Origin of the sequence: Acinetobacter sp. NyZ410, from assembly GCF_022828975.1 — a bacterium.
GTDB classification, from domain to species: domain Bacteria; phylum Pseudomonadota; class Gammaproteobacteria; order Pseudomonadales; family Moraxellaceae; genus Acinetobacter; species Acinetobacter guillouiae.
The window spans coordinates 2,652,890-2,768,232 of sequence record NZ_CP094620.1 but is presented as its reverse complement, the minus strand read 5'-3'; the positions used below and the strand labels follow the sequence as shown (position 1 = coordinate 2,768,232).

At 37.3% G+C, this 115,343-nt stretch carries 101 protein-coding genes, 1 other RNA gene and 1 riboswitch (2 of these 103 running past the window's edge); of the genes, 57 read left to right on the top strand and 45 right to left on the bottom strand.

Features of this window, described 5'->3' with window-relative positions; genetic code table 11:
* The 7 genes in view from ispC to lpxA are tightly spaced (at most 43 nt apart) and all read left to right on the top strand, a layout consistent with a single transcriptional unit that may run on beyond the window.
* Window positions 1–84, top strand: the 3' portion of a protein-coding gene (gene ispC, locus MTO68_RS13050; protein WP_034613919.1) for a 1-deoxy-D-xylulose-5-phosphate reductoisomerase. The gene continues 1,113 nt to the left of window position 1, outside the view; 84 of the gene's 1,197 nt are visible here — the last part of the coding sequence; the start codon falls outside the window, past its left edge; it ends in the stop codon at window positions 82–84.
* A gap of 2 nt (window positions 85–86) precedes the next feature.
* Window positions 87–1,442: an RIP metalloprotease RseP gene (gene rseP, locus MTO68_RS13045; protein WP_004822139.1), complete on the top strand. Its 1,356-nt coding sequence runs from the start codon at window positions 87–89 to the stop codon at window positions 1,440–1,442.
* 36 nt (window positions 1,443–1,478) lie between these two features.
* On the top strand, window positions 1,479–4,052 hold the full coding sequence (gene bamA, locus MTO68_RS13040; protein ID WP_004822136.1) for an outer membrane protein assembly factor BamA: 2,574 nt from the start codon (window positions 1,479–1,481) through the stop codon (window positions 4,050–4,052).
* A 43-nt stretch (window positions 4,053–4,095) separates the two neighbouring features.
* Complete coding sequence (locus MTO68_RS13035) at window positions 4,096–4,581, top strand: OmpH family outer membrane protein (protein WP_004822135.1); 486 nt, start codon at window positions 4,096–4,098, stop codon at window positions 4,579–4,581.
* A 3-nt stretch (window positions 4,582–4,584) separates the two neighbouring features.
* A complete protein-coding gene (gene lpxD / locus MTO68_RS13030; protein ID WP_004822133.1) occupies window positions 4,585–5,655 on the top strand; it encodes a UDP-3-O-(3-hydroxymyristoyl)glucosamine N-acyltransferase in 1,071 nt (356 codons plus the stop codon).
* Between the two features lie 2 nt (window positions 5,656–5,657).
* Window positions 5,658–6,143, top strand: coding sequence for a 3-hydroxyacyl-ACP dehydratase FabZ (gene fabZ, locus MTO68_RS13025; protein ID WP_004719745.1), 486 nt, complete (start codon window positions 5,658–5,660; stop codon window positions 6,141–6,143).
* Complete coding sequence (lpxA, locus tag MTO68_RS13020) at window positions 6,140–6,928, top strand: acyl-ACP--UDP-N-acetylglucosamine O-acyltransferase (protein ID WP_004822130.1); 789 nt, start codon at window positions 6,140–6,142, stop codon at window positions 6,926–6,928. The genes fabZ and lpxA overlap by 4 nt, the downstream gene beginning before the upstream one ends.
* A 70-nt stretch (window positions 6,929–6,998) precedes the next feature.
* On the opposite strand, the gene MTO68_RS13015 is transcribed toward lpxA, so the two are convergent.
* On the bottom strand, window positions 6,999–7,856 hold the full coding sequence (locus MTO68_RS13015; protein ID WP_244015978.1) for a YbgF trimerization domain-containing protein: 858 nt from the start codon (window positions 7,854–7,856) through the stop codon (window positions 6,999–7,001).
* Window positions 7,857–8,237: 381 nt separating this feature from the next.
* Here MTO68_RS13015 and ffs point away from each other — a divergent pair.
* Window positions 8,238–8,334: signal recognition particle sRNA small type (ffs, locus tag MTO68_RS13010), an RNA gene on the top strand.
* A 386-nt stretch (window positions 8,335–8,720) separates the two neighbouring features.
* Here the strand turns inward: ffs and MTO68_RS13005 are convergent.
* The 6 genes from MTO68_RS13005 to MTO68_RS12980 all read right to left on the bottom strand — a co-directional run bounded on the left by MTO68_RS13005 (window position 8,721) and on the right by MTO68_RS12980 (window position 14,324).
* The gene (locus tag MTO68_RS13005) at window positions 8,721–9,347 is read right to left on the bottom strand and encodes a regulatory protein RecX (RefSeq protein WP_244012805.1); all 627 of its coding nucleotides are present in this window, start codon (window positions 9,345–9,347) and stop codon (window positions 8,721–8,723) included.
* 202 nt (window positions 9,348–9,549) lie between these two features.
* Window positions 9,550–10,980, bottom strand: a complete 1,431-nt coding sequence (locus MTO68_RS13000) for a class I adenylate-forming enzyme family protein (RefSeq protein ID WP_244012803.1) — start codon at window positions 10,978–10,980, stop codon at window positions 9,550–9,552.
* 1 nt (window position 10,981) lies between these two features.
* Complete coding sequence (locus MTO68_RS12995; RefSeq protein ID WP_244012801.1) at window positions 10,982–11,830, bottom strand: SDR family NAD(P)-dependent oxidoreductase; 849 nt, start codon at window positions 11,828–11,830, stop codon at window positions 10,982–10,984.
* A gap of 147 nt (window positions 11,831–11,977) precedes the next feature.
* Window positions 11,978–13,021 (bottom strand): recombinase RecA, encoded by a 1,044-nt coding sequence (gene recA / locus MTO68_RS12990; RefSeq protein ID WP_004719755.1) that lies wholly within the window; start codon window positions 13,019–13,021, stop codon window positions 11,978–11,980.
* A gap of 159 nt (window positions 13,022–13,180) precedes the next feature.
* Window positions 13,181–13,621, bottom strand: a complete 441-nt coding sequence (locus MTO68_RS12985) for a S4 domain-containing protein (protein WP_004719756.1) — start codon at window positions 13,619–13,621, stop codon at window positions 13,181–13,183.
* Window positions 13,605–14,324, bottom strand: coding sequence for an HAD-IA family hydrolase (locus tag MTO68_RS12980; protein ID WP_244012799.1), 720 nt, complete (start codon window positions 14,322–14,324; stop codon window positions 13,605–13,607). Before MTO68_RS12980 ends, MTO68_RS12985 begins: the two co-directional genes overlap by 17 nt.
* Window positions 14,325–14,558: 234 nt before the next feature.
* On the opposite strand from MTO68_RS12980, the gene MTO68_RS12975 reads away from it, so the two are divergent.
* The 4 genes from MTO68_RS12975 to MTO68_RS12960 all read left to right on the top strand — a co-directional run bounded on the left by MTO68_RS12975 (window position 14,559) and on the right by MTO68_RS12960 (window position 20,350).
* Window positions 14,559–14,771: a hypothetical protein gene (locus MTO68_RS12975; protein WP_004821998.1), complete on the top strand. Its 213-nt coding sequence runs from the start codon at window positions 14,559–14,561 to the stop codon at window positions 14,769–14,771.
* Between the two features lie 304 nt (window positions 14,772–15,075).
* On the top strand, window positions 15,076–15,927 hold the full coding sequence (locus tag MTO68_RS12970; protein ID WP_004719760.1) for a 3'(2'),5'-bisphosphate nucleotidase CysQ: 852 nt from the start codon (window positions 15,076–15,078) through the stop codon (window positions 15,925–15,927).
* 419 nt (window positions 15,928–16,346) lie between these two features.
* The gene (locus MTO68_RS12965) at window positions 16,347–17,075 is read left to right on the top strand and encodes a phosphoglycerate mutase family protein (protein WP_151802373.1); all 729 of its coding nucleotides are present in this window, start codon (window positions 16,347–16,349) and stop codon (window positions 17,073–17,075) included.
* A 353-nt stretch (window positions 17,076–17,428) separates the two neighbouring features.
* Window positions 17,429–20,350: a M66 family metalloprotease gene (locus MTO68_RS12960; protein ID WP_244012797.1), complete on the top strand. Its 2,922-nt coding sequence runs from the start codon at window positions 17,429–17,431 to the stop codon at window positions 20,348–20,350.
* Between the two features lie 130 nt (window positions 20,351–20,480).
* On the opposite strand, the gene MTO68_RS12955 is transcribed toward MTO68_RS12960, so the two are convergent.
* From MTO68_RS12955 to MTO68_RS12940, 4 genes are all read right to left on the bottom strand, one after another.
* Entirely contained in the window at window positions 20,481–21,005 is a 525-nt protein-coding gene (locus MTO68_RS12955; RefSeq protein WP_034615591.1) for a protein tyrosine phosphatase family protein, read from the bottom strand.
* Window positions 21,006–21,079: 74 nt separating this feature from the next.
* Window positions 21,080–22,171, bottom strand: coding sequence for a 3-deoxy-7-phosphoheptulonate synthase (locus tag MTO68_RS12950; RefSeq protein ID WP_004719768.1), 1,092 nt, complete (start codon window positions 22,169–22,171; stop codon window positions 21,080–21,082).
* Between the two features lie 143 nt (window positions 22,172–22,314).
* Window positions 22,315–23,193, bottom strand: a complete 879-nt coding sequence (locus MTO68_RS12945; protein ID WP_034615589.1) for a sulfite exporter TauE/SafE family protein — start codon at window positions 23,191–23,193, stop codon at window positions 22,315–22,317.
* A gap of 355 nt (window positions 23,194–23,548) precedes the next feature.
* Window positions 23,549–24,445, bottom strand: coding sequence for a DUF4198 domain-containing protein (locus MTO68_RS12940; protein ID WP_244012795.1), 897 nt, complete (start codon window positions 24,443–24,445; stop codon window positions 23,549–23,551).
* A gap of 101 nt (window positions 24,446–24,546) precedes the next feature.
* On the opposite strand from MTO68_RS12940, the gene MTO68_RS12935 reads away from it, so the two are divergent.
* Genes MTO68_RS12935 through MTO68_RS12925 form a run of 3 tightly spaced genes read left to right on the top strand, consistent with a single transcriptional unit; the run spans window position 24,547 to window position 28,257 of the window.
* Window positions 24,547–26,103, top strand: coding sequence for a DUF2271 domain-containing protein (locus MTO68_RS12935; RefSeq protein ID WP_244012794.1), 1,557 nt, complete (start codon window positions 24,547–24,549; stop codon window positions 26,101–26,103).
* A gap of 60 nt (window positions 26,104–26,163) precedes the next feature.
* Window positions 26,164–26,754, top strand: coding sequence for a PepSY-associated TM helix domain-containing protein (locus MTO68_RS12930; protein WP_244012792.1), 591 nt, complete (start codon window positions 26,164–26,166; stop codon window positions 26,752–26,754).
* Between the two features lie 12 nt (window positions 26,755–26,766).
* A complete protein-coding gene (locus MTO68_RS12925; protein ID WP_244012790.1) occupies window positions 26,767–28,257 on the top strand; it encodes a flavodoxin domain-containing protein in 1,491 nt (496 codons plus the stop codon).
* Between the two features lie 206 nt (window positions 28,258–28,463).
* Here the strand turns inward: MTO68_RS12925 and MTO68_RS12920 are convergent, their stop codons facing one another.
* Both MTO68_RS12920 and MTO68_RS12915 read right to left on the bottom strand, forming a co-directional pair.
* On the bottom strand, window positions 28,464–29,954 hold the full coding sequence (locus MTO68_RS12920) for an amidase family protein (RefSeq protein WP_151802378.1): 1,491 nt from the start codon (window positions 29,952–29,954) through the stop codon (window positions 28,464–28,466).
* Between the two features lie 22 nt (window positions 29,955–29,976).
* A complete protein-coding gene (locus MTO68_RS12915) occupies window positions 29,977–31,452 on the bottom strand; it encodes a GGDEF domain-containing protein (RefSeq protein ID WP_244012788.1) in 1,476 nt (491 codons plus the stop codon).
* A 253-nt stretch (window positions 31,453–31,705) separates the two neighbouring features.
* On the opposite strand from MTO68_RS12915, the gene MTO68_RS12910 reads away from it, so the two are divergent.
* Entirely contained in the window at window positions 31,706–32,194 is a 489-nt protein-coding gene (locus MTO68_RS12910; RefSeq protein ID WP_244012786.1) for a hypothetical protein, read from the top strand.
* Between the two features lie 115 nt (window positions 32,195–32,309).
* Here the strand turns inward: MTO68_RS12910 and accC are convergent, their stop codons facing one another.
* The 4 genes from accC to MTO68_RS12890 form a co-directional block, all read right to left on the bottom strand.
* Window positions 32,310–33,674, bottom strand: coding sequence for an acetyl-CoA carboxylase biotin carboxylase subunit (accC, locus tag MTO68_RS12905; RefSeq protein ID WP_004719789.1), 1,365 nt, complete (start codon window positions 33,672–33,674; stop codon window positions 32,310–32,312).
* 16 nt (window positions 33,675–33,690) lie between these two features.
* Entirely contained in the window at window positions 33,691–34,110 is a 420-nt protein-coding gene (locus tag MTO68_RS12900) for a biotin/lipoyl-containing protein (RefSeq protein WP_004719790.1), read from the bottom strand.
* A gap of 17 nt (window positions 34,111–34,127) precedes the next feature.
* Window positions 34,128–34,583: a type II 3-dehydroquinate dehydratase gene (gene aroQ, locus MTO68_RS12895; protein ID WP_004719793.1), complete on the bottom strand. Its 456-nt coding sequence runs from the start codon at window positions 34,581–34,583 to the stop codon at window positions 34,128–34,130.
* A gap of 236 nt (window positions 34,584–34,819) precedes the next feature.
* Entirely contained in the window at window positions 34,820–36,136 is a 1,317-nt protein-coding gene (locus MTO68_RS12890; protein WP_244012784.1) for a Y-family DNA polymerase, read from the bottom strand.
* 351 nt (window positions 36,137–36,487) lie between these two features.
* Here MTO68_RS12890 and MTO68_RS12885 point away from each other — a divergent pair, with 351 nt between their 5' ends.
* A complete protein-coding gene (locus MTO68_RS12885; RefSeq protein ID WP_244012782.1) occupies window positions 36,488–36,706 on the top strand; it encodes a hypothetical protein in 219 nt (72 codons plus the stop codon).
* 132 nt (window positions 36,707–36,838) lie between these two features.
* Here MTO68_RS12885 and MTO68_RS12880 read toward each other — a convergent pair whose 3' ends face one another.
* On the bottom strand, window positions 36,839–38,041 hold the full coding sequence (locus MTO68_RS12880) for a crosslink repair DNA glycosylase YcaQ family protein (RefSeq protein ID WP_244012780.1): 1,203 nt from the start codon (window positions 38,039–38,041) through the stop codon (window positions 36,839–36,841).
* A 107-nt stretch (window positions 38,042–38,148) separates the two neighbouring features.
* A complete protein-coding gene (gene umuD / locus MTO68_RS12875) occupies window positions 38,149–38,688 on the bottom strand; it encodes a translesion error-prone DNA polymerase V autoproteolytic subunit (RefSeq protein ID WP_151802384.1) in 540 nt (179 codons plus the stop codon).
* A 137-nt stretch (window positions 38,689–38,825) separates the two neighbouring features.
* Here umuD and MTO68_RS12870 point away from each other — a divergent pair, with 137 nt between their 5' ends.
* The 3 genes from MTO68_RS12870 to hpaR all read left to right on the top strand — a co-directional run bounded on the left by MTO68_RS12870 (window position 38,826) and on the right by hpaR (window position 40,687).
* Window positions 38,826–39,164 (top strand): hypothetical protein, encoded by a 339-nt coding sequence (locus tag MTO68_RS12870; protein ID WP_151957464.1) that lies wholly within the window; start codon window positions 38,826–38,828, stop codon window positions 39,162–39,164.
* Window positions 39,165–39,234: 70 nt separating this feature from the next.
* Window positions 39,235–39,564 (top strand): hypothetical protein, encoded by a 330-nt coding sequence (locus tag MTO68_RS12865; protein ID WP_244012778.1) that lies wholly within the window; start codon window positions 39,235–39,237, stop codon window positions 39,562–39,564.
* Window positions 39,565–40,255: 691 nt separating this feature from the next.
* Window positions 40,256–40,687: a homoprotocatechuate degradation operon regulator HpaR gene (gene hpaR, locus MTO68_RS12860; protein ID WP_004821962.1), complete on the top strand. Its 432-nt coding sequence runs from the start codon at window positions 40,256–40,258 to the stop codon at window positions 40,685–40,687.
* A 139-nt stretch (window positions 40,688–40,826) separates the two neighbouring features.
* On the opposite strand, the gene dsbG is transcribed toward hpaR, so the two are convergent.
* From dsbG to MTO68_RS12835, 5 genes are all read right to left on the bottom strand, one after another.
* Entirely contained in the window at window positions 40,827–41,576 is a 750-nt protein-coding gene (gene dsbG / locus MTO68_RS12855; protein ID WP_244012777.1) for a thiol:disulfide interchange protein DsbG, read from the bottom strand.
* Between the two features lie 57 nt (window positions 41,577–41,633).
* Entirely contained in the window at window positions 41,634–42,464 is an 831-nt protein-coding gene (locus MTO68_RS12850; RefSeq protein WP_244012775.1) for a TlpA disulfide reductase family protein, read from the bottom strand.
* Window positions 42,465–42,475: 11 nt separating this feature from the next.
* Window positions 42,476–44,506, bottom strand: coding sequence for a protein-disulfide reductase DsbD (dsbD, locus tag MTO68_RS12845; RefSeq protein ID WP_244012773.1), 2,031 nt, complete (start codon window positions 44,504–44,506; stop codon window positions 42,476–42,478).
* 68 nt (window positions 44,507–44,574) lie between these two features.
* On the bottom strand, window positions 44,575–45,030 hold the full coding sequence (locus tag MTO68_RS12840; protein WP_244012771.1) for a hypothetical protein: 456 nt from the start codon (window positions 45,028–45,030) through the stop codon (window positions 44,575–44,577).
* Window positions 45,031–45,057: 27 nt separating this feature from the next.
* Entirely contained in the window at window positions 45,058–45,300 is a 243-nt protein-coding gene (locus tag MTO68_RS12835; protein WP_227548069.1) for a hypothetical protein, read from the bottom strand.
* 205 nt (window positions 45,301–45,505) lie between these two features.
* Here MTO68_RS12835 and pepN point away from each other — a divergent pair, with 205 nt between their 5' ends.
* Window positions 45,506–48,115, top strand: a complete 2,610-nt coding sequence (gene pepN / locus MTO68_RS12830; RefSeq protein ID WP_244012770.1) for an aminopeptidase N — start codon at window positions 45,506–45,508, stop codon at window positions 48,113–48,115.
* A gap of 115 nt (window positions 48,116–48,230) precedes the next feature.
* Here the strand turns inward: pepN and xseB are convergent, their stop codons facing one another.
* Window positions 48,231–48,425, bottom strand: a complete 195-nt coding sequence (gene xseB / locus MTO68_RS12825; RefSeq protein ID WP_034615548.1) for an exodeoxyribonuclease VII small subunit — start codon at window positions 48,423–48,425, stop codon at window positions 48,231–48,233.
* Window positions 48,418–49,680 carry an exodeoxyribonuclease VII large subunit gene (gene xseA, locus MTO68_RS12820; RefSeq protein WP_244012768.1) on the bottom strand — a complete coding sequence of 421 codons (1,263 nt, stop codon included), beginning with the start codon at window positions 49,678–49,680 and terminating at the stop codon, window positions 48,418–48,420. The genes xseB and xseA overlap by 8 nt, the downstream gene beginning before the upstream one ends.
* A 558-nt stretch (window positions 49,681–50,238) precedes the next feature.
* Between xseA and MTO68_RS12815 the strand changes: the two genes are divergently transcribed.
* A complete protein-coding gene (locus tag MTO68_RS12815) occupies window positions 50,239–50,577 on the top strand; it encodes a hypothetical protein (protein ID WP_244012766.1) in 339 nt (112 codons plus the stop codon).
* A 93-nt stretch (window positions 50,578–50,670) separates the two neighbouring features.
* Here MTO68_RS12815 and MTO68_RS12810 read toward each other — a convergent pair whose 3' ends face one another.
* Window positions 50,671–51,135, bottom strand: a complete 465-nt coding sequence (locus MTO68_RS12810) for a DoxX family protein (protein ID WP_035371175.1) — start codon at window positions 51,133–51,135, stop codon at window positions 50,671–50,673.
* Between the two features lie 210 nt (window positions 51,136–51,345).
* Between MTO68_RS12810 and MTO68_RS23120 the strand changes: the two genes are divergently transcribed.
* The 4 genes from MTO68_RS23120 (at window position 51,346) to MTO68_RS12795 (ending at window position 54,437) form a co-directional block, all read left to right on the top strand.
* Window positions 51,346–51,471: a hypothetical protein gene (locus MTO68_RS23120; protein ID WP_270387609.1), complete on the top strand. Its 126-nt coding sequence runs from the start codon at window positions 51,346–51,348 to the stop codon at window positions 51,469–51,471.
* Between the two features lie 187 nt (window positions 51,472–51,658).
* Window positions 51,659–51,979: a hypothetical protein gene (locus MTO68_RS12805; RefSeq protein ID WP_244012765.1), complete on the top strand. Its 321-nt coding sequence runs from the start codon at window positions 51,659–51,661 to the stop codon at window positions 51,977–51,979.
* 435 nt (window positions 51,980–52,414) lie between these two features.
* On the top strand, window positions 52,415–52,795 hold the full coding sequence (locus MTO68_RS12800; RefSeq protein ID WP_244012763.1) for an MliC family protein: 381 nt from the start codon (window positions 52,415–52,417) through the stop codon (window positions 52,793–52,795).
* Window positions 52,796–53,210: 415 nt separating this feature from the next.
* Window positions 53,211–54,437: an acetamidase/formamidase family protein gene (locus MTO68_RS12795; RefSeq protein ID WP_209826047.1), complete on the top strand. Its 1,227-nt coding sequence runs from the start codon at window positions 53,211–53,213 to the stop codon at window positions 54,435–54,437.
* Window positions 54,438–54,978: 541 nt separating this feature from the next.
* On the opposite strand, the gene MTO68_RS12790 is transcribed toward MTO68_RS12795, so the two are convergent.
* Window positions 54,979–55,260, bottom strand: coding sequence for a hypothetical protein (locus MTO68_RS12790; protein WP_004821930.1), 282 nt, complete (start codon window positions 55,258–55,260; stop codon window positions 54,979–54,981).
* 339 nt (window positions 55,261–55,599) lie between these two features.
* On the opposite strand from MTO68_RS12790, the gene MTO68_RS12785 reads away from it, so the two are divergent.
* The 5 genes from MTO68_RS12785 (at window position 55,600) to MTO68_RS12765 (ending at window position 59,084) form a co-directional block, all read left to right on the top strand.
* A complete protein-coding gene (locus MTO68_RS12785; protein WP_004821927.1) occupies window positions 55,600–55,815 on the top strand; it encodes a hypothetical protein in 216 nt (71 codons plus the stop codon).
* A gap of 132 nt (window positions 55,816–55,947) precedes the next feature.
* A complete protein-coding gene (locus tag MTO68_RS12780; RefSeq protein WP_244012761.1) occupies window positions 55,948–56,943 on the top strand; it encodes an alpha/beta hydrolase in 996 nt (331 codons plus the stop codon).
* A gap of 77 nt (window positions 56,944–57,020) precedes the next feature.
* Window positions 57,021–57,245: a hypothetical protein gene (locus MTO68_RS12775; protein ID WP_244012759.1), complete on the top strand. Its 225-nt coding sequence runs from the start codon at window positions 57,021–57,023 to the stop codon at window positions 57,243–57,245.
* Between the two features lie 898 nt (window positions 57,246–58,143).
* On the top strand, window positions 58,144–58,488 hold the full coding sequence (locus MTO68_RS12770) for an SMR family transporter (protein WP_004821920.1): 345 nt from the start codon (window positions 58,144–58,146) through the stop codon (window positions 58,486–58,488).
* Window positions 58,489–58,517: 29 nt separating this feature from the next.
* Entirely contained in the window at window positions 58,518–59,084 is a 567-nt protein-coding gene (locus tag MTO68_RS12765) for a TetR/AcrR family transcriptional regulator (RefSeq protein WP_244012757.1), read from the top strand.
* Window positions 59,085–59,225: 141 nt separating this feature from the next.
* Here MTO68_RS12765 and putA read toward each other — a convergent pair whose 3' ends face one another.
* Complete coding sequence (gene putA / locus MTO68_RS12760) at window positions 59,226–62,981, bottom strand: trifunctional transcriptional regulator/proline dehydrogenase/L-glutamate gamma-semialdehyde dehydrogenase (protein WP_244012755.1); 3,756 nt, start codon at window positions 62,979–62,981, stop codon at window positions 59,226–59,228.
* A 120-nt stretch (window positions 62,982–63,101) separates the two neighbouring features.
* Between putA and MTO68_RS12755 the strand changes: the two genes are divergently transcribed.
* Window positions 63,102–63,599, top strand: coding sequence for an Lrp/AsnC ligand binding domain-containing protein (locus MTO68_RS12755; RefSeq protein ID WP_004821915.1), 498 nt, complete (start codon window positions 63,102–63,104; stop codon window positions 63,597–63,599).
* Window positions 63,600–63,650: 51 nt separating this feature from the next.
* Here the strand turns inward: MTO68_RS12755 and putP are convergent, their stop codons facing one another.
* On the bottom strand, window positions 63,651–65,156 hold the full coding sequence (gene putP / locus MTO68_RS12750) for a sodium/proline symporter PutP (RefSeq protein ID WP_004719871.1): 1,506 nt from the start codon (window positions 65,154–65,156) through the stop codon (window positions 63,651–63,653).
* Between the two features lie 374 nt (window positions 65,157–65,530).
* Here putP and aspA point away from each other — a divergent pair, with 374 nt between their 5' ends.
* Both aspA and MTO68_RS12740 read left to right on the top strand, forming a co-directional pair.
* Entirely contained in the window at window positions 65,531–66,982 is a 1,452-nt protein-coding gene (gene aspA, locus MTO68_RS12745; protein WP_056511598.1) for an aspartate ammonia-lyase, read from the top strand.
* Window positions 66,983–67,125: 143 nt separating this feature from the next.
* The gene (locus MTO68_RS12740; RefSeq protein ID WP_004719875.1) at window positions 67,126–68,127 is read left to right on the top strand and encodes a DUF4349 domain-containing protein; all 1,002 of its coding nucleotides are present in this window, start codon (window positions 67,126–67,128) and stop codon (window positions 68,125–68,127) included.
* Window positions 68,128–68,181: 54 nt separating this feature from the next.
* On the opposite strand, the gene MTO68_RS12735 is transcribed toward MTO68_RS12740, so the two are convergent.
* Entirely contained in the window at window positions 68,182–68,883 is a 702-nt protein-coding gene (locus tag MTO68_RS12735; protein WP_244012753.1) for a Sir2 family NAD-dependent protein deacetylase, read from the bottom strand.
* Between the two features lie 171 nt (window positions 68,884–69,054).
* On the opposite strand from MTO68_RS12735, the gene MTO68_RS12730 reads away from it, so the two are divergent.
* Window positions 69,055–70,950, top strand: a complete 1,896-nt coding sequence (locus MTO68_RS12730) for a cytoplasmic protein (protein WP_244012751.1) — start codon at window positions 69,055–69,057, stop codon at window positions 70,948–70,950.
* On the top strand, window positions 70,947–72,977 hold the full coding sequence (locus tag MTO68_RS12725) for a DUF4034 domain-containing protein (protein WP_244012749.1): 2,031 nt from the start codon (window positions 70,947–70,949) through the stop codon (window positions 72,975–72,977). The genes MTO68_RS12730 and MTO68_RS12725 overlap by 4 nt, the downstream gene beginning before the upstream one ends.
* A 138-nt stretch (window positions 72,978–73,115) precedes the next feature.
* Here MTO68_RS12725 and MTO68_RS12720 read toward each other — a convergent pair whose 3' ends face one another.
* Together MTO68_RS12720 and MTO68_RS12715 are read right to left on the bottom strand one after the other, a co-directional pair.
* The gene (locus MTO68_RS12720) at window positions 73,116–73,451 is read right to left on the bottom strand and encodes a hypothetical protein (RefSeq protein ID WP_151957638.1); all 336 of its coding nucleotides are present in this window, start codon (window positions 73,449–73,451) and stop codon (window positions 73,116–73,118) included.
* Between the two features lie 109 nt (window positions 73,452–73,560).
* Window positions 73,561–74,859, bottom strand: coding sequence for an MFS transporter (locus MTO68_RS12715; RefSeq protein WP_004821900.1), 1,299 nt, complete (start codon window positions 74,857–74,859; stop codon window positions 73,561–73,563).
* A gap of 609 nt (window positions 74,860–75,468) precedes the next feature.
* On the opposite strand from MTO68_RS12715, the gene MTO68_RS12710 reads away from it, so the two are divergent.
* The 4 genes from MTO68_RS12710 (at window position 75,469) to MTO68_RS12695 (ending at window position 82,687) form a co-directional block, all read left to right on the top strand.
* On the top strand, window positions 75,469–78,546 hold the full coding sequence (locus tag MTO68_RS12710) for a type VI secretion system Vgr family protein (protein ID WP_244012747.1): 3,078 nt from the start codon (window positions 75,469–75,471) through the stop codon (window positions 78,544–78,546).
* Complete coding sequence (locus MTO68_RS12705) at window positions 78,543–80,075, top strand: hypothetical protein (protein ID WP_244012745.1); 1,533 nt, start codon at window positions 78,543–78,545, stop codon at window positions 80,073–80,075. Before MTO68_RS12710 ends, MTO68_RS12705 begins: the two co-directional genes overlap by 4 nt.
* A 4-nt stretch (window positions 80,076–80,079) precedes the next feature.
* Window positions 80,080–81,147 (top strand): PoNe immunity protein domain-containing protein, encoded by a 1,068-nt coding sequence (locus MTO68_RS12700; protein ID WP_244012743.1) that lies wholly within the window; start codon window positions 80,080–80,082, stop codon window positions 81,145–81,147.
* 175 nt (window positions 81,148–81,322) lie between these two features.
* A complete protein-coding gene (locus tag MTO68_RS12695) occupies window positions 81,323–82,687 on the top strand; it encodes a hypothetical protein (protein ID WP_244012741.1) in 1,365 nt (454 codons plus the stop codon).
* A 136-nt stretch (window positions 82,688–82,823) separates the two neighbouring features.
* Here the strand turns inward: MTO68_RS12695 and benE are convergent, their stop codons facing one another.
* The 6 genes from benE to catA form a co-directional block, all read right to left on the bottom strand.
* On the bottom strand, window positions 82,824–84,050 hold the full coding sequence (benE, locus tag MTO68_RS12690) for a benzoate/H(+) symporter BenE (protein ID WP_244012739.1): 1,227 nt from the start codon (window positions 84,048–84,050) through the stop codon (window positions 82,824–82,826).
* A gap of 60 nt (window positions 84,051–84,110) precedes the next feature.
* Complete coding sequence (gene benD, locus MTO68_RS12685; protein ID WP_244012738.1) at window positions 84,111–84,896, bottom strand: benzoate diol dehydrogenase BenD; 786 nt, start codon at window positions 84,894–84,896, stop codon at window positions 84,111–84,113.
* Between the two features lie 27 nt (window positions 84,897–84,923).
* Window positions 84,924–85,940 (bottom strand): benzoate 1,2-dioxygenase electron transfer component BenC, encoded by a 1,017-nt coding sequence (gene benC / locus MTO68_RS12680; protein WP_151803075.1) that lies wholly within the window; start codon window positions 85,938–85,940, stop codon window positions 84,924–84,926.
* Between the two features lie 109 nt (window positions 85,941–86,049).
* Window positions 86,050–86,559, bottom strand: coding sequence for a benzoate 1,2-dioxygenase small subunit (benB, locus tag MTO68_RS12675; RefSeq protein ID WP_004821879.1), 510 nt, complete (start codon window positions 86,557–86,559; stop codon window positions 86,050–86,052).
* On the bottom strand, window positions 86,556–87,956 hold the full coding sequence (gene benA, locus MTO68_RS12670) for a benzoate 1,2-dioxygenase large subunit (protein WP_004719896.1): 1,401 nt from the start codon (window positions 87,954–87,956) through the stop codon (window positions 86,556–86,558). Before benA ends, benB begins: the two co-directional genes overlap by 4 nt.
* An 82-nt stretch (window positions 87,957–88,038) precedes the next feature.
* Window positions 88,039–88,959, bottom strand: a complete 921-nt coding sequence (gene catA / locus MTO68_RS12665) for a catechol 1,2-dioxygenase (RefSeq protein ID WP_244012736.1) — start codon at window positions 88,957–88,959, stop codon at window positions 88,039–88,041.
* Window positions 88,960–89,241: 282 nt separating this feature from the next.
* Between catA and MTO68_RS12660 the strand changes: the two genes are divergently transcribed.
* The 3 genes from MTO68_RS12660 to MTO68_RS12650 all read left to right on the top strand — a co-directional run bounded on the left by MTO68_RS12660 (window position 89,242) and on the right by MTO68_RS12650 (window position 93,379).
* The gene (locus tag MTO68_RS12660; protein ID WP_004821871.1) at window positions 89,242–90,168 is read left to right on the top strand and encodes a LysR family transcriptional regulator; all 927 of its coding nucleotides are present in this window, start codon (window positions 89,242–89,244) and stop codon (window positions 90,166–90,168) included.
* A 460-nt stretch (window positions 90,169–90,628) separates the two neighbouring features.
* Entirely contained in the window at window positions 90,629–92,002 is a 1,374-nt protein-coding gene (locus MTO68_RS12655; protein ID WP_244012734.1) for an MFS transporter, read from the top strand.
* 111 nt (window positions 92,003–92,113) lie between these two features.
* Complete coding sequence (locus MTO68_RS12650; protein ID WP_244012732.1) at window positions 92,114–93,379, top strand: DcaP family trimeric outer membrane transporter; 1,266 nt, start codon at window positions 92,114–92,116, stop codon at window positions 93,377–93,379.
* A gap of 458 nt (window positions 93,380–93,837) precedes the next feature.
* Here the strand turns inward: MTO68_RS12650 and MTO68_RS12645 are convergent, their stop codons facing one another.
* On the bottom strand, window positions 93,838–94,749 hold the full coding sequence (locus MTO68_RS12645) for an alpha/beta hydrolase (RefSeq protein WP_244012731.1): 912 nt from the start codon (window positions 94,747–94,749) through the stop codon (window positions 93,838–93,840).
* A gap of 8 nt (window positions 94,750–94,757) precedes the next feature.
* Window positions 94,758–95,309 carry a PadR family transcriptional regulator gene (locus MTO68_RS12640; RefSeq protein WP_004719902.1) on the bottom strand — a complete coding sequence of 184 codons (552 nt, stop codon included), beginning with the start codon at window positions 95,307–95,309 and terminating at the stop codon, window positions 94,758–94,760.
* Window positions 95,310–95,477: 168 nt separating this feature from the next.
* Here MTO68_RS12640 and MTO68_RS12635 point away from each other — a divergent pair, with 168 nt between their 5' ends.
* The 3 genes from MTO68_RS12635 (at window position 95,478) to MTO68_RS12625 (ending at window position 99,225) form a co-directional block, all read left to right on the top strand.
* Window positions 95,478–97,502 carry an NADPH-dependent 2,4-dienoyl-CoA reductase gene (locus MTO68_RS12635; protein WP_244012730.1) on the top strand — a complete coding sequence of 675 codons (2,025 nt, stop codon included), beginning with the start codon at window positions 95,478–95,480 and terminating at the stop codon, window positions 97,500–97,502.
* Window positions 97,503–97,641: 139 nt separating this feature from the next.
* Window positions 97,642–98,052 carry a nuclear transport factor 2 family protein gene (locus MTO68_RS12630; RefSeq protein WP_004821860.1) on the top strand — a complete coding sequence of 137 codons (411 nt, stop codon included), beginning with the start codon at window positions 97,642–97,644 and terminating at the stop codon, window positions 98,050–98,052.
* A 90-nt stretch (window positions 98,053–98,142) separates the two neighbouring features.
* A complete protein-coding gene (locus MTO68_RS12625) occupies window positions 98,143–99,225 on the top strand; it encodes an alpha/beta fold hydrolase (protein ID WP_244012728.1) in 1,083 nt (360 codons plus the stop codon).
* A gap of 289 nt (window positions 99,226–99,514) precedes the next feature.
* Here MTO68_RS12625 and MTO68_RS12620 read toward each other — a convergent pair whose 3' ends face one another.
* Entirely contained in the window at window positions 99,515–100,390 is an 876-nt protein-coding gene (locus MTO68_RS12620) for a LysR substrate-binding domain-containing protein (RefSeq protein ID WP_244012726.1), read from the bottom strand.
* 145 nt (window positions 100,391–100,535) lie between these two features.
* Here MTO68_RS12620 and MTO68_RS12615 point away from each other — a divergent pair, with 145 nt between their 5' ends.
* Entirely contained in the window at window positions 100,536–101,954 is a 1,419-nt protein-coding gene (locus MTO68_RS12615) for an aspartate ammonia-lyase (protein WP_244012725.1), read from the top strand.
* Window positions 101,955–102,098: 144 nt separating this feature from the next.
* On the opposite strand, the gene MTO68_RS12610 is transcribed toward MTO68_RS12615, so the two are convergent.
* Window positions 102,099–102,563, bottom strand: a complete 465-nt coding sequence (locus MTO68_RS12610; RefSeq protein ID WP_244012723.1) for an internalin — start codon at window positions 102,561–102,563, stop codon at window positions 102,099–102,101.
* 229 nt (window positions 102,564–102,792) lie between these two features.
* Here MTO68_RS12610 and MTO68_RS12605 point away from each other — a divergent pair, with 229 nt between their 5' ends.
* The 10 genes from MTO68_RS12605 (at window position 102,793) to MTO68_RS12560 (ending at window position 114,344) form a co-directional block, all read left to right on the top strand.
* The gene (locus tag MTO68_RS12605) at window positions 102,793–104,433 is read left to right on the top strand and encodes a CTP synthase (protein WP_004719920.1); all 1,641 of its coding nucleotides are present in this window, start codon (window positions 102,793–102,795) and stop codon (window positions 104,431–104,433) included.
* Between the two features lie 30 nt (window positions 104,434–104,463).
* Entirely contained in the window at window positions 104,464–105,321 is an 858-nt protein-coding gene (kdsA, locus tag MTO68_RS12600; protein WP_004719923.1) for a 3-deoxy-8-phosphooctulonate synthase, read from the top strand.
* A gap of 45 nt (window positions 105,322–105,366) precedes the next feature.
* A complete protein-coding gene (gene eno / locus MTO68_RS12595) occupies window positions 105,367–106,656 on the top strand; it encodes a phosphopyruvate hydratase (protein ID WP_004719930.1) in 1,290 nt (429 codons plus the stop codon).
* Between the two features lie 404 nt (window positions 106,657–107,060).
* Window positions 107,061–107,447, top strand: a complete 387-nt coding sequence (gene ftsB, locus MTO68_RS12590; RefSeq protein WP_244012721.1) for a cell division protein FtsB — start codon at window positions 107,061–107,063, stop codon at window positions 107,445–107,447.
* Complete coding sequence (gene ispD, locus MTO68_RS12585; protein WP_004821849.1) at window positions 107,410–108,129, top strand: 2-C-methyl-D-erythritol 4-phosphate cytidylyltransferase; 720 nt, start codon at window positions 107,410–107,412, stop codon at window positions 108,127–108,129. Before ftsB ends, ispD begins: the two co-directional genes overlap by 38 nt.
* Window positions 108,130–108,228: 99 nt before the next feature.
* The gene (rodA, locus tag MTO68_RS12580; RefSeq protein WP_004719936.1) at window positions 108,229–109,365 is read left to right on the top strand and encodes a rod shape-determining protein RodA; all 1,137 of its coding nucleotides are present in this window, start codon (window positions 108,229–108,231) and stop codon (window positions 109,363–109,365) included.
* Between the two features lie 543 nt (window positions 109,366–109,908).
* Window positions 109,909–111,177: a D-amino acid dehydrogenase gene (locus MTO68_RS12575; protein ID WP_004719943.1), complete on the top strand. Its 1,269-nt coding sequence runs from the start codon at window positions 109,909–109,911 to the stop codon at window positions 111,175–111,177.
* Window positions 111,178–111,195: 18 nt separating this feature from the next.
* Window positions 111,196–111,855: an Imm19 family immunity protein gene (locus MTO68_RS12570; protein ID WP_244012719.1), complete on the top strand. Its 660-nt coding sequence runs from the start codon at window positions 111,196–111,198 to the stop codon at window positions 111,853–111,855.
* Window positions 111,856–112,147: 292 nt separating this feature from the next.
* Window positions 112,148–112,236, top strand: a riboswitch (glycine riboswitch).
* Window positions 112,237–112,409: 173 nt separating this feature from the next.
* Window positions 112,410–113,654, top strand: a complete 1,245-nt coding sequence (locus MTO68_RS12565; RefSeq protein ID WP_244012717.1) for a D-amino acid dehydrogenase — start codon at window positions 112,410–112,412, stop codon at window positions 113,652–113,654.
* Window positions 113,655–113,735: 81 nt separating this feature from the next.
* Window positions 113,736–114,344 (top strand): DUF4303 domain-containing protein, encoded by a 609-nt coding sequence (locus tag MTO68_RS12560; protein WP_244012715.1) that lies wholly within the window; start codon window positions 113,736–113,738, stop codon window positions 114,342–114,344.
* A gap of 80 nt (window positions 114,345–114,424) precedes the next feature.
* On the opposite strand, the gene nfsB is transcribed toward MTO68_RS12560, so the two are convergent.
* Window positions 114,425–115,078, bottom strand: a complete 654-nt coding sequence (gene nfsB / locus MTO68_RS12555) for an oxygen-insensitive NAD(P)H nitroreductase (RefSeq protein WP_244012713.1) — start codon at window positions 115,076–115,078, stop codon at window positions 114,425–114,427.
* A 98-nt stretch (window positions 115,079–115,176) separates the two neighbouring features.
* Window positions 115,177–115,343: the 3' end of a UDP-2,3-diacylglucosamine diphosphatase gene (locus MTO68_RS12550; RefSeq protein WP_004821836.1), read on the bottom strand. 580 nt of this gene lie beyond the right edge of the window; only the last 167 of its 747 coding nucleotides appear in the window; its start codon lies beyond the right edge, outside the window — the gene reads right to left on this strand; the stop codon is at window positions 115,177–115,179.

Below are 115,343 nucleotides of genomic sequence, written 5' to 3'. Positions count from 1 at the left end.
GCAGATTCGATTGACACGATTTTGCAGACAGATCAACTTGCGCGCCAAGTTGCTTCACAACGCATTACACAATTGGGAAGCTGATCATGAGTGTTCTATTTATCATTGTTGCTGCCATATTCCTACTTGGTCCGCTGATTGCGATTCATGAATTTGGGCATTATTGGGTTGCACGTAAACTCGGTGTAAAAGTACTGGTTTATTCGATTGGTTTTGGTCCAACTTTGTTGAAGTGGACATCGAAAAAATCAGGCATCCAATATCAACTTTCTGCATTACCACTGGGTGGTTATGTCAAAATGTTGGATGAGCGTGAGGGGAATGTTAGTGCGGAAGATTTGCCGTTAGCATTTAACCGTCAGCCACCATGGAAGCGTATTGCGATTGTTGCTGCTGGTCCATTGATCAATTTGATTTTTGCAATCGTCCTATTTTGGATTCTATTTCTACCTGCACAAGAGCAATTAAATACTCGTGTTGGTGCAATTCTACCCAATACACCTGCTGCAACAGCTCAAATGCAGATTGGCGATAAAATTGTTGCTGTAGATGGAACAGATGTTAGCACTTGGGAAAAACTCAACTATGCCATCGTTGATCGTGTTGGTGAAACAGGTCATATCGATGTTCAGGTTGAGCGTAATGGTCAGCCGCAGAGTTTTGCTTTACCAATCAAGAATTTCTTAAAAGACCAAAGTCAGTCACCATTTGATGTACTAGGTTTTACCCCATATCGTCCACAGATTCCTGCAACTGTTTATAAGTTAAGTAGTGATGGCGCTGCGATTCGTCAAGGGATGAAAGAAGGTGACCAAATCATTTCAATCAATCAGGTGAAAATGAAAGATTGGTTTGATGTGGTAGATGTGGTACAAAAATCACCTGAAAAGTTACTTAAAGTTGATGTGTTGCGCCAAGGGCAAATTGTACATTTACAAGTAATGCCACAAGGTAAACGCGATAATATGGGAAATGTAACAGGTATGTTGGGTGTGCAAGCACAGACTGATAAACTGACAATTCCTACTGAATATAAACAAACAATTCAATATAATCCTGCTGAAGCTTTTGTTGTTGCTATTGAAAAGACCGGGCAACTTTCAGCAATGATTTTGAATTCGATGGTGAAGATGGTACGTGGTTTAATTGGCTTAGATAATTTATCAGGTCCAATTACCATTGCAAAAGTCGCCGGTCAAAGTGCTGAAATGGGGTGGCAAACATTCATTTCATTTATGGCTTTGATGAGTGTGAGTTTGGGGATTTTAAATTTATTGCCTATCCCGATGTTAGATGGCGGTCATTTGGTTTATTACATTGTTGAAGCAATTCGTGGTAAGCCTGTTTCTGAACAAATACAATTGGTTGGGTTAAAAATTGGTATGGTACTGCTTGGTAGCATGATGCTTCTTGCAATATTTAATGATTTTATGCGTTTATAACGCAATTGTGGATTAACTTACTGGAAAATAATAGGCATGCAGCACTCACATTTATTTATGCCATTAGCGCTCGTTAGTGCGATGGCAGCTGTACAGCAAGTACAAGCGGCAGATGAGTTCATTGCACGTGATATCCGTGTGGATGGCTTGGTTCGTTTAACGCAACAAAATGTTCTTGCACTTTTACCAATAAATAGTGGTGACCGTGTCAATGATCCTGCAATTGCGGATTCAATTCGTGCTTTGTACGCTTCAAATCTTTTTGATGATATCCAAGCATCTAACCAAGACGGTGTCTTGGTGTTTAAAGTGATTGAACGTCCAGTAATTTCAAAAATTAATTTCAAAGGCAATAAACTAATTCCGAAAGAAGCTTTGACGGATGGTTTAAAGAAAATGGGCTTGGCCGAAGGCGAAGTGCTTAAAAAATCTGCCTTACAAACCTTAGAAACTGAGTTAGAGCAACAATATGCTCAACAAGGTCGTTATGATGCAGATATTAAAGTTGAACAAGTTGCTCAACCTAATAACCGCGTTGAATTGAATATCAATTTTAATGAAGGTAAGCCTGCAAAAGTCTTTGATATCAATATTATTGGTAATACCGTATTTAAAGAAGACGACATTAAACAGGCGTTTGCGGTAAAAGAGAGTGGCTGGTTATCGGTTATTTCTCGAAATGACCGTTATGCACGTGAAAAAATGTCTGCAAGTCTAGAGTCGTTGCGTGCGCTATATCTCAATAAAGGTTATATCAATTTTGATATTAACAGTTCAAATTTAAATCTTAGTGAAGATAAAAAACATATCTTTATTGAAGTTTCAGTGAATGAAGGCGAGCAATTTAAATTTGGCGAAACTAAATTTTTAGGTGATGCACTTTATAAAACTGAAGATTTAAAAGCGCTACAAATCTATAAAGATGGCACAACGTATTCTCAAGAAAAAGTCAATGCTGTAAAGCAGTTACTACTTCGTAAATATGGTAATGCGGGTTACTACTATGCAGAAGTAAATGTCGTCCCTGAAATCAATAATGAAACTCATATTGTTGACTTAAATTACTATATTAATCCTGGTCAACAAGTGACCGTGCGTCGTATTAACTTTACCGGTAATACCAAAACTGCGGATGAAGTATTACGTCGTGAAATGCGTCAAATGGAAGGTGCTTTAGCAAGTAACGAAAAAATCGACTTGTCTAAAGTTCGTTTAGAACGTACTGGTTTCTTTAGTAAAGTTGATGTTAAACCTGTTCGTGTACCGAACTTACCAGATCAAATGGACTTGAATATTGATGTTGAAGAACAACATTCTGGTACCAGTACATTGGCTGTAGGTTACTCTCAGAATGGTGGTATCACATTCCAAGCAGGTTTAAGCCAAACCAACTTTATGGGTACCGGTAATCGTGTTTCTATCGATTTATCTCGTTCAGAAACCCAAGATTATTATAACTTAAGCGTGACTGACCCATACTTTACCATTGATGGTGTAAGTCGTGGTTATAACATGTACTACCGTAAAACTAAGTTAAATAGTGATTATAACGTTAACAACTATGTGACGGACAGTATCGGTGGTGGTGTTACATTTGGTTATCCAATCGATGAAAACCAAAATATTAGTGCAGGTCTAAACATTGACCAAACCAAAGTTACTACTGGTGCTTATGTTTCAACCTATGTACGTGATTATTTGTTAGCACATGGTGGTAAGCAAACCGAGACAAGCACTTATTGTGCAGGCTCATATAAGTCACAAAAAGATATTGATCTTGGACAAGGGAAGGAACCACCAAATCCACTGCCTGAAGGCTATGATGTAGCAACGAACTGTGTTGATGATAAATTTAATGCAATGACCTTAGATGAGTATGGAAGTGCCTTTGAAGGTAAGTTCTTAACGTATAATTTAAATTTGGGTTGGTCATATAATACATTGAACCGTCCAATTTTCCCTACTAACGGTACCTCACATCGTGTCAATGCTGAAATTGCATTGCCAGGTAGTGATGTTGAATATCAAAAAGTAACTTATGATGCACAGACTTATTTCCCATTAGGCCGTGATTTCGTATTACGTGGCTATGGTAAGTTAGGTTATGGTAATGATTTACCATTCTATAAAAACTTCTATGCGGGTGGTTTTGGTTCAGTCCGTGGTTATGACAACAGTACATTGGGTCCAAAATACCCTGGTGTGACCTATAACGAAAGAAAAACCAAAGACTATGACCCTGAAGAAGTTGGTGGTAATGCTTTAGTACAATTCGGTACAGAATTGGCTTTACCTGTTCCATTTAAGGGTGATTGGGCGCGTCAGATCCGTCCGGTGATCTTTGCTGAGGGCGCACAAGTCTTTGATACAGACTGTAGCACAGCGACTGGTGATCTTTATCTAGATGGTTCAAAAACACCAATTAATGCAAAACAGTACTGTAAAGACAATAATGATTTTGACTTTGGTAACATGCGTTATAGTGTTGGTGTAGGCTTTACTTGGATTACCATGATTGGCCCACTTTCGTTGAGCTATGCATTCCCATTGAATGACAAACCGGGCGATGAAACTAAAAATATTCAATTCGAGATTGGTCGTACTTTCTAAGTACGATCTTTTTACGAGATTTAACTTAATATAAGGAACAATGATGAAAACAATGAAAATGGCCATTATGGGCTTAGGCTTGGGTTTTGCTGGATTGGTTCAAGCGGCAGGTTTTGGTGTAGTTGATCTAGAAAAAGTTGTAGAAAGTAGCACCTACTTAAAGCAACAGAATGCAAGTTTAGAACAATCGGTTAAACCGCAAACCACTAAGCTTGAACAAATCACCAAAGATATTGAAGCGTTGAAACAAAAAGCACAGGCCCAAGGTGCAAATGTTCAGCAAATTAATGCGCAATACCAAGCAAAAGTGAATGAATTCCAAACGATTCAGCAAGGTGTTCAGGCGAAAGTACAGAGCACAATTCAAAACACCAATGCAACTTTTGAGGCTCGTGTAAAGCAAGCTGCTGAACAATTGCGCCAAGAAGCTGGATTAGACTTTGTTTTGAATAAAAATTCAGCACTTGCTTATGACGCAAAGAGTGATTTAACTGCTAAAATAATCCAAAAGGTTAATGCAATTAAATAATCAATGAAATCAAATCGTTTTCATCTCGATGAATTAGCTCAGCTTGTACAAGGTGAGCTAATTGGTCAAGCCAATTTTGTTTTAGATGGGCTTGCAAGTTTAGAACACGCGCAATCCAATCATATTTCTTTTGTAAATAACGACAAATATTTGAATGAAGCTCAAAATTCTAAAGCTGGCGCTTTGATCGTCACGGCGGAGTTAAAAGAACAGCTTACAAATTGCCAGAATTTTATTGTTGTTGCCAATCCCTATCTCGCTTTTGCGATTTTAACCCATCAATTTGAAGTTAAAGTAACTAAACGGGGTATCGAAAGTACCGCGCAAATCTCTCCTTCAGCAATTATTGCAGATGATGCTTATATTGGTCATTATGTTGTGATTGGTGATGATTGTGTGGTGGGTGCAAATACAGTTATCCAATCGCACAGCAAAATTGATGATGGTGTTGAAATTGGCAAAGACGGTTTTGTCGATTCTCATGTGACTATTACAGGCCAAACAAAAATTGCAGATCGTGTTCGGATTCATTCCAATACTGCAATTGGTGGAGAGGGCTTCGGTTTTGCACCTTATCAAGGAAAGTGGAATCGTATTGCTCAATTGGGTTCTGTACGTATCGGAAATGATGTACGTATAGGTTCAAATTGTAGTATTGATCGTGGTGCTTTGGACGATACAATCATTCATGACGGTGTCATTATTGATAACCTTGTGCAAATCGCCCATAACGTGCAAATTGGCGAGAATACTGCCATTGCAGCCAAGTGTGGTATCGCGGGTAGTACGATTATTGGCAAAAACTGTGTTCTTGCAGGTGCTGTTGGCATCGTAGGGCATATAAAAATCACAGATAATGTCACAATTACTGGAATGTCAATAGTCACAAAAAGTATTTCTGAAGCAGGTTCTTATTCTTCAGGTACTGGACAGTTTGAAACAAATCATTGGAAAAGAACGGTTGTGCGCTTAAGACAATTAGCAGATGTGCCATTGACCAAACTGGTGAAACAAATAGATCATATGCAGGCTCAAATTGAGTCCATTGAATCAACTTTAAAGTCGCGTAAATAATTATGACTGAGTCTAAATCTCTACCTTTTACGGTTCCTGAATTACCAATGCAAACCCAAACGATTCGCGAGTATTTGCCACATCGTTATCCATTTTTGCTTGTCGATCGTGTAACTGAAGTTACAGAGAATGGGATTGTAGGATACAAAAACGTTTCAATTAATGAAGAATTTATGCAGGGTCATTTCCCTGGCTATCCAATTATGCCGGGTGTTTTGATCGTTGAGGCGATGGCACAAGTTTCTGGTGTGCTTGGTTTTATCATGAATAATGAAAAGCCAAGACCAGGTTCTTTGTTCTTATTCGCTGGTGCTGAAAAAATACGATTTAAAAAACAAGTCGTACCAGGTGACCAACTCGTGCTAAAATCTGAATTACTCATGCAAAAACGTGGCATTTACAAGTATTTATGTACTGCCAGTGTTGACGGCGTGGTAGCAGCAACCGCTGAAATTATCATTTCTCATCAGAAATTAGAGCAGGCATGAGCAGTAACGACTTAATCCACCCAACCGCTATTATTGACTCTTCTGCAGTGATAGCACCAGATGTCCAAATAGGGCCATATTGTATTATTGGTCCACAAGTGACGATTGGTGCTGGTACCAAACTTCACTCACATGTTGTGATTGGAGGCTATACACGTATTGGTGAAAATAACGATATTTTCCAATTCGCAAGTGTAGGTGAAATTTGTCAAGATTTAAAATACCAAGGTGAAGAAACTTGGTTAGAAATTGGCGACAACAACAAAATCCGTGAACATTGCAGCTTACACCGTGGCACTGTTCAAGATCGAGGCCTAACCAAAATAGGAAGCAATAACCTATTGATGGTGAATACGCATATTGCACATGATTGTTTGATTGGAAATAACAATATTTTTGCAAATAATGTCGGCATCGCTGGCCATGTCCACATTGGCGATTTCGTCATTGTGGGCGGGAACTCAGGTATCCATCAATTCTGTAAGATTGATTCTTATAGTATGATTGGTGGTGCATCACTGATTCTTAAAGATGTTCCTGCTTATGTCATGGTCTCAGGCAACCCTGCGCATGCCTATGGTATGAACGTTGAAGGGATGCGTCGTAAAGGTTGGTCTAAGAATGTGATTCAAGGCTTAAGAGAGTCGTTTAAATTGATCTATAAAGAGAATTTAACCACTGAACAAGCCATTGAAAAAATTCGTCAAGAGATCCTTCCAGAAGTTGAAGAAGTCCAGTTATTGATTGATTCAGTATTAGAATCTAAGCGCGGTATCGTGCGTTAATTGTTAAAAATATCAATAAAAAATGCCTCTATTGAGGCATTTTTTTTGGTCTAAATTGTGAATAAGCGGATTACCCTTTTTTGAAAAAACCTGCTTCTTCTGATTTAGGGTAGGTGCTTAACAGTTTGCTTTTATAGACATTTGCAGTTTGTGTATTCTTGTTAACATCTTTGGCAATACTATAAAGTTGGTATAAAGCACGCGGTGCTTTAGACGAGTTTGGAAATTTAGCTACCACGATTTCATAGTTTTTCTTGGCTTCATTATAGTTTGGTGGATCAATTGCCAATTGAAACTCAGCTAACCAAAAATAAGCATTTCCAGTATAAATACTGTTTGGGTAGTTTTTAATAAAGTTTTGCATAGGAGCGATGGCTTGTTTTGCACCGCCTTTTTTATAGGCATCTAAAGCAATCGTATAAGCTGCTTTTTCCAGTGCAACAGGATCACTGGTATTGTTGCTACTGTTGGCCGATGTTGCTGGATTTTGAGCCGTTGTTGGTGCCGAGCTATTCGTTGTAGCTTTGCTTGCTGTGGCTGTTTGATCTGTTGCGGTTGAACTATCGACAGGTGCATTTTCAGTAGGTGCTTGTTCTGGTTGATTGCTTTCAGGTTCAAGTTTCTGATTGAGCAATTCAAGACGCTGATCTAAATCGGTATAGCGGTTGGTGAGTTCTTTGTTTAGTTGATCAATGGCATGATCTTGTTCTTCAATCTTGCCACGTAATTCACGAATTTGATTTTCTAATTGTTGATTCTTTTGTATTAAATCCCAATTCATATTTCCAGCAATAGGTGCTGCTGAATTCGCTACATCATTTCGAGATGATGCAGTATCACTTAATCCACGAGATTCTATAGGGATTGCATATAAAGATGCTGAACTGAGTAAAGCAATAGAAAACAGGGCATGCTTTTTTAGCATAATTTAAAATCCATCAAAGTCAAAATTTTTCAAATAGACTGATATGGGCTATTTGAAAATCAATAATTGTTATCATTAAAAACGGCTAGGGGCGGAATTGCAAGATGCTTTTACAATCTTCAGCTAATTCTAATGCAATATGAAGCTTTTTTTGTATTTTAACACCTGCAATCTATGAAGTAGCGCTGAGATAAAATTCAGTAGAATATTGACTGATGCTTGATAATTTTAATGGGCTATTGAAAAGAAAAGTTAGAATTACTGTTAAAAATTAACCATATTGATGATGAAATAAGCAAACGAATGAATAACTTGAGAAAATCACAATGTTTGGCTTGAAAGAAAATAAAAAATCTCTATACTCTGTTCTTGCAATGGTAGCCCTGCTGGTGGTTTCGCAATTGTACTCTGAAAACCCCGCCAGGACCGGAAGGTAGCAACGGTATCAGAAATACGATGTGCCGAGATTTTGCTAGTAGGGCTGCCACCAGATTTTTAAATCTACCAATAATAATAACTCAAGATATCCATTCGATTTATATCCTACATTTTAAAACCATCTCTGTTATTTAATTCCTGAAAATTTTATATTTTCAATCTTTAGACCATCTGATTTAATTCAATTATCATTTTTTAGTCGTGACTAAAGATCTATCACTCTTATTGAGCTTTAATATTGAAAATACGCGTATAGTTTTATGGATGAATGAAATGATAGCTTGTACAGTGCTAAAAGATATTGGATCTGCTTAGAATTTATAAGAAATCAAAAGTGAGAAGGGAATTCTATCAATAGATTTTCAGCCTAAGATTCTCAACCTACCGTTTAATGAAAAGTTGATCTTGAATTGTATCGACTGACCATCATCAATCATCATTTGGTTTTTTTGAAATTGCTTTCATAATCGCATCCATTTCAAAACCACGATATTGTAAAAAGCGAATTTGTTTGGCTTTAATTTTTGGATCTTTGCTGACCTCTGTACCATATTTTTTAACTTTCAATTGGTAGGCTTGTTCATACCAATCAATTTCTGCAATATCCTCTTGTACTAAGGCTCTATCCAGTTGTTTGGCGCGTAAAGCCAGTTTGATTCGATTCGGGCCTTTACCTCTACGGACTTGGCTACGCACAGTCATTTCTGCCACACGTTGGTCACTTTGGTAGTTATTCGCTGACAACTCATCAACTAAAGTTAAAACCTCCTCTCGGCTCTGCGTATAGGTCATCAGCTTTTCAATTAGATCAGCTTTGGAATATTCTTTTCGAGTCAACACCGCAAAAGCATAAGAACGCAAACGTGTACCGGTTAAGCCCTGTGGTTTGGGTGCAAGATCCTGTTCCGCATTAAAGGCGTGCTCATCATTTGCAATGCCAGATTCAGGTTCTGCAGGTTGAGATGTAGAATGCTGATATTCTGTTGTTTCCTGTTCACCAAATTGCTGTTTGAGTTTTTGGTAATCTAACAATTTGGGAAATTTTGCTTGGCTCATAACTATTGATAACAATCTATTTATTTCAGAGATAAATACTAGTTTAGCTTTAATTCATTTTTTTAACAGTGCAAATGCTATACGGATGAATTTTCATCCGCCTAAATAGTAAAGAATCTAAACCAGTATAAGAGGGGGAGATAAACAGATATCAGGGTTTAGATTTTTATTTAAAGCGCTTCATGTCGAAGCTTAATAACGCCTAAACTGGCTTACCGATACTATCCGTTTCTATTTGATCAATGATTCGAATTGATTTAGGACGAAGATAGCGAGGAGTTTGGCCGCTAATCCATAATTGTAATTCTTCAATATTGAGTATCTGGTTGAGAATAATGTCTACTGCCAAGCATTGTCCAAGATCAGCATCATCTATAGCATAAGCGTGTGCAAATTTGATTGCGCTATGGGTATATAAAATATTTTCCAAATCAATCGGGTAAACATTTACACCACCGCAAATTAACATATCATCAGAGCGACCTTTTAAATAATAATAACCTTTAGCATCTTGTACGGCTAAATCACCGCACTGTAGCCATTGATTCGGTGTAATTGACCAAGCACATTTGCTCCATAAGATACCGATATTGCCATTTTCTAAAGGCTGACCTGTAGAATCGGCAATTTTAATTTGTACACCTTGAATAGCTTTTCCTATACTTTCAGGATTTCGTTTTAAATCAGCTGTTGTTGCCAAGAGGTTAATTCCACTTTCAGAGCTGCCATAGAGATTGAACAGTTGTATCTGAGGATAGTGCCGTAGGGCATGTTTGACTAAATTCGCACTTAAAGGCGCGCTACCTGTAATGATGTATTGCACTGAGCTCAGAGGAGCGTTCAGTTCAATTAAACGGTATAAAATAGTGGGCACTAAGTTTAAACAATCAATTTGATGGTGTTTAATCAGATGCTTGGCAGATTGTGGATCAAAACGTTTTTGCAAAATCACAGTTTTATGAAAGCTCAGCGCCATCAAACTCGCAGTTAAACCTGCCGCATGGCACAATGGTGTCATCACAAAAATTTGCTTAATTTTAAAAAATTTTAGTTTTCTGAGCATGAGGTCTAACAAAGGTAAACTTTGTAGTGGTTTAGATTGCCTTGTCGCAACTTTAGGAATTCCTGTTGAACCAGAAGAACAGACACTTATTTTATTAAAATAAGTCGGTTTTATACGAAATTTCTGCTGGGTACTTGGTGCAGGAATAAGCGTAAAATTTTGGATATTGAGTGGAGTAAATACATCTAAACTGCCAATAAGATGCAGTTGTCCCTGCTCAATTAAAGCTTGAAGTTTATGCTGTACGAGGCTGGGGTTAACGATAATGATATCTTTACCTAAACGGCTCAGTGCAAACAAGGCCGCCAAGCTATCTAGGTCTTGTTGCATCATTAAACCAATCTGTTGCGGAAGTTGCTTTGGATTATGGGAGTTTTGCCATTCACAAATAAGTTGATCAGTTCTGCATTTTAATTCTAAAAAGTTAATTTGATGATCATCAATAATAAATGCTGTTTTATTTTTTTGAATACGCGTCTGTGCATCTAAAATACTATATAAATGAATACCATGTTGAGTAGTGCTATAGCATAAACTTATGCACCATCTTAACCAAAAGATCCATTTCATCTTATAACTTTCGCTTGAGTAAATGTTTATAGAAATAATAAATCGGTGTGATCAACAATATTGAACCAATCTGTGCAATTCCTAGCCACCATGGTTGCCATTGTCGTTTACGATAAATTAGGCACGCAAGAATCGCTTGAGCAGCGTCTTTTGCTTGCATCGCTGGCATTTGTTGATATTGCTTGGTGGGTAAAATCATTCGTGTACGGACTAAGGGCAAGTAGACTAAGCCTGCGTGTACTTCATGAATCGCCAATTCTGGTTGAATGGCAAGAATCCACTGTTGCATTGCGGTTTTCGAAGCTTGATAGGTTGACCAAAATGGCGGGGCAAACAGTTTGGTATTGATGGTTGAAACCACAATAATTTGTCCTTGCTTGTGTTTTAAATCACCTAACAATAAACGGGTAAGTTGAGCAGGGTTGATATAGTTAATCGCAATGGTTCGATCGATATCCTGTGGGCGATCCAAGCTATCCCAAACAGAGCGCTGAATTGATTTTCCTGCATTATGGATCAATACATCAATCTGAATATTACGTGCTGTTAGGCTTTGAAAAATATGTTCTGCGGCATCTGATTGATATAAATCTGCACAGATGATTTCAATATGGCATGAATAAGATTCTAATTCACTTTTGAGTTGTACAAGTTTATCTGTACTGCGTGCAATCAGCACAAGCGAGCATTGTGTATTGGATAACAGCCTTGCACATGCTTCACCAATCCCAAAACTTGCCCCTGTAATTAAAATGGTTTTATTTTGAAAGTGTTGTTTGAGTTTATTTTTTTGAATTCGTGGAGCTCGAAAAAATAAAAATTCAGTGATTGTTCTGATTTTTTTATACATAATAATGAAAGAATCTGATTCATAACGGCTTTAGCTTAGTTATAACTGAAATTTATATTAAATCAAAACGACTGTTGTTTAATTTGGTTTTAAGCATAAAAAAGCACCTCGAAAGGTGCTTGATATACTTAAAAATAAAGTTTGAATTTAAACATCTAAAAAGTCAGGCTCTTCTTCTTTCTCTTCTGCTGGTGCGGCATTGGCAGTAGTCAAAAGCTTTTCACGAATCATACGATCAAGTTCTTGAGCCAATTGAGGGTTTTCCTCTAAATGTCGAATGACATTGTTTTTACCTTGACCGATTTTGTCGCCTTGATATGAGTACCAAGCACCTGCTTTTTGTACAAGTTCTTGTCCAACTGCAAGATCAACCAATTCACCTAAGTGATTTACACCTTTGCCATACATAATTTGGAAAAGTGCTTCACGGAAAGGAGGCGCCATTTTGTTTTTTACAACTTTGACTTTGGTTTCAGAACCTACAATTTCATCGCCTTCTTTAACTTGTCCAATACGACGGATATCTAAACGTACAGAAGCATAGAACTTCAATGCGTTACCACCAGTTGTGGTTTCAGGGCTACCAAACATCACCCCAATTTTCATACGAATCTGGTTAATGAAGATAACCATGCAGTTTGAACGCTTGGCATTACCTGTGATTTTACGTAAAGCTTGGCTCATCAAACGTGCTTGTAAACCCATGTGAGAGTCACCCATTTCGCCTTCAATTTCGGCTTTAGGGGTTAACGCTGCTACAGAATCGACAACGATCATATCGACTGCACCTGAACGAACCAACATATCTGCGATTTCAAGTGCTTGCTCACCATTATCTGGCTGTGAAACTAAAAGGTTGTCTATATCTACCCCAAGTTTACGTGCATATTGTGGATCTAAAGCATGTTCCGCATCTATAAAGGCACATGTTCCACCTGCTTTTTGGCATTGCGCAATGGCTTGTAGCGTCATTGTCGTTTTACCAGAAGATTCAGGACCGTAAATTTCAACGATACGACCTTTTGGTAAGCCCCCAATACCCAATGCAATATCAAGTGTTAAAGAGCCTGTAGAGACTGCTTCAACCGCTTGAACAGTGTTATCACCTAAGCGCATCACTGTGTTTTTACCAAATTGCTTCTCAATTTGGCTCAGTGCCGCATTCAGTGCCTTGCTTTTGTTATCATCCATCTCGTAAACCTCAAACGATGTAATATCACTAATATCTTAAGTGGATGTCATTAAATTTGATCTTTCGTCCACGGCAGTAATAGTGACAGAAAATAAAAAATGGTTCTATATTAAAAAACATTAGTACGACATAAGATGTCGTACCCAACCTAAACGAATTCAGTCATCATCATAGGACCAAGATTGGTCAAATTGTTGATCATTTTCTTGTTTAAATTTGCTAATTTGTCGTCGATCTTTTTTACTTGGTCGATGATCAGGGCGCGCTAGATTATGCAATTTTCTTTGGGATGAAATCAACTCTCTACGTGCCACACTCACCTCAGTTTCTTCATAAAGTTGTTGGGCAATCGGTGCGCCGCCACGAACAACGGAGAGTGCTTTAATCACTACCGTTTTACGATCAAAACCTTGTTGTATGGTGAGCTCCATTCCAACGCGAATCTCTTTTGAGACTTTAACACGTTCATTATTATGATGAACTTTACCACCCTCGATTGCATCTTTGGCAATAGAGCGTGTTTTAAAAAAACGTGCAGCCCAAAGCCATTTGTCTACACGCATTGTTTCAAGTTGTTGTTTCTCAGGCTGTTTTGACATCGACATCCTTATGTTCTAAATCTGTTGACTGTAAGTTTGCTAACGCTAAGTTTTTCAGTAAAGGTAAAAGCTCAGTTAAATGATTAATTGCAGGGTATTGCAATTCTAAGTGATGACGCGCAGCACGACCACTGGAAGGTTGGGTAATCGTAATTAAGTGCGCTATACCAAACTTTTCAGCACCTTTTAATACTGGGATAGTGTCATCCACGAAACATGCATTTTGTGGATCAAATGGATGCTTTTGCTGCAGGATTTGCCAAAACTCAATAAACTCTTTGGAATAGCCAATTTCTTCACTACTGATCATTACTTCAAAATAAGGGCTGAGATCAACATTTTCAAGTTTAAGTTTTAAGCCAGCACAATCTGCATTGGTCAGTAACCAACAACGATAACCTTGTGCTTTTAATTGTTTTAATAATTCAAAACAGCCCATTCTTGGGGTGATTTTATCTTTAAAATCATATTGTAACTGTAGGACATCAACCCCAACTTTTTCAGACCAGTATTTTGAAGAATACCAGCAGAGGGTATGATTATGTTGTTGATAAAATGCATTTAGAATGTTTTGACTGTGCTCTAAACTACATTGATGGGTTTCTGCATGCCGTTCAGGGAGTTTTGTGTTCCAGATCAGATCATCAAAAGCTAAATCAAGGAGTGTACCGTCCATGTCAAAAAAGATGATCGGTTTTTGCATTCAAGGAACTCCAAAGTTTTTTAAAGTTTAACAAAGACTCTATGAACGTGTAAATTTTAATAAGATAAATGTGAGATGATGAGCAGGAAAACTCACCATTTGCGGATTTCTTTTACTTATCACTAATCGCTTAGCTATGCTCTCAAAATTTGATCCAACTACATATATTACAATTTAAAGCGCTAGATCTAAATGCTATAACACTTAGATCCAAACGATATAAATGAGACTTAAATGAACGTATTAGATACGATAAATTCTGAATTACATCAAGCAGCGATGCTATTAGATAATATTTCAGGAAAAATCCAAGAAGCACCAGAATTGGAAAATAGGGAAAATATTTTGCTTATCGGTAAAGCGCTCAGTCATATTTTTGAACTGCAAAAAAATATATATGAACATAGACCCGATTTAAAAAATATTCATGAACAAAACAACGATTAAAATTCAAAGCATCTGAAGTTTGAATTTTAAAGTTGTGAGGAATTATATAAATACAATTAATGAAAACAATATGTTATTGGTTAATTCATCCATATTAAAATGGATTTCATTGGATAAAATTTTAAATAGGTTGAATAGACTTGGACTAATCTAAATCAAATGAAAATTTAGAAGTCTATATAGTGTTCAAAAAGCATATCTAATCTCAGGATATTTATTAATTAAAAGCTATTGTTTTCATGCACTCAACATAAAAAAATGGTAGGCTTGTGGACAAAAATCAGACATCCTACAGGTCGGATCAATGTTTATTACCACTCAAGCACCACAAGATGAACAAATTTTAAAATTAGTTCCAGTTTTGGCATCTGCAAGTCAAATCTTGCTCGAGGAATACCAAAATTATTGTGCTGGGAATGCGTTTAATATTGATAAAAAGGATGATCAGTCACCTGTTACTCAAGCTGACCTAAAAGTGAATGCTTATTTAATTGAACAATTGGCGAAAATCACTCCTGAAATTCCAGTGCTATCAGAAGAGAGCGATTATTCTCAACGACATACATGGAATATCTGCTGGATGTTGGATCCTTTGGATGGAACCAAAGAATTTATTCATGAACGTGATGAATTTACGATTAATTTAAGTCTAATTCACAACCACCAAACCATATTTTCAATCATTGCTGTACCGACAGAGCAAGTGATGTATTTAGGATATTTAACAGAATTGCCTTATAAATATTGCTTTATTCATCGTACTTGGGAACGTTATTGTAAGTTTAAAGCTGTAGAGGAAGATGCAATTCAAATTGGACTAAGCCATAGCAGTAAAAATCCAAAGTATCAGCAATATATTGATTATATTGAACAAGAATCGCCTGTCATTAGACGCGAGGCGGGCAGTGCCTATAAGTTTTGTATGATGCTTGAAGGCGAAATTGATATTTATCCAAGATTTCATCCAACCTCTGAGTGGGATACCAGTGCAGGACAAGGATTATTGGAAAGTATTGGTGGCGGATTACTGAGTTTAGCTGCGGTTCCTTTTACCTATAATCAACGTGATACCGTGTTAAATGATGGTTTTATCGCATTTCGGAATGTCGAAAATAAAGAAATTGCTTTAGAAGCATTAAGCAATGTGAGCTTTTAATCTGATATACATATGCATTTTATAGATAATTTAACACTTTGATATTGGGTCTGTTGACAATTCGTCTATGTTTGCGACTACGTGTGTTTTTTAGGCGATACTAGGAACGAAATACGAAATTTAGTCATTCTAAATAAGTAGTTCGTAACGACGTAGCGGCAAAAAACACGCTAGTCCCCCGCTGCGCCTTGCGCTGCAAACAAAGCAGTGCTTTGTTCTTGCTCAGGGTTGTGGCTAAAATTATCTCAGCCTTTGTTATGAAACTCGAAAATAGTCTCGCTATTCTCCTCGTTTCCTGCCTTGCCTGCTCAATTTTAACCTACAACGCAAGCCATTTATGAAATGTTAACAGACCCTAGATTGAGCGCTTGGCTGCATATGTTATAGTAAGCGTGTATAAAAATGAGTTTTAAGTTGATATGGCCTTAGATTTATTGCCGAACAGTATGCTAAAAGCAATAGATTTATTGCCCGATGCGAAAACACCTGTAACTTTATTCACGCGTCATTCAATTCGTGAGGTTGTGAATGGGCAGGGGCTGGCAGGTTATGATCTGCAATTAACTTCCCAAGGTCGTGATCTAGCGCAAGCTTGGGGCTGTTATTTGATTGAAAATACGGATCGTGTGATTCAACACTGTATTTCAAGCCCCATTCAGCGTTGTGTTGATACCGCGGCTTTGATGATTCAAGGCGCTGACGGAATTTCTCCTTATCCGAATACCCATCATATCGAAATTGTAGAAAAGGGCTTATTGGTTGAGCCGGGAAGCTTTGTGCTGGATATTAAACAGGCCGCTCCCTATTTTAGAGCACAAGGTGCTTTAGGTTTTATCAACAGTTTTGTAAATAATGCCTTACCTGGTATGAAGCATCCGATTACGGGTGTGGTGGATGTGCTTGAATTAATCTATGAAACACATCCTACGCTAAACAACGGTATTAGTTTGGCTGTGAGCCACGATACGATTCTTGCTGCAATTATTGCGGTGATTTCAAAACGTACCTATATCAGTCAAAGTGATTGGCCTGAGATGATGGAAGGTCTATTTGTTTGGTTTGAAGGCGAGCGTTTTGCAGATAGTCATTTAAAATGGATTTGGCGAGGTGAACGTGGTGAATTGTCGATACGTGAGTTTCAGCAATAATTGGATCAAATACAAGAAGAAGATTAAATAGCAGTGTATTCCTTACACAATGGGCGGCATCCTTGTCGCCACACAATAGCAATAACATGTAAAAAGAAAAGTCTTAAGTTAGTAATGCTATTGCTAACACTATGTTGTAAGCAGACTTGGTGTGGTTAAATAACAACCTAAAACTCAATAAATCCATAAAATTAAAATTTAGGGCAATACGCCATTTTTATATTTTTTAAATAAAAATCACATGATTATAAACAATGTGATATATTTAAATGGTTGAAATATATAATTATTTTAATTTAATCTCAGAAACTAGGGATAGAGATAAGTCGTTATAAATATGGGGAAGATATGTGATGCAATTACGGTTTAAATATTTAACAATTTGTACGCTTTCAGCAATGCTTATCGCATGTGGAGGCGGTAGTGATAGCCATTCTACAAATGATCAGCCATCGAATATACCGCAAAACCCTGGCGATGGTACAAATGAGTTACCTGGAGATGGTACACCAGAAACTCCAGACAACGGTTCAGGGGGGGCAAATGGTGGTACGACTTTGCCTCCAGAGAATGGTTCGGGCGGTTCAAATGGCGGTACGACTCAGCCTCCAGAGAGTGGTTCAGGTGGCTCAAATGGTGGTACAACACAACCTCCTGAAAATGGTTCGGGCGGTTCAAATGGTGGTACAGGCACAACACCACCTGTAGTAGAAAAATATCCAGAACCAGTTAAAAATAAAATCTCAAGCAGTGTATTAGGCTTTTATGATTTTAATGCACAGGGTGGAAATCGCTTATTACGCAATGATTTAAATGGTGACTTTGCTGCAATGCTACAGTTTGCCCAAAGCCATGTGGTAAATCCGAAGAATAATGAACAGGATAAAATGCCACGCTTAACAACGCAAAAAGATGCATTGTTGTTGGTTACACCTTTGGTTTCAATGGGGGATGTTGATAAATTACAAGCGGAAATTTATCAAGGTAACCAACTGATACGTACTGTAAATCTAAAAGAGCCTTCGCGTCTTGCTGCTTCAGATCAATCTAATCAGGATGATCGAGCGCGGGTGATGTACTCTAAACAGGCATGGTCAGTAGCATTAAAGTGGGATGAGGTACGTTCAGGATTATCCATCCGTATTATAGACTCTGTAAACAATCGCAGTGGTTCTTTAGCTGGGGCAGATATTGATTTTGCAGCACCAGGCGAGTTGGTGGTGCAAAGTATTCGTTTAGGTTTATTGACTGATGCACCTAAATCCAATGGTCACTATATGCTGTTGGAACCTGAAAAAGCAGGAACCGATTATTTCCAAACCATCCCTGCTGCAAAAATGATTGTCAGCAAATACGATGAAATGAAGCTTAATCGGGTCATGGTTGCAAGTGGTGTCATTTACGATTCTGTCAGTGCAACCAATGGTGGTGTCTATGATGGAGATATGCGTGAAAATACTGCTAAATCAACATTTAGTGTTGGAATTAACTTAGCGAATTGGGGTGTCACCAGTTCATCGATGCAAAGCCAAGAGCAACCACAAGTGACTCAAAGTGTGGTGATTCATCATGCCAGAGGTAAATATGCCAATGGTGAGTCCAATCACGGCTTAAGTGGTGGAAATGGTATTTTGACATTGATCGATTCGGTGGGGAATGAATTTAGCCATGAAATCGGGCATCACTATGGTTTAGGGCATTATCCTGGCTCAGTCGAAACAAGTGGAAGTCCTACAAATTATTTCTGGTCTGCACACCATGCGGATAGCGGCTGGGGATATATTGCATTTCGAAATAAAATGCGTGGCAATTTAAATTGGGGCAATACCAATTTAGGTGATGGCAGTAATGGTGTACCAAACTTCCAAAATCTCTATGCTTATGGTTGGGATGCCATGAGTGGTGGATCTAGCGCTAGCTCGATTTCCAAATATACCCACTATACTGGTTATAGTATGTGGTTAAAAATTCAACCTGCTTTTGATAAATACGTGTGGGATCCAAATTCTACGACAGGTTATAAAAAATGGAATGCAGCAACACGTGAAATGGTGGATGCACAACCCAAAACGCCAAACTCAGGCAATGTTTGGTATAACAGTGCCGATGGTAACTTTTTAAAACCACGGTTGTTTAGTGTGCCTGTTTATACGATTTTAGGTGGCTATGATCCAGTTAATCAGGTGGGGATTATTTATCCTGCGGCACGAGGCAATTGGGGCAATGTCTTTAATCTACCTCAGGCCAACACGGCTGGCACAGCTGCAAGTTGTTGGTTAAATGTGCAGTATGCCAACAAAGTAGAAAATATTGCACTTGCACCACAACGGGTAAATTCAGGTAGCAATGCCAATAAGTTCCATATCAACCTTGCACAAAGTGATACGCCTCAAAATGTTGATCTCTACTGCCAAAAAGCAGGCCAGCAAGCAGTGAAATTGTCGAATATCAATATTCCAGTCACTACACAAGCAATGGCACCTTTTGTTTCTATTGGTAAAGAAGCAGAGTATTCGGCATTAAGAACACTTGAAATGCCACAGCTCGAACAAGCTTTGCTGAATAATAAAGGTAAAGAGGTGGTCAGCCTAGATGCGGATTCACGCTTATTATTTGACTCTTATCGTCAATTTAAAACTGAATTGTCAGCGGACGCGCAAACAGAAATGGTCCGTTATACCCAACAGCAAATTAAACTTTATCGTTTAAATCGCTGGATAAATGCATATCGAACTGATCTCGAAAGTGGCAATGTTGAAGCGATTGAGGCATTTAATCAGTTTGTGGCAAAGTTGGAACTAAGCAATGATTTCAATTTAAACCATGTTTCCAGCATTAAAAACGGGACAAATTGTCTAAAAGTTGAAACACTGGCTAATGGCAAATTGAATGCCTATATCAGTGGTAAGAGTGGCTGTACGGATGATGACACTGAACAGTGGATCTACGATGCAATGGGTAAAATCCACAGCAAAAAATATATGGATCAGTGTTTAGCCAATCAGGGTGGTGTGATTAATCTAAGCTCATGTAACCATGATGCAGCAAGCCAAGTGTGGGCGATGAATGCCACACTGCAACGTATCGAGCAAGGTTCAAAATGTTTTGATTTGGAATATGGTTATTTAAGCAATAACCGAGCACGTTTGATTAGTTATAATTGCGGTACTGGTGGGAATCAAAAATGGACAAATCTTACTGCCAATAACAGTTTGATTTTGGCTGCAACCCGTGCTGAAAATTTAGCTTTGATCAAGCAGCTTCTAATCAAGTAACCATTGATCAAGTAAGCAAATCAAAAATTAATTTATTAGAATATAAAATAAGCGCCATAAGGCGCTTATTTTTGTTCATGTTGATGATTTTACTTAAATGCATCAATGATTGGACTGTTGTTATGTTGGTTTAAGAAAACTGATCCGCATTCATCAAAGAGTGTTGTAAATCTTCAGTGGCTTTACGCCCTTGTAGTTGTAAGGCAACGGCATGTATTAAACCGGTCCAAGTTTCATTAGGTTCCCAAATTTGATGCATCAACTCTTGTGCGGTTGGCATATCGATATCCATATAATATTGGCGATATAAATACATCAAACAACTCACCCGCATATTTTTTGCACAATGTACCCAAACAATTTTTTCCTGTACCAAATGCGCGATCAAATCTAACACAAATAAGCATTGATCATCTGCTGGTGTATCCCAATGGATTGGAATTTGAATGTAGTTGAGCCCAAACTCAGCACAGATTTTATCTTCATGTTCAAGGTGTAAGCTGGCATCTGTAAATGCCAGATTGATGATTGTATCTACGCCGTATTCTTTAATCTGTTTCAGTTGTTCAGCACTCGGCTGACCTGAAGTCAGTAAATGTTCGTGGACAAACTGGAAGTTTGCGATTTGACAGAGTTCTTGTTCAAGTTCGTTCATAGCATTCTTACAGAAAATGTTTAATAACATCATAAACAAAAACGCCATCTATGTAGATGGCGTTTTTATATTAATTAACGATTTGGTAAAATTTCTTTTAAAGCTGCATCCATTTCCAGAAGCGCTTTTTCAGTGGTTTCCCAATCGATACAACCATCAGTCACCGATTTACCATATTCTAAATCAGCCAGATTTTCAGGAATATCTTGGCGTCCACCTTTGATATGGCTTTCAACCATAATGCCGACAATAGATTTATTGCCATCTAAGATCTGTTCAGTGATATTTTTCAACACAAGCGGTTGTAAATACGGATCTTTATTTGAGTTGGCATGACTGGTATCAATCATGATTTTATTGCTGACTTTGGCTTTTGCTAACGCATTTTCCGCTTCAGCAACAGAGCCCGCATCATAGTTCGGCTTACCATTACCACCACGTAATACAACGTGTGCATAAGGGTTACCGCTGGTACGAATCACTGAAACTTGGCCTTCGTTATTTAAACCCAAGAAACTATGACCATGTTTAACAGACTGCATGGCATTGGTTGCAACGGTTAAACCACCATCTGTACCGTTTTTAAAGCCTACAGGTGAAGAAAGACCAGAAGACATTTCACGATGCGTTTGGCTTTCCGTTGTACGTGCACCAATCGCAGACCATGAAATAAGATCTTGGTAATATTGTGGTGAGTTTGGGTCAAGCGCTTCAGTTGCACAAGGTAAGCCTTTATCGTTTAACTCAAGCAATAGTTTGCGACCTAAACGTAGACCTTTTTCAATATTAAAAGAATCATTCATATCTGGATCATTGATCAAACCTTTCCAACCAACGGTTGTACGAGGTTTTTCAAAATAAACACGCATGATGATATATAAAGTATCTTTTACTTTTTCACTTAATACTTTTAAACGATTTGCATAATCATGTGCTGCAACAGGGTCATGAATAGAACAAGGGCCAATCACAACAAATAGACGTTTATCTTTACCATCTAAAATATTACGAACAGTTTCCCGACCATGAAGTACAGTTTGGTAGGCATTTTCATTTAATGGTAATTCAGCTTTAAGTTCCGCTGGGGTTACCAGCGTTTGAATGCTTTGGACATTCACGTCATCAATATCTGATTGAGTAATTGGATTTGAATTTAATGTATTCATTGCCGTCACTGGGTATTAGAAACATACAGAAAGTATTTTTAGTGGTCAGAATATAACACGAATTGGCCGAAGTTTTGTCATAAATAAATCATTAAAACTTTGCGGTCAATTCATAATTATTAGTTATCAATAAAAGCTTAATTTTAAACCTGTGGTTGTTGGACGGATGGCGTCACCATTGCAGCCTGTGGTTTTTCTACAGGTTTGGATTTAACTGGGTTTAAGATAAAGTTAATACCCAAGGCAAATAGGGTGATCCCCAAAACCTTGCGAATCATTTTTTCTGGCATTTTAGAACTGATCAAGGTCCCCACCACAATTGCAGGAATTGAGCCCACCAGTAACCATCCAAGCAGATGAAAATCTACATTGCCAGATGTCATATGCGCAAACCCAGCAACAGAGGTTAACAAAACAGCATGTACCACATCAGAACCGATGATACGAATCATTGGTAAATTGGGAAACATGAGGATCAGCGCCATGATACCAAATGCGCCAGCACCTACAGAAGAAAGGGTCACGAATACACCCAGTACAATCCCCATAATCACAACATAAGTACGTTTGCCTTCAATGTTGAAATTATTGGCCTCATGAAAATCTTGCTTTTCTGCACGAAATTTAGCAAAGAATTTTTCAATTCTAGAACGGAACACAATAGACAAGCCTGTTATGGTCAGCATAAAGCCTAACACCATGGTTAAAATGGCTTTGTAGTGTGTTGAACTGCTGAGGTAATTGTCTAAAACCCAATGGGTGATAAATGAAGCTGGGACACTGCCCAAGGCTAACCAGAGAACAATCGGCCAAACAATATTGAGTTTTTTAGCATGAACCATTGAGCCACAAAACTTAGAAATAGCCGCATAGAGTAGGTCTGTTCCGATTGCGATGTGTGGTTCTATTCGAAATAAACTAATCAGGATGGGGGTCATAAGAGAACCACCGCCTACACCAGTAATACCTACACAGAAGCCGACTAAAACGCCAGCTAGAATAAACTCAACAGGACCAAACATGACTTATATTGCCAGATATCAAAAAACAGGCATATCTTATGACTTTTTTGTATAAGTGGTTGTCTTGATTGTTGATTTACTTATGCAAAAAAATGCTAAAGTCTTTTAATTTTAGCGTAATGCAAGTTTTTATATCTATCTAATTGATTATTATTCTAAATTTTGATGGGGTCTTTTTGATGAATCAAAAAATGATCATTTGAATTGAATCATATTGGTATTGAAAGTTGCTTCTCCCACTGGGAGAAGGCTAGGACGAGGGTGCTTTTATGTCGATTTATGCTTTTAAAAAGACTTGTGAAAGAACTTAATAAATATACTAATTATTAAATAAAAATTAAGATCTTAATAGGATTTACTCAGCAACTTCAACGGTTAGACCATAAGTAAAAATTTCACTTTCTGGCTTTTTGCTATTGTCAGGATTAGCCTCTGGATAAGAAGTCGTAATCAAATAAATTCCAGGTTTTTCAAATTTAACGTCCACTTCACCTTTTGCATTGGTTTTTACATGAGGTTGTTCACGTTGCGCACTGGTTTCATAACTACTGGCGCCTTTAAACACATCAATCTCAAGGTTTGGTACAGCTTTGCCATTGAGTAAAATCTGCGCTTTTAATGATTCACCAGCAAACAACTCATTTGGATGAGTAAAAAACTTAACTTCAAATCCTTTATTGCTGACTGCTGGAACAGGGCTTGGTTTGCCTTTGGTGACAAAGCTTTCAGCAATAATATTGTTTTTAACTTCTAAGATTTGTGCGTTTGCAGGGACTTGGTCTGCTGAAACTGAACGTGGCGGTTGTGGTGGTGTTACTGGTTTTTTTTCAACATCGGCTTTTGGTTGTTCTGGTTTAGGCGCTTGCATATTTGCATTTTGTGGACGTACAGGGCGGATACGTAACCAACGACCATCTATAAGTGCATATTTACTACTATTCCCTAAAGCATTATCTGTACGGATACGGTAAGTCCCTTCACTTGGAAGATCAAACTCAGCAACATTAAAGCGTTTTAATTCGGCAGCAGGGTTTATTTTTATTTGCTGACCTTTAGGATCTGTAAGGAGATAGCTGGTTTTAAAGTTAATGCTGGGAACAAAAAATTTTTCAAGGGTCAGTGAACTCTGGAAGCTTACATTTTGAGATGCGCTGGTATCAAAAATTTCAGGGAGAATAAAAGGGCTGATGGTATGTGCAGAACCAACTACGGGTAATGCAGATAGCAAGGCAATTTTGAGCCATTGATTCATTTCAAGCGTCCTGTAAACTTAAGTTAAAATATTTTACATAATGTACTTGATAACAAGTATCATTATCAATATTATTTTAACAAAATTCAGAGACTATCCGTATGTCCTCATCAAGCAGACGTTCACCCTCAACTCGTGCCGTATTTCGTCTTTCGCCTCTGGTCATGGCATTAGCACTGATATCTCCACTGCATAGTTATGCAGAAACAGTGCAGGTTTCTGCTACAAGCAATAACCATGTTGAATTGGAAAGCCATCATTTCCATCGTGATCATGTTTTGGGTACATCTTTAGATGTGGTGATTACTGGAACTTCGCAACAAGAAGCTGCACGTGCAACAGCTGCAATCGAAAAAGAAATTTCTGATTTGAATCAAGTGTTATCAACTTGGCAAAATGACAGTGAAATTTCGCAACTCAACCAACAAAAGCATCTCACAGCATCTTCGGATTTGTATCAAGTCATCGCTGCATGTGAAGCTTGGCGTGGTAAAACCTGTGGCGCATTTGATGCGCGTTTAGGCAATTTGATTGCAATGTGGCAACAGGCCAATGGTGTGATTGAAATTGATCAAAGTACACGTGATCAATTGCTTTCGCAGTTGCAAGACAACAGTGTTCGCTTGGATGAAAAAACAAAAAGTGTGCAAATGGATAGCTCTGTTACTTTTGCACCAGATGGCTATGCAAAAGGCTATATTATTGATCGAGCTTTAATTGCAGCACGTCAAGCGGTCCCTAATTTAAAAGGCATTTTACTGGATATTGGTGGTGACATGCGCGTTTGGGGAACCTCACCCAATCAAGCGGGTTGGAATGTTGGTGTACAAGATGCCTTTAATCACTATGACAATCTAGCACCAAGCCAAGTTTTAAACTTAAAAGACCAAGCGGTCGCATTCAGTGGTCAGGGTTATCGTAGTCTGGCGGGGCAATCTCATCTTTTAGATCCACATACCGGTTTGCCAATCCAACATGTTGAGCAATGTGTAGTTGTTGGAAAATGTGCTGCGGATGCAGATGCTTTAGCAACAGCCTTAACTGTGATGAAGCCAGCAGAAGGCATGCAACTGATCGAATCTTTGCTCGGTTATGAAGCTCAACTGACACTATCAACGGGTGAAACGCACCAAAGTACAGGTTGGAATGCTTTGGTTCAACTGCCACAGCAAGCAGATTTTCATAATGTTGCAGCAAATGCTTCAGCAAAATGGCCCGCAGGTTATCAAGCGGTGATCGATTTGGTTATTCCCAAATTGGTTGTGGAAAATTATCGTGCACCTTATATCTCGATCTGGGTGACCGACAGTGATAAAAAATTAGTGCGGACACTTGCAGCTTGGGGCAAAGACCCGAAATGGATTAATTCAAACTATGTATGGTGGCGCCGTTATGGTCGTCAAATAACGAACTTGGATGCAGTTGCTAAACCGTCACGCCAACCGGGTAATTATAAACTGGCTTGGGATGGTAAAGATGACAATGGTAAAACTGTAGATGCAGGACAGTATCAAATACATGTTGAAGCTTCACGTGAGCATGGTGATCATTCTTATCAAACTTTTAACTTGGACGTAAAAGCAAAAGCTTCCTCTCAAAATTTACCTGCACAAAAGGAAATAGGTGTCGTCAAACTGAATTTCCAGAAAGTGAATTAATTTGCTGACTATGCCTGTTCGGATAAGCGTTTTGATAAAAGTTTTGATGAGAGTTTAATTGTGTATCAACGTCGAGATTTTTACCGCCATGCACGTTATGTGCATGGCTGGTTATCAGCTTTTGCCTTTATTGTATTAATCTTTTTTGCTGTTACGGGATTAATTTTAAACCACCCTGAATGGTTTACCCCTGCAACAGATGAAAATACTGAAACGATTACTTTACCTGAAAATGTCCTGACTCAAATTAAAGACCAAGAGAATCCAAGCACTCAAATCGTAGATTATCTACGACAACATCATGCAGTCATTGGTCGTTATAAGAGTGGTGAAGTCATGGACAATGAAGTCATGATTCATTTGGCAAGCCCAGCAGGTTCAACAGATATTTGGGTCACTTTAGACAATGGTCAAGCTGAAATTACGCTTAAACCAGCCTCTACCGTTTCATTGATCAGTGATTTGCACCGTGGAAAAAATGCGGGTAAAGCATGGACTTGGCTGATTGATATCAGTGCAATCATCATTACGATCTTATCATTGGCAGGCTATATCCTATTTTTAAGTATTAAGACTCGCTTAAAAACATATCTTTTCTTGACGGTATTTAGCTTAGCGCTATTGATGCTTCTGGTTTGGACAGTGGTATAAAAGGTTAGAACAATGACACATGCTGTACTGACTGTACTTATATTTTTAGCAATCTTGTTTATATTTCATGGCATTTTTCTGTTGCTTTTATTGAGACCTCAATCAAAACGCAATTTAGCTCAAAATGCAGATGAATATTTGATTGTATATGCAAGTCAGTCAGGGCAGACAGAAAGTTTTGCTTTGCAAACAGCCCAGCAATTGTCTGCTTCAGGTTATTTGGTCCAGTGCTTGAGTATTGAACAGGTGAATGCTGCTTTATTCAAGCATGGGACAAAGATTTTATGGATCGTCAGCACTTATGGTGAGGGGGATGCACCAGATTCAGCACGTCATTTTGTTGAAAATGTAATGACAAAGTCATTTGATTTAAATGACATTGAGTATGCTGTGTTGGCTTTTGGTGATTCGCATTATGCAAATTTCTGTAATTTTGGTAGACAATTGGATTTATGGTTAACTGAAAACCATGCACAAGCTTTATTTCCCATGATTTGTGTTGATCAACTGAACCCTACAGGTCTGACGGAATGGCAAACTCAACTTAACCTAGTTTTGCCGCAATTTTCCGTTCAACCTGTTCAATTGACACAACATCCATTTCATTCTGTAGTGTTATCTGAACGCCATTTGTTAAATCAAGGCAGTTTAGGGCATCCAATGTATCATCTTGTGTTTACCCAAGTTGAAGCATTATGCTGGAAATCTGGTGATATTCTTGAAATTCAATGTGCCAATACAGATTCACAAATCAAGGCATTTTTAGATCATTTTAATCTTCAAAACTCCAGTGTGCTTCAGGCTAATCACCCAATAGAATTATTGCGGTTTAAGAATTTACGTTCATTTGATGCCATGCAACATTCAACGGCATTTGAGCAATGGTTGGCACAGGCAGAAGACTTACCGATTCGTGAATATTCGATTGCCAGTATTACATCGCAAAATCAGATTGAGTTGGTGGTCAGACGAGAAGTTCATCAAACAGGTTTAGGGCTGGGTTCAGGCTATCTTACCCATGCGCTGGCTTTAGGTGAGCAAATTTTTTGTCGAGTTCGTTCAAATCCCGCATTTTATCTGGTTCAAAATGATCGGCCTATTATTCTGATTGGAAATGGTTCTGGGATAGCAGGCTTGATGTCACATATTCGGCAACGCGCAGAATGGTCTTTTCAGCAAAACTGGTTAATTTATGGCGAACGTCAGTACCAAGTTGACCTTGGCTTTGCAGATCAATTGAATCTATGGCAACAACAGTCTGTACTACCGCAAATTGATTATGCGTTTTCACGTGATACAGATAATCAGAAATATGTACAAGATTGTGTATTGGAGAAATCAGCACAACTTAAACAATGGATTGAGCAAGGTGCATCAATTTACATTTGTGGTAGTTTAAAAGGGATGGCACAAGGGGTTGAAACAGTATTAATCGATATTTTAGGTGAAAATCAGTTTGAGCAGTTGATTGAACAAAAACGTTACTTACGTGATGTATATTGATTGCGTGATGTTTCTCATTTCTATATAGATGATTAAAGTAGCGAATTAAGAATAGTCTTATGAAAGCAAACTTTATAACTTATGGAAATTATACTCTTCTATAAAAATGAATATGTATGATTGAAAAGCTTGCAATGCCACGCTATTCTCAAAAAATATTCACACCAGTACCAGATGTCTAATGTGAATATTTAAGCTGATAAAATTTATATCGCAATACCTTTATATTTAGCTGCCCAAGGTTGTACTTGTTCTAATTGTGCTGCCAGTTGTAATAACACATCCTCACGTCCAAAAGGTGCAATAAATTGTGAACCTAAGGGCAGATTATCTTTATTCCAATATAAAGGTACTGACATGGCAGGTAAGCCCGTGATATTGGCCAATTGGGTAAATGGAACCCATTGCAAATTATTTTTAATCATCTGCTCAACCAGCTTACCTTTTGCCAGTAAGTGGGCTTGATCAACTTTGAGCAAGGCTTTTAAAATCGGAACCTGCCAAGATGGTGTTTTTACCTCACCATTTTTAGGTGCAACTGAGGCTGTAGACGGAATCAGAAATAAGTCATAACGCTCAAAGAAATGGTTCATTTTTGCAACATAAACACCCCAGTTATTGAGGTTGTTAATATAGTCCACAGCAGAAGCTTTGGCACCAAATGCGGCAATTGCCAGTGTATCTAATTCAAAATCTTGATCTGTTGCGCCAAATCGCTGTTTGACTTGATTGACTGTATAAGCGCATTGACTAAACCATGTGGTAATAAAGTCTTTGGCAAGAGCCATACCGTCAATCTGAGGGGTTGCTTCTTCAACAATATGTCCTAAAGATTCTAAAAGTTTGGCTGTTTTTTGAATGGCTTGTACTGCATCTTTTGAAACTTTGGTTCCAATTGGGGAAACAGTGGAAAAGCCAATTCGCAAACGTTTTGGGGCTTTTTCAATAATGTCCAAGTAGCGTTCAGTTGGACTTTGGATATTGAAAAGCGCCGTGCGATCTGAGCCTTGAGTGGCATCTAACATTGCGGCACTGTCACGGACTGATTTGCACAATACATGTTGCATCGCAGCCCCATGCATTGCTTCACTGATTTCAGGTCCCCAAGGTGTACGTCCACGACTTGGCTTTAAACCAAATAGGCCACAATACGAGGCTGGAATCCGAATAGAACCGCCTCCATCACTCGCACCTGCAATTGGTACGATACCTGCTGCCACGCCAGAAGCAGAACCCCCTGAAGAACCACCACTATTGTGTTTTAAATTCCACGGATTTTTGCAACTGCCCCAAGCCTCAGGTTCAGTGATACCTTTAATGCCAAACTCTGGCGAATTGGTTAAACCAAAAGTAACCACGCCCGATTTTACCCAGCGATTGACGATTTCTGAGTTTTCTTTAGCAATATATTTAGCATTTTTAAATGCTTTAGAACCAAATGAAGTTGCGACACCCGCATATTCTTGGTGTAGATCTTTGAGCAAAAACGGTACACCTGAAAAGGGACCAGTTGCATAGTTTTGGGTATTTTTTAATGCCTGTTCATAAATCGGAATAACGATCGCATTAATTTTAGGATTTACCTGTTCAGCACGTTGAATTGCGATTTCTAATAATTCATGTGCTTGTACTTCTTTGTTTTGAACAAGCTGTGCTAAACCGATACCATCATATTGAATATATTCTGAAAATTTCATAGCTTTCCCTTGCTGTTCTGAGTTATTGGGCAAATATCTTTTGGTTTTGCTCGATCGTGGTTTCTAGACAAAGTTGATTTCTACCTTTTTCCTTGGCTAAATACAAAGCATCATCAGCCCGTTTAATCAGCTGTTGAAAAGGTATGCAATAGGGTAAAGTCTGATAACTTAAGCCAATACTGACGCTGATATTTAAGCTACGCTGATCATCTAAATGAATCGGGGTATTAAAAACGCTATTACAAATTCTTTGTGCAATGGCAACACTTTGTTCTAAAGATAGATCTTTTAATAATATAGCAAACTCTTCACCACCTAAGCGACCAAATAGATCATTCGCACGAATTTGTGCTTTGACTTGATGGGTAAACTCTTGCAAAACATAATCACCAATCACATGGCCATATTGATCATTAATTTTCTTAAAATGATCTAAATCTAAAACCAAAATCGTGACACTGTGTGCTTGTTGCTTTTCAACATCCTCAGCAATGGTACGTTCACTTTCTTCATAGAAATAACGACGATTGAGTGTGGTGGTGAGACCATCATGAATGGCTAAGTATAAGATTTGGTGATAAAGTTTTTGGCGATTTAAACTGATAATAGCAAGGGTTAAAGGCCCTAAAGCCAACATCATTAAACCGATGCGTACAGACAAAGTAGTACCCAAATAGGCATCTGGAGATTGAGCGATATAATATGCAGTCAATGCATTATAGAGCAGCATACACACGATACAGTTAATGATAGAGACAAAGAATAAATTATAGCTTAGTGCAGCCCAGACCAGTGCTGCAATGGGGAACATAATTGCACCAGGACCCAGAAAAAAATGGGTCAGAATGACCGATAAAATCACGCCCAACAGTGGAAGAAATTTTTCGTACTGAAAAGGCTGTTGTTTAAATTGTTGGATATGGCTTTGAATGGTTTTTTTATCTGGGATTGCCAATATAATCGGTAAAAAGGCAATGACATTGAGGATTTCTCCCGTCCACCACATCCCAAAATCAATCCAGATTCTATCCATAACCATAAAGGTGTTTGGTAAATAAGGGACCGTTAAACTTGCGACGATTGGTGAAGCTAAACAACCGCCAAAGGCACTGATTGCAAATAAGTATAAAAATGTTAGGCCTTTATTATATTGTTTATAATCCAGTTTAAAAAAACGAATCAGTCCTAATGTGACCAAGGCGTGAGCTAGATTGGCCAGAGTCAGAAAGAAGGTGATTAAAAATGAATTGCCAGTAAGCAGATCTGCGAGCATAAAGGCGGTAAATGCGCCAATCCATCCCCCTATATTTTTTAAGCGATGAAACCTTAAAAAAAGTCCAAGTAAAACAGCATTTGCGGGCCAAAAAATGGCAAGAAAGGATAAGGGTCTACCAAATATTCCAGCCAATGCGCAGACAAAAATAATCATTGCAATAATAAAAAATGCAGAGATGTTGTCTTTAAGCGTTTGACTTAAATATGCGATAGCTCGAGGCAATTTTCTAACCTATTCTAAAGAGGGATTAATCTCTAAGCCAATATTCTATCTGGCTCTGCTAAGGTATTAATAAGTAATCATATCTATTTATATCGATAAATCAATAGTTTTAGTTACCTTAATTCGGGCTCGTCACAAAAATGTTTTTGCCTAGACTAAACAAGAAAGATTGTTCATATATGGTTAATTTTACATGTTTTATTCTAAATCTATGCTAATTTATGTCTGATGAAATATTACATACAGACTTGGTATGAAAAAAACAGCACTTATAATTTCTTTATTGCTTAGCCTTTCACCTTTTGCGAGAGCTGAAACAGTTCAACCTCAAGCAACCAATCCTACGACTGTGGCTGCAACCAATACCACAAGCACAATTCGTATAAATACTCGCCCTGAAATTTTAGGCTTATGGGGCATGGAAATTCCAGAAAATAAGAAATGTACAGAATATTATAATTTTCGCGGTTCCAATGAAGTGGTTGTGAATAGTGCCAAAGAGTGGTCAATCGGTCTGTTTGATTATCAGCCTTCACCTGATAATACGCTGGAAAAGCCACCTGCATTAATCATGCAAATTCGCTATGAAAATAATGAAACAGATTGTTCGGGGCGTAAAGAAGATCAGTCTGGTGAAGTTACCCAATATTTTGTGAAGTGGATTAATAAGAACACCTTGAATTTTTGTATCTCTGACAAAGGCGATCAGTGCTTTGCTACTTTACGCAGAGTCTTGCCTTAAGTTGATTTAAAGCATCAATGCTTGGCTAAATAGTCAAGCATTTGCTTTAAAATAAAAAACCTCTGATTTTACAGAGGTTTTTTATTGGATTTTTTACTGGATTAGAGGATGCATATTAAGCATCTTTTTCATGTCCTTGAACTTGTTTTAACAAGTGTTTTTCAAGGTAGTGAATATCCATTGCTTGTGAACAGAAGTTTTTGTCTTCAAGGATCAGATCTTTATGTAATGGAATATTGGTTTTAATTCCAGTCAAGATCATCTCATCCAAGGCTTGTTTCATACGGGCAATCGCAGTTTCACGATCTTTACCATAAGAAATCAACTTTGCGATCATTGAGTCATAATACGGAGGAATGCTATATCCTTGATAGATATGAGAATCTAAACGGATACCTGCACCGCCTGGCGCATAGAATGATTCAATTTTACCTGGTGATGGTAAGAAGGTCGACGGATCTTCTGCATTGATACGGCATTCAATTGCATGACCTTCGATTTTAATATCTTCTTGTTGAAGATTTAAACCTAGACCCGCAGCGATACGTAATTGCTGTTCAATAATATCTACACCAGTCACTTGTTCAGTCACAGGATGCTCAACTTGAACACGGGTATTCATCTCGATAAAGAAGAATTCACCATCTTCAAATAAGAACTCAAAAGTACCAGCACCACGGTATTGCATCAACTTACATGCATTGACACAGGCTTCAAGAATATGCGCGCGCGCTTCTTCTGGTAAACCTGGTGCAGGTGCTTCTTCAAGCACTTTTTGATGGCGACGTTGTAAAGAGCAGTCACGGTCATATAAATGAATCGCTTGACCATTACCATCTGCTAAAACTTGTACTTCAACATGACGTGGTTTTTGCAGGAAACGTTCCATATAAACCGTATCATCACCGAACCACATTTCAGCATCACGTTGTGCAGCTTGAACAGATTCAAGTAATGTATCGACACGTTCAACAATACGCATTCCGCGACCACCACCGCCTGAAGCAGCTTTTACAATCAGTGGGAAACCAATTTCTTTGGCTTCAGCCAACGCATTGTTGGGTGTCACAGCATGTGCTGAACCAGGAACTGTTGGTACACCTGCTTTACGCATCGCCGTAATTGCAGAAACTTTATTTCCCATTAGACGAATATGTTCAGGACGCGGTCCAATGAAAATAAAGCCTGAGTTTTCTACAATTTCTGCAAATTCAGCATTTTCAGATAAGAAACCATAACCGGGATGGATGGCATCTGCGCCTGTAATTTCTGCTGCGGTAATAATGGCAGGAATGTTTAAATAGCTTTCGCTACTCGCACCTGGACCTATACATACTGCTTCATCACAAAAACGTAAATGCATCAAATCTTTATCAGCATCTGAATAAATGCCGACAGTTTTGATTCCTAAAGTTTTGCAAGCTCGAGTGATGCGTAACGCAATCTCACCTCGGTTTGCAATTAAAACTTTTTGCAACATATCAACCCCCGAGGTATTACGCGCGGTAGCGGAATAAAGGTTGACCGAACTGGATTACATCACCATTTTTTACTAAAATTTCTTCAACTACACCACTTTGTGTTGCTTCAATCGGGTTCATAATTTTCATTGCTTCGATGATCCCGAGGGTTTCACCTGCAGAAACAGTTTGACCTACATTTACAAAGGGTGCTTCACCAGGACTTGGCGCTGAATAGAACACACCAACCATTGGAGACGTTTCTACTGCACCACGAGAGGCAGCTTTAACTACAGGCGCTTCAGCGGTTGGGAGGGCAATAGGTGCTACACCAGCAGCAACCACAGGATTACGGCGAGTTAAAGCAATCGATTGATCGCCTTCTTTCACTTCAATTGCCTGAAGATCAGATTCGATCATCAAATCGATGAGCTTTTTAATTTTGCGAATATCCATGGGTTCGTATTCCTAAATTATGATTGGGTTGAAGATTTAAGTTTTTCGATGGCGAAATCAAGTGCAAAAGAATAGCCTTTGGCACCTAAACCACAAATGACGCCAACGGCTTTATCTGATAAATAAGAATGATGTCTAAATGCTTCACGTGCATGAACATTAGAAAGATGTACTTCAATAAATGGAATCGCAACGCCAAGTAGGGCATCACGTATAGCGACTGAGGTATGGGTCAGCGCGGCAGGATTAATAATGATAAATTTTATGCCGTCTTGTTGTGCTTGGTGAATACGATCGACCACAGCACCTTCCCAGTTGCTTTGAAAAGTATCTAAACTTATATTGGCTTGACGTGCTTGGAGACTCAATTGTTGGTTAATGTCATCCAATGTGAGGTGACCATAGACCTCAGGTTCGCGCTTTCCTAGCAAGTTTAAGTTTGGTCCGTGAATGACCAAAATGGTCGAACTCATTGAGAGTGCTCCAATTCAAAAGTCGCAAAAAAAAATTGCAAGATGTCTGCAAAGTTTGCATATTATGGCATATTTTTCCACAAATACTTTATATTTTCTTTGAATCGTCGCGGAAACGCAGTGCCTTGTATGGGCTATATAATGTTAATTTTGTCAGTAAATGGCAATGTTAAAATATGACATTTTTAGCAGATGTTTTACAGAGACTTTATTTTAAACTGAGTGACCAAAACTATTCATTTGATTTGTGTAACAGCCATATGACTATCGTCAATAGATAAGATCTCACTACAACGTGTTGTATAGCTTGGAGATCGATTTTGCTGGCGCATTTTCCATGTTTCTTGGTTGGAATGATAACCCACTTGTATACAGTCTGAGCCAAAGCGTTGTTTCATACTTGAGAGCGTATCCATAAGTTGATCACGTTGCTGAATAAAGTCTACAGGATGCCATAAGTCATTGATGTGCTGGCTTTTGCTATGCAGTGCTGAGAACATCACAGCAACTTTTACATACTTTAAATTTTCTTTAAATAAAACATCAATTTGCTGTAATGCTGACTTGGTTAAAATCATCAAATCGTCTGTTGCATACATCAAGCCAATGACACTACTTTGTGCCTTTTTATAGGGCGCCTGTGCAACTTTTTCATATAAGGAAACATGCACAACTGCACACAGTTGCCGTTGCTTGCTGAGTCGTTGATGTGCACGATTGACATGGAAAATAATGGCTTGTTTGATAATCTCAACATTGTTTAGGGCAGATGCAAAACTGCGTGAGGAAAGGATGCGTTTGGAGGGAATGTTTGCATCGTCCAATGCAATGCAGGATTGACCTTTTAGCTCACGAATGGTGCGCCCAATGACCACTGAAAACTCGCGTGCAAGGTAATGTTCATTGGCAAAAGTTAAGTCATAGCAATTATAAATATTATAAGCTTGTAAGCGTTTGCTGGTTTTACGTCCAACGCACCAGACTTCTGCAACACTGGTTTCAAGCAGTAGGCCTTCAAAACTGCATAAATCTAAACCAGTCAGGTCACAGACGCTATCAAAGCCTCTACGTTTCTTGGCAAAATTGTTGGCAAGCTTGGCTTGAGTTTTACTATAGCCAATACCAATGCAACAGGGCAGACCAAGCCATTTTTGGATGGTTTTGATGAGTTTTCTACAATAATCCTGTAGATCGAATAAGTCTTGGTAAGAGCTGAGATTGATAAAACATTCATCAATAGAGTAGGCTTCCAAATCCTCATCTTTAAAAAAAATCTTTAAAATTTTAAAAAAACGATCTGAAAAATCACCATATAAAGCATAGTTACTTGAAAAGGCGAGTACCCCAGCTTTTTTAGCTTGTTGTTCAACTTCATGCCAAGGGATTGCCATATCTATGCTTAACGCCTTGGCTTCATTGCTTCGTGAAACGACACAACCATCATTATTGCTTAAGACGACAACGGGCTTATTATTTAAACTGGGGTTAAATACGCGCTCGCAACTGACATAACAATTGTTAATGTCGATCAAAGCAAAAATTTGTTCGCTCATGGGCTGTCTTGAAAAAGTTACAAATTCAAGTGAAATATTAAAAGATGTTTAAAATAAATTCAAATCAAATCTAGTGTGGATTTGTTCATCCTTTGGGCTGGATGATTAAATCGTTGGTGTGGTGAGATGCAAAACTGACTAAGCACTGTTGAGCTTCGTAGTGGTTTAAGTAATTTAGGTAAAAAGAGCAAATAGAGAAGTGGTTCTTTTAAAAGGTATATCTTAAATTGCAGCTTACAATGTCGAAAAATGAAACATCTCAATCCTTGTATAGAAAACTGAGAGGGCTAAATTAACAGTTGTCGTCGATTTGTACGGCATATCCCAATATTGAAAAGGATGGATATGAAAATGGCTAATCAACAACATAGTTCTCAACAGAATCAGCAACAGAATCAGCAACAAAACCAGCAGAATGACCAACAAGGTCAACCCAACCAATCTAATCAGCAGCAGAAGCAACACAGTCAGCAAGATCAACAATCAAATCAACAAAACCAGCAAAAGCAACAATCCAACCAACAGGCTCAACAAAATCAGCAAAGCCAACACAAGCCTCAGCAAAAATAGGGCTTTGAACTCATCTTAATCGTAGCTTCTAAATGACAAAACGCCTCAATTGAGGCGTTTTGTCATTTTAGCTATTTTGAATTTTAAGCTTCTTCATTTTTAAGTGTCTTGATTTTAAGCTTACGTTGTCGATTACTTAAATCGTTTATTGCTTTCATCAAGAATTTTATGAAGACCTTCATTTATATTTATACATTGATTAAATTGGGCAAAATGGTGTATTTCAGTGTTTAGTGCGCTAAAGAAATGCGCTGGGTCTGCAATAGTATGATTAAGATGCTGGGGTTCAAGATGTAGGCTGATGACTTCAAATTGATTTTTTGCCCGATGTGCTTTGCAATCTATACGTCCGACAATTTGATCCCCATATAAAATAGGTAAACAAAAATAACCAAATACACGTTTAGGTGGTGTCACATAACATTCCAAACGATAATCAAATTTAAACAGGGTATTTAAACGTTCACGATGTATTACCAGATTGTCAAAAGGAGAGAGAATTTTTACTTTTAACTCAATATTCGGGATCTGTTCTAAGGCATCGGTTTTGATATAAAGATTTTGACTCTCTTTGTCACTATTGCCGAATTGAGCTAAAGTGGTGATCACACCTGCATCTAATTGTTCATTGACGATGTCACGCATTGCCTCACGAATCTTTTGCCCAACTTTTAAATGCAACAATTGCTTCCATGCAAACACGCCATGTGCACGGAGCGAGGTATTGAACAAGTAGCGGGCATATTCCTCTAGTGTAGGAACACTCAGATCAAGATGACTTGGGATACAATATTCGGTCAGTTGATAGACTTTTTCCATACCATTACGTTCAGAAATCATCAAATCGCCTTGCATAAACAATTGCTCAATCGAACGACGCGCTAAACTTGAGTTCCACCAGCCCCCCGAATTTTGTTTATTGCCTTGTTCAATGTTGCGTAATCGAATACTGCCTTCAGCTTTCGCCCGGGCTAGAATCTCATTCATAAAAGCTTGATCACCGCGATTAAAATAACGATGCTCACCATTTCTAATCGATGTCATATGAGGAAGTGCATAGCGATAATCTTGCATTGGTAAATAAGATGCTGCATGAAACCAATATTCAAAAATATGCTGCTGTTTGACCAGTTGATTTAAGTGACTTTGCTGATAATCTGGAACACGGCTCCATAAAATATGGTGGTGGGCACGTTCTACCACAGAAATTGTATCAATCTGAACATAGCCAAGATGTTCAATCGCATGGCGTGTTCCAGATAATCCTGTACCAAAGGAAGCAGGTGAAATTAGGCCTTGATGAGAGAGTGCTAGACGTCTTAATGATTCAATCATAACAATTATTTTTTTAACCTATTTTTAGTGAGTCTTGGTTGCCATGTGGGTATCGCAAATGAAGCTTGAAGATGATTGGCACAAACAAAGGCTATGCCGTTCAATGATCATTTTAATTTTTTAAGAATACAAGTAACGACACCCCAAATCATAATTTGTTCTTCACTGTGTGGATGAATATCTGGAAAATCAGGATTTTCTGCTTTGAGCCAAATATCATAAATTCCTGTAGATACTTTAACTTGCATAAAGCGTTTGACTGTAAATTCATTGTTGATTAATGCCAAAACAACATCGCCGTGTTCAGCCTCTAGGCTACGGTCAATTAAAATTTCATCTCCAATTTCAATACCTGCATTTTTCATTGATAAGGAGTTAACTTTTAACATAAAGGTTGCAATAGGGTTATGAATTAAGTGTTCATTTAAATCAATTTTCTTTTCAGTATAGTCTTGAGCGGGTGATGGAAAACCTGCTGCAACGGTTTCCAAAGGATAGGGAATACAGATGTTGCTACGAAATTCAATTGTACGTAAATCTTGCTTTGAGATAGGCTCGATAATAGAAATAAGAGAATTGATTGTCTTAAAATTTTCTCTTACAGAGCGATCACTTAACTTCGATGGCGGAGTCAAATTTGGCGGCATCACGATTCACCTTGAAAATGTAACATAATCAAGTTTAACAAAATAAACGCGTGATGCAAGATTCTTTTGGTGAATTGATTGTGATTGTCAAACTGTCAGCTTACAATTTAACAAAATCCAATCGCTCGGAAATGTACATGTTGCAAGATTTTGTAGAAGAACAGAAATTAGTGTGTGAAGAATTTGACTCTCGATATATCAAAGTCAATGAAACGGATCTCGTGGCTATCGCTAAGCAAACCTTAAATAAAGAACCGATCGTGGGTTTGCGTAAACAGCCAGATGCTGAAAACGTGTCATGGTTTATTTATGGTGGTGAGTTGGAAGAGGGGGAAGATTTTTTTGATGTGATCAGTGTAAAAGAGCTTGAAGAAGTTTTTCCTGATGCGATCCCTTATCTGGCTTTGGAACAAGGCTTTAGATTTATGATAGATGCTGATGAATACGAAGATGTATGGAAAGCAGATATTTTATAAATAAAAGGTTTGCTTCAGCATGATCTATAGATTTATTTTGAGCCTCTGCAGTATTTTTCTGAGTAGTGGATTGAGCACGCAAAGTTTTGCTGAATCATCCACGCAAAAACTTACCCAAGAACAGTATGACCAACGTATTCAAACCTATACTGATCAAGTCAATGCAACTAAACATATCTTGGATGAAGCGCATAGCACGATCACTGCGATTGAACAGCATCAAGCATTTTGTTCACGTTTAGATGCTTATCAAGCGATTGCTAGGATTTCGAAAGAAAATTTAGAACTTGATACGGCCAATATGATGTTGATGATCGCCAATAATTTTTTAGATCGACAAAAGCAAAGTATTGAGAAGTCAGGAATGACACTTGAGCGATTTTGTTCGATTAAGAAATAAACAAAATGTCATTTAAGCCTTATTTTAGTCAGAAAATGATATTTAATTGGCTGAAAATGATAAGTTGTTTTTAAAAAAATGATCAATAATAGACGCATTAAAGCAGTACAAGATTTGATTTTCCCTGGTCTGTATTTTGTGTGGCTTTAAGCGTCAATCGTATGATTGACGCACCCTAAACTCGCTTAATTGCGAGTTTTTTAATGCATTTTTTTATGGATTTTATTTGCCTGAATATCGGAAAAAGACAGCAAGACGATTAAAAAGAAAATAACCACTCAAAAAAGAAACAGAAAAATCAACCAGTATTCGTTTTTGCGTAGAATTTTAAAAAGAAGAAAAGGACAATTCAAGATCGTGGATAAAGCCAAACAGGCTGAAGCACTTGAACAAAAGCTGAAAATTTTGCTATATACTACAATCATATAAATAAAGTGAGTCATTCATTTTATTGATGATTTTTTATGATATGCAACAAGCATTGCCACAATATTTTTATTTTGCGCAGATGTTGTTACTGTAAGATTGTTCGCATGAGCAGTATAAATTTTTTAATATCATTTTGTCGTCAAGAAAATATGGATTTGTATGAATTCACTGATCAGTCAAATCGTGAGGATATGTATTGAATAAATTCTTTAATTAATCAAGTGATTAATCTATCTGTTAATTTTTTATTTAAAGGATTTTTATGAAACCGATTCGCGTATCGCCATCTCTGACTTTAGCTTTGTTACAAGCGCGAGAAGCTACAATGATGCATTTTAGACCGATTTTAAATGAAATGGGTTTGACTGAGCAGCAATGGCGTGTGATTTCTGTACTTTATCAATATGATGAACTTGAAAATAACCACTTGGCTGATTTGGCATGTATTTTAAGACCCAGTCTAACGGGGATTTTAAATCGTATGCTTGATCAAAATCTGATTAAGAAACGAAAAGATCTACATGATCAACGGGTGAGTTTGATTCAGCTGAGCGATGAAGGTAAAAGATACTTTGAGACGCAAGCGGTGAAAATGGAAGAAAGCTATACAGATATTCAAACACAATATGGTGCAGAAAAAATCCAGCAGCTTATGGAATTGTTAAACGATCTCTCTAAAATAAAACCACGATAAATTTTAAATTATCAGATTTCAAGTGAAACAATGGTTTAGGGATTAAAGTATAAAATTGCATGTCACTCAATTCATTTTAAATATGCAAAACACCCTAATCAAAAATGAGTGGGTTTTAATCACTCATTTTTATCACTGTTTAATCAAATAACTTTTTAATGTCTTTCGGTGCGCCTTGCTGGCTTTGAATTTCACCTTTTGTATCTTTCCATACCATTGCTGGAGTAGCATAAAAACCGTATTTATCCATGAGTTTGGTATTTTCATCTAACTTTTCAGATAACGGCTTAGGAATGCTTTTCATTTCCACCAATTTATTCTTACCGTTGCTTAAATTGTATTGTTTAAAAATTTCTGCAGGATTGGCATTGTTTAAAATCGTTGCGGCTTGTCCTTTGCTGCTTGGGCGAATGACCCCAACCATAATATGACGTAATTGAACTTTTCCTGAATCTACATAGGGACGTGCTTGTTGCCAGAAGGTATGGCAGTAGGGGCAGTTTGGGTCATTAAACACATAAACGACTTTTGGCGCATTGCTATTGCCGTCTTGAATCCAAGTTGATTTTTCTAGGCTTTTCCAAATTTCATCTAATACGGCACCTTTAACATGGGTGTTAATCGCTTCTTCGGTTAAATTTTTTCCTGAAGTATTAAATAGGTCACCGACGATATAGTGCTTTTGATCTTTTGAAATAAAGATTGTCGATGGATACTCATCTTTATAGCCCGTCCAACCTTCTAAACCCTCGGGGGCATCTATTTGCTTAACAAAGTTATAACCTTCTTTTTCCAATTTATTTTTAAGGAAATTTGCATCAGCAGCAAACAAAGAGCCACTTAACACCAAACCAAGCGAATAAATACCGAGTGTTTTTAAATCAATCATCAAGATGACTCCTAAGGTTAAAAGCAATAATTCTTTAATCAATGCCAATGAAATAGATTATTCCGAAACTATCCTTTGAACTTTTTGGTGAAGCGCAGCATGGGTAAGTTCCCCCATATGTGTATCGATTAATTTGCCTTGTGCATTAAAAAATAAGGTGCTGGGTAAGCCAAACATTCCCATTTTTTGTGCCGTTACGCCGTCAAAGTCCAGTAAAGTCCAATGCAAATTAAGTTTTTGTTGTTGCAAATACATTTGTACAGTTTTGGCATCTTCATTTTGATTAATAAAGACAAATTGCACATTGGGATATCGTTGTTGAGCATCATTTAACACCGGCATTTCACGTCTGCATGGTGGACACCAACTGGCCCAAAGATTAATTACTGTGGGTTTGCCGAGGAATTGAGTCAACTCAACATGCTCTTGTTGAAGATTGACTAAATTGACTTGAGGAAATTGTTGGTATTGCAATTGTACCTGTTGATAGAAATATTGCCCTGAAATGAAAAACAGGGCAAAAGCTGCAAAGCATAGTGCAATAAAGCTTTTCTTTAGAGATCGATTTTTCCAAGCCATCCATAGGCCAGCACATGCAATTCCCACATAAAGATGAAAACCTTTATCTTGAATCTTCAATATTTCAATTGGATGCTCTAAATAAACATCTAAATTGAGTAAGACAAAGCCAAGTCGTGCAGATAACAAGCCAACCAAGAATGCAGACCAAATCGAGTCTTTAAACGCAGACCATTGTAAATTTGAAACAGCAAAATATTGAAAGCTAAACTTTCCAATTACCACACTCATCAGTATCGCAAGCATGAGGATGGTTAATCCCCATGGCAACATAATCGGTCCTAAATGAATTGCTTGTGCAGTGATCATGGAGAGTTTGCTTAACGTCCTGTGTGTATTTTTTCAGTTTGTTGAATAAGTTGTGGTGCTGAGAAGGTACCTGTAAAGCGCAATTCACGGATTTCTTCTGCATTGCTATTTAAAAACAGCATGGTTGGCGGACCTAAAATTTCACGTTGTTTTAAAATGATGTCTTGTGAGGCGTTGTATTCCGTTAAGTCTAATTGGATGAGGGTGAAGTTTTTCAATGCCTCTTGTACATCGGTACGTGGGAATACCTCTTTTTCAATCGGTTGACACGCCACACACCAGTCCGCATAGACATCAATAATGATGGGTTTGCCTTGCTGTTTTGCATTGATCAAAGCCTGTTCTAATTGTTCAGCGGTGGTCACTTTATTCCAAACTAAATGTTCTGTTTGGCTATGTTGAATTTGATAAGCAGAATAACTTTGTTGAATATTCCAAAAACCAGCCATTAAACTGGCTATTGCGATAATGGCAAGAATAACTTTATTAACCGTTTTTTCACTGTCACGTAGAGCAATAAAGAGATAGATTGCCAATGCAATACACAGCAAGGCAAAAATTGCAGCATAGACAGTCGAAGGCAGCATAGGGCGAATAAAGTACAATGCAACCATCAGCATAATAAAGCCAAAACTGACTTTAATCCGATCCATCCATTTACCTGGTTTTGGTAATAATTTAGAACCAAATACACTGGCGATAAATAAAGGTAAACCGATACCTAGACCGAGAATAAATAAGTACAAGCCACCTAATACAGCACTTTGAGTTTGTGAAACAAATAGTAATGCGCCAGCAAGTGGGGCACTCATACAAGGGCCAACAATAAGTGCTGATAATGCACCCATAACCACAGCACCGAGCACTGTCCCAGCTTTTTGATTATTTTGCAGATGACTCAATTTATTGGTGATGAATTGCGGTAAGTTTAATTGATATAAACCAAATAAATTTAAAGCTAATACAACAAATAAAACTGCAAATAATGAAACGATCCAAGGGCTTTGGAACCAACGTTGAAAGCTATAACCAATTTCAGCAACCACAATCCCCATAATGGCGTAAACCACTGCCATACTCACTACAAAGCACAAGGCAATCACAACAGCTTTATAGCCTTTCGCACGCTGAATGATGATGCCAGAGAGAATTGGAATAAGTGGCAGCGAACAGGGTAAAAACGCCAGTAAAATACCTAAACCGAAAAACACCAATAAATTTAGAAATAGAGAGTCTTTAGACAATAGTTTAAAGAATGATTGATCATCATTCCATTGTAATGACGATGTATTGTTTTTAGTGCCCGTATTGCTGTTTAAATCAGCAGAATTTTCCGTATCTGTAATTGCATTGCTACTTGCAACAGAAGCATTGGGGGCGATTAGATTTGCAGTGTTATCTGCTTTATTGACAGTTTTTTGTCCAAGCTGAGTGGTTTGATCATCCAATACTTTGTTTGGAACTGGTTCTTCAGCAGTTGAATTGGCTTTAGTTTCAGCGTTTTCTTTGAGCTTTTTATCTTGAGCTGGGGCAGTAGCAGGCTGATTGAGTAATGTGCTATTTGAATTATTATTGAATAGGTGCTTAGACGATGTATTGCTTTGTGGTAATAAGCCATCTGCATCAGTTGCAATAGTTTTCCTTTGTAATGGATAACATAAGCCATCCGCAGAACAACCCTGATACATCACTAAATATTGTGAATTTGGTTTGACTTGAATCTGTGTAGTCACATTTTCATAATGAACTTCTGTTTTCCCAAAAGTTGGATCATCTTTGATATGACCTTTTGGGAGACTTAAAGGTACAGCTTTATTGTTGACTGTTACTTTAAATTGATCATGATAAAGGTAATAGTGAGGTGCAACTGTCCATTTCAATTGTGCTTTATTTTCTGAAATTGATTCAGCAGAGAATTGAAAAGCTTGATCTGGGGGGAGAAACTCAGGATTTGCGTGGCTGATGGTACTTAGACTCAACAAAGTAAAACCACATACACTGAGCAAGGTTCGCAACTTCATAATTCCATATCTTTGTTTCATTTACAGCCATTATCCATAATTTCAGATAAAGAAGGCATTATTCTAAGTTTTTCTTTGTAAAAATACCGTTAAAAGCATTTAACCCCATTTTGCTTAAGTTTTTGAAAAATTTGTCCATCATCAGGATAGAGTCTGTCGAATTGGGTCATTTTCTTGGTTTTTTTGCTGGTGTAATTGACATTGTAAAGCACAGCACCTTGATAAACGATTTCATAAGTTCCTGTTTCTTTCTGATTGATTATTTCTTTATAGAAATCGTGAAATTCACTTGGTCTACCTTGTGCTGTATCAACAGCATCATAGTGGGTAAATTTTAACGAGATTTTTTTCATATAAGGATAATATTGAACTGTTTTGACTTTTGGAAATTCTTCCTCAGAAATAAGCAGAAGGTTCGGGTTTGTTGACAATTTGTCTACGTTGTTTTGACTTTCTTTAAAGCAAAAATATGGGGTAGTTTGCTTTGCATAAACAGGCAAAGAGAGAAGACTCATTATAGTTATAAATAGCCTAAGCAATTTCATATATTTTCCTCAAAGTTTTTGTTGTTATTATTCATAGATTTTTCCAGCCATTAAAATATCTGCAAAAATTTTCCATGGGATGTGCTCTGGTTGTGGCTGTTGGGTATTTGCATAAAAACCTTCCATATCCTCCACCCAATTGTGCATTGCTGCTAAAAAGCTTTGCAGATCTTTATTTTCCCATTGTTGAATATTTTCAAGATGATCTTGTTTGAGATTATCTAAAAATGTTAAAAAATCTTGTTTGCTTTTTATTGCATTAATTTTCATAAGCATCATTTCTAATTTACAGGATAAATTGTTGTATAAATATAGGCCATCTCGCACGTTTTTTGCATTCCAACAATTGAAATTAATTTCAACTAGACCCATATAGAAATTAATCAACAGTACAGAACAGACACTTTGTGAAATTTGATTGATGATCAAGCTCACGATAACAAGTCGAAGCTCAACAATAGGATTAGGACATCATATGAATATCGCGGCAAACCCAGTAGTTGAAGCAGATCAAACTATATATCTAAAAGATTATCAAAAACCTTCATATGTTGTAGATTCAATCAATCTCGATATCCAAGTTTATGATGACCATACCAATGTAAACAGCAAATTAGTCATGAAACGCCAAGCAGCAGGAGATATGGTATTGCTTGGACGCGATCTTGAGCTTAAATCAATTTCTATTAATGGTAAGCAGCTTACTGAAAGTGAGTATAAGCTTGATTCTGAGCAATTGGTGATTGCCAATGCACCAGATGAAGCCATCGTTGAAACATCTGTGGTCATTCATCCTGAAACCAATACACAACTCGAAGGATTATATCTTGCGGGGAGTGATTTATTTGTCACTCAAAATGAGCCAGAAGGTTTCCGTAAAATTACGTTCTATCCTGACCGTCCAGATGTCTTATCTGTGTTTACTACTCGTGTAGAAGCCGATAACAAATATCCTGTACTTTTGGCAAATGGTAACTTGATTGAAGCGGGTAAAACTGGTGATGAGCGCCATTATACCATTTGGGAAGATCCAACCAAAAAACCAGCTTATTTATTTGCCTGTGTGATTGGTGATTTAGCGGTTTTAAAAGACCGTTATACCACTTCAGAAGGTCGTGATGTGGCTTTAGAAATCTATGCAGAAGAAAAAGATATCCCAAAATGTCATATTGCGATGGAAGCGTTAAAGCATTCTATGCGTTGGGATGAAGAACATTATGGACGTGCATACGATCTAGACAATTATATGATTGTGGCAACCAGTCAGTTCAATATGGGTGCAATGGAAAATAAAGGCTTAAATATTTTCAATACATCATGTGTGCTTGCTGATGAAGAATATACCACTGATGCCGCAATCATGCGTGTACAGTCTGTGATTGCTCATGAATATTTCCATAACTGGACAGGTAACCGTATTACTTGCCGTGATTGGTTCCAATTGTGTTTAAAAGAAGGCTTAACAGTTTTCCGTGATCAGTCTTTTTCAGAAGATTTACAATCGGCTGCAGTACAACGTATCGACGATGTTGCGGTGCTTAAAGCGCATCAATTCCCAGAAGATGCAGGCCCATTATCGCACCCGCCACGTCCAGATCATTTTGTAGAAATCAACAATTTCTATACCGCGACAGTGTATGAGAAAGGTGCGGAAATTAACCGCATGATGTCAACTTTATTGGGCAAAGAAAAATTCCGTAAGGGTACCGATGAATATTTTCAACGTCATGATGGTCAAGCGGTCACTGTTGAAGATTGGGTTGCTGCCTTAACTGCGGGTTCAGGTGTCGATTTATCTGCATTTTTAATCTGGTATAACCAACCAGGAACGCCAAAGCTTGAAGCGAAAGGTGAATATGATGCGAGTACTCAAACTTATCGTTTAAGCTTTAAACAAAGTTTAAAACCCCATCCTAAATATCCAAATTTAAAAGCTGTACCTATTCCTGTGGCTTTAGCACTGTTTAATGCAGAAACAGGTGAGCAGTACACCTTGCATTCTGAGGCTTTATTTGAGAATGGGGTAAAAGATGGGGTGTATTTGTTTGATCAAACAGAAGCAAGCATTGAATTTACAGGCGTGACCGAAAAGCCTGTAGCATCTTTATTACGTAATTTCTCAGCACCAGTAAATCTTGAATTTAACTATTCAGATGAAGAACTTGCCTTCTTATTGCAATATGAAACCAATGGTTTTAACCAGTGGCAAGCCACACAGACTTTGCTTGAGCGTATTTTGCTTGATGGTCATGATGCTCAAATTTATGTAGATGCAATTAAACAGACCTTACCTAGTGTAATTGAAAAAGACCCACTATTGGCGTCACGCTTATTTGATGTACCAAGTGAAGGTTATTTGGGTAGTCGCATTGATCAAGATTATAATCCTTTGATTGTAAATGAAGTACGTGAAGCCTTGTTGAATCAATTGGCTAAAGTCTTGGGTGACTTTGTTAAAGAAACATATTTATCACTTGATCCAGATTCACAAAATGAATTTTCACAAGCAATGGGTGTTCGTGCTCTGAAAAATATCATGTTGAGTTTTATGGCGCGTCAGGGGGATACCGCAGTATTTGATTTGGCTTATGCACAGTATGAAAATTCTGTGAATATGTCTGAGCGACTTGGGGCACTTAAAGTATTGGTATGGAATGATGCTCCACAAGCAAAAGCAGCCTTAGCGGACTTCTATAAGCGCTTTAAGGATGAAGCATTGTCATTAGATCAATGGTTTATGATTCAAGCAGCGCATCCTAAAGCAACGGCTGAAACGATTCAGTATTTAACGTCACATGCTGATTATGATTTAGGTACACCTAACCGTATTCGTTCAGTGAGTGGTGGTTTAAATGCCAATCCTGTCAATGCATGGAGTTTTGGTGTTCAGCATTTTGTCGATTTGGCGAAGTATTTGGATGAGAAGAATCCAATTGTTGGCTCTCGTTTACTCCAAGTCCTTACACGCTGGTATACATTAGCTGAACCACAACGAAGTGAAGTAAAAGCCGCACTTGAAGGATTAAAATCTCAAGTGAAATCAAAAAATGTCAGTGAAACCTTAAATAGTATGTTAAGTGTTTAATGGCTTATAATTTTTTGATTTAATTATATTTGTAATGCTATTTCTCTTATTTTTATAGGAGAAATAGCAGGTTTAAGAGTTATAAAATTATTGAATATTTAGATTGATTATCTATCTATTCTTTAAAAGTCTCATTTAGAGCCTGTTGTACAGCATCTACACGTGACTTACAGGCTTTATATGCAGACATGGATTCTTCCACAATCTTCATCAAATTATCAATATCAGGTTCTTCTTGAGATTCTAATAATTCTGCATTTTTCTTTAGAACGTCATAACCTTCTTTAAACGTTAAATCTTGTTTAGCCATTGCTTAATACCTGTGTCACATTTGCGTTGATCGTACCATCCAATAACTCTACTTGGATGTGATCAGTTGAAATTTGTTGAATAGAACGAATGGCTTTACCATCACTACGCACAATAGCATAACCTTTGGCCATGACATGACGTGGATTTTGCAAAAGCGTTTCACGCATGAGTGATTCAACTTGATTGGATGCCAATTTAATCAGTTGCTGTGCCAGATACTGAACAGTACCTTTCATCAAATCTAAGCTTTTATTTGCTTCATTGATCTGCCCTTGAGAAAGCGTTTTAATGACTTTGATGTACTGATCATTCTGGCTTTGATAAGCTGTGATTTGATGCTGAGATAACAGTTTAATCTTATGTAGAGAATCTAGCACATCTTGAGTGCGCTCTACGATTAGATTTCGAATACCTCCAATCACTTTACTCGGTGTATCAAAAGAACGGTTTGCCACTTCATCTAAAATGGTTCTATCTTTTTCATGACCTATACCTACCCAGATCGGAACAGAGCGTTTGCAGAGTAGCGCAGCGAGATTGTAGTCATTGAGATAGGCCAGATCATTTACTGCACCTCCACCACGAATAATCACAATAAGATCTGGTGGTGTATTGAGGTCTTTCGCCCATTGTCGTAATGCGTTTGCTAAAGCTTCAGAAATACTTGTTGCCGCAGTATTCCCCTGAAACGTTGCTGAATGATAGACAAAATGACAAACCCCAGCTTGATCGAGAGCATCAGCATCTTTCTTAAAGTCACCCAAGCCAGCAGCATTCTCAGGAGCAATGACGAGCACATTTTGAATATCAAATGGGGCAGGCAGTAATCTATTTTTATTGAGTAGACCTTCGCTGGTCAGTCTTTCTAAAATTTGTTGATAACGCCGTGCGATATCACCTAGGGTATAACTTGAATCTATTGCTTCAATATTGACTGAAAAACCGTATTGGGGACTAAATACAGCTTTCACTTTAATCAGTACATTGAGATCGCGAGAGAGTTCAACACCACTTTCACGTTCAAACTTTAATACCGTTTTGGCGGCAGAGAATTTCCAGATTGTTGCCTTACAACTGGCAATGACTTTATCAGTATCTTCTTCCTTTTCTGCAAGCTCTAAGTAGTAGTGGCCGCCCTTGATGCTTAGATTTCTAATCTCAGCTTTTACCCATATTGCTTCATCAAAAGTTACACGTATAACTTCTTGCACAGTTGCAAGGTATTCACTTAAGGAAAGCTGTAAGTCAGACATACAAAGGCAATTACGGTAAATTTATCTAAAATAGTATATAACATGGTGGCTCAAGGCGGTGAAGATATATTGATCTTATACATCGGATATGGCATATTTTTATGATGTAGACGGGCGTTATCGACATCTACTTAAACCAAATTATTTTTTAGCCTTTAAAGTAAAAACACAAGTGAAATCATTAATATTTATTAGCTTTTTTTTCTTAGTAGCTTGTACCAGTTATGATTTAGAAAGTAATCATGCGCATTGTATGGGATATGGAGCAGATGTCAGTAACATTACATCAACAATGAGTGATTATGATCGCTTTAGATATCAGAGTCAGAATGGGATGAGTATGCTTAACAGCAATACACTCTCACCGAAGATGCGAACCGATTGTTATAAAGTTGACCCGAAACAAACCAAATAACTGAAAGGCTCATCAATGGATGAGCTTTAATTTTATGTAAGCTAAATTTATTCTATAGAGCATTCAAAAAATTATAAATTATGAAAAAAATCCTTTTTTTATTTCTTTTATGGATATCACAGCTTTGTTATGCAGATCCAATAATGCCAATTTTTGATAAAAAATTAAATATAGAGAGATTCAAAGAATATTTTGATCGTGATCATACGCGGTATCCTGGAAATGATAAATTAATCGCAGAACGAGAAACAGATTTAGATCAACCTAAATATAAAGTGATTGTTACTAGAATAATATTTGGTAGAGAATATGAGCTTCAAAATTATATCAAAATGATTGGTTATCACGACTGCGAAGCTAGAAAAATTTTCTTGTATGCAGGATATTATGATTACAATGCAGATCTTACTGAAACTTATAGAACTGTGACTAAATTTCCACAGGGTAGTAAGTTGATTGAAGATGCTTGTTTAGATAAATAAACTTTAAAATTTCATTTAAAGAGAAATTCTCATACATCATAATCAACTGATATATTATTTTAATAACCCACTTCCCCAAAAAGTGGCTATTTTCTAAAAGTATTTTTTGAAAAAAAGTTTATCTAGCGTGAAAGAATCCGGCTTGTTTGTAAAAATAAAAAGTAAAATGAAAATATAAAGCAAATCATGGATATAGAAAAACCAGCTTATCCAAGTGATCAAATTAAGACCCGGCGGGATTGTATAAATGCCAACTGTTACAAGTGCTACAAAGCAAATAAAGATCAATATAAGGCTGGTTAACTGAGTAAATAACCCTATGGTTAGCAATAGCCCGAATACAAATTCAAATAAAGAAACAATGATAGCCGTCACTTCTGGAAAAGGTATACCTGCCGAAACAATCGTTTCCAACATGATTTGTTGATTTTTCTCTACAAATAATTTGTTATAACCCGTTGTTAGGAAAAATAAACCGATCGAAATTCTGGCTAATATTAAGGCGAAGTGACTAAATTTTGGCGAATTAAATGGATTTTTAAAGAGAAAACCAAGCATGTGTCTATGATTCTGAAAATTAAAAAATATCTTAATAATCTGAGTAGATTTTTTAAATGTAAGCATTGTTGGTGAGTGTATATAATTTGTCATCTATACTGATTTAAAACTTTGCTAAGGCTGTGGGAAATGTTACCTAAGTTTCACAAAATACACATCAAGAAGTCCATACTTTGATATGGTGTATTTTTAAGCAAAACTGAGCGAAGTATGAAAATATTTTCAATTTTAAGTTTAGCTATGTTGATCGGCTTAACAGCGTGTCAAAAAAGAGATACAGATACACAAAAGCAAGATCAAACAACAACGCCACATTCAGTCGATAAGGACCGTTAATCAATCAGCCCACTTGATACAGTGGGTTGATTGATATGAGTGTGAAGGCTATTGATATAGCATGAGATTCCTAGATTTTTTTCAAAACAATGCTGTATAATTTTTAGACTTAAGAAAGCTATAGAGCAATTATGAATCTAAATACTTTATAAAAAATTTATTAGCCTCATTTATTGGGCTATGTGCGTTGGCTGGAATAGTTAAAGCTATCTTTCTATACAGCAGTGATTTATATGAGCAAGCGCTAACTGTTCTTGTAGTAATGATCATGATTCTTGGATTGATGATCGTTGGTTATCTTAATGCTGTTACTGCAATAGGCAGTAAAATCAAACAACCCTTTTATTTACATTTAATTTTAGTGGCTTTTCTTTTTGTAACCGATTTAGCTTTTGGTAGTTCAAGCATTACTGAAGTTATTTTGAGAAATTTGGGATATTTTGCTGTATTACAATTAGGGGTTTACTTTTATATGAAACGAAGTGCTCCGAAATTATTGCTGAATTAATATTTTAATAAAATAATGAATAAATTAGCCTCTTAATGGAGGTTTTACGCTATAGAAAAGTGGGAGAATTATTAATTTTAAAGCAAAGTTTTATTTAGAATTTTATATCTAATTCAAGTAATTTTTAGGCTTTCTCTATAAGAAATCATACTGTAGGCATAAGCTAAGATAGCCGAGTAATTTTCTTTAATGATATACAACCGTCTCGTTCTAATTGGCAATGACAGCGCTTATCTGGGCTTAATACATTCTATTCATTGATCAAAGAATAAAACTAAATATTTAAATTAAAACAAAATTCAAGCTTAAAATGTATAAGGTTCTAAGTGATTGTTATAATTTGTGTAGGCAACAAGTAGTTATTCGCAATAAGTGGTTGGATTGCTCTAAAGCGCTATGTTAGAACTTAACTTCCATATTTATTCGAGATTAAACATGAAAAAATTATTATTAATTTCATCTTTTTTAGCTGTTGTTTTTGTTGCTGGGTGTAGTGCAAAAGACAAAGATAAAGCGACATCTCCTGATAATGAGGTAAGTAGTAGTGCCGTTGCTGTTGATACAAATGAGTCAGCTGAAAAAACGGTAAAATATGAAACCGCTGATAAGAAACAATTTACACTTAAGACCAGTGATAATTTTGTTACAGCGACATTAACGGATAGCGATGGAAATAACTATTTATTGAAAGAAGTACCTGCTGGAAGCGGTATGCGTTTAGAAGGTGACAATGGTGTTTCAATTCATTCTAAAGGCGATGAAGGAACCATTGAACTTGCTAAAGATAAATCTTTTACAGTGAAAGAAGTTAAATAGAATTATGACGTAAATAGCCCCACCATTTGGTGGGGTTTTTTATTCGTAGTTCATCAATCAAAAAATGATCGTATTGAGTGAATCATATTGATGTTAAAAGTTCTTGCTCCCTTTGAGCGAAAGCGAGGATGAGGGGGTATTTAAGTTGGCATATCATTCTAAAAAGGATTTATGAAAGAAGCCGAATAGGTTGAGAGAAAACAGTACAGATTAAAATTAAACACTTTAAAACCCACTCAAAAATAAGATATTTACGGGCATTTCATTATTTATGCACTTGAATAGACCGACTAATTGTAAACAATAGGCGCAATAGCTATTGAAATGAACAAATTAAAGTAATTTTACCGTGGCATGAAATTTGCTGAAAACACCTTTGCAATATTTTTATTTTTCAATTATTAAAGGTATTTTTATGTTTAAGCACACGGTTCTTTCACTGTTTATTTTCAGTGCTATCAGTACTTCAGTCGTTCATGCTGAAAGTTTTAATGTTCTTAAGCAATTATCCAATAAGCCGGTTCAATTAAAAGACGGTGAATACAAAGGCAATTATTATGTACCTTCGACTTTAAACACGATTACTTGGGGTTACTTACCGAATAAAGATGCCAAGCCTGTGATTTCTGTTCCGTCGGGGAGTGTGGTAACTTTTGATACAGTTTCACATGAAGGTTTACTTGAAGATCAAGGGCGGGATGCGGAAAAATTCTTTAAATCAAAAGGGGTGAAAGATGAATACATTTTAGATGAAGCAAAAAATATTACAAAATCTTCTCTAAAACATGATTTTCATAAAGATGGACCTCATATTGTGACTGGCCCAATTGAGATTCAAGGTGCACAAGCTGGTGATATTTTAAAAGTAGAAGTCATTAAAGTAGAGCCTCGTGTTCCCTATGGCGTCATTTCAAATCGTCATGGTAAAGGTGCTTTAGTGGGCGAATTTCCTAAAAGACCTCAACAAGAAAATGCTTCGGCTGAACATCCTGAGCGATATGGAAACGTTTCAGTGTTTACCCCAATAGAAAAAAATGCCAAGGGTGAATATGAGGGGGTACTAAAAACACAATCAGGTAAATCGATTCGTTTCCCACTAAGTCCGTTTATGGGCATTATGGGGGTCGCACCGAATACATCACAGCCAGTTCATTCAGTACCACCAGCGATGTATGGCGGTAATATTGATATAAATGAGTTAGGTGCTGGATCAACTGCATATTACCCAGTACAAGTGCCGGGTGCATTGTTTTATACAGGTGATAGTCATTTTGCCCAAGGTGATGGCGAAGTTGCATTAACTGCATTAGAAGCTTCAGCAAGAGCAACATTCAAGTTCACTTTATTAAAAACAGGCAAAGATAAAATCCCGGGCAAAGAAATCGTACAGCCATTAGCAGAGAATGCTGAATTTTGGATTACACCAGGATTAGATGAAGATTTAGACGAAGCAATGAAAAAATCTACACGTGAAGCGATTCGTTTTTTAAATCAAGAATATGGTATTGATGAAGCGATTGCTTATGCTTATCTAAGCGCTGCTACTGATTTTGAAGTATCGCAAGTGGTCGATAAGACCAAGGGGATCCATGCCAAAATACGTAAAGCTGACTTTAAAGAGTTTGTTGAAGACGCTAAATAAAACTAGAGCTGCTTAGGGTCTGTTGACATTTCATAAATGGCTTGCGTTGTAGGTTAAAATTGAGCAGGCAAGGCATGAAACGAAGAGAATAGCGAGACTATTTTCGAGTTTCATAACGAAGGCTGAGATAATTTTAACCACAACCCTTCGGGACTAGCGTGTTTTTTGACGCTACGTCGTTACGAACTACTTATTTAGAATGACTAAATTTCGTATTTCGCGCCTAGTATCGCCTAAAAAACACACGTAGTCGCAAACGTAGACGAATTGTCAACAGACCCTAATTAAATATCCTTGAAAGTGAGGTCGTGTATTCAACTTTCAAGGATTTATCATTATCTTTGAAATGATATAAAGCTATAATCTTTTCGTATTTATTCGTGTTGATTGTTTTCCTGCAATTTATTCATTTATGTTTTCAAACGATATTTAGTCGTTTGTTATCGTGGCTTTCGATATGTGACATCAATGCTAAAGCGCTTCAAACATGAAAAATCATGTTTATTTAAGCCTTAGTTATAGCAATTTAGCGGAATGAGCTTTAGACACGAATCATACTTTTACTGTTTATATCCTCCATCCAGTCATTTAAATCCAAATCATTGGTAAATGAATGTTCACCATCAATCTTAAAGACTAACAAAGAGTCATGAATGCTAATAATACTCGCTAAATGCTGGCGAATGATGTTGGCTTCATAGTTGGTATTGATCAGCCAAGTGGAAGGGTTCACCCGGATCGAAGCATCGTAGTCACAGATAAGCTTATGGACTTCATCATAATGATGTGCTTGTGATGAGTTTAGAATAATCAAATAATTCATATTAACAACCTCCATAAAAGAGATTTCGATAAAATAACTTTTATTATGAAATGTGATAAGTATCACGATTTATTCAATCTAACACCAAAGCAATTTGATCAATTAAAAAAATGTCAGACAATCTAAAGCTGAATTTTGATGATGTGTTAGATTTTTATTATTGTATTGTTCAAGAAAATTCTTAGTGGATATTCCTTTTGTTACACAATAAATAATCAAAAATTTTAAATACTGGCTAAATTGAAGTATGATTAAGTTTAAAATATTTAAACAATAAGCTCATCAAAAGATGGGCTTTTTTATCTTACTCTCTCTGTGTTATAAAGTTTGAGGCTTAAAATGCTGGTTAAAATAGAAGATGGTTTTTACCTAAATTCACTGCATATTATCGCGATACATGTTTCTAAAAATATGATTACGCAAAATTTTTCTATAAGTATAGAATATACACCGCACAATCAAAATGCCAATGGTCTATATCATAAAAAGTGCCAGACCAAAGCTGAAGCGGATTTATTTTTGCAAACGCTACATCAACAAATCGCGCAAATATAAATTAAAATTCTTTTAGTTATTTTTGCATTGAAATTAAAAGAAAAGGAATTCATTTTTTAAGCTATATTAGGCTCACAATTGAATGTATCGATAATGTGAAAATCACAATGATTGAACATTTTTGAGGTCAAAATGCATAAACTGAAAATTCTTATTTGTACACTTTCACTATTCACACTGTCTGCCTGCCAAAATGTGCAAAAAAATAACAAAATCATTGCCAAGGCATTTGATACTTCAACACATTTTCAACGCTATCTGATGGATAAACATGCGCCAGAGAATGTTATTGTTACCCATAATATGACTTACCAAGAACAACCAAAACTCAGTTTAGATCTCTATCAGCCAAAAGATATTCAACAATTTGAAAAGCGTCCAACAGTGATTTGGATTCATGGTGGTGGTTGGATTTCAGGTGCTAAAGATAATGCAAGAGGATATTTTAAACTGCTTGCAGCACAAGGTTATAATGTTGTTTCTGTGCAATACCAATTTGCACCGCAAGCAATTTATCCAACGCAGTTGTACCAAATCAATAATGCACTGCGATTTATCCAGCAAAATGCAAAACAATACCATATAGATGCTAATCAATTATTTTTAGCAGGGGATTCGGCTGGAGCCAATTTAGCCAGTCATTATGCAGCGCTTCTCACTAACCCAAATTTTGCCAAAGAATCTGGAATTACAGCCTCGATTCAAGCTTCACAACTTAAGGGTTTAATTCTGCATTGCGGAATTTATGATATGAATGCCTTTATCAATACAGCACCAGATGAAATCAAACTGATTGAATGGGGGGTAAATAACCTTGTTCAAGCTTATACAGGTAATCAAAAAGATAATCCTGAATATTTAAAACGTTTATCACCTATACAACATCTTACCAAGAATTATCCGCCTGTATTTATCAGTGGAGGGAATAAAGATTTTCTCACAGATACGCAGTCCATTCCTTTTGTAAAAGCGTTGCAAGAAAAGCAAATCCCTGTTCAAGCTGTTTTCTACCCTGAATCAAAAGAATGGTTGGTCCATGAATATCAATTTTTCTTGGGCAAAAAGGCGAGTCAGCAAACGTTTGATCAAACTATTTTGTTTTTGAAGAAAAATGTTGATTCAAAATAAACTCAAAAAATAATGATTTAAACTGAATTGTCATAAAAGCATGTTATAAAAAATAAAATTGTAGCGAGAAATGAAAGATGGAAATCAGTGTAAAGCAAATCAACAAGCGTATAGATGAATTTCAAGAATCAAGTAAGAAAGCATCAACTTTAGAAATTGGCTATAAAACCTATGCCAAATTAATGAATGAAGATAAATTTGCAGATGCCCTCAAGAAAGATCCGCATAACACAATGGTTCGTTACTACAAAGATATAAAAATTAAATTGGTCACAGAAAAACATCATTTTGAGGTGAAATAAGCTTTTTAATAAATAGAATAACAATTTTTAAAATTTACAACTCAAGGAATGAGTGTAAATTTTTTTATCATTTTGCATGAGAAAAAGTAATATATCTTTTAAACACTTAGTTGATCCTATAGTGATCACTTTTTGCCTTATACACTTAAAATTTAATATACATAAAGCATTGGTATGCGCGCTTATTGTTAAACACAACTTGTAACACTTCTATCTAAATCCTTCATTTTTTTAATTTTATTTGAAGAGTGTATCTAAATATTTCATTTTTTTGATTTTTTTATCATATGTTTAAAACATTAAAAACATAGTTTGTTAAGATAATTTAATTAATTCGGGTAATTTTTTATCAGCGGAGTTTGATGTTTATTCTTGTGATATGGGTATCAAAACCTAAAGAATAACTGAATAAAAACAACTATATGATAATATTTATCATTTGGAATGGCTCATTTTAATATCTATTTGTGCTGTAAAAGTAGACGTTTAGACTCATTTTTTAAGTGTTTTTTAATTTAAGCAGACTTAATGATCTTACAAATTGTGACAAGATATATTAAAATAGATTTTGGTTTATTTTGTGACGAAAATAATGGAAATTTTAAACTTTATAAAGAGTTTCAACACGGTAAACACGTATTTAATTTTGGCGGTCATTGCCTTGTTGTTTATAATTTCATTTTTCTATTTTATTCATCCTACCTGATTAAGTAGAAAATTGAAGAAAAAAGGTGAGTATCATATTGATAACTCGCCTTTTTTTATAAAATAATTTTTATCAAAGTGAAATTGCTTATTATTCATCAAATTTAATGGCTGAGATTACAAATCGCTAAAGATTGTATTGTAAATTGAATTTATATAACATACCAATCAAATGGTATCTTTTGATGAATTTATGAATTCTATACTTTTTGCCTATAGTTTATTGGCGGTCGCTATCATCGCTGAAGTAACAGGTTCAACATTCTTAGTGAAATCCCAAGGTTTCACAAAGTTGGTCCCAAGTTTACTGGTGGTATTTTTTTATGTGATTTCTTTTTATTTACTGTCTCAAGTGATTAAAACGATTCCATTAGGTATTGCTTATGCAATTTGGGCTGGTGTCGGTATTATCCTGACTGCTTTGGTGGGTTATTTCATTTTCAAACAAAGCTTAGACTTTGCTGCAATTGCAGGCATTGGATTAATTATTTCAGGTGTATTGGTGATTAATTTATTTTCAACATCAGCAGGACATTGATAAAAGCACGAAGCAGGTAAGATTTGAGTATGGATAAAATTGTAGAAAATGCTTATCAACGTAAAAAAGATCCTGAAGGTGTTAAAAAATTAATTTTAGCCAACACGATGAGTTTAGTTGCTGAACACGGTGTAAATGGCGTGTCGATTCAAAGTATTGCAACACGTTCAGGTGTAACGAAAGGTGGTGTATTTCATCATTTTGCCAATAAACAAGTTTTGATTGAGGCCATGTTGGAAGAATTAATCCAACAACTGGACCAGCAAGTCAGTCTAGCAATTGAACAAGATCCAGTCACTTATGGCTGTTTTACACGTGCATATATTGCTGTCACCTTAAGTTCTTCATTTGGGGTCAACACGGTATGGAGTGCTTTAAGCATGACATTGATGACTGATAAATCTTATAGTGAGAAGTGGGATCAATGGCTGACACGGCGATTGTCTCAACATGCTGCAACGGATGATTCTGCCACATTAAAAATATTACGTTATGCAGCGGATGGGGCATGGTTTGTAGAAAGTCTCTCCCCAAAAATGCAGGATGATTATGAGGAAATTAAACAGCAATTGTTATTAAGGACTTATCCTGAATAGTGATTCATTTGCTCAGATTTTTAAGCAAAACCAATAGCTGCAAACTAAAATAACGTTCCTAAATAAAAAAAACCAAGTCAAATGATATTGACTTGGAATGGAAAACTTTTTTTAAACTGGGTTAAATCATTGCTTTATGATTTATTCACTGCCTAAAGTCATCAAACTTGCATTTCCGCCCGCAGCAGCAGTATTGATGCTGATCGCACGCTCAATAAGTAATGGTGCAAGTGGGATAATTGTATTGGCATCCGCTAAATGAGTTATGCCAACAATTGCGCCTTCACGTTGCGCAATCACAGTCTGTAATTCTTTTAGACCAGCACCTTGATGTAAAACTGCCTCAAACTCTCCAACAGTCACATCATTGATCATCGAAAATTTTTGTTGCAACGCTTTTGGCATACTTTGAATCATTTTTAAAGCAATCGCATCGTCACTTAAAATACAGACTTGCGCATTGAGAGACAAAATTGCATTAAATTGATTCAGCAAAGCCTGTTCTTGTTCTGCGATTGCCAATATCCGATGACGTGATACAACATGATATTGATTCAATTCACCTGTTGGACCTGGAAGCTCATATAAGGCAAGCGGTGATTGATACTGATGCATAGCCCATTGCGCATAGTGCTGTTTTGCCCAAGTGTGAAATTCTGTTTGAATCTCAGATGGTTTTAGATTGAGCTGTTCCGAAATATTTTTTACAGTACCAAAAGGGCGATTGGGTAGGGCTGTATGCTGCATCAATTTATATAAATAAATCGGACCACCAGCTTTAGGCCCTGTTCCTGACAAACCTTCACCACCAAAAGGTTGTACGCCTACAACGGCACCTACAATATTACGGTTAATATATAAGTTACCCACTTCCGCATGTTCAATGGTGGTTTGAATAGTTTCATCGATACGTGTATGTAAACCCATGGTTAGGCCATATCCTTTTGCATTGATATGTTCTAACAATTGCTTTAATTCACCATATTTATAGGTAATAACATGCAATACAGGTCCAAAAACTTCACGTTTTAAATCATTCAGATTTGGAAGCTCAATCACTGTCGGGACAATAAATGTGCCTGCATTTAGATCAGATGTTGGTGTTTCATAAGCAAGTTGATGTATTGCATAGCCTTTGCTCCGCATCATTTCGATATGTTTTTCAATATTCTGTTGCGCTTCACCATCAATCACTGGACCTATATCTGTTTTAAGCAAAATAGGTTGTCCAATGTTGAGCTGTTGCATGGCACCTTTAAGCATCTTAATCAAGGTTGCTGCATTGTCTTCTTGAACGCACAATACTCGGAGGGCAGAGCAACGTTGACCAGCGCTATCAAATGCTGAATTTACTGCATCAATTACGACTTGTTCTGTCAGCGCAGAAGAATCTACGATCATCGCATTTTGGCCACCCGTTTCAGCAATCAAAGGAATCGGTTGACCTGTTGGACTCAGGCGTTGTGCTACGGTTTTTTGTAAAATCTTAGCAACTTCAGTGGAACCTGTGAACATAATGCCTTGAATACGCTCATCTTGGCTGAGTTTTGCCCCAACTGTTTCACCACGACCAGGAAGTAATTGTACTACTGATTTTGGAACTCCTGCTTCCCATAAGATTTGAATTGCTTGTGCTGCAATTAATGGGGTTTGTTCAGCAGGTTTAGCAATTACGGTATTTCCTGCAACAAGTGCTGCTGAAATTTGTCCAGTAAAAATTGCAAGCGGGAAGTTCCAAGGGCTGATACATAAAATTGTACCCAATGGGCTGAGTGTGCCATTATCCTCAATGCTTTGCATTTGTGCTGCATAGTATCTAAGGAAATCAACGGCTTCACGTACTTCAGCAATACCATTACTATAAGTTTTACCACTTTCACGGCACAGTAAAACCATCAGTTCCTGAATACGCGATTCCATAATCGTAGCAGCTTTGAGCAATAACTCTGCACGAAAATCTTGAGATGCATTTTTCCAATTTTCAAAAGCTTGATGAGCGTTATCTAAGGCCAAATCGACTTGTGCTGTTTCTGCTTCGATCACATAACCAACTAGATCTGAATGATCAGCTGGACTACGGATTTCTTGCGAATTTATTTCAGCTAAGTCTTGTAAATCAAGCTGATCGACAAGGCTATAACTGTTCCACTGGTGTTTTAAATAGTGTTGAACAGTTTGATTTAAATCTTGTAATTTACTGTCATCAGCTAAGTCTAAACCTTGAGAGTTTTGGCGTATGCCTTGATATAAATCATGAGGAAGCGGAATAGCGGGGTGTTTTAACCCGACTGCGTGCTCTTTTTCTGCAGTATGTAAAATCTCTTGAACTGGGTTTTCAATCAAGTCTTCAATTTTAATATTTTTATCTGCAATACGGTTAACAAATGAGGTATTCGCACCATTTTCCAATAAACGTCGAACCAGATAGGCCAATAAGGTTTCGTGATTACCGACAGGCGCATAAATACGACATGGAACCCCTAATTTCTGATCTGAAACCTTGCCTACCACTTGTTCATAAAGTGGTTCACCCATGCCATGTAAGCATTGGAATTCATATTGACCAAGATAATATTTTTGTGGATCTGCTAACTCATAAATAGTGGCAAGTGTTTGCGCATTATGTGTTGCAAATTGCGGATACACCTGATCAGGCGCAGCCAATAGTTTTTTTGCACAAGCAATATAAGACAAATCTGTATGCACTTTACGGGTAAAGACTGGGTAGTCAGACATACCGTCAATTTGTGCTTTTTTGATTTCACTGTCCCAGTAAGCACCTTTGACCAGACGAATCATTAAACGTTTTTGACTACGTTTTGCCAGATCAATAATATAATCCACCACATAGAAACAACGCTTTTGATAGGCTTGGATCACAAAGCCTATACCTTTCCAGTTTGCCAGTTGTGGCTCAAAGCATAAACGCTCAAGTAATTCTAAAGACAGCTCTAAACGATCCGCTTCTTCTGCATCAATATTGAGACCAATATCATAGGTCTTAGCTAAAAGTGCTAAATTTAAAATACGAGGATAAAGTTCATGATGCACACGTTCGGTTTGAGAACGTTGATAACGTGGATGTAAAGCCGAAAGTTTAATTGAAATTCCAGGGCCGGTATAAACATCTTTACCTTCAGACGCTTTACCTATGGCATGAATCGCTTGTGTATAGTCTTCGAAATAGCGATCTGCATCGTGTTCAGTCAGTGCTGCTTCACCAAGCATGTCATAAGAATAACGGAAACCTTTGTCTTCAAGAGTTTTGGCATTGTCCAAAGCCTCTTCAATGGTTTCACCAGTAACAAACTGTTCACCCATCATACGCATTGCTGCATCAACTGCTTTACGGATGATGCCTTTACCTGTACGTGCTAAGAGCGAGGTGAGGATCCCCGAAAGGCTGGTTTGTTTAGGTGTTTCCATCAGTTTGCCAGTCAGCATGAGTCCCCATGCAGCAGCATTGACAAACATGAGATTACTTTGGCCTAAATGATCTTTCCAGTTACCTTGATTAATTTTATCGCGAATCAATAAGTCTCGGGTCGCACTATCAGGGATACGTAACAAGGCTTCAGCCAAGCACATCAATGCGATGCCTTCTTGTGAAGACAATGAAAACTCTTGCAGCAGACCTTGTACGATACCTGCTTTGCCTGACGAACTTTTACGGTCACGTAAGCTATGCGCTAAGTTAAATGCAATGTCATAAATTTTCTGATTCATTTCTTCAGAAATTTGACTGTGCTCAAGTAAGTTTTCAACGCATTCCGATTCAGTACGACGCCACGCATGATTGATTTCTTCTTCAAAATCAGTTTTGTCTTTAAATTCGGTAATGTAATCCAAACTTGGAAGTAGGTTTGCATTTAAAACTTGAGGCGAATCCATATTCATTGTCAACGTCCTGTGACTAGCAAATATTTTTGTTGAGCAGATGGGTTTATATAATTTATGATTACAGAATATTTAGTGAATAACTCACTATAATTTGAATAATATTTAGAGAATTATTCTATGGAAAGTGCTTATTTAAGCTTGGATCGTATAGATATTCGGATTTTGGATATTTTGCAAAAAGATGGAAAAATTTCCAATATTAAGTTGGCTGAAAAAGTTAATTTATCCCCAACAGCCGCGCTTGCTCGGGTGCAAAAATTGACAGGAGAAGGATTTATTTTGGGCTATGAAGCAAAACTAAATCCGAAAATGTTAGGCGCTAATTTTGTGGTATTTGTTGAGATTCTTTTAGACAAAACCACACCCAATGCTTTGGATGCTTTTTCAGATGCAATCGTACAATATCCAGAAATTATGGCATGTCATATGATTAGTGGTGGTTTTGATTTTTTAGTGAAAATTCGGTGTGCAGATATGGAGGAGTTCCGTCGTATTTCAGGGCAGGTCCTGTGGCAATTGCCTGGGGTAAAGGAAACGCGTAGTTATCCAGTGATGGAAGTGATTAAAGACAGTTCACAATTACATTTAAATTTTAAAGCGAAAGTAAAGAAATAGAAAAGGGGCATGAATGCCCCTAACTCTAATGATTTATTCAAACATTTGAATTTACATATTTTTCATTTCACGGTTATAAATTTGCTCAGCATTTTCAAAACGATCAATTACTTCTTTTTCAGGGGCTTTGTCCATTAAACTGACCACAATGATGCTGATGAAAGAAAGCACAAAGCCTGGCACGATTTCATATAAACCAGTATGCGCCATGGTGTTTTTCCAAACAATTACGGTTACAGCACCGACAATGATACCGATCAATGCGCCATTTAAAGTCATACGTTTCCAAAACACAGACAATAAAATAAGCGGACCAAATGCTGCACCAAAACCAGCCCATGCATAAGCCACTAGACCAAGTACCTTACTTTCTGGGTTAAATGCCAAGATGATCGCGAGCACTGAAATGGCTAAAACCATTAAACGACCGACCCAAACCAACTCATTTTGTGAGGCTTTTTTACGAAGAAAAGATTTATATAAATCTTCAGTTAAGGTACTTGAGCATACCAAAAGCTGACAGCTTAAGGTACTCATGACAGCGGCTAAAATAGCGGCTAAAACAACACCAGCAACCCATGGATTAAATAAGATTTTGGTTAATTCCATAAACACTGTTTCTGGATTTTTTGCCACAATTGCAGCTGACGGAATATCAGGATGTGCTTGGAAATAAGCAATACCAACATAACCTACAGCAACAGCGCCCGCTAAACATAGAATCATCCACGCCATACCAATACGACGAGCATTAGGAATGGTTTTCACTGAATCTGCTGCCATAAAACGGACTAGAATATGCGGTTGTCCAAAATAGCCTAAGCCCCATGCCATTGATGAAATGATGGCGATAAAACTGACCCCTTGGAACATATTTGCTGCATGTGGACGTGCAGTTTCAATCAATTGATTGACATGTTGTAAATCACCGACTGCCAAGAAAGTCATAATCGGTGCCAACAGTAATGCAAAAATCATCAAGCCCGCTTGAAATGTATCCGTCCAACTGATCGCAAGGAAGCCACCAATACACACATAACTGATGGTTGCAATCGCACTGACCCAAAGAGCAGTGGTGTAGTTCATAGCAAAAATACTTTCAAATAAACGTGCACCTGCCACCATGCCTGAAGCACAGTAAATACCAAAGAAGATTAAAATGACCAGCGCAGAAATGATACGGATCACTTTCTTTTTATCACCAAAACGGCTGGTGAAATAATCTGGTAATGTTAATGCATTATTTTGTATTTCAGTATGGACACGTAAACGGCCTGCGACCAAATACCAGTTGAGCCAAGCACCAATAATGAGCCCGATTGCGATCCATGATTCAGATAATCCAGTCAGGTAAATTGCACCTGGGAGTCCCATGAGTAGCCAGCCACTCATATCCGATGCACCTGCTGAAAGTGCAGTGACAAAACTCCCTAAACTTCGACCTCCCAAAATATAATCTGAGAAATCGGTGGTTTTTCTATAGGCATATAAGCCTATACAAACCATTGCAATGATATAAAAGATAAACGTGACAACTGTGGGGTTGAGTGAGTCCATATTTAATTCAGTCCTTGTGGAGTAAATCTCCAAGTTTTATTTTTTATCGCATAAGTTTCACGAGCGAATTCTTTCACACAACTAAAAAATATCGCTGTGATTTTTATAAGGTGATTGTGCAAGATTTATGTATCCGATTGTAACTTTAGATACAAATGCAAAAAATCAGCAATTTATATCCAAAAAAATTCTACTGGGAGTGTTTAGAGACTGTGGGATTATACTTTACGCAAAGTTACATTGTTAACGTTTAATTGATAATTCCATAAAATTGTTTATCGAAATGACATATTTTGCTAGTACAAAAGCAGATAAGAAGGAATATTATTGTAACTGCACAACTATAGTGCATAAATATATAATGAGCAGATCACATGGAAACGGTTCAACCTGAAGTTACAAGAATAGAAAAAGATTTATTGGGAAGTAAAGAAGTTCCTATAAACAGTTATTATGGTATTCATACAATTCGAGCTTTAGAAAATTTTAATATTTCTAAACATACCGTCGGTGAACAAAGCTTTTTTATCCGCGCTTTGGCTCAGGTCAAAAAGGCCTCGGCACAAACCAATTTACAATTTAATAAGATTTCTGAAGAAATCAGTGTAGCGATTCAAAAAGCAAGTGATGAACTGATTGAAAATCCGCAAAATTGGAAAGATGCTTTTCCATCAGATGTCTACCAAGGTGGTGCAGGTACATCGATTAATATGAACACCAATGAAGTCATTGCCAATATCGCATTAGAGTCTTTAGGTTATGCGAAAGGACGTTATGACATCATCCATCCAAATGACCATGTCAATAAATCTCAATCGACCAATGATGTCTATCCCACCGCATTACGTTTAGCAACTTACTATTCACTGGATTTGTTATTTGAAAAAATCAATAATTTGATTAGTTCACTAACATTAAAATCTGCTGAGTTTCAGTATGTGTTAAAAATGGGACGGACCCAGTTACAAGATGCTGTCCCAATGACATTAGGACAAGAGTTTCATGCCTTTGCAACATTACTCAAAGAAGATGTGCGTTTAATTAAAAAAACCCGTGAACTTTTATTAGAAATTAATTTAGGCGCTACTGCGATTGGTACAGGCGTAAATACACCACATGGTTATGCTGCGCAGGTCAATGAAAATTTAAAAGCCTTAACAGGTTTAAACTTAATTGGTGCAGAAGACTATGTTGAAGCGACCAGTGACTGCGGTGTATTTATTATCCTTTCAAGCACCTTAAAACGTTTGGCTGTAAAACTCTCTAAAATCTGTAATGACTTACGTCTATTAAGTTCTGGTCCAAGAACAGGTTTATGGGAAATTCGCTTACCTGAATTACAAGCTGGTTCATCGATTATGCCAGCGAAAGTCAATCCTGTGATCCCAGAAGTCGTCAATCAAGTTGCATTTAAAGTGATTGGTAATGATTTAACCATTACCTTTGCAGCAGAAGCGGGCCAATTACAGTTAAATGTGATGGAGCCTGTGATTGCACTTACCATGAATGAATCAATTGAGTTACTGATCAATGCGATTCAAACCTTGGATGAGAAGTGTATTCAAGGTGTGGTTGCCAATGAAAAAACCTGTTTTGATGCTGTAATGCGTAGTGTCGGAATTATTACCTTACTTGATCCAATTTTAGGTCATGCGAAGTGTGATGAAATTGGGAAGCAATGTATTGCTGAAAATAAAACCATTCAAGAGGTTGTACTTGAACAAGGTTTATTGAGCCAAGAACGTCTAGATGAAATTTTCTCTTTTGAAAATATGATTTCAGAAATTGCAGTACAGCCATATGAAGAAATCGGTAAAGCAGGCTAATTGTTTGAATTACGCCTGTTGATCCGTGTAAAAAACGCTGATAAATACAGCATTTCGGTGCTGTATTTTTATGCATGGTAAAAAAAGTAAAGTTTCTTTATAATTCAACAAAATTTAAAATCACCAACAAAAGTCAATAATCTATGAATAATAAACATTTAATTCTCGCCTTAAGCTTGGTACTTCTTTCTGGATGTGCAAAAAAATCGGAAGAAGCTGCTGAAAGTTCGGCGTCTGCTCAAGATGCACAAGTTGTTGCTCAGGATGCTGCACAAGCGGCTGATGCCGCAGAAAAAAGTGCTGAACAAGCTACTGAAAATTCTGTTGATACCACACCTGTGACTGAACAAAAACCTGAAACTATTTTAAGTACCGATGTCAGTCAAGCAGAAAAAGCACGTCGTATGGTGCGTGAAGCTCAGGTTAATTTTACCGCCAAAGATGTGGTTAAAACTGCTTTAGAAATTGATAAGCTCACTTTTCAAGCGGGTGGCTTTATAGAGCAGAAAAATATCAGTTTTGATGTACTCGATGTAAAAACACAAAAAATTGCGGATGGTAAAATCCGAGTTTTTGAAAAAGTTGATCCGCATGCGGAGATCATTGTCAGAGTACCGAGTGATAAAGCTGCGGTATATGTCAATCAGTTATTGCCATTGATGTACTTTTTAAATCAACAACAATATTCTGCAAAGCGGTTTGAGTTAAAGCTTTTAGAAGAAAAAATTGGACAAACTCAAACTGTACCTAGTGATACAAAACAATCACAGCTGAATGAAATTTCCCGTTTAACCCAACTTGAAGTTCAAGATCGGGTGCGTTTTAGCACGATTAGTATTGCCATTAAGCAACCTGCAATGGTGAGAGAAAGTCTGGATGTTGATGTTGCTGCTGTGGCACGCTTAAACGGTGATAATTTTTGGAAGCGTGCTTGGGAAGGTGTTCAATATGGCTGGCAATTTATTTTGGATTTATTGGTTATTTTAGTCACCATTTGGCCACTTTATTTACTGGTATTTCTTGGCTTGATTATTTATCGAGTGATTAAGCCTTTAATGAATAAATTATTTGATGATTCATCTTCGACTAAACCTTCTAAAGATGTGAAAAAAGATCAGAGTAATTCTACAGATGACAATGCATGATTTTACTTAGTGCTATGCTGTAATTTTTAAAGCCAGTGCAATTGCACTGGCTTTTTAATGTGTTGTCAGTTTTTCAAAAAGCTGTTGCATCCCTTCAGTCGCACTCATTTTTAAACATTGGTATTGTTGGGGAACACGCTCATAACTGGCTTGTGGATCAATATAATACGCATCACTGTATTCTGGAATCTCGTGAATCAAACCTGCCACAGGGTAGACGGTTAATGTGGAGCCAATAACAATAAAAATATCAGCATCACGGATCATCTGTACTGCTTCTTCATACGCAGGAACCGCTTCACCAAACCAAACTACATGAGGTCGAAGTGGAAACCCTTCAGGACATTTATGTTGTTCTAGGTCCAATTGCCAACCATCTATAGGATAAAACTCATTTGTGTACTGCGCATTGGGTTTAGAACTTTTAGCAAGGCGGATATTGCCATGTAAATGAATAACCTGTTGGCTTCCTGCACGTTCATGTAGATCATCAATATTTTGAGTAATTACAATGACATCAAAATGTTGTTCGAGTTGAGCAATGATATCGTGTGCTTGATTGGGCTGAGCATTGAGAATATGTTGACGTCGTTCATTGTAAAAACGTTGCACCAAGGCAGGGTTACGCCGCCAAGCTTCAGGTGTAGCCACCTCTTGAATATCATAATTCTCCCATAAGCCATTACTATCTCGGAAAGTGCTGATTCTACTTTCTGCACTCATTCCTGCACCTGAGAAAACTACAATTTTTTTCATAGGATAAACAATTAAAATTTTTAAAATCCTAACATAAATATTGTGAAATATGAGTGAAACGTATTTTCTTAGAATTAATTTGTTATAAAATAACAGCAAGTCATACTTCGATCATTTCGAATATTTTTTATAAAAATCAAATGCACTAGAAATAAGTCAAAATGGAACAGCATGGAAACACGTGATATTGTCAATGCCCCTGAAGTGAAAAAAACAATTGTAGAGCGTAGTCAACGCCGTAAAGATGATCCAGAAATTACTCAGTGGTTTGAAAAAAAATTCTTTGAATATGTGATTAAACAATTCAATCCAGTTTTTTATGTAAATTCGGTCTCTGCTTGGAAAATTTGTCAACTTCCGCAGCCTATTCCTACATGGTTTTTGAACAAGCTTGAACAACAGCCAGAACATCAGATGTTGTATGTTGATCCTTTACATGAACAGATTTTGGAACTGGAAAAGCCCATTTTAGAGTTTTTAAATTCGCGTTTAAAAAGCAATTTAAAAGGCAAATTCATGAAAATGACCTATGAGCAAGTGTTAGACGCTTGGCATAAAGATCATGAAGCAATGAAAAAGCGATTAGAAAAAGGGCAATGGGACAGCAGTGAACAGGCAATTGATGAAGTTTTAACTGTAAATACAGGCAAATTTATTGAAATTACGGCAACAGGAATGTTGTTGCGTAAGGAAATGGCATTTGAATCACGTTATATGCAGCACTGTTTAGGACAGTTTACCAACCTGATTGAATTGAAAGATGGCTATGGTGAATATTATGTAACGCAAAAAGAGCAGGGAATATTTCGTTATTTTAGCTTAAGGGATTCAAGCAATAAACCACATGTTACCATCAGTTTAGAATGGGATGGTGAAGTGTGGTGTATTGAGCAGATTAAAGGTAAGCAGAATCAAGCACCAGTTAAAAAATATGCAGATGATGTCTTATTATTTTTAAATCATATTCTACCAAATAATAATCATAACCCAGATTGTTTAAGCATGGGGATCGTCTATGAACCTGAGATAAATGAGGGTTCAACGGATCATGTCAATCAAGCCTTGTATTTCTATTTTCATGAATTGGATGATCCTTGTAAAATTGAAACGTTATTGATGAAAAATCAACATTTATTGGAACAATATGATCATCAAACCCATGTGATTCAGCATCTTTTGCTGGGACTAAATCGTCCAGAACATATCAGACACCCATCAGAAAAATATATAGAAGAGATCGTTGCTTATACAAATCAACAGCAAGCTGAGAAAAAATTTGATTTAAAGGTTGAGTTAAGTCAAGCAAAATCAAACAAATCGCTGTGGAGCGTGATCTTTAAGCCTTATTTCTGGTTGATTCAGACTTTATATGGTTTAAGCAAGATTCCATTGCTGGGCTGGATGATTAAAATTATCGTCTATATCATTGCCTTGCCTTGGGTGTTGTTTAATTTAAAGCAGGACAATCGTAAGCAATGGATGCTTGCAACTGGTGATCTGATTTATTTTCGTAATCATATTCAATGGTATCAGGTGGATAGCTTAACTTTAGCGCATTTTGAACAGCATCCAGAAATATATAAAAAACATTTAAATCAATTGTTAAATATCAAACAGAAAAAAGTAGGCTCTAAAGAGAAACAGATTCGTTATTTTTTAAATCAATATTTTCAAATCGCTCAATTAGAAAATCTTTATTCAAGTAGTGAATTTGGTACTGCAAGTTATTTAAGAGATATTCTGGTGTTTAGCCATATTCAAAAAATATTGACTATACGGTTATTGGTGCAGTTCTATGAATTACAGGAATATGATGCATGGCAATATATTGTTGCTTCATCGAAGATTATTCAAGACTGTTGTTCTAGCTGGCAGGATATGGGCGAGAAATATGTCGCAGGGCGTGAGCTGTATTTGATGTTTAAACATTCAGATTTTGAAAATTATGATCGCTCTGCAAAGCAAGACTTACACTTATATCAATCCATATATCCCAATAATTGGTCACTTTATTCATGGAATATTGATTTATTCTCAACCCATAATAAAAACAAAGTAGCTGAATGATGATTAAATCTGAATATACCCATGAAGTATTTCGTAAAGATATTCATTGTCCGCAAGGTTTATTGGAAAATAAAAACTATGCAGAATTGGAAAATTTTTTCAATGTGTTATGGCAAAGTCGAAGTCATAAATTGCCGCAGCTTTGGGAAAATGAATGGTTTGATCAGCCCAAACAAATGTTTAAGGACATATTCTTAAATCACGGCATAACAGCATTAAAACATATCAATGAATGGCATTTGGCTTTTCCAGAAAGCTTTTTCCCTTATATTGTTCGTGTGCGTTATTGGGCTTTTTGGGCAGCTGAATATCGTGGGCAAGAATGGTCAAGCAATGTTACAGATGAAATGTGGGATTGTGCAAGAGAGGCGCAAAAGCAATTGTATGCTTCTGCAATGCAAGCTTTTGCATTTAGTGCGGAGACATGGACAATTGCACTGCATTTATTAAATTCGGCAGTTCACTTGGATGAACCTGAATGGTTTGCAGAGTGGATGCTTAAGCGTCGATATCCTTCAAATTTAGTCCATAAAATAAAACCTTCAGCCCAAGCAATGGCGCAAAAAAGTGGCTTAAATCAAGATTTAAAAATTGATTTACCCCAAGATGTGCCTCAACTTTTACAAAAATATCTAAATTTGAAAGAAGAAATTGATTTACCTCAAGCAGATGCCGCCTTTTGGTTAAAAATATTTATAGAAGAATCAGGTTTTGGCTTGCTTGCAGTAAGAGATTATTGCTGGTATCTCTTGCCACGATGGGGACACGATCATCAGGCCATAATTGATTTTGCTCAGTCGGATTGGTGTCAACATTTTAGCGAAATCGAAAAAAGTGAATTAAATTATATCGTGTGGTTTGATACGCTTGATACAAGTTTTGATAAAGATCAAACACTTGAAATAAAAAAATATATCCAAAAAGCCCAAGCAATCTTAAAACGCCCCTTAACGGAACGTAATCGAGCAGTCATCTATTTAAAATTGGCATATTTCTATTATCTGTTAGATGAAAATGATCCAAGAATTTTATCTTGTTATCAAAATGCTGCAGATTATCCTGTATTTGATGAGTATGAGCTTGATCGCGCAATTTATTTTTGGCGACATAATGCTCAAGATTCAGATTTTCTAGGCCGAATTGCATTGTCCAATCGGAAGCGTCTTGCCAGTGCTGCGGTTCTTTATGGTTTTCTATGCCAACATGGTTGGTCTAGTGTTGAAAAAAATCCATTGGTTGCTCAATCTTGGTACGAACAGGCAAAATTATTAGAAGCACCAAAAGCTTATCCTGAAGGGCGCTACTGTTGTTTTTTCCGTGTCGCAAACAATTTTGATGATGATCACGGCTATATTTTTATCATTGATTTATTACATCAAGGTGCAGATTTAGGTTTTGTATATTGTTGCTTTAGCGCGGGTTATATTCATTCTTTGGCTGAACATGCCTTATATGATGTGAATCAAGAACTGTATTATGCAAAAAAAGCAGCAGACCAAGGTCATTATATTGCCATGTATAATATGGGCATACACTATCTAAATTTAAGTATGGATGAAAACCAATCTCAACCTAAAGAATATTTAAAAAAGAGCTTAGGGTATTTTGAACAGAGCCGATTAGGCTTAGAGAAGTCGCAACAAGATCATCGTTATATTAATTCTGATTTGCTGAATGATCTGATTGATATTTATGTCACGCGCTTATTTAATTTTAGCTATTATCCTGAAATTGCAGAGCAAATAATTACAGTTTTAAAAACAAAAGCATATAAACGCCATATTGCTGCAATGTGTGCGATAGCAAGACTACATTTTGATCTTAAAAATCGACCTCATTATTATGACTATGCTGAAGCAGTTAAGTGGTGTCAGGCGGCTTATCTACAAGATCCAGAGCATGACCTTGTCAAAGAGGTTTTATATGAAATCATGGGAAATACCAAGCGCAGTATCAAAAAGTATAACCAAACAATTACCAATATCACTGCTTCAGACATACCTGGACGCCAAGATGTTTTAATTTAGTTGATTTCTATTGATTTATTATTAACACATAAAGTCTAAGGATTTGATCCCTCTAAATTTAGAGTATCAAAATAAGGGCATAAAGCGCATGACATTTAGAAGGGTGAGCGGATTCTAATGTCATGATTTATTTTTAAATTATTCAATAAATTTGATTTGTTTAATGAAGTAAAAAGATTCATCTGCACTAGGACCAGCAACTCGATCTGCATTTTTTTCAAATTGAATATCTGCTTGGACCTTTTTTTCAATATATTCCTTTTTTAAAATTTGACCGCCTGTTTCTTCATCATGGTCAAACCATTGCCCGCACTTTTGATTGCAATATGCGTAAATGGTTTTACCTTGGGTATTTTTTAACAGCAAACCATTGTCATCAACACCACCGCCATTGGTTAGTATATAGTTTTGTGTTTTAGCATAGGCAAAATGACTGATTGAAATACAGGTAAGAACAAACAATATTTTTTTCATCTTTTCCTCAAGATTTAATAAGACTTTATTGTATATACACGGATATTTTACAACAAAAGACATGTATTAAAAGAAAAGGTCTGTAAAAACAGACCTTAAAATACTGAGCTTAATGATCATGGTGTAAATATTTTGGCTGTTTAGGGAGTTGCATACTACAGAAAAGACAAATAATCAGCATGACAATCACGTAAACAAAGAAGCTATTCTCATGACCGAGATCTTTTAACTTTAATGCAACAGCCGGAGCAGAACCACCAAAGATTGCATTACCGACTGCATAAGCAAAACCAACTCCCAAGGCTCGAATATGTGGCGGGAACATTTCTGCTTTAACTAAACCACTAATTGAAGTATAGAAACTGAGTAACATCATTAAGAAGATCAGTAATAATGTTACGATAAAAGCTGAACCACTAAAGTACGGCATCGCAATGACCATGACAGGATAGATAAAAATGGCACAGCTGCTACTAAAGAGCATCATTGAAGCACGACGACCGATTCGATCTGCCAGCATCCCGAACAAAGGTTGCGCACACATAAATACAAATAGAGCAATGGTCATCATATAGCCGACCGTTTTATCGGCAAAACCAAGGCTGGTGATATAGGTTTTTGAATATACTGTGATGATATAAAAACACAATGAACCCGCAGAGGTATAACCAACAACCAGTAGGAACGTATTCCAGTTCTTGCTGAGCAATTCTTTTAAACTGCCTGAACCCTCTTTTGCACTATCATCTTCAGATAAGGTTTCTTTTAAATGTCGACGTGCAAAGAATGAAAGAATGGCAACGACACCACCAATAACAAATGGAATACGCCAGCCACCATCCATTAATTGTTCTTTAGACATAAGGGCCAACATAATCACGCCTAAAAGGCTTGCTAAAAGTTGTCCACCAGACAGCGTGACATATTGAAAAGAGGAATAGAATCCTCGTTGACCTTTTAAAGCAACCTCGCTCATATAGGTCGCAACAGTACCATACTCACCACCTACTGAAAGTCCTTGTAACAGACGTACAGCCAATAATAGAAATGGTGCTGCCATACCGACTTGATCATAAGTCGGGAGTGCTGCAAATAAAAATGAACTGATCGCCATTAATGTAATAGAAATGATCATGGATTTTTTACGTCCATAGGTATCGCCAATCCAGCCAAAAAGCCAACTGCCTATGGGCCGCATGAAAAAACTAGCAGCAAAGACGCCCCACACATAAATTGCTTTTGTGGAGTCATCCATATCTGGAGCGGTTAATGCGTGGGTGAAATAGGTTGCGAATGCTGCATAAATATAGAAATCAAACCATTCCACCAAGTTACCAGAAGCAGCCCCAACGATAGCCATAACACGATTACGTTTTTCATGTGGCTGATAAATATGTGTTTCAGTCATAAAATATCCTTATTATGCTGCTACGGTTTTTATGTCTTGAAAATGTGAAAAATCAAATTTTTTGCATTTCAAACTGTTTGGATTTTGCATTTTGCATTTTGCATTTTGATTTTAAGATTAAACGATTATACAAATACGGTATTGGTACAAAAAATACACAGCTTAATACAGCTATATCTAAAAATTAATGCACGAATGTTCTTGTTTTAATTTGCGTAATATGAGAATTTATTGATTAATTGCATATTGTAAAAATGAAAAAAATAAATAATTATCAAACTGGGTTTTAGATAGATTTACTTATTATTTAACTTAATTTAAATGAAAAGAACCCTCAAAAGTATTCCGTATTGTAGTTGAGAAAAAATATCTAATTACGATTAGGTGAAATCACATCAATTCGAATGAGACAAATTAGAGAGAAAGAAAATACAAGAATATTTTCAAATGACCAAAGGGCAGATTGATTATCGGCATAATTGACTTAATAAGTTGAAACAAAATGAGACACAATTTATCGTTTTAAAAGCGGCTGTAGACAAGCCTGTCTAGACATTTTATTAAGCTTTTTAGTATAATTCATCACATTCTAAAATTAAATAATAAACTATGTCTAACAATATTTACACTGCTTTAGAGCAACTGGGACTTGGCGCGCAAAAACGTGCGATCCATGTTCTATTTTCAAATTCATCTTTAAATGATCAAGTGTTCCTGCAACGTATTGATGGGACACATACACTTAACTTAGGCCTTAGCCTACAATTAACTTGTCTATCTACATCAGCAAGCATTGCTCTAAAAAACTTTATTGGTAGTCAAGTGGCCGTGGATATTGTTAATGACAAATCTGAGCTGAATCGAATTTCAGGGATCGTAACCAAAGCCGATGTAGGCGCCAGTGACGGTTCTCTTACAATTTATCGCCTTACAGTAGAAGACCCCACAGCACTTTGGAAATATCGTAGAAACTCCAGAGTGTTTATGAATAAATCTGTTGTTCAAGTTGTGGAGGTTCTATTTCAAGAATGGCGAGAGCGAAGTCCATTGTTTGCTTCAAGCCTGACTTTGGATAAAACTGCCTTAACCAAAGACTATGATGTTCGACCATTCATCATGCAGAGCAATGAGCGCGATTTTGACTTTATTCAACGGTTGTTGGCTTCTGAAGGGATAAGTTTCTTAGTCGATGAAGCACAGCATAAGGTTTCTAGTTCTTCAGAGCAGATTCAACCACAGAAACTACGCCTAATCGATCATAATGCGCAATACAAAGCACTAGATCGCCGTAGTATCCGTTTTCACCGTAGCAGTGCTGTAGAAAGACAAGATAACATAACGGCATTTACTGGTTTACGTTCCATTCAGCCTACGGCTGTACATGTACAAAGATGGCAAGCGGATGCTTTAGAACAAGAAGAAGGTGCAGGTTCAGTTCTTACTAAGCATAAGCATTCAGACAATCAGAATGTGGCAAGTTTAGCTTTAGAACAGGCATTTCATGTCAGTCCTGCATGGATACAGGACTTAAAAGGTGAAGATGGTGTAACCAAATCTGGTCATGTCCAAATTGAAAAGCTCAATGAAAACTTGAGTAAATATTTCGATCTACAAGCCAAAAAATTTACTGCTATTTCTACAGTAAGAGATGCATATGTGGGGTATTGGTTTGAATTTAATGAACATCCTGAAATAGATCAGCATTCAGGTGCAGACAAAGAATTTTTGATCACCTCAAAGACATTCTATAATCAGAACAACTTGCCTAAAGACCTGAATGATCAAGTGACAGCATTACTTAAACAAAGTCATTGGCAATTGAACAATATCATCACCAATAACAAAGATGAACGTCAAGCCAATCAGCTTGTATTGCAACGTCGAAGCATCGACATCGTTCCTGAATATAACCCACTGCAACAACGACCTACCACACATCCACAACGAGCAAAAGTTGTCGGGATGGAGGGCGAGGAAATTCATGTCGATGAATGGGGACGTATCAAAGTACGCTTCTTGTTCACTCGAAATGAAGACCATACCCATGATGGCGGTGCAGGTTCAAATGACAATGATACAGATTCGGCTTGGGTCGATGTACTGACGCCTTGGGCAGGAGAAGGCTATGGTGCACGATTCTTGCCTCGTATTGGAGAAATTGTGGTCATTAATTTCTTTGATGGCAATATCGATCGACCGTATGTCGTGGGGCGAATTCATGAAGCACAACGTCATCCCTCCAAATTTGATCATAAAGGCAAATTGCCAGATACTAAAAAATTATCAGGAATAAAAAGTAAGGAATATAAAGGGAGTGGCTACAACCAACTGAGATTTGATGATAGTACAGGACAAATCAGCGTCCAACTGCAAAGTAGTCATTCAGCAAGCCAGCTGAATTTAGGTAATCTCAGTCACCCTAAAGAAACTGACACCAGCGAGGGTCGTGGTGAAGGCTTTGAATTGCGTACAGATCAGTGGGGAGCGCTTAGAGCTAAACAAGGCTTATTGCTTTCTACCTATTCGCAAGATTCAGCGAGTGGTCATCATCTTGATGCACAAGAGACCAAATCACAGCTTGAATCTGGTCTGAATAATTCAAAAGCGTTAAGTGAGGTTGCTAAAAATCAACAAACCGCCCCTTTAGAAATTCTAGATGATCTTAAGCAGTTTATTGAACAAATCGAACAGCAAAGCGAAACTAAGGCAAAAGCATTTAAACAAGCTTTAATGATTTTGACTTCACCCAATTCAATCGCCCTTGCAAGCAATGAAGATGTACATCTTTCAGCAGATGGTCAAATTAGTCACAGTGCAGGCGATAGTATTAACCTAAGTACTCAAAAGAACTTGTTAGCTCATGCACAAAGTAAAATCAGTTTGTTTGCAGCACAGGAAGGTGCCAGATTCTACGCAGGTAAAGGCAAGGTCGAAATACAAGCTCAAGGAGATGGGGCTGATTTGATTGCACGTAAAGGGATTCAAATCATTTCAACTGAAGATGCAATCTATATTACCAGCCCTAAAGAGATTAGATTAGTTGCAGATACCTCAGAATTAAGAATCAATGGCTCAGGTGTGTTTGCCACTACTGGTGGTTTGTTTGAGAGTAAGGCGGGGCAGCATGTTTTGAAAGGAGGTAGCAATTTATCTGCAATCGTACCTGTCTTACCTACAATTAACGTATTGCCAAAGGAATTGGAACTAAAATATGTTTATGAGGATTTAAAACCCGTGGCACAGGCGCCTTTTAATCTTATTTTTTCTGATGGTTCTTCTCTAGAAGGTATATTGGATGCTGATGGATATGCCAAGGTCACTATCCCAGGCGATAAAATACAGCCAAAAGTTTATTATGGTTTTAGTAGTGTTGAGGCAAAGCCTGATAAAGAGAAAGTAGATAATCCATTTAAAGATAAAAAAGTGATGAGCATAACTGAAGCAGAACAACTAATAGAACAATACAATCAACAAGAATTAGATGCATTGTTGGATGATTATTTTCCTGATGAAATTGAAAGTATGATTAATGGGGATACTATTGAGTATGATGATCATGTTGGTGATTATGAAGAACAATTACTAGGGCAAGAAAATAATCACAATGACGAAATAGCTGATGATTTAGAAGAAATATTATTAACCAATTATTCAACTTCTAGATTAGAACTAGGAGATGAAAAATGAATACTGCTGTAGCGAAAGCAACCTCACAAACTGTAAGAGTCACTGCTAAAGGTGAAGAATCAGCAGCTCAATGGATCAAAGGTGTGCTTGATGGAAGTGGTTCAAGTCCTGCACAAATCATTGTTGCAGTGGTGATTGGTTGTATTCCTTTTGTAGGCCAAGGGGTCGATGTCGGGAATGTTATCGTTTCGGTCATAAAAATTGCTGAAAAGCCAGAAGATAAAGATAATTGGTTTGATTTGGTATTTAACCTAGTAGCTTTTGTTCCTGTAGCTGGTGATGGCTTAAAAATTGTTTTTAAGCAATTACGCTCAGGTAAAGCGATGGGCGCAATTTTAGATGCAATCCCAAGTAAGACTATGCGAGGGAATGTAGATAAATGGTTCAGGAATTTAAATTGGAATGCTTACACAAAAGAATTACAAAATACAAGTAACAAAATGATAGATGGTTTAATTGATGTTTTTGACAGTTGGATGACTCGGGCGGTATTGGGTAATGCAAGATTAAAGACCTTAGTGACCCAATTAAATCAAATGAAAAGAGTTGCCAATCAAAAAATTGAGATGGTGATGAAAGAAATGCAAGCTGCTCATGCAAAAGCAATTGCAACCCCTTATCCAAATACCACTGCAAAAGCTCCAATTGTTACAAAAACGCCAGCACCTACACCAGTAGCACAGGCTAAAACACCTGCAACTCCTACCCCAACTCCAAAGGCAAAAACACCATCAACGCCAGCACCTAAAAGTTCAAGAAAACCGAATGAAAAACCAGCACCTAAAACACCACAAAATGGGAATGTACCTAAAAATACAGGTGGTAATAGAGTAAGCCCAGGTAGGAAAAATACTTCAAATCGCCGAAAGCAATTGAAAAGAAGAAAAAGATCAAATAAAGAGTTGGGTTCAGGTGGTGAGCATATCACGGATTACTACTATGTAAGACGTATGAAGAGTCGATCTAAAATCAATCATGATGGCGTGCTTTATGAATATCATGATGATGGTCACAATGGTATAGACCATGTTTGGCATAGCTTAAGATTGGGGCACAAGTATCGTGTAACAGACAGTAAAGCTACTAATGCTCTAAGTCATAGAGCATTAATGACACCCAAAGCCGCAATGATGGCGTTAAAAATGGGGTTAGATGTTTATATGTCTACAGATCAAGATTATAAAGTTAAGAACACAGTAGGTACTACAGTAAGTGATGGTGTTCAGATGTCACATTTATGGATTTCTCGAAAAATTGGTTCATCTAAAATTGTTCCTTCACATAGTTCACTCTTGCGAGAAATCAGAGCGTGGGAGCGTGTACAGTTTAAAGCATCTGTTGAAAAAAGAAGAGGTCAAAGCTTTGCTATTAAATGCCCTTATGATAGAAGCTTGGTTACTATTACTGGCGATAAATTTGACCATCATGAAAAATGTAAAGGACTGGATAAACCTAAATGCACTAGAACTGTAACTGCACATGGCGTTAAATTAGAATTTGTTTTACCAAATGACATGTTGGAGCGATAAAATAATGTCAATAATAGTAAATGATCAAACAATAGATTGGCAAAAATGGGAAAACTTAGAGGTCAATAATGATAAATATTTCAGAGATGGTTATCTATCAATACAAGATTATCACGAAAATTTTGATGAATTATTAAATGGATTATATACAGTTGTAGATGGTTTTAGTAATTATAAAAATGATTCTAAATTTGGTGGATATATTGCATCTGGAAGAAGACGTATTATTGATGCTTTAGACTTAATTTCTTTGCAATATTCAGCTGGGGGTGACATAAACTTTATAAAAGAACTTTATCCTTATTTACTTCATTGGACTGATGAATACGCAGAAACAAGCCATCTCTATAATTTGAGTCCTGATGCTGATGGGCGATTTGTATGGCATATTGCTTTAAATACAGAGGATTATTGGTATATAGCATTACGTTTGATTTGTTTTGGTTTATTGACTGGTTATGCAAATCAAATGGGTCGCGTAATGCCAATTATAGATTACACAGAGGCTGTGCCAGAAGGACAAGATAAAGATGGCTTAATTGAGCGTTTAGTTGCCCCTTTTATTTCTGATAGAGGCGTTCCTCCAACTGAAGCAAGGCGACATTTACCTTATCGAAAATTAATCAAGGTGTTTGACGCAGAAGAGGGTATACGTCCTGAACTTATGTTGCAATATTTAGAAGATTGGTATGATGCTAGTCGTCGAGAACCCTATCATGATCAGCATCCTCAGCCTGATATAAGATCAGGGATTAGTTATTATGGTTATTGGTCATGGGAAGCTGCTGCAGTAACATGGTTATTAAATATCGATGATACAATCTATCGAGAACATCAGTTCTATCCAAAAGACTTGGTTGATTTTGCTAGAAAACAAGCTGAGAATCCAACAGCTGAAATAATAATTGAACGAATTAAAGTAAAAGGTGGAGAGAAATGTTCCAAAACTGGTTATTGGACGACTCCCGCTAAACCTGATACACGACCTTACTTCACACAAGGTGAAATATTACCAACATTATCAGAAACTGATTGGGGTGAAGTATATTGGTATTTTGATGGTGAAAAGTAAAATTTTGAGTTAGTAAAACCATCTATAAAAATATGGTTTTCTTTTTAGTTAGAATAAAATAGTAATGAATTACATATGATAATTATGCTTAATTTTGAAGTAACTAATCGAAAGTGATAATGCACTATTATAATATTCAGCGTATTCATACTCTAAAATCTGAAGGATAAAACTCATGATTAGTTTTATCTGTTTCTTAGTGGGATTACTTAGTTTTTCTCACTTTAGTGTACTCACAATATTAGTTTTTAGCTTAATCACTCTCTACTTATATCGAGTATGTTATTACTTTAACTTTCAAAAACTTCAAACTTACTCATCATATCTTTATGGTGGATTGAGCACAGGGTTAATTTTAAGATTAGGTATTTATTGTTGGTTAAGTCAAAACTATGTATTACTGATAATTATCCTACCAATAATCGGGGTTCTCCTGATTGTGGTTTATGAAGAATTATTTAAAAAACATTATTCTCTTAGTCTTATTGCTTTTGGGGAAAGTGAAGAGCTTTGTACTAAAAAACCAGAGATTAAAAATGATTGTGCGAAAGTATATTTGCAGTTGAAGGACAAAAAACCAAATCCAAGTAGTTTTTATACCTTTAGTCCGAAAGAAGCCTATTTGCTTGAACAATTTAGCGCTTTGCATTTTTTTGAAATTTTACGTAATAATCATCGTCAATTTTTAGATGGTTTAGAGGAGTTATTTGAAATATATATGCATAATCTTCCTTATAACTTAAGAGATTTTCCTTTACCTGAACGTGCAGATATTAATTGGGGTGGTACAGTCTTACCAAACTTTAGGTCCACGATGGATCGGATAGAATATGCTTATATAAAAATAAAATCAGGTGATTTTACTTATCTAAATTGTGTGGGGGAAATTCGTTCGAATGACAAGGGTCTAAGTGAATTTTCTCCACATTGGATGGATGATCTACCTAACGATAAAGTACGACAATGTTGGGATTATTATTCAATTACAAATCGATTTGCCTCAATTATTAGAAATTCTTACCCAAAAAATTGGGATATGGGTTTTCTTGAAGCCGAATTTCCAGAAGCAGCTATATTTCAAGGAATTGATGTTGATTTACCAAGCTCTTATCCAATATATCGGATAAATTTTGAAATAACCGTTAAATCTAATGAGAAAGTAAAAACGACAGGGATTTATATTTGCAAAGAAGACCAGAAGCGGATTGAGTTTATAGCTTCAAGCAAAGAAGAGGATAGAGGGTGGGGAAGTGTAGTACCAATCGGGGTGGATCCAGACACATATGAAACATTGTATGCTGAAGTGAATTGGATATTAATTGAAAGAATTGCTGATGAAGGTGGTTCAGATAATTCTTTGGATGTTGAAAATATAAAGGCCTTATCAAGCCAAAGTTGCCCAAGATCAGGATATTGGTGGAGTCCAGCAAACAAATCTCAATCTCGTTATTTTGAACAAGGAGAAATTTTTCCAAAAATTGAAAATAGTGATTGGGGTGTAACGATTTGGTATTTAGAGATCACCAATAAGCAACAGTGAAATATTTTAAGATTTAACTGCCAGAAATGACGCTTTCATAAAGTGAAACTTGGTTATATTCCAGAACGTCGTATTACATAAAAATCCCATCGAACTGCGTGGGATTTTATACTGATTATTAAGTGAATATATTGGTTTATTGACTTTGCGGCGAGTCTTGTACTGGGGTTGGAATGACAGCCTTTGATTGTTGTCGAGTTAAAGTCAAGTGTGCGATCATGCCAATACAAATTCCCCAGAAAACCGAACTAAATCCTAAAAAATGCATACCTGATACAGTGGCAAGAAAAGTAATGATGGCAGCATCTCGTTGTGTTTCATCTTTCATTGCAATACCAAGATTGGTGGTAATTGCTCCGAGTAAGGCCAATCCAGCAAGTGCCGCAATCAACTCTTTGGGAAGTATGCTAAATAGCATCACCAAACTGCCTGCAAATAATCCACCTAGAATATAGAAGATGCCATTAGCAATACCTGCGATATAGCGTTTTTCTTTCAATTCATGCGAATCTTTACCCGTGCAAAGTGCAGCAGTAATCGCTGCTAACACAATCGTGATTCCACCAGTAAAAGCCACAGCAATAGAGGTGATACTGGCTATGCTTAAAATCGGTTTAGCAGGTGTGTTGTAATGATTCAGTTTAAGAATTGCCATACCTGGCAAGAACTGACCCGTTAAACTGACAATTGTAAGTGGAATTGCAAGATTCAATGTAGAAGACCAGGTCCATTCTGGACTGATCAGAACAGGAACTGCCAATGAAAAATCCATTGGTACTGGATTGATTTTTCCAAAGATAAAACTGAGCGTAATACCTGAAAATAATACCCAAATTATGGCATAGCGGGGTGAAAAGCGTTTTGCCAATAAAAAACAGATCAGCATACCAAAAACGACATAGGGCATTGTGTCAGTAGCTTTAAACAGACCTAAACCAAACTGGAACAGAATTCCAGCCATCATTCCTGCTGCCAGCCCTTGTGGTATCCATTTTAAAAGTTTATCAAAAGAACCAGTAATCCCAATGATAAAAATAATGATTGCAGAAGTAATATAGGCTGCAACAACTTCATTGAGAGAAATATGCGGAAATAAAGCCACCAAGAGCGCCGTTCCCGGTGCTGACCATGCGGTAATAATCGGCGTTTTAAACTTAATGGATAAAATGATTCCAGTGATTGCCGCGCCAATAGAGCTCCCCCAGATCCATGATGCCATCATGGTTGAGGAAACATTGGCTTGTTGAGCGGCCTGAAAAAAAATGATCATTGGCCCTGCATAAGAAATCAGTACAGCTAAAAATCCTGCAACTGTCGCTGACAAAGACCAATCTTGTTTTAACGTTGTGAACAGGGATGCCATTGGGCAAAGCCTCCATGCATTGAATTTCAATGATCCTGCTACATAAAAAGGAGACCAGTTTTAACCCTGATCACCACCACCTACAGGAACAATAGTACCTGTCATATAAGAGGATTCATCAGACGCAAGAAATAATATTGCATTGACTTGTTCCTGAATCGAACCATAACGGCCCATAAAAGTGCGATCAATGGTTTGATCTACCACATCTTGCATCCATTGTTTTTCATTTTCGGTCAATGCCATAGTATTACGAGGGACTTTACGTGGAGGTGCTTCTGTACCGCCAGTCGCAACAGCATTAACCCGAATACCATCTTTGGCATGTTCAAATGCAAGTGCTGTGGTTAGACCATTTACACCACCTTTGGAGGCTGAATAGGGCACTCGATGAATTCCACATGTTGCAATAGAGGATACATTAACAATGGTACCTTTCTGATTTTTGATCATTTCGGGCAGGACTGCTCGACAACACCATAAGGTTGGAAATAGTGAGCGATGCACTTCTTTGATGATTTCTTCTTCAGAAAACGCTTGAAACGGTTTCATCCAAATTGCACCGCCGACATTGTTAATCAAAATATCAACACGCTTATAGCGTTCAATAGCTTTAGCAACGACAGCTTGAGCACCCGCTAAAGTTTCCAGATCTGCATTGACGGTGATTGCATCACCGCCATTTTTGTTAATTTCAACAAGCACGTCTTCGACATATTCTGAACGGTCAGCCATAACCACATGCGCACCTTCCGCTGCCACTTGTAGGGCGACACCACGACCAATACCTTGTGCGGCACCAGTAACAATGACAACTTTGTTTTTAAATCTTTGGCGATCTGACATTCTTCTCAGCTCCTGAACAGTACGATTTTAGTTTGCAGAGAATTTCTCAAATAAGAAGTTTGCAGGTTTAATCCCTTCAGTATCCAACCAGCCTCGAACAGCTTCAACCATAGGAACAGGACCACATAAATAAACATCGACGTCACCGCCATTTAGCCAGTCATTGTCAATATGACCTGTCACATAACCTTTGCGTTCATGTGTTGATTCAGCATGTGCAACGACTGTACGGTATTCAAACCATGGCAGTTTATTTTGCAGTTCATTGAGCTTTTCAAGTGCTACAAGGTCAAAATCATTGGTTACTCCAAATACTAAGCGTACAGGGTGTTGTGAGCCTTTGTCTTCAAGCACTTGTAACATCGACATAAATGGTGCAATACCTGTACCGCCTGCCAACATAACGACAGGGCGAACTACATTACGAAGGTAAAAACTTCCAAATGGACCAGTAAAGGTCATTTTGTCGCCCGCTTTGGCATTTGCACTTAAAAAGTCACTCATCTTTCCATTTGGAACATTACGTACCACAAAGCCTGTTAAGCGATTTCCAGGTTTTGAACTGAATGAATAAGAACGCGTTTCAGTGGTTTGTGGAATTGCCACATTGACATACTGACCTGCAAGAAAATGAATATCGGGTTGGCCTTCATCTAATTGAATATCAAAAGTGATGGTGGAATCAGAGAGCTTTTCAACACGAGATAATGTACCTTGAAATGCATGAATTTCGGTTTTGCATACTTCAGATGAAGCTTGAATCTGAAATACGGCATCAGAAGTAGGTCTACATTGGCAGGCCAAGATATAGCCTTGTTCAGCTTCTTCTGGTGTTAAAGCATCTTCAATATAACTTTCTTCAGGCATGTCAAACGAACCAGATTCACAAAAAGCACGACATGTACCGCAAGCACCATCACGGCAATCTAAAGGAATATTGATTTTCTGGCGATATGCTGCATCAGATAAAGTTTCACCTTGTGTAACTGAGATAAAACGCGTTACGCCATCTTCAAATTGAAGAGCAACATTGTGGTTTGACATGGCTGAAAATCCTATAAAAATCTTTAAAACTTTTGAGTGCTTTAGCCAACTTTCCATTTGGCTAAAGCAAACACCTCATATTTTTGTTTACACAACTCGAGATAAAAAATTAGAGGTGGTAAATATCGATGACTTGGTTGATGTAGTCATTTTTTAACACCACATATTTATTCAGAATCTGTGGTTGAGTAGCAGAAAAGTCGATGACATAACGAGACATACCAAAGTAGCTATAACTGTTTTTGTAACGAAAACTCAGCGTATTCCAGTTAAAGCGGACTGTGACTTTGTCACCATCTCTTTCGATAATTTCAATATTGCTAATATTGTGGCAAGTGCGTGTATCAGGCATGGTTGCTGAAGAACGTTCAGTTTTAATCCGAAAAACACGGTCTTCCAAACCTTGACGGTCAGGGTAATAAATCAAAGAAATTTCAGACTGAGGATCTTCGGTCAAACGATCATCATCATCCCAAGCAGGCATCCAAAAACATGCCGAGGGTGAGTAGCAGGCCAGCCATTGATCCCATTGTTCATCATCTAAAAAACGTGCTTCGCGGTAGAGAAATTGCGCAATATTTTCTAAAGAAACTTGATCGATGTTTGCTGTTGCATTCATGCTGTTGCTCCTTGCTGAGATGTTTCTTGTTGAGCAAGATTTTTTTCAGATTGAATGGCATGTTTCATCATTTCTAACCAGTATTGATGTTGGGCAAGATACAAGCCTTCATCTTCTGTTTTAATACCACTCAGTTTAGGTTTTAAACCAATTTCATTGGCCGCATCATCCGGTCCTTGAATCCAGTGTTTTGATCCACGGCACATGTCATTCCATTCAAGCTCAATACCAGCATAACCGGCTTGACAGGCACGGAATTCTTCAAGGTCATCTGGAGTTGCCATGCCCGAAGCATTAAAGAAATCTTCATATTGGCGAATACGTCGTGTACGTGCTTCAGGGCTTTCACCTACAGGTGCAATACAGTAAATCGTCACTTCAGTTTTATTGACTGAAATTGGACGCAATACACGGATTTGCGAACCAAATTGATCCATGAAATAGACATTTGGGTAAAGGCATAAGTTACGTGAACGTTCGATCATCCATTTCGACATTGGCGCACCGAATTTTTCAGTATACTCATCAGCTTTTGGATAATTAGGACGATCTTCAGGGTTTGCCCATTGAGTCCATAACAGCATATGTCCATGCTCAAAACCGTATGAACCGCCACCTTGTTTGCCCCAAGCACCTGCACTCATTGCACGGACATTGTCATTTTCTTGCTGTTTTTCTTTACGTTGCTGTGTGGTCGCTGCATAGTTCCAATGTACAGCCGAAACGTGGTAACCATCTGCACCATTTTCAGCAGTCAGTTTCCAGTTACCTTCATAGGTATAGGTTGAAGCACCACGTAAAACCTCTAAGCCTTGCTCAGATTGGTCGACAATCATGTCAATGATTTTAGTCGTTTCACCTAAAAATTCTTCTAAACTTGGTACATCTGGATTTAAACTGCCAAATAAGAAACCTTTATAGCTTTCAAAACGTGCTACTTTTTTTAGGTCATGTGAACCTTCTTTATTGAAGCAATCTGAATAACCAGCATCGCTTGGATCTTTAACTTTGAGTAGTTTCCCAGAGTTATTAAATGTCCATCCATGGAATGGGCATGTATAAGTCGCTTTGTTACCACGCTTATGCCGACAAAGTTGTGCGCCACGGTGTGAACACGCATTGATCATGGCATTTAATTCGCCATTGCGATTACGCGCAATCATAATGGGCTGACGCCCCATAGTGGTGGTGTAATAATCGTTGTTATTTGGAATTTGGCTTTCATGTGCCAAGTAAACCCAGTTGCCTTCAAAGATGTATTTCATTTCTAGGTCAAAAAGGGCTTGATCTGTGAAAACAGAACGATGAAGTTTAAATTCACCCGTTTCAAAATTATCGACTAAGAGTTCGTCAATCCGATCAAGATGGCTGGTATTTATAACAGGAATACGTGGCATATGGGTTCTCCGACTTTCCAAATGAGAGGAAGTCCCCGAAGTGCTGCAATAGTGCAAACATTTCGGTTCCGTGCGTGTGGGTTTAAGCGCTTGCGCGACGACGATCTACTTCTGTAGATGGTGCTTTAGGTTGTTCTTTTACCAGTGCTACATTGAATGAAATACGTTTAAATGGTTTGTTGAGACCATGACGGGCAATTTCAACTTCATCACTGATATCAATAGCTGTTGCCACTAAACCATCGCGTGTTGCAAAAGCAAAATCATCCCAAAGGTATTGATCACCTTCGATGTTGAATTGTGTGGTTAATTTGCGATAGCCGAGTGCAGATACGAAATAATGCACATGAGATGGACGGTTACCATGGCGGCCTAATTTGTTCAGTACAAACTGAGTCGTCCCTTGTGGTGGACAGCCATAGCCAACGGGCATAGTGGTTTGTGCAACATACTGACCATTGCTATCAGTCAATATGCTACGGCGTAGATTAAAATCTGACTGCGATTTATCGAAGAAAGAGTAATTACCTAAACTGTTGGCATGCCAAATTTCAACTTTAGCATTTGGGATAAGATTGCCATCTGTGTCAGTTACTGTACCTTCAATAAATAGGGTGTCGATTTTATCACTCTCTGAACCATCGTCCATACGAGAAAAGCCGACGGCCTCAGGTGCTCCAGCGACATATAATGGGCCTTCAATGGTGCGTGGTGTGCCGCCTGTGATACCAGCTTTTGCATCTGCTTCATCAGCACGTAAATCCAAATAATGTTCCAAACCTAAACCCGCTGCTAAAAGACCAAGTTCATTGGCTTGACCTGCATCGGTAAAATATTCTAGGCCTTTCCATAATTCACTTTGTGAAATGTCTAAATCTTCAATGGCTTGAAACAAGTCAGCTAATAAACGTACCACTACTTGTTGTACACGTGTATCGACTGCACCTGTTGCAGTGTCTACATTCATTTGTTTGACCAAAGTATCGATTTCTTGACGGTTCATACTAGATCTCCTGCAGTATGCGTGGTTTGGCATTGCATACGAAAAAAATCGTTTGAAACTTTGCTGCCCACTTTCCATGTTCTTCATGTGCGAGATTTAAAGCTTGAACTGATAAAAGTGATTCATTGGGCTAACAGAATGAGATTCTTTGGCTGGCTGTGAATATCAAAAGTTTTACAGTCTTGCTTTACATCTTGCTTTTGATATACCTTAAAAGAATGGATGATCGCTGTCTAAGATCAAATTTGCATTTTTTTATATCTTAAAGGTATGGAGTTTGAGATGGAACTCAGGCATTTGCGCTATTTTGTTGCTGTTGTAGAAGAACAAAGTTTTACCAAAGCAGCAGAAAAGCTTTATATTGCTCAGCCTCCACTGAGCAGACAGATTCAAAACCTTGAAGGTGAATTGGGTATCGCGCTTTTTGAACGTGGAAGCCGTCCGTTAAAAACCACAGAAGCAGGACAATTTTTTTATCAACACGCTGTTAAACTTTTGTCTAATGCCGAAGAAGTAAAGTCCATGACCAAGCGAATTGGCTTGATCGAAAAAACCGTAACCATGGGGTTTGTGGGTTCTTTATTGTATGGTTTGTTACCCAAAATCGTTTATATGTTCCGCCAACAGCAGCCACATTTAAAAATTGAGCTGATTGAAATGAGTACCAAAGATCAAATTCAGGCGCTTAAAGAGGGACGTATTGATGTTGGATTTGGACGTTTAAGAATTTCTGATCCTGCCATTAGGCGAGTTTTGTTGCGAGAGGAGCCGTTAATGTTGGCTGTCCATATCAGTCATCATCTCGCTACAGATTCTAAGGGTACTTATTTTGCCGATATTGAAGATGAGAACTTATTCCTTTACCCAAGTCATCCTAAGCCTAATTTTTCCACTCAAGTACGTCATCTGTTTTCCGAGCATGGTCTAGATCCTAAAAATCTAAAAGAAGTCCGAGAAATTCAACTGGCTTTGGGGTTGGTTGCTGCGGGTGAAGGCGTATGTATTGTGCCTGAGAGTGCAAAAACCATTCAATTGCCGAATTTAATCTATATCCCATTGTTAGATAGCTCTGCAAAAAGTCCAATTTTTATGGCAATACGTTGTATGGATGAAAGTGAAAATATTCGGTCTTTATTTGATTGTATTTATCAGGTTTATGATTTAGAAGGCTTTCAATATGATCGTGCGAGCTTTACGACCATTTATTAAACCGCTTTCATCAATCAAAAAAATGATCATGTGTCGTTAATAAATTAGCATTGAAAGTTCCTTCTCCCTTTGGGAGAAGGCTAGGATGAGGGTGCTTTTATGTTGATTTATGATTTAAAAAAGGACTTAAGATAGAAGCCTATTCAGTTCAATCATTGAATGAAAAGTAATTTATAGATGTTATTTTGCGTGAAAAGTAACATATTGAAAAATCAGAACAAGTCGATTGATTTGTTCTAATACTCTAAAAATATCGAGATAATCATTAAAATAAAAAATAAATCATTGAAAATATAAAGCCCGATTTCTTTATTAATTCTTTTAACCTATTGTTTATTCATTAAAAAATATTAAACCGACTTTTAAGGTATGGATATATATGCAATCGGTTTTGGACAAAAAATAACAGCTGCCTCATTGTTTGAAAAAATTTCGTAGCGTTTCACCGCAGGAGGCAAAAGTGCAAACGAGTAAACTAAATATTAATCGCATCGTGGATGAAGCAAAATTCACCCCTTTTCATTGGGGCGTTCTATTGTGGTGTTTATTAATTATTATTTTTGATGGTTATGATCTGGTTATTTATGGCGTAGCTTTACCTTTATTGATGCAAGAGTGGGGATTAACTGCTGTACAAGCAGGCTTGCTGGCCAGTACAGCACTTTTTGGCATGATGTTTGGTGCAATGAGTTTTGGAACACTGTCTGATAAGTTGGGCCGTAAAAAAACCATCATGATTTGTGTGGCTATTTTTAGTGGATTTACTTTTCTCGGTGCATTTGCATCAACCCCCGTTGAATTTGGGATTCTCAGATTTTTAGCAGGACTTGGTATTGGTGGTGTGATGCCGAACGTGGTGGCTTTAATGACTGAGTATGCGCCTAAACGTATACGTAGCACACTGGTCGCTGTGATGTTTAGTGGCTATGCCATTGGTGGTATGACCTCTGCCTTGCTGGGTGCTTGGCTGGTGGTCGATTATGGTTGGAAAATCATGTTTTATATCGCCATTATCCCATTCTTGGCTTTACCACTTATTTGGAAGTTTTTACCTGAATCGTTGATGTTTCTAACTCACCAAGGCAAGACCGATCAAGTGCGAGAAGTGGTACAGAAAATTGCACCACAGCAACAGATTCATGCATCGACTCAATTTGAATTAAATGAAGTCACTGCTGGTGATGAAGCACCGTTACGTGCATTGTTTCAGCAAGGTCGTCGATCAAGCACATTAATGTTCTGGATTGCTTTCTTTATGTGTTTATTGATGGTTTATGCACTCGGAAGTTGGTTGCCTAAATTAATGATCCAAGCAGGCTATTCACTGGGTGCAAGTATGATCTTCTTATTTGCATTAAATATTGGTGGCATGGTTGGTGCAATTGGTGGTGGTGCTTTGGCGGATAAATTTCATATTAAACCCGTATTGACTATCATGTTTACAGTTGGTGCGATTGCGCTCATTTTCCTTGGTTTTAAAAGCCCACAATTCATTCTCTATACCTTGATTGCAATTGCTGGTGCTGCAACCATTGGTTCACAAATTTTACTCTATACCTTTGTTGCACAATTTTATCCAGCAACAGTACGTTCTACAGGTATGGGCTGGGCATCAGGCATTGGACGAATTGGTGCCATTGTTGGGCCAGTCTTAACAGGTGCATTGCTGACCTTAGAGTTACCTCACCAAATGAATTTTCTTGTTATCGCTGTTCCAGGATTTATTGCAGCACTGGCGATATTCTTTGTGAATTTAAATGCTTCAGTGGAAAAAACTCAAACGGCCGAAGCACCAACAACTCAACAAAATATTGTTGGAAATACAATTAACTAAGCTCGTAAACCAAACTCACTCACTGAATTGCTATCTCAGCCCGATTCATGAAGATGACGGCTGCTCAATAAATACGAAAATTAAACCGTAGAGAATAGGATGATTTCTACAATGCATATTTTTAAATACAACATTATTTTGGTGTCAATGGGATTACTTAGCCTAAATATGGCACATGCAGATTCGATGACAGAAGTTGAACAGTTACGTAATGAAGTTAAACAATTACGTGAAATGATTGAACAACAGCAACAAGTGCAAAATAAGCAAATTGTGGCATTGGAAAATAATGTTAAAGCGGCACAGGTTGTATCGCAGGCAAAGGATCAAAGCTTTGCACGAACAAAAGCAGGTGCAGAAGTAACACTATATGGGAATATCCGTGCGGATCTATTGTATCAGTCGGAAGGTGGAAGTGCCGATCGACTGTATAATCAGATCAATAGCGTACCGCTTAAAGGCCATAATGAAAGTAGTGATCAATTAAAATCGACACTTGCCGCGACTCGTTTAGGTTTAGATTTTAAAACTGCTGACAAAGATATTTCTGGAAAAATAGAAGTTGATTTCTTAGGTGCGAATGATGGACTTAGAATTCGCCATGCCTATTTTAATTATGGTCAGTGGTTGATTGGTCAAACATGGTCTAACTTTGCAGTGCCTGATTATATGCCAGAAACAATTGATGCTTTAGGTTATGTAGGGGGCGCTGTTAAACGTGATGCACAAATTCGTTATACCCATAAATTTAATGCAGAAACACAGCTGGTAACGGCTTTGGAAGATTCCAAAGATGCCTTATCGAATATGCGGATCCCGGTTTTATCAACTCGATTAAATCAATCATTTGCTGATCGAGCGGGTGCATTGAGTTTGCGAGGCATGGTTAGTGAAAAGAGAACAGTTGCTGATAATGAACTCGCTTGGGGTGTTGGACTTGGAGCAAAATACGATATTTCTGCAAAAACCACACTTAAAGCAGATTATTATCATGTTAAAGGTGATTCCAGTTTAGTGTCATGGACGAACCAAGGCTTTGCTATAGATGCCAATAAAAATATCATGGCGCTGAATCAATTTGACTCAATCACTGTGGGGGTGACGCAACAGTTTAACTCACAATGGCGAGGAACATTGGGATATGGCTATATGAAAGCGGATGAAAATCAGGATTATATTCGATATTTGAGTGATCCGACCAAAGCCAATAAAACACTTTGGCAAGCTTGGGCCAATGTATTTTATAGCCCGAAAAAGCCGTTAAGTTTTGGTCTGGAATATGTTTATGGTGAGCGTAAAGCCTTTGTTGCAGCACCTAATGGACAGGATACAGGTGAGGACAATCGTTTTAATGCGGTTGCGATCTATAATTTTTGATAAATATTTCTATTAGTCTTCTTACGAAAGTAGGCTTTTAGAGGATATTAAAATGAGGTGAAGTCTTTAAAAAAATATCAAACTTATATCATTCTATAAACGTTAATTCATATGGTGATAAAGTTTGTACGGCCATACCTTGCATTTAAAGTTTAAATATATTTGCGTAGGCGATGCCTCCCTTTTCAGGGATGAAAAGGGACAAAAATCCTCTGTTGGGTGAGAGGTACGTCCTGTACCCCCACCCAACGGCGACAGCCATGTCGCCTCACGATAGAATGACCATGTATGGTTCAATAATGTATAAAGCTGTTTAATTTATATGATGATCAATATATGGATTAGTATTAAATAACGACTTTAAAAGCGTTTTTTAAAGATAACGTGAGTAATTTGATAAAAAACCTCTTTTAATTTGATTTAAACGAGGTTTTTATATTGTTTGTTATTCGTTTAAATTAAGCGGATTCTTTTAAAAATAAACGGATTGCTTGGCTAAATTTCACGGGTTCAGTAATAAGCGGGGTATGCCCTGAACGTTTAAAAATAATATTTTTCGCATTGGCTAAACTGTCAGAAATTTGCATTTGACCTTCAGCAGGATAGAGCGATGACTTTTCCCCAATAAAGAATGTAGTTGGACATTCCAATTGTGAAATTGCCTGACGATAATCTTCATCATGGTTGAGATAATTATCGATATACCAAGTTAAATAATCCATTCGACGGATAGGTAATAAATGTTTTTGTAATTGAGGATGTTTAAGCGCCAAATTAAACATAAATGGGCTTAATTTATTACTGCCCTGAATTTTAATAAAATTTAACCAAATTTGAATCAGTTCAGTTCGTGGTTCAATCGGTAATTCATCGACAAAACGATAATTTGAATATTGATGTAAAAAATCAGAGAAGTCTTTTAGCAATCTTTTAATTTTAAAATACTTTTTCCCAAATAATCCAAACTCCCATGTTTCATCCGTTGGGATTTTAGGGGTTTGATCAATGTGTAGATAAGCTTTGAGTTTTTCAGCCAAATTGCCATATTGCATCCCATGCATGGCAGTGGTTGCTCCCATGGAATAACCCATAAGAATAAAATGATCTAAATTTAACTGGTCAATTAAGCTTTCAAGATCACGCCAATGGTTGCTAATCGCATCGATTTCTTGAGGGATCTTACAGGTTTTAGAGCCACCAAATCCGCGCCAATCTGGGATATAAAATTTATAATGTTTAATATTAGGCAGTAAAAAGGGAAGCCATTGCCAACTATGCATACCTAAACCAGACAGGACCAGTACAGGTTCACCCTGACCAATTTCACGGACAAATAATTTTTCACCATCTGGCATTGTATAGTGTGGCATGCAGTTTCCTATGAATTCTCTTTATTCTCAAACGCTTTAAGCTGTGGAATGACTTGGTCGAGCCAGTTGATCCAGCCCATTTCTAAGTCTATACCCAATTGTAAAATCATTTTGTGAATATATAAAGTTCGATCCAGTTGCTCGATTTGTTCAAAATCTTTGGAAAAAATCTGGCGGTATAGTTTTAAATTTTCACGATGTAATTCTAAATGACGCTCAAGTTCAGGTAAAACAGTATTTCCACCAAATTGTGCTTCTGCCCGTAAGCGAACCATAATTTCTTCACGAAGCTGTGCAGGCTGGCCTTGTTTGACCATCCAGTCAGCCAGTTCGACCCGTCCAAGTTGCTCAACTTGATAGGTTTTTTTACGGCCATGATCAGACTGATCTTCAAGCGTGGAAATCCAGCCTTTCTTTTGCATGCCGTTAAGTTCACGGTAGATTTGTTGATGCGTTGCATTCCAGAAGAATCCCATAGATCGGTCAAAGCGTCGCGCCAATTCAAAACCTGTACTTGGCTTCTCTATCAGACTGGTCAATAAAACATGGGCTAATGACATTGTGTAATATCACATCAACAAAATGAATATAAAGTCATTATGCAACATGTTGCATAAAAATCAAATCTCGATTATAAATACTCACACTATGCAACTTGTTGCATTAAACAGATATGAAGTGTCATTTAACAGATTGATAGCTAGCGAAAGCACGCCAAGGGAGTTCACATGTCTAATTATCCGCATTTACTTGCGCCTTTAGATTTAGGCTTTACCACATTAAAAAACCGTGTATTGATGGGTTCAATGCATGTTGGACTAGAAGAAGTTCAAGGTGGCTATGAACGTATGGCTGCATTTTATGCAGAACGTGCAGCAGGTGGCGTTGGCTTAATTGTGACGGGTGGTATCTCACCCAATGATCATGGGGTAACATTCTTTGGCGGTTCAAAACTGGATCATTTAGAAGAAGCAGAAAAACATAAGGTCATTACCAAAGCTGTGCATGATGCTGGCGGTAAAATTGCATTGCAAATTTTACACACAGGTCGTTACTCGTATCAGCCTGAAAATGTTGCACCATCTGCGATACAAGCGCCAATCAATCCAACTAAACCGCATGCTTTAACTTCAGCAGAAGTTCATCAAACCATTGCAGACTTTGCCAATTGTGCAAAATTGTCACAAATCGCAGGTTATGATGGTGTGGAAATCATGGGATCAGAAGGTTATCTGATCAATGAGTTTATTGCTGCACGTACCAATCACCGCGATGATGAATGGGGCGGAAGCTATGAAAACCGTATCCGTTTCCCGATTGAAATTGTCAGAAGAACACGTCAGGAAGTGGGCGAAAACTTCATCATTATCTATCGTTTATCTATGCTGGATTTGGTTGAGGGTGGTTCTACACTTGAAGAAGTGATTCAACTTGCGAAAGAAATTGAAAAAGCTGGTGCAACCATTATCAATACAGGAATTGGTTGGCACGAAGCACGTATTCCAACCATTGCCACCAAAGTACCGCGTGCCGCATTCACTTGGGTGACCAAAAAATTAAAAGGTTCGGTCAAAGTTCCTTTAGTGACCTCAAACCGTATCAATACACCTGAAATGGCTGAACATGTCTTGGCTCAAGGCGATGCCGATATTATTTCGATGGCGCGCCCAATGCTTGCTGATTCGCACTTTGTATTGAAAGCTGAACAAGGCCGTGCTGATGAAATCAATACTTGTATCGGTTGTAACCAAGCTTGCTTAGATCATATTTTTTCAATGAAAATTGCAACGTGTTTGGTCAATCCTCGTGCATGTTATGAAACTGAACTTATTTTTAAAGAATCACCAGTTGCTAAAAATATTGCTGTAATTGGGGCAGGTCCAGCGGGACTTAGTTTTGCAACATATGCAGCTGATCGTGGACACAAAGTTACAATCTTTGAAGCATCTAATCAGATTGGTGGTCAGTTTAATATTGCAAAAACCATTCCTGGCAAAGAAGAGTTCTATGAAACTTTACGTTATTTTAAACGTAAAATTGAATTACAACCAAATATCAAACTGGTACTTAACCACACTGCAAGCTATGAAGAATTAGCGGCTGGTGACTTTGATGATGTTGTGGTGGCTACAGGTGTAACGCCTCGTCATTTAAATATTGAAGGTATCGATCATCCAAAAGTTTTGTCATATATCGAGGTTTTACGTGAGCGTAAACCTGTCGGTAAGAAAGTAGCAATTATTGGTGCAGGCGGTATTGGTTTTGATACTGCTGAATATCTTTCCCATGAAGGAGAGAGTGGCAGCTTAAATCCACAAAAATTCTATGATGAATGGGGAATTGATACATCCTATGAACATGTGGGTGGCTTGAAACAACCTGAGATTGAACAATCTCCTCGTGAAATCTACTTACTGCAACGTAAAGCCAAATCTGTTGGTGCTGGTTTAGGCAAAACAACAGGTTGGATTCATCGTACAGGTTTAAAACATCGTCATGTCAATATGATTCCTGGCGCAAGTTACGACAAGATTGATGATCAGGGCTTACATATTACGGTTGGCGACAAAACCATGATTTTAGATGTCGACAATGTGGTGATTTGTGCAGGTCAAGAACCCTATACAGCAATGTTTGATCAACTCCAAGCTGATGGAAAATCTGTACATTTGATTGGTGGTGCGAAAGAAGCGGGTGAGTTAGATGCGAAGCGTGCAATTCGCCAAGGTGCTGAATTAGCAGCTGTGATTTAAAAGGATCAACGCTGTTTGAACTCCTTCTCTTTAAGCCATGTGCAGTGTGAAGCATGCTGCGAGAGAAGGGATTTTATGAATGATCTTTAAAAATAATGGACATAAATTCAAAGTATTTCAAATCAAAGGGATATAAAAAATGAGTTATACAAATACCAAGCCTGCAATTCAAAAATGGCACAACATGCTGGAAAGTCGAGACATGAGTCTTTTAAATGAATTATTGGCAGACGATGTGGTCTTTCGTTCACCTGTGGCTTATAACCCCTATGAAGGTAAGCAAGTGGTCTTTTTCATTTTAAGCAATGTGATTCAAATTTTTGAAAACTTTACATATCATCGAGAATTTTTTACAGAGGATGAGCAAAGTGTTGTTTTAGAATTTTCTGCCAATGTGGGTGAAAAAAAATTAAAAGGTATTGATATGATTCGTTTTAATGAACAGGGTCAAATTGTTGATTTTGAAGTGATGATTCGACCAAAAAGTGGTTTAGAAGCATTGGCTGCTCAAATGGGGCAACGTATGGCCAGCTTTATACCTAAGGCCTAATTGTGTATATACTGCAATAAATAAAATTAAGTGTGAAAAATTTCTTAATTTTTAAAATGATGATGAGTGATAAAAGAGTTGAGGTGGAAAATGTCTGTATTACATAAGTTTACTGAGATTAGCCAAGATTTATTGGATCAAGTGACAGGTGCTGAATTACCAAAGCTGTATTTTAATCAGCAAGGAAAAATGTCTGAGATCATCAAGAAACTGCCTCAACTACAGGATAAATACCGTCCTACACCATGGCTCAGTAATACCCATGCCCATCTGTTATATTTTGATTTAATTAAGAAAAAATCCATTAAGCTTGATTATGATCGAATTGATCAGCTGACCATGCAAGATGGTGGGGTCACGGCAATTGCTTGGTATGGCTACGATTTACCACAAGAAACCCCAACCATTGTTATTATGCATACGATTACAGGTACACCTGACAGTATGCGTGAATTGGTCAAAGATCTCCATGAATATACAGGATGGCGTATTGCATTATGTCTACGCCGTGGGCATGCGGGCTTACCTATGCCTGTTCCACTAATGTCGATTTTTGGTTCAACCTCTGACTTAAAAGAGCAATTGGCTTCGATTCAAAACACATTCCCACAATCTGATCTTTATGCAGTAGGTTCTTCCGCGGGTACAGGCCTACTTGTGCGTTATCTTGGTGAACAAGGCCTAGATACACCTTTTAAAGCTGCTTTTGCCATGTGCCCTGGTTATGATACTGAGCTTGGATTTCAAAATGTCCATCCTTTCTACACCAAAGTCATGACCAAAAAATTGTTTAAGGCATTTATTAAGCCTTATGAGCAAACCTGGACACCATTACATTCTGTACAAAATGTTCTACAAACGAAAACTCTACAAGAGTTTCAGACTGAATATTTTGAAATGGCTGGTTTTTCAGATTATGAAAGCTATTCAAAAGCCACCAATCCAATTTATGTATTTGAAAATGTTAAAATTCCATTAATGATTCTAAACTCAGAAGATGATCCTGTTTGTTCAATCAAGAATTTAGAGCCATTTAAAGAAACCATTCAAAATATGGATAATGTTGTGGTGGTGACAACCAAAAAGGGCAGTCATTGTGGTTTTTATGAAGGTCTTAATACCAAATCTTGGGCTTCACGTTTAATGGCTGATTTTTTAAGACAGTATTCATGATGATACGCAGTATCAATAAATATTTATTTAAGTTAAAAATTGGCAGATCAAACTATTATTATTTGATTTGTCAGTTTTAATTGCTCAACTGGGTGTTTTATTGATCCTAAGTTGCTAGGTTAAGATAAATATTAGACTTCTTTCATAAGTCCATTTTAAACACAGATCAACATAAAAATTCCCCTCATCCTAGCTTTTGCCCAGTGGGAAAAGGCACTTTCAATATCGATAGATTCACTCTACATGATCATTTATTGAAGTAAGAAAGATCTTTATTTAAAATAAAGGCTTATTTAAGCGCTAAATAATTCCAAACAAAATTTATCTTTTGCGAGTAAATAATATTGCTACGAACGATATAAATATCTTGAAAGAAATTATAACCATCAAGTATTTTTAATTTATTTTCATTTATTTCTTCTTCAATCAGTAAGCGAGGTAGCCAAGCTACACCTAAGCCTTGTAAAGCCAAGGCTTTTAAGTCACTGGCATTATCCGTTTCATATAACGTTCGGTAATTGAGTTTACTTTCTATAATTTTATCTACGCATTTTCTCAGATAGGCTTGTTTACTATAGGCCAAAAGAGGGAATGTTTGATTGAGTTGGTAATTAGGCAATCCATTTTTACTGGCTGTAACAGGTACAATTTGCATATTTACAATTTTATGATAGGTAAAAAGTGTGAGATCCAATTGTTGTAAAGTGAGTTGATCACAATAACAAATGAGAAAATCACAAGAACCTTCTTTTAATAAATGTATCCCTTGTTGCAGATTTGCAGCAATAATTTCTAACTTTAGATCATTATAGTCTGAGTATAGTTTTTGAATAAATTTGGGAAAAAACTGCGTGATGAGTGAGTGTGATACTGCAAATTTAATTGAGAGTTCATTATCTTTAATGTTTTTTTCTAAATATTTTATTGTTGTATCCATTTGGTTCTGAATATTTTTTGCTGTAGAAAGCAAGACTTGACCAGCATCTGTAAAATCAATGTTTTTACTATAACGCTTTAAAATTTGAAACCCTAACGACTCTTCAATATTTTGTATTCTACGTGTAAAAGCAGATTGAGTGACATGACGTATAGCTGCAGCTTTAGAAATGGATTTTTCTTGGTCTAATGCAAGAAGATCCTCTATCCACCGAATTTCAAGCGTCATGTTCAATCACCAATAAATATTTAACTCAAGCAAAGTATAACAAGTGATATGCAAAAAATGCATACAGATATATTTTTTTACATTGGTCAAGTTTAGATTGTTTCACCTAAGATGAATTGATTATCTTCGTAGAGTTACATTGCAAATGAACATTGAAATTAAAACGAGAACTGAGAAAGATTTATTGGGAATGAAAGAAGTCCAATTTCATTGCTATTACGGTGTACAAACATTAAGAGCGGTTGAGAACTTTAACCTAAGTGCGCATAAATTAAGTCATTTTCCTATTTTTATTCAAGCGCTTGCTATGGTGAAGTCTGCTTGTGTAGAGGCTAATTTTAAATTAAATAAAATTGAAGAAAATAAATATAAAGCGATTCAACATTCATGTCAGCAATTAATAAATGGTTCATACCATAATCAATTCCCTATTGATATGATTCAGGGTGGGGCAGGAACTTCTACAAATATGAATGCAAATGAAGTTATTGCAAACATTGGATTAGAGTTTCTTGGTCATGCAAAAGGAGAATATCAATATCTACATCCCAATAACGATGTAAATATGTCTCAATCGACCAATGATGTATATCCAAGTGCAATAAAAATAGGTCTATTATTTGCATTGGATCATCTCAATGTTCCGTTTAAAAAACTAATTGAAAGCCTCAGTCGCAAAGCTGAAGAGTTCTCTGATATCTTGAAAATGGGACGTACTCAGTTACAAGATGCGGTACCGATGACATTAGGGCAAGAATTTAGTGCTTTTGCGCATACCTTACAAAATGATTTGCAAAAGTTAAATCATATTATGCCCGATTCACTCAGTGTGATTAATTTAGGTGGAACAGCAATCGGTACGGGAATTAATACCGAGGTTGAATATCGCTTAAATGCCATTCAAGCTTTATCAGAAATCACGGGTAAAAACATTTCAAGCTCGCCTGATTTGATTGAAGCAACTACAGATATGGGTGACTTTGTACTTTTATCGAGTTTACTCAAACGTACTGCAACAAAGTTGTCTAAAATCTCTAATGATTTACGTTTGTTATCGAGTGGACCGCGTACTGGTATAGGTGAGATACAATTGGAACCGCGCCAGCCCGGTAGTTCAATCATGCCAGGAAAAGTAAATCCAGTAATTCCTGAAGCGATGAATTTGGCGTGCTATCAAATTATTGCAAATGATTTAGCAATTACTTTGGCTGCAGAAGGTGGTCAACTACAATTAAATGCGTTTGAACCATTAATTGCACTTAAACTATTTGAATCTATTGAGTTATTAGGCAAAGCGATGCAAATGCTGAATGAAAAATGCATCCAAAATATCCGTGCCAATGCAGCGCATTGTCAGCATTTAGTGGATAACTCAATTGGTATCATTACTGTGTTAAACCCATATTTAGGTTATGAAACCACTACACGAATTGCAAAGATGGCAAATGAATCTGGGCAGAGTGTCTTGGCTTTGATCAAAGCTGAGGGATTACTTTCAGATGAAATTTTAGCAGATGTACTTGCTGTTCATAATATGGTTCAGCCAAAACAACATGCGGCTTAGTTTTTAAAAGCTACAGGTACAATTAAACTCATTCATGACTTATTATAAGAAATTAAGTTTTATATGGCATATGCAACTTAATACTTATGTAGAGTTATAAAAAAAGGGAAATTATCATTTCCCTTTTTTTAGCGATGCAAAATCTTAGTTTTTCAAAGCTGGTGTAGCAGCAGCGATGGCAGCGGCAACAGCATCATCTTCAGATTGTGCTGAACCAGAGCTTGCTTTTGGTGCTGGTGTTTTGGTTTGTGCAGTTTCAGTTTTTACTGACTCTGCTTTTGCAGGCTTCGCCTCAGTCGCAGCAGGTTTATTTTCCGCTTGTGCACTTGGCATAGTTGCATGGGCTTCATGCGTTGGTTCACGGCGAATTTCAGTGCTTGTATTTGCTGTTTCTGTGCGTTCAACTTCTACATGTGTCGGAATTTCGACTTGTTGCGCATTATTCTGTTCAACGCTTGGTAAGCTTTCAAACTGTGTAGGTTCAGAAGTCGCAGGTTGAGCAGTTTCAACTTTCTCTGGCTCAGCTTCTTTAGGCTCTTCTTTTTTTACACAAGCAGATACCAAAAGCGCTGTCGCAATTGCACCACAAATTAAAAATTTCTTATTCATAATGACTCAAAACAAAACGTATTAAAGAGATGTTACTTAGTATAACAGCAAAATGATATTTAAAAATCACCTTATCAAGTGCTAATTTTTTATTGGAAATGCTGATAGAATAGCCAATTGTTTATTGTTCTATGAATTGATGTGAATTGACTTTGCTTTCTTGGTACAAGGTAAAGTAAAATCGCACAACATTGTAGGCCAATTTAGGCTCCATTGTACGAGAAACTTAATGACCCATTTTATATTCGTAACTGGTGGTGTTGTATCATCACTAGGTAAAGGTATTTCAGCTGCTTCAGTTGCTGCACTTTTAGAAGCCCGTGGTTTAAAAGTAACCATGGTCAAAATGGATCCATACATTAATGTCGATCCTGGGACTATGAGCCCATTCCAGCACGGTGAAGTATTTGTCACAGAAGATGGTGCTGAAACTGACTTAGATTTGGGTTATTACGAGCGTTTCTTACGTCGTGCCAAAATGACCAAATTAAATAACTTTACTTCAGGTCGTGTTTATCAAGACGTTTTAAATAAAGAACGTCGTGGTGATTATCTCGGCGGTACAGTACAAGTTATTCCACATATTACGGATAATATTAAAGAACGTGTTCTTCGCGCAGGCGAAGGTTATGACGTTGCCATTGTGGAAATCGGTGGCACAGTAGGTGACATTGAATCTCTCCCATTCATGGAATCTGTACGTCAGTTGATGGTTGAGCTTGGTCATAAACGTACCATGTTGATGCATTTGACTTTATTACCTTATATCAAGTCTGCTGCTGAACTTAAAACCAAACCAACTCAACATTCTGTTAAAGAATTATTGTCGATTGGTATTCAACCAGACATTCTGATTTGTCGTACTGAACATGATGTTGACGCAGATACCACCCGTAAAATTGCACTCTTTACAAACGTTGAAGCGCGTGCTGTTGTGGTGTGTAAAGATGCACGTTCAATTTATCAAATCCCACGTACATTCTATGAACAAAACGTTGATGATTTAATCTGTGAACGTTTTGGTTATGACAGCTTGCCTGAAGCCGATCTTTCGGATTGGGATCATGTGGTTGAAGCATTATTGAATCCAGAGTACACAGTTCGTGTGGCGATGGTGGGTAAATATGTTGAATTGCCAGATGCATATAAGTCTGTCAATGAAGCACTTTTACATGCGGGTATTCAAAATCGTGTCAAAGTTCAAATTGACTATATCAATGCTGAAGAGCTTGAAAGCCAAAATCCAGCTGAAGTATTAAAAGGTATCGATGCAATCTTGGTTCCTGGCGGTTTTGGTGAACGTGGTACTGAAGGCAAAATGCAGGCGATTCAATATGCCCGTGAAAACAAAGTACCTTTCTTGGGTATTTGTTTAGGTATGCAATTGGCCGTGATTGAATTTGCTCGTCATGTTGCTGCTATGCCAGAAGCAACTTCTACAGAGTTTAATCGTTCAACAAAATTCCCATTGATTGGTTTAATTACTGAATGGTTAGATGAACGTGGTGAAATCCAGCATCGTAGTACTGAGTCAAACCTTGGTGGCACAATGCGTTTAGGTGCACAAAAATCAGAATTGGTTGAAGGCACTAAAACACGTGAAGTTTATGGTAAAGCGGAAATTACTGAACGTCATCGTCACCGTTATGAAATGAATGATCGTTTCATTCCTGCAATTGAACAGGCAGGTATGAAAATTTCAGGTTATTCGACAGCGCAGCATCTTGTTGAAACTGTAGAAATTCCTGAACATCCTTGGTTTATTGCTGTACAATTCCACCCGGAATTTACAAGTTCACCACGTGATGGACATCCATTATTTGCTAGTTTTATCGATGCCGCTAAAAAGCAGCACCAAAACAGCAAGTAAGTATGTAAGAACTTAAACTAGGAAGTTTAAATGTCACAATTAAAACCACAAGAAATTGTACGTTTAGGCGATATACAAATGGCAAATCACTTGCCATTTGTATTATTCGGCGGCATGAACGTACTTGAGTCGAAAGACTTGGCTTTTGAAATTGCAGAAACGTATGTCGATATCTGTACTCGTTTAGAGATACCGTATGTATTTAAAGCCAGTTTTGATAAAGCCAATCGTTCAAGTTTACATTCGTTCCGTGGCCCCGGTTTGGAAAAAGGCATCGAATGGTTAGGCGACATTAAAAAGCATTTTAATGTTCCGATTATTACCGATGTTCATGAACCTCACCAAGCTGCAGCTGTCGCTGAAGTTGCTGACATTATCCAGCTTCCTGCATTTCTCAGTCGTCAGACTGATTTGGTTGAAGCAATGGCGAAAACTCAAGCCATTATCAACATCAAAAAAGCACAATTCCTTTCTCCTCGTGAAATGAGCCATATTCTAAACAAATGTTTAGAAGCGGGTAATAACAAGCTCATTTTGTGTGAACGTGGTACGTCATTTGGCTATAACAACTTAGTTGTTGACATGCTGGGTTTCGACATTATGAAAGAAATGAATGTGCCGGTATTTTTTGATGTCACACATGCATTGCAAACACCGGGCGGTCGTGCTGATTCAGCAGGTGGTCGTCGTGCGCAAATCACGACCTTAGCACGTGCGGGTATGGCAACAGGGCTTGCAGGTTTATTTTTAGAAAGTCATCCAGACCCTGAAAATGCAAAATGTGATGGTCCTTGTGCATTACGTATGTCACAGCTTGAGCCATTTTTAGCACAGTTAAAAGAATTGGATACCTTAGTTAAAGGTTTCAAAAAGTTAGATACACATTGATGCGCTTAGAAAGCATCTTATTTTTAATCAACTGAGGAATTATTCATGAGCCAAATCGTTGACATTCGTGCACGTGAAATTTTGGACTCTCGTGGTAACCCAACCATCGAAGCAGACGTAATCCTAGACTCTGGCGTTGTTGGCCGTGCATGTGCACCATCTGGTGCTTCAACTGGTTCTCGTGAAGCTTTAGAACTTCGTGACGGTGATCAATCACGTTACTTAGGTAAAGGTGTTCGCACTGCAGTTCAAAACGTAAATGGTCAAATCAAAGACTTATTAAAAGGTCAAAACGTATTTGAACAAAAAGCGCTTGATGACAAAATGATTGCGCTTGATGGCACTGAAAACAAAGAAAAATTAGGTGCAAACGCAACATTGGCTGTATCTTTGGCGGCTGCACGTGCGGCTGCTGTTGAGAAGAAAACTGAATTGTTCCAATACATTGCAGATCTTCGTGGTCAAACAACTTTGTCTATGCCTGTTCCAATGATGAACATCTTGAACGGTGGCGCACATGCGGACAACACTGTTGATATTCAAGAATTCATGATTGAGCCTGTAGGTTTCACATCTTTTGCTGAATCTTTACGTGCTGGTGCTGAAATTTTCCATGCTTTGAAATCTGTATTGAAAAAGCAAGGTTTAAATACAGCAGTTGGTGATGAAGGTGGTTTTGCACCTAACTTACGTTCTAATGAAGAAGCAATTACTGTTATTCTTTCTGCAATTGAAACAACTGGTTATAAAGCAGGTTCTGATATTATGCTTGCGCTTGATTGTGCATCTTCAGAATTCTACAAAAATGGTCAATATATTCTTGCGGGTGAAGGAAACAAAGCATTCACAAGCAACCAATTTGCTGACTATCTTGCTGGGCTTGTTAAACAATATCCAATTATCTCAATTGAAGATGGTTTAGATGAGTCTGACTGGGAAGGTTGGAGCTATTTAACTTCTATCCTTGGTGATAAAATTCAATTGGTCGGTGACGATTTGTTCGTTACAAACCCTAAGATTTTACAACGTGGTATTGATGAGAAAGTAGGTAACTCTATCTTAATCAAATACAACCAAATCGGTACTTTGTCTGAAACTTTAGATGCAATCTATCTTGCTAAAGCCAATGGTTATAGCACTGTGATTTCACACCGTTCTGGTGAAACTGAAGATTCTACAATTGCAGATCTTGCAGTGGGTACAGCAGCGGGTCAAATCAAGACTGGTTCACTTTGCCGTTCTGACCGTGTTGCAAAATATAACCAATTGCTTCGTATTGAAGAATTGACTCATGCTGCTTATCGCGGTAAAGCTGAGTTTAAAGGTTTAAATTAATATCTTTTATTGATTTAAATTAAAAAAAAAGCCATTCTTTTATTTGATATAGGGAATGGCTTTTTTATACGCTAAAAATAATCATGAATAGTCTGTTTTAAGAGAAATTTAATATCATGTAATTGATTGATAATAAAATTTAAGGTAAAAATTTAATTAACTTAGTTTATTGAAAAAGGAAATTTATAATAAATAATATCGCGATATGTGAGTTTTTAGCATAAAGATAATTTTTAGAGTTTTACTTACAAAGTAGATTGTTGATCACCCACTTATTTTTTATAAAGAAAGAAAAGTTATTTTGTTCTAGTTTTGCAGTTTTCGCATAGTTTAGTGTTCTTCATACAAAATATTTGATGTATATTAGCATCTTAATTTAATGCTGTTACTCAAGACGCAAATCCATGTTAGAAGTCTTTAAAACAACTTCAAGTAAAGTGATTGCAGTACTCGCGATTTTAATCGTTGTGGTATTACAATATCGCTTTTGGTTCGGTGAGGGTGGTCATTTCCCTCATCAAGCTTTACTACAGCAAATTGAACAGCAAGCTGAAGTCAATGCTGAGTTAAAAGAACGCAACCGAATTCTTGCTGCCGAAGTGTATGATTTAAAAAATGGTGCTGAAGCCATAGAAGAACATGCACGTTTAGACCTCGGTCTAGTCAAGCCACATGAAATTTTTGTACAGATGAGTACCATCAGTACCCATTACAAACCTATTTATACCGATCCAAGTGTAGATTTAAGAACCAATGAAGATGACAACGAACCTGCACCAGAACAACCGTAAAATTTGGGCAATTGTTCCTGCGGCTGGCTCAGGGCGTCGTTTTTCAAAAACCGAACTTAAACAATACCAAGTCATCCAAAATCAAACAGTGTTAGCGCATACCATAGCGCGTCTAAACGATTTACCGCTTGCGGGTTATGTACTGGCTGTTGGTGAGCAAGACCATTATGCGCAAACATTGCCATTAAAAAATAAACATTTGAGCCATTTTTGTTTAGGTGGTGCAGAGCGTGTTGATTCGGTTTTAAATGCGTTGCGTTATTTAGAACAATTTGCGCAAGCCGATGATTTGGTTTTTGTACATGATGCAGCTCGTCCTTGTGTAACACAACAATGTCTTGAAAATTTAGTCGATACCGCAATAAACCTGAACAGCAGTGCGATTCTTGCAATTCCTGTAAGAGATACTTTGAAGTGTGTTGAAAATCAGCAAGATATCAATAAAACAGTCAGTCGAGATCAATTGTGGCAAGCACAAACACCACAAATTTCTACCTTTTCAAAGCTTAAAACAGCAATCGAAACTGCTTTAGCGAATAATATTGTCATTACAGACGAGGCGAGTGCATTGGAATATATCAATGAACCTGTCAAAGTGGTCATGGGGCGTTCTGATAATATTAAAATTACTTATCCAGATGATTTGGAGTTGGCCAAGTTAATTTTGCAATCGCAGCAATAAAACAACGAAAATAAAAATAATTATGCATTGATTGATTTTCTCAACCGCTATTTATCTCTATAATTTGACCAGATTAAACTAGGTTTAAGATTTGTATTCATGACACCATCGCCACAGTATAAGTTTTTACGTCAATCAGTCAGAGATGGTTTAAGTATTAATCAAAAAGTTTCAAGGTGGGACAAACTACACCTTGATCCTTGGTTATTGGGCTTTTTAATTATCAATGCGATTTTGGGTTTATTGATGGTCTATAGCGCATCTTCTGAAGATATGTCTATGGTCATTCGACAAGCCGTGAGTTTCGGTGTTGGTTTTGTTTTACTTTTTATTTGCGCACAAATTCCACCAAAAGTATATCAAGCGATTAGTCCTTGGTTTTATTTGTTTGCAATTTTGTTGTTGATTCTGGTTTTATTGGTCGGTGATGTTCGATTAGGCGCAAAGCGCTGGCTGACTATTCCAGGGATTGGCAGTATGCAACCCAGCGAATTTATGAAGTTTGCCATGCCATTGATGATGGCATGGTATTTTGCACGTAACCCGTTGCCGCCTAAGTTTAAACACATTGTAATTGCTTTGGTCATCATGATGGTGCCTTTCGTATTGGCGTTGTTACAGCCAGATTTGGCAATTGGTATCGTGATTGGTGGTGTGTTTGCTTTGTTTTTAAGTGGCATGTCGTGGACTTTAATTATTGGGACCTTAGCGGCATTGGCACTGGCTTTCCCTTTAATTTGGACTTTTGTATTACAAGCTTATCAAAAGAAAAGGATTATGACCTTATTTGATCCTGAGTCAGATGCGCTTGGGGCAGGATGGAACATTATCCAATCTAAAATTGCGATTGGTTCAGGTGGAATGACTGGGCGTGGATTCTTAGAAGGAACACAGTCTCAGCTGGGTTATTTACCTGAACATCATACTGATTTTATTATGTCGACCTATGCAGAAGAATTTGGCTTTATTGGGGTATTCTTCTTATTTGCACTTTATACCGCAATGATTTTTAGATGTATGATCATTAGCTTAAGCAGCTTCCATAACTATGGCCGTTTATTGGCAGGTACGATTGGTTTGTCTTTGTTTTTCTATGTATTTGTAAACTCGGGTATGGTCAGCGGGATTTTACCTGTGACTGGTGATCCATTACCGCTGATGAGTTATGGTGGATCAGCCGTGATTGCGTTATTGGCGAGTTTTGGTATTGTTATGTCTATCCATACGCATAAATAAAATCTTTGCAATTTAGAATTTCTCAATCTAAAGCTATTCCTTCTCTTTTTTAAGAGAAGGATGGTATCAAACATAAATAAAAATATTTTTCTTAAAATTAAATCGCTTATATAGTCAACCTGTCGAAAACTTAGATACAAAAATACAATTTCTCCTCATTAATAAAGACCTTTCATAAATCAAAATATGATCCTGTGGAGTGAATTATATTGGTATTGAAAGTTTCTTCTCTCTGTGGAAGAAGGCTAGGATGAGGGTGCTTTAGTTTCAAAAGACATAAGCTTTATTTATGATCAGTGACTTGATGGAAATCATTTTTATAAATGATTAGGTAGTTTGACTATAGCTTGCTGATAGTTTAAAAATCATGTGATATTGTTAATGATTTATCTATTTAAAATCGAATTAAAGCTGACATTTCAACATCAAATCGGTATTGCTAAATCTGTTCTAAGTGCTAAATTAAAATAGTCATATAAATTATTTCTCTAACTACATCATTTTTATTATAAGACGATTAATTCGTATAAGGTTCGGTTCAGTATGCATATCATCATCATGGGGGCAGGTGTTATTGGTACAACATCCGCCTACTATCTAAAACAAGCAGGTCATGAAGTCACTGTGATTGATCGACAACCCAATGTGGCTTTAGAAACCAGTTTTGCCAATGCTGGGCAGATTTCTCCGGGTTATGCATCACCTTGGGCTGCGCCAGGTATTCCACTAAAAGCATTTAAATGGATGTTTCAACCACATTCACCATTGGCGATTAAGCTAACAGGTGATATGCATCAGTATCAGTGGATGGTCCGGATGTTAGCTGAATGTAATATCAATCGCTACCAGATCAATAAAGAGCGAATGGTACGAATTTCAGAATATAGCCGTGACTGTTTGGATGAGTTACGTGCAGAGACCAAAATTCATTTTGATGAACGTCAACTAGGCACATTACAACTTTTTCGTAAACAACATCAATTGGATGTGGCAGGCAAAGATACTGAAGTTTTAAAACATGAAGGTGTACCCTTTGAGTTGTTGGATAAAGCTGGGGTTATCAAGGCTGAACCTGCTTTAGCCCATGCAACAGTTGATTTTGTTGGTGGTTTGCGTTTACCCAATGACCAGACAGGCGATTGCCAAAAATTTACAACAGAGTTGGCAGAACTTGCAGCCAAACAAGGGGTCAATTTTTTATTTAATACGGTAATTGAATCAATCGAAAAAGATGCTGAACGGATTACCGCGATTCACTTGAAAGATGGTAGCAAAATCAAGGGAGATGCTTATGTCATGGCATTGGGCAGTTATAGTCATGAAATGCTCAAACAATTGGAGATAGATGCACCTGTATACCCTTTAAAAGGCTATTCAATTACTACCAAAATTGTTGATCCGGCACTTTCACCGGTTTCTACAATCTTAGATGAGTCTTATAAAATTGCCTTAACCCGTTTTGATGATCGAATTCGAGTAGGGGGTATGGCTGAAATTAATGGTTTTGATCGCTCTTTAAAATCTAGCCGTGAAGACACTTTGCTTATGGTTTTACAACAATTATTTCCAAATGCAAGTGACATATCAGATGCACATTTCTGGACGGGTTTAAGACCAGCCACGCCAGATGGAACCCCGATTGTTGGTAAAACAAGGTATCAAAATCTATATACCAATACAGGGCATGGGACCTTAGGTTGGACCATGTCATGTGGTTCAGCAAAATTATTATCCGATATTATTTCTGGAACCACACCACAAATTGAATATGATGATTTGAATGTGTTCCGATATGACTCAGTGAATCACTAAGACGATTGTTAAGGCGATATGAATCAAAATCACCAAGTCGCAGAACAGGAAATTTCATTTTCCAATGTACATTTTTGGCATTGGTTTCTGCTTTTACTTCGTGGTTTTGATGAAGAAAAGGAGTTGAATTTAGATGAGGCGATTCAGGAAGCGGTTGGTTTAGATCCGTATAGCAAGGAATTGGCAGCGTGGTATCAATCATTTTTACCCAGTGAAAATAATACCATTCGAAATTATCAATTTTCCATTAGTGCTGATATTCGGGTAGATATCCAGTTTACCCATGAGCAGATTAATTATTATCTCAATGATCTATATATAGGCAATCTGGGTGGGCACTTTGAAGCATGGTTTTTTACGCTAGAAGAACTTTTGAGTTTTCAATTGAATGATCAGCATTTCTTATTATTGTTAACGATGTTGGGTGTTGAACCTCAACAGACTTTAGAGGCTAAAATTCAAATATCAAAAAGATTAAATAACATTCCGTCATTTCAAGGGCAACAAGATTACATCGCAAATTGTATTGTGAATGGTTTAAAGATGAATCAAGAATTTTATCAGGATGAACAAATCGGGATATTAAATCGACAAAATCATAGTATGCGTAATGTTGAGTTATATCCTGATGATTTGGAACATATAAAAACCATTAATCTTATTTTAAAGCATGAATAAATATGAAAATAATAATAAAAGCGTTGTTTACCGCGATTAGAAATGGAGAAATGAAAAACATTCGCTGTAACTTTGCAAGATGTTCGACAACTTTTCAAGAATTGACAAAGCTTGATGCTGACTTCAATCAAGCTACAACAGAGCCAGAGTCGCTGAACAAGTTAATCGCTAAGCTATTTAATTCTTAAGCAATTTAAAGATCTTAATTTTTAATTTAAAAATTAGAGAATAATTGAACATATTTTACTTGTATTCGAACAAATTCATGGCATATTAATTGCTAATACAAGGAAAGATGATTGCAGGAGAGAAGTCTCTTGTGGACTCGCCGAAGGAGCAACGACCCCGGAAACTCTCAGGCAAAAGGACTGTAATCATTGTAAAACCTCTGGAGAGAAGTCATTCTATTGAAAACAAAAAAGAAATGACTCACCGAAGGGGATGGTAAAGCCTAAATAGTTTAGGTTTTTATCGAAGCTCTCAGGTACACATGACAGATGGGGCATACATTGACAATGTAATAAAAAAATATTGCATTTCAACGGAGTGTGCGTATGTGTCATGTCGTCATTATTGGTTCTGGTATTACAGGTGTTACCTCTGCCTATGAACTTGCTCAATTAGGTTATCAAGTTACTGTTATTGATAAACATTTATTTCCCGCAATGGAAACATCTTTTGCCAATGGCGGGCAGCTGTCTGCATGTAATGCTGAAGTGTGGAATCAAAAATCCACTGTGTTAAAAGGCATTAAATGGATGGCGAAGAAAGATGCACCATTATTGCTCAATCCATCTTTTGATTTGCACAAATATGCATGGCTGGTCGAATTCCTTGGCAATATCAAACACTATGAAGCAAATACTCAAAATACAGTGAAAATGGCACTTTTAGCGCGTCAAAGGCTATTTAATATTGCTGAACAAGAAGGCATTGATTTTGATTTAGAAAAACGTGGCATCTTACATTTCTACCATTCTGAATATGATTATAAAGTGGCAACTAACGTCAATGCGCTGTTATGTAAAGGTGGTTTAGAACGCCATGCCGTGACCAATGAAGAAATTAAATCCATCGAACCGAGTTTGACGGGTGAATACTATGGTGGTTTTTATTGCCCAGGTGATGCAACTGGTGATATCCATAAATTTACCACTGGACTTGCCAAAGCGACTGAAAAATATGGGGTAAAATATTTATTTGGTATGGAAGTCGTTAATGTAGAACACACTGCCAATGGGGTAAATATTCAATATCATTCGAGTGTTGAAAACATGGAAGGTAGTTCAGTAGCAGTTGAACAACTCAGTGCAGATGCCGTGGTGATTTGTGGTGGTGTTGGCAGTTACCAATTGGCCAATCAATTGGGCGATCGTGTGAATGTTTATCCTGTAAAAGGCTATTCCATCACCGTACAATTAGATGATGAAAAAAGTATCAATGGCGCACCTTGGGTCAGCTTGCTCGATGAAAGTGCGAAAATCGTCACGTCACGATTAGGTGCCAATCGTTTACGTATTGCTGGAACTGCTGAATTTAATGGCTATAATCGAGATATCCGCTCAGATCGTATCCAACCTTTAACAGATTGGGTCAATAAGAATTTCGATATTTCAACCGAGCATTGTATCCCGTGGGCGGGTTTACGTCCGATGATGCCGAATATGATGCCTGTGGTAAAACGTGGAAAACGTGAACGGGTATTTTACAATACAGGGCATGGGCATTTAGGCTGGACGTTGTCTGCTGCAACAGCTGTGATGATTAGTCAGGAAATTGCAAGCTCGCATCCGATTTAATCGTATAGGCAATACTTTGGTATTTGCACTCTGGTGAATGTCCATATTTACCAGAGTGCTGGTAAAATTATTAGGTGTGTTATGAATATAGAATCAACAACGCAAAAGCACTGGCATGAAACGAGTTATGCAAAGTTAGTTGAATCGATTCAATATATTGCACAAAATTATCACGATGTGTACGCCTTGGCCTTGTACTATTATTGTGATGATGATGAACCTTGTTTTCCCAAAGTTGAGCTGAACTTTAATACCATTGAACAGTTTGAGTCGCAAATTTCTGAAGCTTCGAGTCAAGCTGAAGCGAAATGGAATTATGCCTATTGGTTACAACAGCCGTCTTGGGATATTGGTGGAGAGAATGATCAGCTTTTGGCACAATGGTTTGAGCAAACACCATTTTATTATTCTCAAAAACAGATGGAATATGCTGAACAAGAAGATGATGCACTATTTAATGAACTTTTAGAAAAAGGCGAGCAGTTTGCTCAATTGTTTATTACACAAATAATCAAAATGGTTCAGCAATTATTTTCTGAAAATATTCTTCGCGATACATTTGGGAAAAATCTTCCAGTCATTATTCATGAGCTTGAATATTATGAAGAACCCATTTCGTGGACCAAAAGAGCCAATCCAAGTGCATTAATCAATGAATTTATGGATGCCTGTGAAAGTGATTTCTCTTAACAAAATATGCTTATGATTCAATGCTGAGGGACGTGATGTGCCCCACAGCACTTATTGAGTGGAAGCAAGCACTTTAAACGTTATAGACGAGTAAAGACTTCTTCTTGGGTCAAACGAGACTTGGGCAATTTTGCATTAAAGTCAGTATCACTACGATAACCGAGTGTCATAATCACAGACGGGACCAAATTCTTTTCAATTAAGCCTAATTCTTCAGTCAGAATATCTTCGTCAAAACCACCGATTGGCGTTGCATCGATACCTTCAATACCTGCAGCTAACAGCATTTGACCCAGTGCGATAAAGGTTTGATTTTCCGCCCAGCGCTGAATATCACCTTTTTCATTGCGATAATAAGAGACATAGCCTGTACGACTGTCTTTTTGACCTTGTCTGGCCTTGTCATCTTTAAAGCGGCCACTGAGATCATCCTGCTGAAGTAAATTACTCAGGTGCTGTTCTGTAATATCTGCTTTGGTACAGAATAAAATCGTATGTGATGAATCTAAAACCTTTGGTGCGTTGTAGCTATATTTACCGACTAAGGCTTTGGCAATACGTTGTTTAGCTGCATCATTGTCAGCAATAAAAAAATGCCAAGGCTGGATATTGATTGACGAGGGGGTTAAACGCAGGATTTCAAGTAAACGTGCAAATTGTGCTTGAGGAATCTTTTTAGAAGAATCATAAGCTTTTGTGGTGTAACGTGTTTTTGCTACATTTAATACATCCATAAGGCGATCTCATATATCGTAAATTTTCGATATATTGTATGCTAAAATCGCGAAATTTGAATCTTCAAAACGTAAATAAAGGTGAAAAATCATGATTTTTAATCATGGGTAAAGTGATTTTTATCTGAAATAATCCATTTAATAAATTTCCAATCCGCATTTTCATCCACTTCTAAAATCATTGCTTCAGATGTTTTTTCGCGCCAATCCCCTAAAACAATTCTAGTTTTACCATTTACATCATGAATTTCAGGGCGATGGGTGT

Excerpts from the sequence above, each read along its gene's own strand:
- MTO68_RS12785 (WP_004821927.1), top strand. The coding sequence starts at position 55,600 with ATGCTGGTTAAAATAGAAGATGGTTTTTACCTAAATTCACTGCATATT.
- benE (WP_244012739.1), bottom strand. The coding sequence starts at position 84,050 with ATGGCATCCCTGTTCACAACGTTAAAACAAGATTGGTCTTTGTCAGCG.
- MTO68_RS12800 (WP_244012763.1), top strand. The coding sequence starts at position 52,415 with ATGAAAAAATTATTATTAATTTCATCTTTTTTAGCTGTTGTTTTTGTT.
- ispD (WP_004821849.1), top strand. The coding sequence starts at position 107,410 with ATGAAGATGACAACGAACCTGCACCAGAACAACCGTAAAATTTGGGCA.
- MTO68_RS12570 (WP_244012719.1), top strand. The coding sequence starts at position 111,196 with ATGAATCAAAATCACCAAGTCGCAGAACAGGAAATTTCATTTTCCAAT.
- eno (WP_004719930.1), top strand. The coding sequence starts at position 105,367 with ATGAGCCAAATCGTTGACATTCGTGCACGTGAAATTTTGGACTCTCGT.
- ftsB (WP_244012721.1), top strand. The coding sequence starts at position 107,061 with ATGTTAGAAGTCTTTAAAACAACTTCAAGTAAAGTGATTGCAGTACTC.
- MTO68_RS12925 (WP_244012790.1), top strand. The coding sequence starts at position 26,767 with ATGACACATGCTGTACTGACTGTACTTATATTTTTAGCAATCTTGTTT.
- MTO68_RS12765 (WP_244012757.1), top strand. The coding sequence starts at position 58,518 with ATGGATAAAATTGTAGAAAATGCTTATCAACGTAAAAAAGATCCTGAA.
- MTO68_RS12970 (WP_004719760.1), top strand. The coding sequence starts at position 15,076 with ATGTTTATTACCACTCAAGCACCACAAGATGAACAAATTTTAAAATTA.
- MTO68_RS12620 (WP_244012726.1), bottom strand. The coding sequence starts at position 100,390 with ATGACGCTTGAAATTCGGTGGATAGAGGATCTTCTTGCATTAGACCAA.
- MTO68_RS12715 (WP_004821900.1), bottom strand. The coding sequence starts at position 74,859 with ATGACTGAAACACATATTTATCAGCCACATGAAAAACGTAATCGTGTT.
- xseA (WP_244012768.1), bottom strand. The coding sequence starts at position 49,680 with ATGTCTGACTTACAGCTTTCCTTAAGTGAATACCTTGCAACTGTGCAA.
- MTO68_RS12605 (WP_004719920.1), top strand. The coding sequence starts at position 102,793 with ATGACCCATTTTATATTCGTAACTGGTGGTGTTGTATCATCACTAGGT.
- MTO68_RS13035 (WP_004822135.1), top strand. The coding sequence starts at position 4,096 with ATGAAAACAATGAAAATGGCCATTATGGGCTTAGGCTTGGGTTTTGCT.
- rseP (WP_004822139.1), top strand. The coding sequence starts at position 87 with ATGAGTGTTCTATTTATCATTGTTGCTGCCATATTCCTACTTGGTCCG.
- MTO68_RS12985 (WP_004719756.1), bottom strand. The coding sequence starts at position 13,621 with ATGTCAAAACAGCCTGAGAAACAACAACTTGAAACAATGCGTGTAGAC.
- nfsB (WP_244012713.1), bottom strand. The coding sequence starts at position 115,078 with ATGGATGTATTAAATGTAGCAAAAACACGTTACACCACAAAAGCTTAT.
- fabZ (WP_004719745.1), top strand. The coding sequence starts at position 5,658 with ATGACTGAGTCTAAATCTCTACCTTTTACGGTTCCTGAATTACCAATG.
- aroQ (WP_004719793.1), bottom strand. The coding sequence starts at position 34,583 with ATGAGTTCGACCATTTTGGTCATTCACGGACCAAACTTAAACTTGCTA.
- pepN (WP_244012770.1), top strand. The coding sequence starts at position 45,506 with ATGAATATCGCGGCAAACCCAGTAGTTGAAGCAGATCAAACTATATAT.
- MTO68_RS12945 (WP_034615589.1), bottom strand. The coding sequence starts at position 23,193 with ATGTTTGGTCCTGTTGAGTTTATTCTAGCTGGCGTTTTAGTCGGCTTC.
- kdsA (WP_004719923.1), top strand. The coding sequence starts at position 104,464 with ATGTCACAATTAAAACCACAAGAAATTGTACGTTTAGGCGATATACAA.
- MTO68_RS12900 (WP_004719790.1), bottom strand. The coding sequence starts at position 34,110 with ATGGATATTCGCAAAATTAAAAAGCTCATCGATTTGATGATCGAATCT.
- MTO68_RS23120 (WP_270387609.1), top strand. The coding sequence starts at position 51,346 with ATGAAAATATTTTCAATTTTAAGTTTAGCTATGTTGATCGGCTTAACA.
- MTO68_RS12885 (WP_244012782.1), top strand. The coding sequence starts at position 36,488 with ATGGCTAATCAACAACATAGTTCTCAACAGAATCAGCAACAGAATCAG.
- MTO68_RS12890 (WP_244012784.1), bottom strand. The coding sequence starts at position 36,136 with ATGAGCGAACAAATTTTTGCTTTGATCGACATTAACAATTGTTATGTC.
- MTO68_RS12625 (WP_244012728.1), top strand. The coding sequence starts at position 98,143 with ATGTCTGTATTACATAAGTTTACTGAGATTAGCCAAGATTTATTGGAT.
- MTO68_RS13000 (WP_244012803.1), bottom strand. The coding sequence starts at position 10,980 with ATGAAATGGATCTTTTGGTTAAGATGGTGCATAAGTTTATGCTATAGC.
- MTO68_RS12880 (WP_244012780.1), bottom strand. The coding sequence starts at position 38,041 with ATGATTGAATCATTAAGACGTCTAGCACTCTCTCATCAAGGCCTAATT.
- MTO68_RS12725 (WP_244012749.1), top strand. The coding sequence starts at position 70,947 with ATGATGATTAAATCTGAATATACCCATGAAGTATTTCGTAAAGATATT.
- benB (WP_004821879.1), bottom strand. The coding sequence starts at position 86,559 with ATGAATGCAACAGCAAACATCGATCAAGTTTCTTTAGAAAATATTGCG.
- benA (WP_004719896.1), bottom strand. The coding sequence starts at position 87,956 with ATGCCACGTATTCCTGTTATAAATACCAGCCATCTTGATCGGATTGAC.
- MTO68_RS12790 (WP_004821930.1), bottom strand. The coding sequence starts at position 55,260 with ATGAATTATTTGATTATTCTAAACTCATCACAAGCACATCATTATGAT.
- MTO68_RS12870 (WP_151957464.1), top strand. The coding sequence starts at position 38,826 with ATGTTGCAAGATTTTGTAGAAGAACAGAAATTAGTGTGTGAAGAATTT.
- MTO68_RS12810 (WP_035371175.1), bottom strand. The coding sequence starts at position 51,135 with ATGCTTGGTTTTCTCTTTAAAAATCCATTTAATTCGCCAAAATTTAGT.
- dsbD (WP_244012773.1), bottom strand. The coding sequence starts at position 44,506 with ATGAAACAAAGATATGGAATTATGAAGTTGCGAACCTTGCTCAGTGTA.
- putP (WP_004719871.1), bottom strand. The coding sequence starts at position 65,156 with ATGGACTCACTCAACCCCACAGTTGTCACGTTTATCTTTTATATCATT.
- MTO68_RS12630 (WP_004821860.1), top strand. The coding sequence starts at position 97,642 with ATGAGTTATACAAATACCAAGCCTGCAATTCAAAAATGGCACAACATG.
- MTO68_RS12735 (WP_244012753.1), bottom strand. The coding sequence starts at position 68,883 with ATGAAAAAAATTGTAGTTTTCTCAGGTGCAGGAATGAGTGCAGAAAGT.
- MTO68_RS12710 (WP_244012747.1), top strand. The coding sequence starts at position 75,469 with ATGTCTAACAATATTTACACTGCTTTAGAGCAACTGGGACTTGGCGCG.
- rodA (WP_004719936.1), top strand. The coding sequence starts at position 108,229 with ATGACACCATCGCCACAGTATAAGTTTTTACGTCAATCAGTCAGAGAT.
- MTO68_RS12950 (WP_004719768.1), bottom strand. The coding sequence starts at position 22,171 with ATGAATACATTAAATTCAAATCCAATTACTCAATCAGATATTGATGAC.
- accC (WP_004719789.1), bottom strand. The coding sequence starts at position 33,674 with ATGTTGCAAAAAGTTTTAATTGCAAACCGAGGTGAGATTGCGTTACGC.
- MTO68_RS12940 (WP_244012795.1), bottom strand. The coding sequence starts at position 24,445 with ATGAATCAATGGCTCAAAATTGCCTTGCTATCTGCATTACCCGTAGTT.
- MTO68_RS12935 (WP_244012794.1), top strand. The coding sequence starts at position 24,547 with ATGTCCTCATCAAGCAGACGTTCACCCTCAACTCGTGCCGTATTTCGT.
- MTO68_RS12840 (WP_244012771.1), bottom strand. The coding sequence starts at position 45,030 with ATGAAATTGCTTAGGCTATTTATAACTATAATGAGTCTTCTCTCTTTG.
- dsbG (WP_244012777.1), bottom strand. The coding sequence starts at position 41,576 with ATGATTGATTTAAAAACACTCGGTATTTATTCGCTTGGTTTGGTGTTA.
- MTO68_RS12645 (WP_244012731.1), bottom strand. The coding sequence starts at position 94,749 with ATGCCACACTATACAATGCCAGATGGTGAAAAATTATTTGTCCGTGAA.
- MTO68_RS12615 (WP_244012725.1), top strand. The coding sequence starts at position 100,536 with ATGAACATTGAAATTAAAACGAGAACTGAGAAAGATTTATTGGGAATG.
- lpxA (WP_004822130.1), top strand. The coding sequence starts at position 6,140 with ATGAGCAGTAACGACTTAATCCACCCAACCGCTATTATTGACTCTTCT.
- MTO68_RS12995 (WP_244012801.1), bottom strand. The coding sequence starts at position 11,830 with ATGTATAAAAAAATCAGAACAATCACTGAATTTTTATTTTTTCGAGCT.
- MTO68_RS12795 (WP_209826047.1), top strand. The coding sequence starts at position 53,211 with ATGTTTAAGCACACGGTTCTTTCACTGTTTATTTTCAGTGCTATCAGT.
- hpaR (WP_004821962.1), top strand. The coding sequence starts at position 40,256 with ATGAAACCGATTCGCGTATCGCCATCTCTGACTTTAGCTTTGTTACAA.
- MTO68_RS12560 (WP_244012715.1), top strand. The coding sequence starts at position 113,736 with ATGAATATAGAATCAACAACGCAAAAGCACTGGCATGAAACGAGTTAT.
- MTO68_RS12815 (WP_244012766.1), top strand. The coding sequence starts at position 50,239 with ATGCCAATTTTTGATAAAAAATTAAATATAGAGAGATTCAAAGAATAT.
- aspA (WP_056511598.1), top strand. The coding sequence starts at position 65,531 with ATGGAAACGGTTCAACCTGAAGTTACAAGAATAGAAAAAGATTTATTG.
- MTO68_RS12955 (WP_034615591.1), bottom strand. The coding sequence starts at position 21,005 with ATGAACGAACTTGAACAAGAACTCTGTCAAATCGCAAACTTCCAGTTT.
- umuD (WP_151802384.1), bottom strand. The coding sequence starts at position 38,688 with ATGCCGCCAAATTTGACTCCGCCATCGAAGTTAAGTGATCGCTCTGTA.
- MTO68_RS12740 (WP_004719875.1), top strand. The coding sequence starts at position 67,126 with ATGAATAATAAACATTTAATTCTCGCCTTAAGCTTGGTACTTCTTTCT.
- MTO68_RS12565 (WP_244012717.1), top strand. The coding sequence starts at position 112,410 with ATGTGTCATGTCGTCATTATTGGTTCTGGTATTACAGGTGTTACCTCT.
- MTO68_RS13005 (WP_244012805.1), bottom strand. The coding sequence starts at position 9,347 with ATGAGCCAAGCAAAATTTCCCAAATTGTTAGATTACCAAAAACTCAAA.
- MTO68_RS12705 (WP_244012745.1), top strand. The coding sequence starts at position 78,543 with ATGAATACTGCTGTAGCGAAAGCAACCTCACAAACTGTAAGAGTCACT.
- MTO68_RS12775 (WP_244012759.1), top strand. The coding sequence starts at position 57,021 with ATGGAAATCAGTGTAAAGCAAATCAACAAGCGTATAGATGAATTTCAA.
- MTO68_RS12965 (WP_151802373.1), top strand. The coding sequence starts at position 16,347 with ATGGCCTTAGATTTATTGCCGAACAGTATGCTAAAAGCAATAGATTTA.
- MTO68_RS12700 (WP_244012743.1), top strand. The coding sequence starts at position 80,080 with ATGTCAATAATAGTAAATGATCAAACAATAGATTGGCAAAAATGGGAA.
- recA (WP_004719755.1), bottom strand. The coding sequence starts at position 13,021 with ATGGATGATAACAAAAGCAAGGCACTGAATGCGGCACTGAGCCAAATT.
- MTO68_RS12980 (WP_244012799.1), bottom strand. The coding sequence starts at position 14,324 with ATGCAAAAACCGATCATCTTTTTTGACATGGACGGTACACTCCTTGAT.
- MTO68_RS12770 (WP_004821920.1), top strand. The coding sequence starts at position 58,144 with ATGAATTCTATACTTTTTGCCTATAGTTTATTGGCGGTCGCTATCATC.
- MTO68_RS12720 (WP_151957638.1), bottom strand. The coding sequence starts at position 73,451 with ATGAAAAAAATATTGTTTGTTCTTACCTGTATTTCAATCAGTCATTTT.
- MTO68_RS12835 (WP_227548069.1), bottom strand. The coding sequence starts at position 45,300 with ATGAAAATTAATGCAATAAAAAGCAAACAAGATTTTTTAACATTTTTA.
- xseB (WP_034615548.1), bottom strand. The coding sequence starts at position 48,425 with ATGGCTAAACAAGATTTAACGTTTAAAGAAGGTTATGACGTTCTAAAG.
- MTO68_RS12730 (WP_244012751.1), top strand. The coding sequence starts at position 69,055 with ATGGAAACACGTGATATTGTCAATGCCCCTGAAGTGAAAAAAACAATT.
- MTO68_RS12695 (WP_244012741.1), top strand. The coding sequence starts at position 81,323 with ATGATTAGTTTTATCTGTTTCTTAGTGGGATTACTTAGTTTTTCTCAC.
- MTO68_RS12780 (WP_244012761.1), top strand. The coding sequence starts at position 55,948 with ATGCATAAACTGAAAATTCTTATTTGTACACTTTCACTATTCACACTG.
- MTO68_RS12635 (WP_244012730.1), top strand. The coding sequence starts at position 95,478 with ATGTCTAATTATCCGCATTTACTTGCGCCTTTAGATTTAGGCTTTACC.
- MTO68_RS12650 (WP_244012732.1), top strand. The coding sequence starts at position 92,114 with ATGCATATTTTTAAATACAACATTATTTTGGTGTCAATGGGATTACTT.
- putA (WP_244012755.1), bottom strand. The coding sequence starts at position 62,981 with ATGAATATGGATTCGCCTCAAGTTTTAAATGCAAACCTACTTCCAAGT.
- MTO68_RS12960 (WP_244012797.1), top strand. The coding sequence starts at position 17,429 with ATGCAATTACGGTTTAAATATTTAACAATTTGTACGCTTTCAGCAATG.
- MTO68_RS12640 (WP_004719902.1), bottom strand. The coding sequence starts at position 95,309 with ATGTCATTAGCCCATGTTTTATTGACCAGTCTGATAGAGAAGCCAAGT.
- MTO68_RS12920 (WP_151802378.1), bottom strand. The coding sequence starts at position 29,954 with ATGAAATTTTCAGAATATATTCAATATGATGGTATCGGTTTAGCACAG.
- lpxD (WP_004822133.1), top strand. The coding sequence starts at position 4,585 with ATGAAATCAAATCGTTTTCATCTCGATGAATTAGCTCAGCTTGTACAA.
- MTO68_RS12975 (WP_004821998.1), top strand. The coding sequence starts at position 14,559 with ATGAACGTATTAGATACGATAAATTCTGAATTACATCAAGCAGCGATG.
- bamA (WP_004822136.1), top strand. The coding sequence starts at position 1,479 with ATGCAGCACTCACATTTATTTATGCCATTAGCGCTCGTTAGTGCGATG.
- catA (WP_244012736.1), bottom strand. The coding sequence starts at position 88,959 with ATGAACCGTCAAGAAATCGATACTTTGGTCAAACAAATGAATGTAGAC.
- MTO68_RS12755 (WP_004821915.1), top strand. The coding sequence starts at position 63,102 with ATGGAAAGTGCTTATTTAAGCTTGGATCGTATAGATATTCGGATTTTG.
- MTO68_RS12910 (WP_244012786.1), top strand. The coding sequence starts at position 31,706 with ATGAAAAAAACAGCACTTATAATTTCTTTATTGCTTAGCCTTTCACCT.
- MTO68_RS12575 (WP_004719943.1), top strand. The coding sequence starts at position 109,909 with ATGCATATCATCATCATGGGGGCAGGTGTTATTGGTACAACATCCGCC.
- benC (WP_151803075.1), bottom strand. The coding sequence starts at position 85,940 with ATGTCAAACCACAATGTTGCTCTTCAATTTGAAGATGGCGTAACGCGT.
- MTO68_RS12660 (WP_004821871.1), top strand. The coding sequence starts at position 89,242 with ATGGAACTCAGGCATTTGCGCTATTTTGTTGCTGTTGTAGAAGAACAA.
- MTO68_RS12610 (WP_244012723.1), bottom strand. The coding sequence starts at position 102,563 with ATGAATAAGAAATTTTTAATTTGTGGTGCAATTGCGACAGCGCTTTTG.
- benD (WP_244012738.1), bottom strand. The coding sequence starts at position 84,896 with ATGTCAGATCGCCAAAGATTTAAAAACAAAGTTGTCATTGTTACTGGT.
- MTO68_RS12850 (WP_244012775.1), bottom strand. The coding sequence starts at position 42,464 with ATGATCACTGCACAAGCAATTCATTTAGGACCGATTATGTTGCCATGG.